This is a genomic window from Actinophytocola sp., from assembly GCF_036378875.1.
In the GTDB taxonomy this organism is placed as follows: domain Bacteria; phylum Actinomycetota; class Actinomycetes; order Mycobacteriales; family Pseudonocardiaceae; genus Actinophytocola.
Window position 1 is genome coordinate 1 of sequence record NZ_DASUVO010000086.1, and the last position, 114,230, is coordinate 114,230.

General features: G+C 68.8%; 108 protein-coding genes and 2 pseudogenes (1 of these 110 running past the window's edge). 58 read left to right on the forward strand and 52 right to left on the reverse strand.

What is annotated here, in order from left to right; all coding sequences use genetic code 11:
• Both VF106_RS24525 and VF106_RS24530 read left to right on the forward strand, forming a co-directional pair.
• Positions 1-512 (forward strand): ATP-binding cassette domain-containing protein (locus VF106_RS24525; protein ID WP_330842167.1); only part of this gene is annotated, 512 nt, incomplete at its 5' end.
• A 157-nt stretch (positions 513-669) separates the two neighbouring features.
• The gene (locus tag VF106_RS24530) at positions 670-1,914 is read left to right on the forward strand and encodes a sugar ABC transporter permease (RefSeq protein WP_330842168.1); all 1,245 of its coding nucleotides are present in this window, start codon (positions 670-672) and stop codon (positions 1,912-1,914) included.
• Here the strand turns inward: VF106_RS24530 and VF106_RS24535 are convergent.
• Together VF106_RS24535 and VF106_RS24540 are read right to left on the reverse strand one after the other, a co-directional pair.
• Positions 1,911-2,585, reverse strand: a complete 675-nt coding sequence (locus VF106_RS24535; protein WP_330842169.1) for a DUF6766 family protein — start codon at positions 2,583-2,585, stop codon at positions 1,911-1,913. The two genes, VF106_RS24530 and VF106_RS24535, sit on opposite strands and share 4 nt — an antisense overlap.
• A gap of 436 nt (positions 2,586-3,021) precedes the next feature.
• Positions 3,022-3,471: pseudogene (locus VF106_RS24540) on the reverse strand (SRPBCC family protein); the annotation flags it as partial.
• A 119-nt stretch (positions 3,472-3,590) separates the two neighbouring features.
• On the opposite strand from VF106_RS24540, the gene VF106_RS24545 reads away from it, so the two are divergent.
• Entirely contained in the window at positions 3,591-5,372 is a 1,782-nt protein-coding gene (locus VF106_RS24545) for a thiamine pyrophosphate-requiring protein (RefSeq protein ID WP_330842170.1), read from the forward strand.
• A gap of 252 nt (positions 5,373-5,624) precedes the next feature.
• On the opposite strand, the gene VF106_RS24550 is transcribed toward VF106_RS24545, so the two are convergent.
• The 5 genes from VF106_RS24550 to VF106_RS24570 all read right to left on the reverse strand — a co-directional run bounded on the left by VF106_RS24550 (position 5,625) and on the right by VF106_RS24570 (position 10,064).
• Positions 5,625-6,128 (reverse strand): P-loop NTPase family protein, encoded by a 504-nt coding sequence (locus VF106_RS24550; protein ID WP_330842171.1) that lies wholly within the window; start codon positions 6,126-6,128, stop codon positions 5,625-5,627.
• Positions 6,129-6,195: 67 nt separating this feature from the next.
• On the reverse strand, positions 6,196-7,053 hold the full coding sequence (locus VF106_RS24555) for an ATP-dependent DNA ligase (protein WP_330842172.1): 858 nt from the start codon (positions 7,051-7,053) through the stop codon (positions 6,196-6,198).
• Positions 7,054-7,186: 133 nt separating this feature from the next.
• Positions 7,187-8,422: a DUF2252 domain-containing protein gene (locus VF106_RS24560; RefSeq protein ID WP_414639057.1), complete on the reverse strand. Its 1,236-nt coding sequence runs from the start codon at positions 8,420-8,422 to the stop codon at positions 7,187-7,189.
• A 116-nt stretch (positions 8,423-8,538) separates the two neighbouring features.
• Positions 8,539-9,096: a hypothetical protein gene (locus VF106_RS24565; protein ID WP_330842174.1), complete on the reverse strand. Its 558-nt coding sequence runs from the start codon at positions 9,094-9,096 to the stop codon at positions 8,539-8,541.
• Positions 9,093-10,064 (reverse strand): alpha/beta fold hydrolase, encoded by a 972-nt coding sequence (locus VF106_RS24570; RefSeq protein WP_330842175.1) that lies wholly within the window; start codon positions 10,062-10,064, stop codon positions 9,093-9,095. The genes VF106_RS24565 and VF106_RS24570 overlap by 4 nt, the downstream gene beginning before the upstream one ends.
• Positions 10,065-10,139: 75 nt before the next feature.
• Between VF106_RS24570 and VF106_RS24575 the strand changes: the two genes are divergently transcribed.
• Entirely contained in the window at positions 10,140-11,024 is an 885-nt protein-coding gene (locus tag VF106_RS24575) for a LysR family transcriptional regulator (protein WP_330842176.1), read from the forward strand.
• Here the strand turns inward: VF106_RS24575 and VF106_RS24580 are convergent.
• Positions 11,021-11,383: an STAS domain-containing protein gene (locus tag VF106_RS24580; protein ID WP_330842177.1), complete on the reverse strand. Its 363-nt coding sequence runs from the start codon at positions 11,381-11,383 to the stop codon at positions 11,021-11,023. The two genes, VF106_RS24575 and VF106_RS24580, sit on opposite strands and share 4 nt — an antisense overlap.
• A gap of 112 nt (positions 11,384-11,495) precedes the next feature.
• Here VF106_RS24580 and VF106_RS24585 point away from each other — a divergent pair, with 112 nt between their 5' ends.
• Positions 11,496-12,218, forward strand: coding sequence for a GAF and ANTAR domain-containing protein (locus VF106_RS24585; protein ID WP_330842178.1), 723 nt, complete (start codon positions 11,496-11,498; stop codon positions 12,216-12,218).
• Here the strand turns inward: VF106_RS24585 and VF106_RS24590 are convergent, their stop codons facing one another.
• Complete coding sequence (locus tag VF106_RS24590) at positions 12,219-13,055, reverse strand: glycosyltransferase (protein ID WP_330842179.1); 837 nt, start codon at positions 13,053-13,055, stop codon at positions 12,219-12,221. It lies immediately after the preceding gene.
• 142 nt (positions 13,056-13,197) lie between these two features.
• On the opposite strand from VF106_RS24590, the gene VF106_RS24595 reads away from it, so the two are divergent.
• The 3 genes from VF106_RS24595 to VF106_RS24605 all read left to right on the forward strand — a co-directional run bounded on the left by VF106_RS24595 (position 13,198) and on the right by VF106_RS24605 (position 15,722).
• Positions 13,198-14,265: a calcium:cation antiporter gene (locus tag VF106_RS24595; RefSeq protein WP_330842300.1), complete on the forward strand. Its 1,068-nt coding sequence runs from the start codon at positions 13,198-13,200 to the stop codon at positions 14,263-14,265.
• A gap of 9 nt (positions 14,266-14,274) precedes the next feature.
• The gene (locus VF106_RS24600) at positions 14,275-14,799 is read left to right on the forward strand and encodes a DUF1697 domain-containing protein (protein ID WP_330842180.1); all 525 of its coding nucleotides are present in this window, start codon (positions 14,275-14,277) and stop codon (positions 14,797-14,799) included.
• A 101-nt stretch (positions 14,800-14,900) separates the two neighbouring features.
• The gene (locus tag VF106_RS24605) at positions 14,901-15,722 is read left to right on the forward strand and encodes an endonuclease/exonuclease/phosphatase family protein (protein WP_330842181.1); all 822 of its coding nucleotides are present in this window, start codon (positions 14,901-14,903) and stop codon (positions 15,720-15,722) included.
• Here VF106_RS24605 and VF106_RS24610 read toward each other — a convergent pair.
• Positions 15,719-15,907, reverse strand: a complete 189-nt coding sequence (locus VF106_RS24610; RefSeq protein ID WP_330842182.1) for a hypothetical protein — start codon at positions 15,905-15,907, stop codon at positions 15,719-15,721. The two genes, VF106_RS24605 and VF106_RS24610, sit on opposite strands and share 4 nt — an antisense overlap.
• A gap of 154 nt (positions 15,908-16,061) precedes the next feature.
• Here VF106_RS24610 and VF106_RS24615 point away from each other — a divergent pair, with 154 nt between their 5' ends.
• Both VF106_RS24615 and VF106_RS24620 read left to right on the forward strand, forming a co-directional pair.
• The gene (locus VF106_RS24615; RefSeq protein ID WP_330842183.1) at positions 16,062-16,268 is read left to right on the forward strand and encodes a heavy-metal-associated domain-containing protein; all 207 of its coding nucleotides are present in this window, start codon (positions 16,062-16,064) and stop codon (positions 16,266-16,268) included.
• A 14-nt stretch (positions 16,269-16,282) separates the two neighbouring features.
• The gene (locus VF106_RS24620; protein ID WP_330842184.1) at positions 16,283-18,538 is read left to right on the forward strand and encodes a heavy metal translocating P-type ATPase; all 2,256 of its coding nucleotides are present in this window, start codon (positions 16,283-16,285) and stop codon (positions 18,536-18,538) included.
• Between the two features lie 63 nt (positions 18,539-18,601).
• Here VF106_RS24620 and VF106_RS24625 read toward each other — a convergent pair whose 3' ends face one another.
• Complete coding sequence (locus VF106_RS24625) at positions 18,602-19,582, reverse strand: LacI family DNA-binding transcriptional regulator (protein WP_330842185.1); 981 nt, start codon at positions 19,580-19,582, stop codon at positions 18,602-18,604.
• A 23-nt stretch (positions 19,583-19,605) separates the two neighbouring features.
• Between VF106_RS24625 and VF106_RS24630 the strand changes: the two genes are divergently transcribed.
• The 3 genes from VF106_RS24630 (at position 19,606) to VF106_RS24640 (ending at position 21,284) form a co-directional block, all read left to right on the forward strand.
• Positions 19,606-20,454, forward strand: a complete 849-nt coding sequence (locus tag VF106_RS24630; RefSeq protein ID WP_330842186.1) for an SMP-30/gluconolactonase/LRE family protein — start codon at positions 19,606-19,608, stop codon at positions 20,452-20,454.
• On the forward strand, positions 20,451-20,816 hold the full coding sequence (locus VF106_RS24635; RefSeq protein ID WP_330842187.1) for a YidH family protein: 366 nt from the start codon (positions 20,451-20,453) through the stop codon (positions 20,814-20,816). The genes VF106_RS24630 and VF106_RS24635 overlap by 4 nt, the downstream gene beginning before the upstream one ends.
• A 156-nt stretch (positions 20,817-20,972) precedes the next feature.
• Positions 20,973-21,284 (forward strand): DUF202 domain-containing protein, encoded by a 312-nt coding sequence (locus tag VF106_RS24640; RefSeq protein WP_330842188.1) that lies wholly within the window; start codon positions 20,973-20,975, stop codon positions 21,282-21,284.
• Here the strand turns inward: VF106_RS24640 and VF106_RS24645 are convergent.
• From VF106_RS24645 to VF106_RS24660, 4 genes are read right to left on the reverse strand one after another with little or no spacing between them, the layout of a single operon-like run.
• A complete protein-coding gene (locus tag VF106_RS24645) occupies positions 21,271-22,071 on the reverse strand; it encodes an MBL fold metallo-hydrolase (RefSeq protein ID WP_330842189.1) in 801 nt (266 codons plus the stop codon). The two genes, VF106_RS24640 and VF106_RS24645, sit on opposite strands and share 14 nt — an antisense overlap.
• Positions 22,068-23,219, reverse strand: a complete 1,152-nt coding sequence (locus tag VF106_RS24650; RefSeq protein ID WP_330842190.1) for a class I SAM-dependent methyltransferase — start codon at positions 23,217-23,219, stop codon at positions 22,068-22,070. The genes VF106_RS24645 and VF106_RS24650 overlap by 4 nt, the downstream gene beginning before the upstream one ends.
• Complete coding sequence (locus VF106_RS24655; RefSeq protein WP_330842191.1) at positions 23,216-23,962, reverse strand: DUF1365 domain-containing protein; 747 nt, start codon at positions 23,960-23,962, stop codon at positions 23,216-23,218. The genes VF106_RS24650 and VF106_RS24655 overlap by 4 nt, the downstream gene beginning before the upstream one ends.
• Positions 23,893-25,140: an NAD(P)/FAD-dependent oxidoreductase gene (locus tag VF106_RS24660; RefSeq protein ID WP_330842192.1), complete on the reverse strand. Its 1,248-nt coding sequence runs from the start codon at positions 25,138-25,140 to the stop codon at positions 23,893-23,895. Before VF106_RS24660 ends, VF106_RS24655 begins: the two co-directional genes overlap by 70 nt.
• Positions 25,141-25,288: 148 nt before the next feature.
• On the opposite strand from VF106_RS24660, the gene VF106_RS24665 reads away from it, so the two are divergent.
• From VF106_RS24665 to VF106_RS24675, 3 genes are all read left to right on the forward strand, one after another.
• Positions 25,289-25,906: a DUF1295 domain-containing protein gene (locus VF106_RS24665; RefSeq protein ID WP_330842193.1), complete on the forward strand. Its 618-nt coding sequence runs from the start codon at positions 25,289-25,291 to the stop codon at positions 25,904-25,906.
• Positions 25,907-26,003: 97 nt separating this feature from the next.
• Entirely contained in the window at positions 26,004-26,696 is a 693-nt protein-coding gene (locus tag VF106_RS24670; protein WP_330842194.1) for a FadR/GntR family transcriptional regulator, read from the forward strand.
• A gap of 33 nt (positions 26,697-26,729) precedes the next feature.
• Positions 26,730-27,977 carry an RNA polymerase sigma factor gene (locus VF106_RS24675; RefSeq protein ID WP_330842195.1) on the forward strand — a complete coding sequence of 416 codons (1,248 nt, stop codon included), beginning with the start codon at positions 26,730-26,732 and terminating at the stop codon, positions 27,975-27,977.
• 458 nt (positions 27,978-28,435) lie between these two features.
• On the opposite strand, the gene VF106_RS24680 is transcribed toward VF106_RS24675, so the two are convergent.
• Both VF106_RS24680 and VF106_RS24685 read right to left on the reverse strand, forming a co-directional pair.
• Positions 28,436-29,686: an RNA polymerase sigma factor gene (locus tag VF106_RS24680; protein ID WP_330842196.1), complete on the reverse strand. Its 1,251-nt coding sequence runs from the start codon at positions 29,684-29,686 to the stop codon at positions 28,436-28,438.
• A 54-nt stretch (positions 29,687-29,740) separates the two neighbouring features.
• The gene (locus VF106_RS24685; protein WP_330842197.1) at positions 29,741-30,121 is read right to left on the reverse strand and encodes a YciI family protein; all 381 of its coding nucleotides are present in this window, start codon (positions 30,119-30,121) and stop codon (positions 29,741-29,743) included.
• 122 nt (positions 30,122-30,243) lie between these two features.
• Between VF106_RS24685 and VF106_RS24690 the strand changes: the two genes are divergently transcribed.
• The 10 genes from VF106_RS24690 (at position 30,244) to VF106_RS24735 (ending at position 41,337) form a co-directional block, all read left to right on the forward strand.
• On the forward strand, positions 30,244-31,602 hold the full coding sequence (locus VF106_RS24690; protein ID WP_330842198.1) for an alpha/beta hydrolase family protein: 1,359 nt from the start codon (positions 30,244-30,246) through the stop codon (positions 31,600-31,602).
• Positions 31,603-31,719: 117 nt separating this feature from the next.
• Positions 31,720-33,333: a glycosyl hydrolase family 28-related protein gene (locus VF106_RS24695; protein ID WP_330842199.1), complete on the forward strand. Its 1,614-nt coding sequence runs from the start codon at positions 31,720-31,722 to the stop codon at positions 33,331-33,333.
• Between the two features lie 22 nt (positions 33,334-33,355).
• The gene (locus tag VF106_RS24700) at positions 33,356-34,567 is read left to right on the forward strand and encodes an extracellular solute-binding protein (protein ID WP_330842200.1); all 1,212 of its coding nucleotides are present in this window, start codon (positions 33,356-33,358) and stop codon (positions 34,565-34,567) included.
• A 17-nt stretch (positions 34,568-34,584) separates the two neighbouring features.
• Complete coding sequence (locus VF106_RS24705) at positions 34,585-35,616, forward strand: ABC transporter ATP-binding protein (RefSeq protein WP_414639058.1); 1,032 nt, start codon at positions 34,585-34,587, stop codon at positions 35,614-35,616.
• Positions 35,613-36,524 carry an ABC transporter permease gene (locus VF106_RS24710; protein ID WP_330842202.1) on the forward strand — a complete coding sequence of 304 codons (912 nt, stop codon included), beginning with the start codon at positions 35,613-35,615 and terminating at the stop codon, positions 36,522-36,524. The genes VF106_RS24705 and VF106_RS24710 overlap by 4 nt, the downstream gene beginning before the upstream one ends.
• Positions 36,521-37,342 carry an ABC transporter permease gene (locus tag VF106_RS24715; RefSeq protein ID WP_330842203.1) on the forward strand — a complete coding sequence of 274 codons (822 nt, stop codon included), beginning with the start codon at positions 36,521-36,523 and terminating at the stop codon, positions 37,340-37,342. Before VF106_RS24710 ends, VF106_RS24715 begins: the two co-directional genes overlap by 4 nt.
• Positions 37,339-38,100: an NAD-dependent epimerase/dehydratase family protein gene (locus tag VF106_RS24720; RefSeq protein WP_330842204.1), complete on the forward strand. Its 762-nt coding sequence runs from the start codon at positions 37,339-37,341 to the stop codon at positions 38,098-38,100. Before VF106_RS24715 ends, VF106_RS24720 begins: the two co-directional genes overlap by 4 nt.
• Complete coding sequence (locus tag VF106_RS24725; protein WP_330842205.1) at positions 38,100-39,176, forward strand: hypothetical protein; 1,077 nt, start codon at positions 38,100-38,102, stop codon at positions 39,174-39,176. The genes VF106_RS24720 and VF106_RS24725 overlap by 1 nt, the downstream gene beginning before the upstream one ends.
• 44 nt (positions 39,177-39,220) lie before the next feature.
• Entirely contained in the window at positions 39,221-40,912 is a 1,692-nt protein-coding gene (locus tag VF106_RS24730; protein ID WP_330842206.1) for a formate--tetrahydrofolate ligase, read from the forward strand.
• The gene (locus tag VF106_RS24735) at positions 40,909-41,337 is read left to right on the forward strand and encodes a cyclodeaminase/cyclohydrolase family protein (protein WP_330842207.1); all 429 of its coding nucleotides are present in this window, start codon (positions 40,909-40,911) and stop codon (positions 41,335-41,337) included. Before VF106_RS24730 ends, VF106_RS24735 begins: the two co-directional genes overlap by 4 nt.
• Here VF106_RS24735 and VF106_RS24740 read toward each other — a convergent pair.
• Complete coding sequence (locus VF106_RS24740) at positions 41,324-42,100, reverse strand: APH(3'') family aminoglycoside O-phosphotransferase (protein ID WP_414639054.1); 777 nt, start codon at positions 42,098-42,100, stop codon at positions 41,324-41,326. The genes VF106_RS24735 and VF106_RS24740 overlap by 14 nt on opposite strands.
• A gap of 57 nt (positions 42,101-42,157) precedes the next feature.
• Between VF106_RS24740 and VF106_RS24745 the strand changes: the two genes are divergently transcribed.
• Complete coding sequence (locus VF106_RS24745; protein ID WP_330842209.1) at positions 42,158-43,690, forward strand: serine/threonine-protein kinase; 1,533 nt, start codon at positions 42,158-42,160, stop codon at positions 43,688-43,690.
• A 10-nt stretch (positions 43,691-43,700) separates the two neighbouring features.
• Here VF106_RS24745 and VF106_RS24750 read toward each other — a convergent pair whose 3' ends face one another.
• The 3 genes and pseudogenes from VF106_RS24750 to VF106_RS24760 form a co-directional block, all read right to left on the reverse strand.
• Complete coding sequence (locus VF106_RS24750) at positions 43,701-45,086, reverse strand: hypothetical protein (protein WP_330842210.1); 1,386 nt, start codon at positions 45,084-45,086, stop codon at positions 43,701-43,703.
• On the reverse strand, positions 45,083-45,391 hold the full coding sequence (locus VF106_RS24755; protein ID WP_330842211.1) for a type VII secretion target: 309 nt from the start codon (positions 45,389-45,391) through the stop codon (positions 45,083-45,085). The genes VF106_RS24750 and VF106_RS24755 overlap by 4 nt, the downstream gene beginning before the upstream one ends.
• A gap of 5 nt (positions 45,392-45,396) precedes the next feature.
• Positions 45,397-45,750 (reverse strand): annotated as a pseudogene (locus VF106_RS24760) (hypothetical protein); the annotation flags it as partial.
• A 407-nt stretch (positions 45,751-46,157) separates the two neighbouring features.
• Between VF106_RS24760 and VF106_RS24765 the strand changes: the two are divergent.
• Entirely contained in the window at positions 46,158-47,003 is an 846-nt protein-coding gene (locus VF106_RS24765; RefSeq protein ID WP_330842212.1) for a dioxygenase family protein, read from the forward strand.
• 47 nt (positions 47,004-47,050) lie between these two features.
• On the opposite strand, the gene VF106_RS24770 is transcribed toward VF106_RS24765, so the two are convergent.
• From VF106_RS24770 to VF106_RS24785, 4 genes are all read right to left on the reverse strand, one after another.
• On the reverse strand, positions 47,051-47,272 hold the full coding sequence (locus VF106_RS24770; RefSeq protein WP_330842213.1) for a formate dehydrogenase subunit delta: 222 nt from the start codon (positions 47,270-47,272) through the stop codon (positions 47,051-47,053).
• Between the two features lie 115 nt (positions 47,273-47,387).
• On the reverse strand, positions 47,388-50,198 hold the full coding sequence (gene fdhF / locus VF106_RS24775) for a formate dehydrogenase subunit alpha (protein WP_330842214.1): 2,811 nt from the start codon (positions 50,196-50,198) through the stop codon (positions 47,388-47,390).
• The gene (locus VF106_RS24780) at positions 50,195-51,772 is read right to left on the reverse strand and encodes a formate dehydrogenase beta subunit (RefSeq protein WP_330842215.1); all 1,578 of its coding nucleotides are present in this window, start codon (positions 51,770-51,772) and stop codon (positions 50,195-50,197) included. Before VF106_RS24780 ends, fdhF begins: the two co-directional genes overlap by 4 nt.
• 37 nt (positions 51,773-51,809) lie before the next feature.
• The gene (locus VF106_RS24785; protein WP_330842216.1) at positions 51,810-52,289 is read right to left on the reverse strand and encodes an NAD(P)H-dependent oxidoreductase subunit E; all 480 of its coding nucleotides are present in this window, start codon (positions 52,287-52,289) and stop codon (positions 51,810-51,812) included.
• A gap of 379 nt (positions 52,290-52,668) precedes the next feature.
• On the opposite strand from VF106_RS24785, the gene VF106_RS24790 reads away from it, so the two are divergent.
• From VF106_RS24790 to VF106_RS24810, 5 genes are all read left to right on the forward strand, one after another.
• Positions 52,669-52,944, forward strand: a complete 276-nt coding sequence (locus VF106_RS24790; RefSeq protein WP_330842301.1) for an alpha/beta hydrolase fold domain-containing protein — start codon at positions 52,669-52,671, stop codon at positions 52,942-52,944.
• Between the two features lie 102 nt (positions 52,945-53,046).
• Positions 53,047-53,391, forward strand: a complete 345-nt coding sequence (locus VF106_RS24795) for a hypothetical protein (RefSeq protein ID WP_330842217.1) — start codon at positions 53,047-53,049, stop codon at positions 53,389-53,391.
• A 36-nt stretch (positions 53,392-53,427) separates the two neighbouring features.
• Complete coding sequence (locus VF106_RS24800) at positions 53,428-54,360, forward strand: hypothetical protein (protein ID WP_330842218.1); 933 nt, start codon at positions 53,428-53,430, stop codon at positions 54,358-54,360.
• A complete protein-coding gene (locus VF106_RS24805) occupies positions 54,357-54,836 on the forward strand; it encodes a YbaB/EbfC family nucleoid-associated protein (protein WP_330842219.1) in 480 nt (159 codons plus the stop codon). Before VF106_RS24800 ends, VF106_RS24805 begins: the two co-directional genes overlap by 4 nt.
• Positions 54,833-55,807: a hypothetical protein gene (locus VF106_RS24810; RefSeq protein ID WP_330842220.1), complete on the forward strand. Its 975-nt coding sequence runs from the start codon at positions 54,833-54,835 to the stop codon at positions 55,805-55,807. Before VF106_RS24805 ends, VF106_RS24810 begins: the two co-directional genes overlap by 4 nt.
• On the opposite strand, the gene galT is transcribed toward VF106_RS24810, so the two are convergent.
• Together galT and VF106_RS24820 are read right to left on the reverse strand one after the other, a co-directional pair.
• Positions 55,804-56,889 carry a galactose-1-phosphate uridylyltransferase gene (gene galT, locus VF106_RS24815; RefSeq protein ID WP_330842221.1) on the reverse strand — a complete coding sequence of 362 codons (1,086 nt, stop codon included), beginning with the start codon at positions 56,887-56,889 and terminating at the stop codon, positions 55,804-55,806. The two genes, VF106_RS24810 and galT, sit on opposite strands and share 4 nt — an antisense overlap.
• Entirely contained in the window at positions 56,886-57,671 is a 786-nt protein-coding gene (locus tag VF106_RS24820) for a DeoR/GlpR family DNA-binding transcription regulator (protein WP_330842222.1), read from the reverse strand. The genes galT and VF106_RS24820 overlap by 4 nt, the downstream gene beginning before the upstream one ends.
• A gap of 368 nt (positions 57,672-58,039) precedes the next feature.
• On the opposite strand from VF106_RS24820, the gene VF106_RS24825 reads away from it, so the two are divergent.
• The 4 genes from VF106_RS24825 (at position 58,040) to VF106_RS24840 (ending at position 63,344) form a co-directional block, all read left to right on the forward strand.
• On the forward strand, positions 58,040-59,335 hold the full coding sequence (locus VF106_RS24825; protein ID WP_330842223.1) for an ABC transporter substrate-binding protein: 1,296 nt from the start codon (positions 58,040-58,042) through the stop codon (positions 59,333-59,335).
• 79 nt (positions 59,336-59,414) lie between these two features.
• Entirely contained in the window at positions 59,415-60,266 is an 852-nt protein-coding gene (locus VF106_RS24830) for a carbohydrate ABC transporter permease (RefSeq protein ID WP_330842224.1), read from the forward strand.
• Positions 60,263-61,141, forward strand: coding sequence for a carbohydrate ABC transporter permease (locus tag VF106_RS24835; RefSeq protein ID WP_330842225.1), 879 nt, complete (start codon positions 60,263-60,265; stop codon positions 61,139-61,141). The genes VF106_RS24830 and VF106_RS24835 overlap by 4 nt, the downstream gene beginning before the upstream one ends.
• A gap of 115 nt (positions 61,142-61,256) precedes the next feature.
• The gene (locus VF106_RS24840; RefSeq protein ID WP_330842226.1) at positions 61,257-63,344 is read left to right on the forward strand and encodes an alpha-galactosidase; all 2,088 of its coding nucleotides are present in this window, start codon (positions 61,257-61,259) and stop codon (positions 63,342-63,344) included.
• Here VF106_RS24840 and VF106_RS24845 read toward each other — a convergent pair.
• Positions 63,301-63,945: a DUF4386 domain-containing protein gene (locus tag VF106_RS24845; protein WP_330842227.1), complete on the reverse strand. Its 645-nt coding sequence runs from the start codon at positions 63,943-63,945 to the stop codon at positions 63,301-63,303. The genes VF106_RS24840 and VF106_RS24845 overlap by 44 nt on opposite strands.
• 87 nt (positions 63,946-64,032) lie before the next feature.
• On the opposite strand from VF106_RS24845, the gene VF106_RS24850 reads away from it, so the two are divergent.
• A complete protein-coding gene (locus tag VF106_RS24850) occupies positions 64,033-64,677 on the forward strand; it encodes a TetR/AcrR family transcriptional regulator (protein ID WP_330842228.1) in 645 nt (214 codons plus the stop codon).
• Here the strand turns inward: VF106_RS24850 and VF106_RS24855 are convergent.
• Positions 64,669-65,073 (reverse strand): hypothetical protein, encoded by a 405-nt coding sequence (locus VF106_RS24855; RefSeq protein ID WP_330842229.1) that lies wholly within the window; start codon positions 65,071-65,073, stop codon positions 64,669-64,671. The two genes, VF106_RS24850 and VF106_RS24855, sit on opposite strands and share 9 nt — an antisense overlap.
• A 112-nt stretch (positions 65,074-65,185) precedes the next feature.
• Here VF106_RS24855 and VF106_RS24860 point away from each other — a divergent pair, with 112 nt between their 5' ends.
• Together VF106_RS24860 and VF106_RS24865 are read left to right on the forward strand one after the other, a co-directional pair.
• Complete coding sequence (locus VF106_RS24860; RefSeq protein WP_330842230.1) at positions 65,186-66,922, forward strand: serine/threonine-protein kinase; 1,737 nt, start codon at positions 65,186-65,188, stop codon at positions 66,920-66,922.
• A 15-nt stretch (positions 66,923-66,937) separates the two neighbouring features.
• Complete coding sequence (locus tag VF106_RS24865) at positions 66,938-67,537, forward strand: GNAT family N-acetyltransferase (protein WP_330842231.1); 600 nt, start codon at positions 66,938-66,940, stop codon at positions 67,535-67,537.
• A gap of 500 nt (positions 67,538-68,037) precedes the next feature.
• Here the strand turns inward: VF106_RS24865 and VF106_RS24870 are convergent, their stop codons facing one another.
• The 6 genes from VF106_RS24870 to VF106_RS24895 are packed head-to-tail and all read right to left on the reverse strand — an operon-like array spanning position 68,038 to position 74,381.
• Positions 68,038-68,952: a phosphotransferase gene (locus VF106_RS24870; RefSeq protein ID WP_330842232.1), complete on the reverse strand. Its 915-nt coding sequence runs from the start codon at positions 68,950-68,952 to the stop codon at positions 68,038-68,040.
• A complete protein-coding gene (locus VF106_RS24875; RefSeq protein WP_330842233.1) occupies positions 68,952-69,881 on the reverse strand; it encodes an acyl-CoA dehydrogenase family protein in 930 nt (309 codons plus the stop codon). The genes VF106_RS24870 and VF106_RS24875 overlap by 1 nt, the downstream gene beginning before the upstream one ends.
• Positions 69,842-70,771, reverse strand: a complete 930-nt coding sequence (locus VF106_RS24880; RefSeq protein ID WP_330842234.1) for a VOC family protein — start codon at positions 70,769-70,771, stop codon at positions 69,842-69,844. The genes VF106_RS24875 and VF106_RS24880 overlap by 40 nt, the downstream gene beginning before the upstream one ends.
• A gap of 9 nt (positions 70,772-70,780) precedes the next feature.
• The gene (locus VF106_RS24885) at positions 70,781-71,530 is read right to left on the reverse strand and encodes an enoyl-CoA hydratase/isomerase family protein (protein ID WP_330842235.1); all 750 of its coding nucleotides are present in this window, start codon (positions 71,528-71,530) and stop codon (positions 70,781-70,783) included.
• Positions 71,527-72,756: an acyl-CoA dehydrogenase family protein gene (locus tag VF106_RS24890; protein ID WP_330842236.1), complete on the reverse strand. Its 1,230-nt coding sequence runs from the start codon at positions 72,754-72,756 to the stop codon at positions 71,527-71,529. Before VF106_RS24890 ends, VF106_RS24885 begins: the two co-directional genes overlap by 4 nt.
• 11 nt (positions 72,757-72,767) lie before the next feature.
• On the reverse strand, positions 72,768-74,381 hold the full coding sequence (locus VF106_RS24895) for an AMP-binding protein (RefSeq protein ID WP_330842237.1): 1,614 nt from the start codon (positions 74,379-74,381) through the stop codon (positions 72,768-72,770).
• A gap of 195 nt (positions 74,382-74,576) precedes the next feature.
• Here VF106_RS24895 and VF106_RS24900 point away from each other — a divergent pair, with 195 nt between their 5' ends.
• The 4 genes from VF106_RS24900 to VF106_RS24915 are packed head-to-tail and all read left to right on the forward strand — an operon-like array spanning position 74,577 to position 78,197.
• A complete protein-coding gene (locus VF106_RS24900) occupies positions 74,577-75,419 on the forward strand; it encodes a fumarylacetoacetate hydrolase family protein (protein ID WP_414639055.1) in 843 nt (280 codons plus the stop codon).
• A 9-nt stretch (positions 75,420-75,428) separates the two neighbouring features.
• Entirely contained in the window at positions 75,429-76,160 is a 732-nt protein-coding gene (locus VF106_RS24905) for a (Fe-S)-binding protein (RefSeq protein WP_330842239.1), read from the forward strand.
• Positions 76,142-77,584: a LutB/LldF family L-lactate oxidation iron-sulfur protein gene (locus VF106_RS24910; RefSeq protein WP_330842240.1), complete on the forward strand. Its 1,443-nt coding sequence runs from the start codon at positions 76,142-76,144 to the stop codon at positions 77,582-77,584. The genes VF106_RS24905 and VF106_RS24910 overlap by 19 nt, the downstream gene beginning before the upstream one ends.
• Before the next feature lie 13 nt (positions 77,585-77,597).
• Positions 77,598-78,197 carry a LutC/YkgG family protein gene (locus VF106_RS24915; protein ID WP_330842302.1) on the forward strand — a complete coding sequence of 200 codons (600 nt, stop codon included), beginning with the start codon at positions 77,598-77,600 and terminating at the stop codon, positions 78,195-78,197.
• Here VF106_RS24915 and VF106_RS24920 read toward each other — a convergent pair.
• Together VF106_RS24920 and VF106_RS24925 are read right to left on the reverse strand one after the other, a co-directional pair.
• Positions 78,184-78,597 (reverse strand): hypothetical protein, encoded by a 414-nt coding sequence (locus VF106_RS24920; RefSeq protein ID WP_330842241.1) that lies wholly within the window; start codon positions 78,595-78,597, stop codon positions 78,184-78,186. The two genes, VF106_RS24915 and VF106_RS24920, sit on opposite strands and share 14 nt — an antisense overlap.
• Before the next feature lie 424 nt (positions 78,598-79,021).
• The gene (locus VF106_RS24925; RefSeq protein WP_330842242.1) at positions 79,022-79,411 is read right to left on the reverse strand and encodes a PPOX class F420-dependent oxidoreductase; all 390 of its coding nucleotides are present in this window, start codon (positions 79,409-79,411) and stop codon (positions 79,022-79,024) included.
• 154 nt (positions 79,412-79,565) lie between these two features.
• Between VF106_RS24925 and VF106_RS24930 the strand changes: the two genes are divergently transcribed.
• From VF106_RS24930 to VF106_RS24950, 5 genes are read left to right on the forward strand one after another with little or no spacing between them, the layout of a single operon-like run.
• Positions 79,566-80,855 carry an enolase C-terminal domain-like protein gene (locus VF106_RS24930; protein WP_330842243.1) on the forward strand — a complete coding sequence of 430 codons (1,290 nt, stop codon included), beginning with the start codon at positions 79,566-79,568 and terminating at the stop codon, positions 80,853-80,855.
• Between the two features lie 5 nt (positions 80,856-80,860).
• On the forward strand, positions 80,861-81,610 hold the full coding sequence (locus tag VF106_RS24935) for an SDR family NAD(P)-dependent oxidoreductase (protein ID WP_330842303.1): 750 nt from the start codon (positions 80,861-80,863) through the stop codon (positions 81,608-81,610).
• 33 nt (positions 81,611-81,643) lie between these two features.
• Positions 81,644-82,678: a sugar ABC transporter substrate-binding protein gene (locus VF106_RS24940; RefSeq protein ID WP_330842244.1), complete on the forward strand. Its 1,035-nt coding sequence runs from the start codon at positions 81,644-81,646 to the stop codon at positions 82,676-82,678.
• Between the two features lie 49 nt (positions 82,679-82,727).
• Positions 82,728-84,227 carry a sugar ABC transporter ATP-binding protein gene (locus tag VF106_RS24945; RefSeq protein WP_330842245.1) on the forward strand — a complete coding sequence of 500 codons (1,500 nt, stop codon included), beginning with the start codon at positions 82,728-82,730 and terminating at the stop codon, positions 84,225-84,227.
• Positions 84,220-85,227 carry an ABC transporter permease gene (locus tag VF106_RS24950; RefSeq protein WP_330842246.1) on the forward strand — a complete coding sequence of 336 codons (1,008 nt, stop codon included), beginning with the start codon at positions 84,220-84,222 and terminating at the stop codon, positions 85,225-85,227. The genes VF106_RS24945 and VF106_RS24950 overlap by 8 nt, the downstream gene beginning before the upstream one ends.
• Here VF106_RS24950 and VF106_RS24955 read toward each other — a convergent pair.
• Positions 85,224-85,922 (reverse strand): FadR/GntR family transcriptional regulator, encoded by a 699-nt coding sequence (locus VF106_RS24955; RefSeq protein ID WP_330842247.1) that lies wholly within the window; start codon positions 85,920-85,922, stop codon positions 85,224-85,226. The two genes, VF106_RS24950 and VF106_RS24955, sit on opposite strands and share 4 nt — an antisense overlap.
• A gap of 58 nt (positions 85,923-85,980) precedes the next feature.
• On the opposite strand from VF106_RS24955, the gene VF106_RS24960 reads away from it, so the two are divergent.
• From VF106_RS24960 to VF106_RS24970, 3 genes are read left to right on the forward strand one after another with little or no spacing between them, the layout of a single operon-like run.
• Positions 85,981-86,289 carry an L-rhamnose mutarotase gene (locus VF106_RS24960; RefSeq protein WP_330842248.1) on the forward strand — a complete coding sequence of 103 codons (309 nt, stop codon included), beginning with the start codon at positions 85,981-85,983 and terminating at the stop codon, positions 86,287-86,289.
• Positions 86,286-87,227, forward strand: a complete 942-nt coding sequence (locus tag VF106_RS24965; RefSeq protein ID WP_330842249.1) for an aldo/keto reductase — start codon at positions 86,286-86,288, stop codon at positions 87,225-87,227. Before VF106_RS24960 ends, VF106_RS24965 begins: the two co-directional genes overlap by 4 nt.
• Positions 87,220-88,053, forward strand: a complete 834-nt coding sequence (locus tag VF106_RS24970; protein WP_330842304.1) for an amidohydrolase family protein — start codon at positions 87,220-87,222, stop codon at positions 88,051-88,053. Before VF106_RS24965 ends, VF106_RS24970 begins: the two co-directional genes overlap by 8 nt.
• Positions 88,054-88,082: 29 nt before the next feature.
• Here VF106_RS24970 and VF106_RS24975 read toward each other — a convergent pair whose 3' ends face one another.
• The gene (locus tag VF106_RS24975; RefSeq protein WP_330842250.1) at positions 88,083-88,745 is read right to left on the reverse strand and encodes an acetoacetate decarboxylase family protein; all 663 of its coding nucleotides are present in this window, start codon (positions 88,743-88,745) and stop codon (positions 88,083-88,085) included.
• Positions 88,746-88,770: 25 nt separating this feature from the next.
• Positions 88,771-89,340 (reverse strand): TrmH family RNA methyltransferase, encoded by a 570-nt coding sequence (locus tag VF106_RS24980; RefSeq protein WP_330842251.1) that lies wholly within the window; start codon positions 89,338-89,340, stop codon positions 88,771-88,773.
• 57 nt (positions 89,341-89,397) lie between these two features.
• Here VF106_RS24980 and VF106_RS24985 point away from each other — a divergent pair, with 57 nt between their 5' ends.
• Complete coding sequence (locus VF106_RS24985) at positions 89,398-89,595, forward strand: YunG family protein (protein WP_330842252.1); 198 nt, start codon at positions 89,398-89,400, stop codon at positions 89,593-89,595.
• Here VF106_RS24985 and VF106_RS24990 read toward each other — a convergent pair.
• The 8 genes from VF106_RS24990 to VF106_RS25025 all read right to left on the reverse strand — a co-directional run bounded on the left by VF106_RS24990 (position 89,582) and on the right by VF106_RS25025 (position 99,305).
• The gene (locus tag VF106_RS24990; protein WP_330842253.1) at positions 89,582-90,982 is read right to left on the reverse strand and encodes an L-fucose/L-arabinose isomerase family protein; all 1,401 of its coding nucleotides are present in this window, start codon (positions 90,980-90,982) and stop codon (positions 89,582-89,584) included. The two genes, VF106_RS24985 and VF106_RS24990, sit on opposite strands and share 14 nt — an antisense overlap.
• A gap of 12 nt (positions 90,983-90,994) precedes the next feature.
• On the reverse strand, positions 90,995-92,368 hold the full coding sequence (locus VF106_RS24995) for a BNR repeat-containing protein (protein ID WP_330842254.1): 1,374 nt from the start codon (positions 92,366-92,368) through the stop codon (positions 90,995-90,997).
• A 1-nt stretch (position 92,369) separates the two neighbouring features.
• Positions 92,370-93,536 (reverse strand): L-rhamnose isomerase, encoded by a 1,167-nt coding sequence (rhaI, locus tag VF106_RS25000; protein WP_330842255.1) that lies wholly within the window; start codon positions 93,534-93,536, stop codon positions 92,370-92,372.
• An 8-nt stretch (positions 93,537-93,544) separates the two neighbouring features.
• On the reverse strand, positions 93,545-93,874 hold the full coding sequence (locus tag VF106_RS25005; protein WP_330842256.1) for an L-rhamnose mutarotase: 330 nt from the start codon (positions 93,872-93,874) through the stop codon (positions 93,545-93,547).
• Between the two features lie 25 nt (positions 93,875-93,899).
• On the reverse strand, positions 93,900-94,973 hold the full coding sequence (gene rhaS, locus VF106_RS25010) for a rhamnose ABC transporter substrate-binding protein (protein WP_330842257.1): 1,074 nt from the start codon (positions 94,971-94,973) through the stop codon (positions 93,900-93,902).
• On the reverse strand, positions 94,882-95,913 hold the full coding sequence (locus VF106_RS25015; RefSeq protein ID WP_330842258.1) for an ABC transporter permease: 1,032 nt from the start codon (positions 95,911-95,913) through the stop codon (positions 94,882-94,884). Before VF106_RS25015 ends, rhaS begins: the two co-directional genes overlap by 92 nt.
• Complete coding sequence (locus VF106_RS25020) at positions 95,903-96,916, reverse strand: ABC transporter permease (protein ID WP_330842259.1); 1,014 nt, start codon at positions 96,914-96,916, stop codon at positions 95,903-95,905. Before VF106_RS25020 ends, VF106_RS25015 begins: the two co-directional genes overlap by 11 nt.
• Before the next feature lie 886 nt (positions 96,917-97,802).
• Complete coding sequence (locus tag VF106_RS25025; RefSeq protein WP_330842260.1) at positions 97,803-99,305, reverse strand: sugar ABC transporter ATP-binding protein; 1,503 nt, start codon at positions 99,303-99,305, stop codon at positions 97,803-97,805.
• Between the two features lie 92 nt (positions 99,306-99,397).
• Between VF106_RS25025 and VF106_RS25030 the strand changes: the two genes are divergently transcribed.
• Entirely contained in the window at positions 99,398-100,504 is a 1,107-nt protein-coding gene (locus VF106_RS25030) for a cytochrome P450 (RefSeq protein WP_330842261.1), read from the forward strand.
• Positions 100,505-100,633: 129 nt separating this feature from the next.
• Positions 100,634-104,251 (forward strand): nSTAND1 domain-containing NTPase, encoded by a 3,618-nt coding sequence (locus VF106_RS25035; protein ID WP_330842262.1) that lies wholly within the window; start codon positions 100,634-100,636, stop codon positions 104,249-104,251.
• Here VF106_RS25035 and VF106_RS25040 read toward each other — a convergent pair.
• Positions 104,248-104,730 (reverse strand): anthrone oxygenase family protein, encoded by a 483-nt coding sequence (locus tag VF106_RS25040; protein WP_330842263.1) that lies wholly within the window; start codon positions 104,728-104,730, stop codon positions 104,248-104,250. The two genes, VF106_RS25035 and VF106_RS25040, sit on opposite strands and share 4 nt — an antisense overlap.
• Positions 104,731-105,486: 756 nt before the next feature.
• A complete protein-coding gene (locus VF106_RS25045; RefSeq protein WP_330842264.1) occupies positions 105,487-106,194 on the reverse strand; it encodes a FadR/GntR family transcriptional regulator in 708 nt (235 codons plus the stop codon).
• 222 nt (positions 106,195-106,416) lie between these two features.
• Between VF106_RS25045 and VF106_RS25050 the strand changes: the two genes are divergently transcribed.
• The 3 genes from VF106_RS25050 (at position 106,417) to VF106_RS25060 (ending at position 111,728) form a co-directional block, all read left to right on the forward strand.
• A complete protein-coding gene (locus tag VF106_RS25050) occupies positions 106,417-107,841 on the forward strand; it encodes an acyl-CoA synthetase (protein WP_330842265.1) in 1,425 nt (474 codons plus the stop codon).
• Between the two features lie 614 nt (positions 107,842-108,455).
• Complete coding sequence (locus VF106_RS25055) at positions 108,456-109,832, forward strand: carboxyl transferase domain-containing protein (RefSeq protein ID WP_330842266.1); 1,377 nt, start codon at positions 108,456-108,458, stop codon at positions 109,830-109,832.
• Between the two features lie 783 nt (positions 109,833-110,615).
• On the forward strand, positions 110,616-111,728 hold the full coding sequence (locus tag VF106_RS25060) for an MBL fold metallo-hydrolase (protein ID WP_330842267.1): 1,113 nt from the start codon (positions 110,616-110,618) through the stop codon (positions 111,726-111,728).
• 15 nt (positions 111,729-111,743) lie between these two features.
• Here the strand turns inward: VF106_RS25060 and VF106_RS25065 are convergent, their stop codons facing one another.
• Entirely contained in the window at positions 111,744-112,946 is a 1,203-nt protein-coding gene (locus tag VF106_RS25065) for an MFS transporter (protein ID WP_330842268.1), read from the reverse strand.
• A gap of 131 nt (positions 112,947-113,077) precedes the next feature.
• Positions 113,078-114,230: the 3' portion of a ThiF family adenylyltransferase gene (locus VF106_RS25070; protein ID WP_330842269.1), read on the reverse strand. The gene runs 8 nt beyond the window's last position; 1,153 of the gene's 1,161 nt are visible here — the last part of the coding sequence; the start codon falls outside the window, past its right edge — the gene reads right to left on this strand; its stop codon occupies positions 113,078-113,080.

Genomic DNA, 114,230 nt, shown 5'->3' on the forward strand with positions numbered 1-114,230 from the left:
ACCTCGCGCTGTGCGACAACCTCGACGTCGTCCACAACATGTTCCTCGGGCGCGAGCTCAAGGCGGGCATCACGCTGAGCGAGACGGCGATGGAGAAACGCGCCGGCGACACCCTCCGCAGCCTGTCCGTGCGAACCCTGCGCTCGCTGCGCCAGCAGGTCTCCAGCCTGTCCGGCGGCCAGCGCCAGACGGTGGCGATCGCCAGGTCACTCCTGGGTGATCCCAAGGTCATCATCCTGGACGAGCCGACGGCCGCCCTCGGCGTGGAACAGACGGCCGAGGTGCTGAACCTGATCGAGCGCCTGCGCGAACGAGGCCTCGGCGTGATCATGATCAGCCACAACATGGAGGACGTGCGCGCGGTCGCCGACCGCATCGCGGTACTGCGCCTTGGCCGCAACAACGGCGTCTTCACCACGTCAGAGGTGTCCACGGAGGACCTGGTAGCGGCGATCACGGGCGCGAAAGACAACGCGGCCACCCGCCGATCCCGCGAAAGGAAGAACCCATGACCGCGCGAGTCTCGCGTTCAGCCCCGGCGAGTCTCGCGTTCAGCACCCCCGAGTTACGTTTTCAGGTACACCCCAGCGGACACGAAAACGCAACTCGCGGGGGCCGAAAGCGCGACTCGCGGGGGCCGGAAGCGCGACTCGCGCGTTGGAGGGGGTTATGACCCAGATGAAAGCCGCGCCGGCGTTGGATCTGCTTGACGAGCGGCTTCGGCGCGGGGAAGGGCTGCGGCCCGCGCTCTCGGCCGTCGCCGACCGGGTTCGGTCCGGGGACCTCGGGGTGCTGCCGATCATCGTCGGGCTCGTCGTGATCTGGACCGTCTTCCAGATACTGAACCCGGTCTTCCTGTCCAGCGCCAACCTCGTGAACCTGCTGATGGAGAGCGTCTCGGTCGGGATCATCGCGCTCGGCATCGTGTGCGTGCTGCTCATCGGGCAGATCGACCTCTCGGTCGGCTCGGTGAGCGGGCTCTCGGCGGCGCTCACGGCCGTCACGTTCGTCAGTGGCGGCTGGCCCGTCTGGCTGTCGATCCTCGCCGCGATCGCCGGCGGCGCGCTGATCGGCTGGGTGTACGCGCAGATGGTCACGCGGCTCGGCGTGCCCAGCTTCGTCGCCACCCTCGCCGGGCTGCTCGCCTTCCTCGGGTTGCAGCTGTGGCTGCTCGGCAGCAAGGGTGCCATCAACCTGCCGTTCGACTCCGGGCTCGTGCACTTCGCGCAGCTCGCGTTCGTGCCGGCCTGGTTGTCCTACGTGCTGGTCGTCGCGGCCGCGGCCGGGATTTTCCTCACCGGTTACTCGCTGGCCCGCGCACGCCGTGCCGCCGGCCTTTCCGCCCGCTCCACGCCGTTGCTGGTCGCCCGCAGCGTTGCCGTCCTCATTGGACTCGGCTTCGCGGTCTGGTATCTCAACCAGGGCCGAGGGGTCGGCTGGATGTTCGTCAGCTTCGTGGCGCTCGTGCTCGTGTTGCACTACGTCCTGACCCGCACCGCGTGGGGCCGGGCCGTGTTCGCGATCGGTGGCAACGTGGAGGCCGCCCGCCGCGCCGGGATCAACGTGAAACGCATGTACACCACCGTGTTCATGCTGTGCAGTGCGCTCGCCGCGCTCGGCGGCCTGATCGCCGCGGCCCGGCTCGCCGCCGCCAACCAGGCCAGCGGCGCGGGTGACGTCAACCTCAACGCGATCGCGGCAGCGGTCATCGGCGGCACCAGCCTCTTCGGCGGGCGGGGCAGCGCGTTCTCGGCACTGCTCGGCATCGTGGTGATCCAGTCCATCTCAAGTGGACTGACGCTGCTGGACCTCGACTCGTCGTTCCGCTTCATGGTGACAGGATTCGTGCTGGCGCTGGCCGTGACGCTCGACTCGGTGGCCCGCCGCTCGCGAGCCGCGCACGGGCGGGCCTAGCCGGACTCGTCCGTGACGACATGCGCGGCTCCAACGGGTTTCGACTCGGGGGAGCCGCGCTGTCGCAAGTAGACGGAGAAGACGGCCATCGACCCGATGGCGAGGAACTCCGACTGCCAGTTCTGCAGCGAGCGGTTCCAGAAGTCGGCGGTACCCAGGTATTCCGGCCAGCTGACCGGATCGGACAACTGGGCGATCTGTTCGGCGTTGTACGCGGCGACCCCGGCGACCGACTGAGCGAGCCACGACAGCACGAACAGCCCGGCCATGATCAGCCCGAGCGACTGGGAGAACACAGCCGTACGCCATCCGCCGGCACGAGCCCACCTGGGCGAGTCCTCCGTGGCGTGCGCGCCGACCTGCTGGTCCTCGTCGGACTCCCGTCCGATCCGCTTGGGCGGCTTGGACTCCGGCGATCCGCGCTGGACCAGCCACACCGTCGCGAAGATGAACAGGAAGAACTGCAGGTACTCGGACTGCCAGTTCTCGGCGACGTCCACGGCGAAGCTCGCCGAGACCACGTAGGACCAGAACGTCACCTCGGCGGCACCGTCGGCTATCTGCTGGTTGTTGTAGTCGGCGTGCCCGGCGACGGCCTGTCCGATCAGTGCCCCGAGAAACAAGAGCCCAAACGTGAGACTTAGCCCGTTGTCGCGCAGAAACCGCCTCACGTCACCCGCCCCCGCTCAGCGCCCCGACCGCGATGAAGAACAACAGTCCACCAATGACGATGGTCAGGTACACCACGAAGATCGTGCGCCTCATGCGCGATGAGTTTCCCCCGACGGGAAAGTCAAACCACCATTGAACCTGCCACGCAGGCGGGCAGCCCGGACCTCCGCTTCCGCGACGAGTACTGAATGGACCGAGGGGCGGGCCGGGTCGCTCGACCCGGCCCGCAAGAAACGTCGGTCAGAACGGGTTGCGCTTCGGCTCCATGCCCGACTGCCCACGCGGCACGGACTCGTCAGGGCCCTCGGGGGCGGGCTCGTCGGCGTAGGTCGACTTCGAGTGTTCGCCCGCGAAGTCCGGGTCGCCCATCGGCGGGATGCTCTGCGAGGGGCTGCCGCCGCGGTCGCCCATTCGGGGTTCGCCCTGCTGCGGGGAACGGTCGACCTCGCCCCGCCACGCGCCGGTCTCGCTGCCGCGGTGTTCGATGAAGTCCTTGAACCGGCTCAGGTCACCCTGGATACGGTGGCCCACCATGCCCAGAGCGGCGCCGGCCTTCTCGGTGAGCGACTCCGGCGTGTACTCCATCTGCAGGTGGACCCTGGTGGTCCGGTCATCGAGGCGGTGGAAGGTCACGACGCCGGAGTGTTCCGGGCCGTTCACCGAGTGCCACGCGATCCGCTCGTCCGGGTTCTGTTCGGTGATCTCGGCGTCGAACTCACGGGTGACACCGCCGATCGTCGTACGCCAGTGCGTTCTGGTCGGCGTCGTCTGCTCGATCCGCTCCACGCCTTCCATGAACTTCGGGAAGGACTCGAACTGGGTCCACTGGTTGTAAGCGGTCCGCACCGGCGTCTCGACGTCAACAGACTTCTCGATGGTGGTCACTCCTGTCACTCCTTTCCTGTCGCTTTCGTGGTCTCCCCACGGGTACCCGGGTTAGCCGATGGCATGCGGCGGGTAGGCCTACCAGCGAAAAAGTATTCAGCGAACGGGAAAGGGAAGTCATGACCGAGACCGTTGGCGACTACCTGCTGACACGGTTGCGGGACTGGGACGTCGACCACGTGTTCGCCTATCCGGGCGACGGGATCAACGGCATCGTGACCGCGTTCGGCCGCGCGGACAACCGACCGAAGTTCGTGCAGACCAGGCACGAGGAGATGGCCGCGATGGCCGCGGTTGGTTACGCGAAGTTCAGCGGCCGGGCCGGGGTCTGCCTCGCCACCTCGGGGCCCGGCGCCATCCACCTGCTCAACGGTCTCTACGACGCGAAGCTCGACCACGTGCCGGTCGTCGCCATCGTCGGGCAGACCGCACGCACCGCGATCGGCGGCCACTACCAGCAGGAAGTCGACCTGCACGCGTTGTTCGCCGACGTGGCGAGCGAGTACCTGGTCGAGGTGACGGTGGCCGAGCAACTGCCGAACGCGCTGGACCGGGCCATGCGGGTGGCGTACGCGGCACGCACGCCAACGGCGCTGATCATCCCGGCGGACCTGCAGGAAGAGCCGTACGAACCGCCGCAGCACGCTTTCCGGCACGTGCCGTCGTCCCCGCCGTCCCGGCCGGCGACGGTCGTGACCGCGGCCCAACCGGAGGTCGTCCGTGCCGCCGAGGTGTTGAACGCCGGGGAGAAGGTGGCGATCCTCGTGGGGCAGGGCGCACGGGGCGCGGCCGACGAGGTGCGTGACGTTGCGGACCTGCTCGGTGCCGGCGTCGCGAAAGCTTTGCTGGGCAAGGACGCACTGCCCGACACGGAGTCCTATGTGACCGGTTCGATTGGACTATTGGGTACGCGGCCGAGCTACGACATGATGACCGGCTGCGACACACTGCTGATCGTCGGGTCCAACTTCCCGTACTCGCAGTTCCTGCCGAAGCCGGGCGCGGCCCGCGGGGTGCAGATCGACCTGGACGGCAAGCTCATCGGCATGCGGTACCCGACCGAGGTCAACCTCGTCGGCGACGCGGCGGAGACCCTGCGCGCGTTGATCCCCTTGCTGCGGCGCAAGACCGACCGCGCCTGGCGGGAGAAGATCGAGGAGGACGTGGCGTCGTGGTGGCAGTCCATGGAGCGACAGGCCATGGTCGATGCCGACCCGGTCAACCCGATGCGGGTGGCGTGGGAGCTGTCGGAACGGGCGCCGGACGATGCGATCATCACCGCCGACTCGGGTTCGGCCGCCAACTGGTACGCCCGGCACCTGCGCATGCGGGAAGGCATGCGCGGCTCGCTGTCCGGCACGCTCGCCACGATGGGGGCCGGGGTGCCGTACGCGGTCGGCGCGAAGTTCGCGTGGCCGAACCGCCCGGTGATCGCCCTCGTCGGCGACGGCGCCATGCAGATGAACGGGCTCACCGAGCTGATCACCATTCGCCGCTACCACGAGGAGTGGGCCGACCAGCGGTGTGTGATCTGCGTGCTCCACAACAACGACCTGAACCAGGTCACGTGGGAACTGCGTGCCCTCGGCGGCGCACCGAAGTTCGAGGAGTCGCAGACGCTGCCCGACGTGTCCTACGCCGACTTCGCGCGGTCCATCGGACTCGGCGGGATCACGGTCACCTCGCCGGACCAACTCGGCGACGCGTGGGACATCGCACTGCGCGCCGACCGCCCGACGGTCGTCGACGTCCACTGCGACCCGAACATCCCACCGATCCCGCCACACGCGACCGCCGACCAGCTCAAGGCGGTCACCCAGGCCGTGCTCAAGGGTGACCCGGACGCGTGGGACCTGGTGAAGGAAGGCCTGAAGGCGAAGGTCGCCGAACTGCTGCCCTGACGGGAACCGCGATGCCGTGAAGGTGCCCCTCGGGACGCTCAACCGGATCCACCGATGATCTTGTTGGGTGTTCACACCGTGGGCGGGATGTGGCCTGGCAGGTCCGCTTCGCGGGCGCCGGAGGCTGCGCGCTCGGCGCGCATTCGCCCGAAGACGCGTTCGGGGCATCGCCGATGTCTCGAAAGACGCGCTGATGACGTTCAACGACCTGAAAGCGTCTTTCGAGACAGTGCCGATGGCGTCGTGGCCGCCTCAGCTCATGCTGGCCAGTGCGGAGACGACGCCGTCGACCACCTCGGGGTGGCCGAGTGGCATCGGGGCCTCGACGCGGTCAGATGGTCCGTGGTGGCTGCGGGCGACGACTCGTACCTCGATGCCGGTGTCGGCGAGGGTGCCGGTGTTGTCGTCGTCCACCGGGTCGACGAGTAGGACCGAGCTGACGATGTCGGCGAACTGACGGGCGATGGCGATCGCCGCCGGGCAGGCCTCACCGCTGGCCACCAGGTTGGCGGAGGCGCGGCGTTCGGTCAGTGTCTCGAGTACGTCCTCGACGTCCTCGAGTGAGCGTTCGCTCGCGGGGATCCGGCACCAGGCGATCTGGAAGTGGCTCGCCAGCTGGTCCCACGTCGGGGGCAGTTCGTTGTGCTTCGCGGCGCCGGACGGGTCTACGACCACCAGTGCGGGGCCGTCGTCTCGCCCCGCCCACACCACTGGCGCCCCCTCGGCACGCGGGCCTTCCTTATGGAACTCACGCACGGGATATCACCTCGTGGGTGGGGATACCGCCGGTACGAAGCGGGCAAACGCCACTCCTGGGCGAACCTCACTCGCGGACGACCTCGGCCGGTGGTTTGTCCGTGCGTAGCCCGCCGAACCGGGGGTGGCGCAGTCGTCCCTCGCGGGTCCACTCGCTGAACCCGACCTGCACGACGAGCTCCGGCCGGATCCAGTGCGCGGTCGGCTCCGGCACCTGGTCGGCGAACGGCGACTCCTCCTGGGCCATCGTGTCCATGCGGGCCCGCAGTGCGCGGAGCGTCGCGTGGTCGTAGCCGGTGCCGACCTTGCCGGCGTAACGGAGCAGGCCGTCCTGGTGGTAGCCGACGATCAGCGCGCCGAACCCGGCCCGCGAACCCTGCGGCTCGGTGAACCCGCCCACCACGAACTCCTGACCGCGCAGGCATTTGAACTTGAGCCAGTCGCCGGACCGGCCGCCCCGGTAAGGGGAGTCGGCACGCTTGGCGATGAGGCCCTCCCAGCCGTGGTCGCAGGCGTACTTGTAGTAGGCCTCGCCGTCGGCTTCGCGGTGTTCGGCGTAGCGCAGCGGGCCGCGGAAGCGGAACGCCGTGCGGAGGATGGCTTTGCGCTCACGTAACGGCCGTCCGGTGAGGTCGATCCCGCCGAGTGACAGCAGGTCGAACAGGTGGTACTGGACGGTGTCGCCGTCGCGGACGACCTCACCATCGGTGATGAAGTGGGTCCCTCCCGCCGCGGCGAGCAGCTCGATGAGCTCGGGATAGGTGTCGTCCAGCCGTTTGTGGTTGCGGGACCACAGTTGTGGCCGCCACCCATCACGGATGGACAGGGCGCGCACGCCGTCCAGCTTTCGTTCGAAGACCCAGGCGTCGTCGGAGAACCGGCGATCGGTCGGCGTGGCGAGCATCAACTCGGGCGGATCGATCATCTCTCGTCTCGGTGATCGGCTTATATGCAATTTGCATACCCAGAGTTGCGGATTGTAGACCGTCGATGTCAAGTCCGTGTGCGGACCCACCGAGAAAAAGGGTCCAGACCTTTACGTTTCGGACAGATGTTCGTTACACGCCGGGGATCTGGCCGCCTCGGAACGCGTCGACGAACAGGCGGTGATCTTCGCGGGTCTGCTGCGCGTAACCCATCGCGAAGGTCGTCAACGAACCGACGAAATCGTCGGTGTCGGTGATCACCGTCGAGATCGCGTCCTCGACCTGGAAGTCCACCAGCGTCTGCTCCGAGTCCGAATCCGAGACGCAGTGCATCTTGGCCGTCGCGCGGCCGAGGTAGGCCAGCACCGGGTCCATTTCGGACGGTTCGGTGAGCTCCGACCAGTCGAGGTCGCTGACGTACGGGGACAGCTCGCTCACCACGAAGCCCTTGCCGTCGATGGCCGTGTGGCCCAGCCACGGGTCCGCGTGCGCCTGCAGCGCCCGCTGCGACACCGCCGTGCGGTGACCCTCGTTGTGGAAGTACGTCCGGATCCGCTGCTCGTCGACGACCCGGCTCGGTGCCGGCACGTTGCCCTGCTTCATCGACAGCAGCACGTCGTTCTCGAGTGCCTGGGTCTGGCCCTCCACCAGCACCGTGTAGGCGGGCAGCCCGGCCGAGCCGATGCCGAAACCACTGCGGCCGACGATGTCCTTCACGAAGTAGGTGTTGCCGCCGAACCGCTTGCCGGACGGAATGGTGTCCAAATAGGACTCGAAGGCGGCGCGGACGACCTCCTGCTCGGCGGGTTCCAGCAGCCGTACCCCCGGGCCGTGCGCGAACCGCCGCTCGTACTCGTCCACGGTCGTCATCGAGTCGAGCAACTCGATCCGCGTCCGCAGCCGGGCCCGCAGCAGCACCTCGTGCAGCACGCCCTCGGTGCTGTCCAGCCGCAGGCGAACGCCCTCGTCACCGGGGTTCTCGGCGAACGACCGCACCTGCCGCACGTAGCCACGCAGGTACGTGCCGATCAGGTGCGCGATGTCGTCGTCGGAGATGGCCTTGCTCCACGCCATCAGCGCCACGCTCGCCGCGAGCCGCTTCAGGTCCCACGTGAAACAGCCGAGGTAGGCCTCGTCGAAGTCGTTCACGTCGAACACCAGCGTGCCCGACGAGTCCATGTAGGTCCCGAAGTTCTCCGCGTGCAGGTCGCCCTGGATCCACACGCGGCTGGTCCGCTCGTCCGCCCACGGGTCGGCGTCCTCGGCCATGTCCGCGTAGAACAGGCACGCCGTGCCCCGGTAGAACGCGAACGGCGCGGACGCCATCTTCCGGAACTTGCGCCGGAACGCGATCGGATCGGCCCGCATGAGCTCGTCGAACGCGTCGACCAGCACGTCCACGATCTGCGCCTGACGCGCGTCGTCGCCCCGCTCGGCGATCAGTCCGATGACACCATCCACGACGCCAACTCTGCCACAGAAGATCAGTCGGAAGCGTCGCCCAGAAGGGCATTGATCGCCGTCTTCGCGGCCACTGTCGTGTCGCCGGTCGCCGCGCGCCAGGTCCTGACCGCCGCCAGCCGGTCACCGGCCCTGGCCTGTGCGACGGCCAGCCGCGCGTAAAGCGGCTGGCCGGGCAGCCGAGCCGGCACGGGACGACCACGCGGCTCGCCGTGCCGGCCGCTCGGATCGTGCTCGTCGAGCGACGAGTGCAGCTCGTCGACCGGGTCGCCGTCCACGGTCAGCGTCCAGCGCCGCTCGCCGCGGATACCGAGCATGCGCGGGTCGTCCAACAGCTGGCAGACGTTGTGGATGATCTCGTGCTGCATGGTCCGGACGACGTCGGTGAGGTCGTCGGGGTCCACGCCGGCGGCGAGGACGCGGTGCAGCGCCGCGGACGTGGGCCCGGCCGGGATCTCGCCGGCCGGCGTGCCGCGGAAGAACGACTCGATCCAGGACGGCTGCCCGTCGACCAGTTCGTCCTCGTCGACCACCAGGGACCACAGGTCGGTCAGGAACAGCTCGCGCTGATCGTCGGTCATGCGCGCATCCTGTCACCCGAGTGTCGCAGGATCTCGGTGATCAGCCGACCGCGTCCCCTGTCCTCGCGGTCCAGGTGCACGTGGTGGGTGGCGCCGGTCAGGGTGACCGTCCTGACCTCCTTCGCCTGGGTCAGGTCGGCGGCCAGCGTCGTCACGTCCGCCGGGCGGGACCAGAAGTCGTACTCGCCGCGCAGGATGAGCGTGCGGGCCTGGATCCGGCTGGCGTCCCACAACTGGCGGCCGGTGGCCAGGTGGTAACTGTCCGCCATGGCGCCGTTCGGCGCGCGGAAGCTGGGCGGTTCGCGGTCGTGCGTGGTCGGGTCGCTCGCCAATGCTTCATCCACATAGGACTGCGCGACTCGCGGGTCGCGCCACTCCGCCTTGTCCGGCACGGGAATGCTCGCGTCCCAGGCCGGCAGCAACTCGGCTGCCGTGCTCTCCCGGTAGGCGCCGTACCGGTCGTCGTCGAAGTGGCCGGGACGCGCCGGGTCCCCGAACCGCTCCAGCATCGGATGTCCGGTGACCGCGCCGTACAGGCTGTTCACCATCACCAGGTTCTCGACGCGGTGCGAGTGCTCGCTGGCGTACCACGCGGCCCAGTGCCCGCCGGTGGCCCAGCCGACCAGGTCGACCCGTTCGGCACCCAGCCAGCGGACCACCGCGTCGATGTCCCGCACGACCTGCTCCCCGGGCACGATCGGCGGGTTGTCCGTGGCGGGCACGAACATCTCCGGCGGCCGCGACGACCGCCCGTACCCACGAGCGTCCATGACGAGCACGCGGTGCCCGGCCCGAGCGAGGTCCTCGGCCAGTGACCCGCCGGGCACCGGCAGGTCGAACGAGGCGATGCCGGGCACCCGTGCCCCGTGAAGCAGCAGCACCGGCCGCTTCCTGGCCGCCGGCGGCTGTACCTCACGTACTCCGAGCGTTCCCTCCTCGCCAGGGACATCCCAGTCGGTGCGTTGCATGCCGCCAGAATGCCGTCCGCCCGACCGGGATAGACGATTCTGTACACAATCGGCCTCGATTGAGAGCATCAGGATATGGATCTCAGGCACCTGCGAGCCGCGGTGGCCGTGGCCGACCACCTGCACTTCGGGCACGCGGCCTCCGCGCTCGGCGTCGCGCAGCCGCCGTTGAGCCAGCAGGTGAGGGCGCTCGAGGCCGAGCTGGGCGTGACCCTCTTCGAGCGGACCACCCGCGCGGTGCGGTTGACCCCGGCCGGCGAGTCGTTCGTCGCCGACGCGCGGAACGCACTGTCCATGGTGGACACGGCGGTGCGCCGGGCACGAGCCGCCGGTCGTGGCGAGACCGGTGAGCTGGCGATCGGCATGGTCGGCTCGGCCGTGAGCCAGCCGTTGCCGGCGATCATCCGGGCGTTTCGCGCGAAGTACCCGGCGGTGACGTTGAGCTTCCACGTGCTGCCGACCGTCACGCAGGTCGAGCGGCTGCGGGCCGCGGTGCTGGATCTCGGCCTGCTGCGCCCGCCGCTGCCCGGGCCGGCCGACGACCTGGAGCTGGTGTCGATCTCGCGCGAGCCACTGGTGGCGGTGCTGCCAAGCGATCATCGCATGGCGGGCCGGCGGCGCCTCGCCGTGAGCACGCTCGCGAACGAGCCGTTCGTGATGTTCCCCCGAGCACTGGGGCCCGGACTGTACGACGAGATCACCGCACTGTGCCGGCGAGGTGGCTTCACGCCGACCGTCGCGCAGGAGGCCGTTCAGCTGCCGACGATCGTGGGGCTGGTGGCGGCCGGGTGCGGAGTGAGCATCCTTCCCGGCTCGGCGGCGCAGCCGCGGCCGGAGGTGGTGTTCGTGCCGCTCAGCCCGGTGGTCCGGTTGGTGGACCTCGCGATCGCGCTGCCGAAGGGGAACCGTTCCGCGGTGGCAGCGAACTTCACCGCGCTGGCCAGAGATCTGACCAGTTAGCCCAGTGCACTTCGGACATCCGGTCTGACCGACAGCTCGCCGAGCAGTCCCATGACGCTGAGTGGGCGCAGTACGACGTTACGCGCGGCGACGATCCGCAGCCGCGCGCCTCGGGTCATGAGAGCCGCCTTCGCCGCGAGCAGGACGGAAACCGCGCCGCAGCCGAAGAACGACACTTCGGACAGATCGCACACCAGCAGTCGTACCCGCACGTCCGAGGAGAGGGGCGTCAGCGTGGTCCGCAGGCGCCCGACGGTCGCGATGTCGATCTCGCCGGCGACCGACACCAGCACGACACCCTCACCGAGGGGCCGAACGTCAACTTTGAACGGCAGGTCGAACGGCCACGTCGCAGCCATGGTGCCTCCACCCGAGGGGACACACGGCTGACTTCGTAACCGTGAAAAAGAGCTTGAAGCCAGCCTATCAAGCGGACTTGCCACCGCCTGCGGGCACGCCCAGACTCCGTAGGTGCGTAACGACATCCTGACCGTGGCGAGCGAACTCGCCGAGATCACCCGCCTCGTCGCCGCCGACGACTTCGGGGCGACCACCGAGCGGTTCGTCAAGCGGATCGTGCGGACGATCCCCGGCTGCGACGACGCGCTCATCACGGTCCGGTCGGACAGCGGCGTGGAGACCGCGCAGTCCAGCCGCGATCTCGGGTTCGATCCGTTGGCGCCAGGTCCGATCGTCGAGGCGGTGACGTTCCGGGAACCCCGCAGGCTCAGCGACACGGTGACCGACCAGCGCTGGCCGTCCTTCGGCACGCAGCTCGTCAACGCGGGCTACCGCAGCTGCCTGTGCCTGCCGCTGTCCACCAACGGCGACGACTCGGCCGTGCTGACGTTGCTGTCCCAGTCGGCCGACCAGTTCGGCGAGTCCGCCTACGACGTCGTGCTCCTGCTCACCCTCCACGCCGGCGTGGTCTTCGACAACGCGACGCTCTACCACGACAACCTCGAACTCGTGCACCAGTTGCGCACCGCGCTGCGTACCCGCTCACTCGTCGGCCGTGCCCAGGGCCTTCTCATGCGGCACTTCGGCTACGACTCGCAGGAGGCGTTCGCGGCACTGAGACGTGTGTCGCAGAACACCAACGCGAAGCTACGTGACCTGGCGGACGAACTCGTGTCGGCCCACGAGAAGGACGACTTCGAAACGGCCGTCAAGCGGTACGTGCCAGAAGACTGATCACGCGGCCTGTGTGAGCGGGGTCGCTCCGAGCAGGTCCTCGATCCGGGCGGCCGCGACCTCCCGTGCGCCAATGGCCGCCACCTGTCTCCCGATCTGACGCGCGACGGCCAGTGTCGGCTCGTCCACCCGCAGGTGCTCGACCAGCCGGCGCAGGTTCTCGGCGGGCAGCTCCTCCAGCGTCGCGATCGTGCCAACCCCCAGGTCGACGACCTGCCTGGCGTTGCCGGTCTCCTGGGCGGTCCTGGGTGCGAGCACCATCGGCACCCCGGCCCGCAGCGCGGCGCTCACCTGGGGTAGCCCGCCGTCGGTCAGGAACACGTCCGCGTGCGGCAGACCAGCGAAGCGGGTCGAGTCGCCCACCACGACCTGCCAGTCGGTGTCGCCGAACGCGCGGACCAGCGGCTTGATCGACGGCCCGTCGACCAGCAACACCGGGCGCCGCCCACCGGGCCGCCACGGGTCACGCACCGCGCCGCGCTTGCCCGGCAGCGAGAACACGTACTGCTCGTACGCCTGCTCACCAGGCCATTCGTGTCCCGGCGGCAGGTTGGTCCCGGCGACCACGACCGGGACATCCCAGGTGGCGCGTGCCGCCTCGACCGTGCGCGGGTCGCCGACAACGGCGTCGACCGGGCCGCGGGACCGGAACGCGGGTTGGTCCAGCAGGCTTCGCTCATGCTGGCCGAAGGTCAGGATCCGCACAGCCGAACTGGCCGGGCCGGCGGCGCTGGACGCGAACGTGACCCGGTGCCCGCGGCGGCCGAGCTCCTCAGCGAGCCACAGCGTCGGGTATGTGTGCCCCCGGTCGGGCCGGCTGAGGAACAGGAGATGCATGCCACCAAGGTAGGAGCGGCGGGTCGAGCAGGTGTCGAGACGCGGTGGAGGCCAGGGAATGTGACCAACCGGACATAACCGGCCGGTGGTCGCCACCTCCGGGCCGATCGCTGCTTAGGGTCGAGGCGTGCGGACCGCCTGGCTGTCCTGGACCGTCCTCGTGCCCGTCCTCGGCCTGCTCGCGCTCGCGCTGACCTGGGGGCGTGACCTCGGCACGGTGTTCGTGGTCCTGGTCGCCGTCGTGCTCGCCGGTGCCGTGCTCGCGGCCGTGCACCACGCGGAGGTCGTCGCGCACCGGGTGGGGGAGCCGTTCGGGTCGTTGGTGCTGGCCGTGGCGGTGACGGTGATCGAGGTGGCGTTGATCGTCACGCTCATGATCTCCGGCGGGCCGGGGTCCGCGTCACTGGCGCGGGACACCGTGTTCGCCGCGATCATGCTCAGCACGACCGGGATCGTCGGGCTGGCCCTGCTCGTGGGGGCGCGGCGGTTCCACGTCACCCTGTTCAACGCGGAAGGCAGCGGCGCCGCGCTCGCGACCGTGACCACTCTCGCCACGCTCAGCCTCGTACTGCCCACGTTCACCACCAGCCAGCCAGGGCCCGAGTTCTCGCCGGCGCAGCTCACCTTCGCGGCGCTGGCGTCCCTCACGCTCTACGTGACCTTCGTCCTCACACAGACCGTGCGGCACCGCGACTTCTTCCTGCCCGTGGCACAGACCGAGGAGAGCGAGGACGACCACGCGCCGCCGCCCACCACACGCGCCGCGCTTATCAGCCTCGGCATGCTGCTCGTGTCGCTGGTCGTCGTGGTCGGGCTGGCCAAGGTCGAGTCGCCGGCCATCGAGGACGCGGTCGCGGCGGTCGGGTTCCCGCCCTCGTTCGTCGGTGTCGTCATCGCCGTGCTGGTGCTGCTGCCGGAGACCCTCGCCGCCGTCCGGGCCGCCGCCCGCGGTCGCATCCAGACCAGCCTCAACCTCGCCTACGGTTCGGCCATGGCCAGCATCGGCCTCACGATTCCCACCATCGCGCTGGCGTCCACCTGGCTCGACGGGCCACTCGTGCTCGGCCTCGGCGCGACCCAGCTGGTGCTGTTCGCGTTGACGGTCGTCGTGAGCGTGCTGACCGTCGTCCCGGGACGGGCCACCCGCCTCCAGGGTGGCGTGCACCTGGTGCTGCTCGCCGCGTTCGTGTTCCTGGCGGTCAACCCTTAGGGTTCCCCCGTGATACACGTGGGACTGTTGCGCGGCATCAACCTCGCCTCGAAACGGCGTGTCGCGATGGCCGACCTGCGGGCGTGGCTGACCGAGCTGGGGTACGAGGACGTGCGCACGTTGCTGCAGAGCGGAAACGTGGTGTTCCGCACGAGCAAGCGGCCGAGCACGGTGCGCAAGGAGATGGAGGCGGCGCTCGCCAAGGGGGCCGGCTTCCACGTCGACTGCGTGCTGCGGACCGCGGCGGAGTTGCGTGCCGTCGTCGACGCGAACCCGCTCGGGGACGTCGCCACGGATCCGTCGCGTTACCTGGTGTCCTTTCTCGACGGCCCGGGTAAGTGGCCGGAGGTGGACCCCGCCGAGTTCGAGCCGGAGCGGGTCCATCTCGCCAAGCGTGAGGCCTACTTCTGGGTGCCTGGCGGTATACAGAAGTCGAAGCTTCTCGCCGCGTTTCCCGCACGCAAAGGTGAGGTGGCGACCGTCCGGAACTGGAACACGGTGACGAAGCTTCTCGCGATGACAGAACAGCTGTAACGGTCCATTGGGGACGGCACGCGTTGCTCGATAGTGGTAAGTCCAGTGTGAGTGGCGGGCGGGATTCTTCCGGAAAGAACTGCTCTCTACCATCACGTCTCATGTCCGGTCTCAGCTTGCTGACCCTCAACATCGGCAGCCCGTCAGCCGAGCGTGCGCACCGCCAGCTGGCCTGGCTCGCCACGCGGCACGAGGACGTCCTTGTGCTGACCGAGACCAGGACGAGCGACGGTTGCAAGCACCTCGCCGACGCCTTCCGCTGCGCCGGATACGCGGTGCTGTACCCGAAGCCGGAACCGGCCGAGTACGGCGTGATGGTCGTCAGCAAGGTGCCGGTCCAGGTCGACCCGATCGGCAAAACCCTGTCGTATCTACCCAATCGGGTGACAGGTGTCATGATTTCCACCCAGATGGGTCTGATTCGCGTGCTGGGTGCCTACGTACCGACGCGAGACGCGACGGCCGAGCGGACGGAACGCAAGCGGCGCTGGCTTTCCCAGTTCTCCGCCGCGCTCAGCACGCCCGGCCTCACCGACGCGGGCGCGCAGACGGTGGTGCTCGGGGATCTCAACGTGATCGAGCCCGACCACGAGCCGCCGCACCCGTCGTTCCGGTGGTTCGAGTACGACTTCTACCGTTGTCTCACGGACAAACACGGGCTCGTCGACGCCTACCGTCACCTCAACCCGGACCGGGTCGAGCACAGTTGGTTCGGTCGCACCGGCGACGGTTTCCGGTACGACCACGCGCACTGCACCAAGGAACTCGCCGAGGAGCTCGTCGGGTGCGAGTACGTCCACGAGCCGCGCACGATCCGGCTGACTGACCACTCAGGACTGTCGGTTCAGTTTTCTTGTGGTGTGGGCACTCGGCTCGACACGTGTGATCCGTTCGAAGCGGCGACGCCGCCAACTCTGTTCTAGTTGAGGGCAAGTAGCTCGGCCGCGTGCTGGCGTGCGAGATCGGCCTGTGTGTGCATGCGCACCGCTTCCTTGCCCGCGGCGTCCTGCGCCAGCCGGTCGAGAAGGTGTGCCTTGCGGGTGTACCAGTCGGCGACCTCGTCGACGCCGGCGTCTGGGCCGGGCATCGCCCGAATTAAGTCGCCCATTTCTTCCAGCGTGCTCATGAGAAAAGTGTGAGCGCGATCACCTTGACGGCACTAGTTTGTAGGCAACGTCGAGTGGATTACGTGCACACGGTCGGGGTATGACGGATTCATCGTCCACTTCAATACGGTGGGGGGGTACGGTAGCATTGCGGGCATGACTACGAACACGTACACCGTCACCGGCATGACCTGCGGACACTGCGTCGGCTCGGTGCGTTCCGAGGTCTCCCAGATCCCCGGCGTGACGGACGTCCAGGTCGAACTCGAGACCGGCCAGGTCACGGTCACCAGCGAGGCCCCCATCGACGTCGAGGCCATCCGCGCCTCGATCGACGAGGCCGGCTACGAACTGGTGAGCTGATCGCGCGTACGACCATGAGTGACGTCGAGCTGATCATCGGTGGCATGACCTGCGCGTCGTGCGCCGCGCGGATCGAGAAGAAGCTCAACCGCATCGACGGCGTCGCGGCCACTGTCAACTACGCCACCGAGAAGGCGCTGGTCAGGGCCGCCGAGGCGGTGCCGGTCGAGGACCTGGTGGCCACCGTCGAGAAGCTCGGCTACACGGCACGCGTACCGGCGCCGGAGCCGGAGCCGGAGGCCGAGGACGAGCCTGAGGACGCCGAGGTGCGGTCGCTGCGCGACCGGCTGCTGGTGTGCCTGGTGCTGACCGCGCCGGTGGTCGTGCTCGCGATGGTGCCGGCGCTGCAGTTCGAGTACTGGCAGTGGGCGTCGCTGGCGCTCGCCGCCCCGGTCGTCGTGTGGGGCGCGTTGCCGTTCCACCGCGCCGCGTGGCTGAACCTGCGGCACGGGGCGGCGACCATGGACACGCTGATCTCGATGGGCACGATCGCCGCGTTCGGATGGTCGTTGTACGCGCTTTTCCTTGGTACCGCAGGGATTCCCGGCATGTCGCATCCGTTCCGGCTCACGGTTGAGCGGACCGGTGGGTCGGGCAACATCTACCTGGAGGTCGCGGCCGGGGTCACCACGTTCATCCTGGCGGGACGGTACTTCGAGGCCCGCGCGAAGAGCCGGGCGGGCTCCGCGCTGCGTGCGTTGCTGTCGTTGGGGGTCAAGGACGTCGCGGTGCTGCGGGACGGGTCGGAGACCCGGGTCCCGGTCGAGCGGCTCGCGGTCGGCGACCGGTTCGTGGTGCGGCCGGGCGAGAAGATCGCGACCGACGGGGTCGTCGAGGAAGGCGCCTCCGCGGTCGACGCCAGCATGCTGACCGGCGAGTCCGTGCCGGTCGAGGTGTCGGTGGGGGACGCCGTGGTTGGCGCGACCGTGAACGTGGGCGGCAGGCTCGTCGTGCGTGCCACGCGGGTCGGCGCGGACACGCAGCTCGCGCAGATGGCGCGGCTGGTCGAACAGGCGCAGACCGGCAAGGCCGCGGTGCAACGGCTCGCGGACCGGGTCTCGGCGGTGTTCGTGCCGGTCGTGATCGTGCTGGCGTTCGGCACGCTGGGCTTCTGGCTCGGTGCGGGCGCGACGCCGTCGGCGGCCTTCACCGCGGCGGTGGCCGTGCTGATCATCGCGTGCCCGTGCGCGCTCGGTTTGGCGACCCCGACAGCGTTGCTGGTCGGCACGGGCCGGGGCGCGCAGCTGGGCATCCTGATCAAGGGGCCGGAGGTCCTGGAGTCGACGCGGCGAGTGGACACGGTGGTGCTGGACAAGACCGGCACCGTGACGACCGGCCGGATGTCGTTGGTGTCCTCTGCGGTCGTCGACGGCGTGACGGAAGACCAGTTGCTGCGCCTGGCCGCGGCGGTCGAGGACGCCTCGGCGCACCCGATCGCCCGCGCGATCGCCGAGGCGGGCCGCGACCGGCTGGGCGCGTTGCCGTCGGTGTCGTCGTTCGCGGCGCTGGACGGCCTTGGCGTCCGCGGCACGGTCGAAGGGCACGAGGTCGCGGCCGGCCGGGTGGTGGACGACGAGTGGCTGCCGCCGCTGCCGGAGTCGCTGTCCGAGGCGAGGTCGAAGGCGGAGGCGGCGGGCCACACCGTCGTGACGGTCGCGTGGGACGGTGCGGCCCGCGGCCTGTTGATGGTGGCGGACACGGTGAAGCCGACCAGTGCCGAGGCGGTGACGAGGCTCCGCGCGCTGGGCCTGACCCCGATCATGCTGACCGGTGACAACGAGGCGGTGGCCCGTTCGGTGGCGGCCGACGTGGGCGTCGACGAGGTGATCGCCGGGGTGCTGCCGGCCGGCAAGGTCGAGGCGATCAAGCGTTTGCAGTCGTCCGGCCGTGTGGTGGCGATGGTGGGCGACGGCGTGAACGACGCACCAGCCCTCGCGCAGGCCGACCTGGGTCTGGCCATGGGCACGGGCACGGACGTCGCGATCGAGGCGAGCGACCTGACCCTGGTCCGCGGCGACCTCCGCACGGCCGCCGACGCGATCCGCCTCTCCCGCCGCACCCTGGCCGTGATCAAGGGCAACCTGTTCTGGGCCTTCGCCTACAACGTCGCCGCGATCCCCCTGGCGGCGGCCGGCCTCCTGAACCCCATGCTGGCAGGCCTGACCATGGCGGCAAGCTCGGTCTTCGTCGTGACGAACAGCCTGCGCCTACGCCGCTTCACCGCGAGTCCAACACCAGAGACCCGCGTGTCCAACACACTCGACCCCTGAGTTCAACAAATCGCGTTTGTTCGAATTGTTGAACTCACCGGTCCAATACGTTGGACACGCGGGTTATGGGGCCGGGGCGCTCTCGCGGATCACCAGTGAGGTCGGGAGTATCAGCGGTTGCTCGGGTGCGGGTTCGCCGTCGAGGTGTGCGAGCAGCATCGTCGCGGCCGCCTCGCCCATCTCCCGGGACGGCTGACGCACGGTGGTGAGGGCCGGTCGCGTGTGGGCGGCGATGGCGATGTCGTCGAAGCCGATCACCGCGACGTCGTCCGGCACCGTACGGCCGGCCGCACGCAGGCCGTCGAGCACGCCGACCGCCATCAGGTCGTTCTGCGTGAACACGGCATCGAATCGCACCCCGGCGTCGAGCAGGGAAGCGATCGCGGCCTGACCGCTGTCGCGGGTGAAGTCGCCCTCGACCGCCGGCACCTCACCGACCACCGAGTGGAAACCGGCGGAACGGTGGTGCGTACAGCCGAAATCGGCGGGCCCGGTCACCATCACCGGCCGGGTTCGGCCCAGCGCGAGCAGGTGCGTGGCCGCGGCCGCGCCGCCGGCCGTGTTGCTCGTGGCCACGGAAGGAAAACCGGGATGGTGGCCGCGGTCGTCGATCATCACGACCGGCAGGCCGGACTCGTGCAGACCCGTGACGTACGGCAGCGCGTCGGGCGGCACCACCAGCAGCAACCCGTCGAACGCGCTCGCGGACACGTGCCGGGCGAACCGTTCCAGCGACTCCTGGCCGCGGTTCACGGTGTGCAGCAGCAGCCCGTAGCCCCGCGACTCGAGCACGTCCGCGACACCCTGCAGTACATCGCCCATCCACGGCCAGGTCAGGCCGGGCACCAGCATCCCGACCGTCTGCGCCCGGCCCCGCGCCAGGCCGACCGCCCGCGCGCTCGGCGTGTAGCCGGTCGCCGCGATGACCTCGCGTACCCGGATCGCGGTGGCCGCGTCCACCTCGCCCTTGTTGTTGAGCACACGCGACACGGTCGTCTTGCTCACCCGTGCCCGTCTGGCGACCTCCGCGATCGTCACGCGCATGCCCGCCAGGATACGGTCGGGAGGTGATCGCTCAGGTAGTGCTCGCGGCGCAGGCACAACTCGGCGAGGGACCGGTGTGGGACGCGCGGAGTTCGACCCTGCGCTGGGTGGACATCGAGCGCGGCGAGGTCCACCGGTTCGACCCGGCGTCGGGCACGGACACGTTCTTCGAGGTCGGCGAGGCCGTCGGCACCGTCGCGGTACGCGCGGCCGGCGGTCTCGTGCTCGCCACCAGGACCGGGCTGTGCACGTGCCTCGACGACGGCGGCCGGCGCACACTCCTGCACGAGGTCGACACCGACCCGCCGGGCGGCCGGTTCAACGACGGCAAGGCCGACCCGTGGGGCCGGTTCTGGGCGGGCACGATGGGGGAGGACGGCGTCGACGGCGCTGGCGCGCTGTACCGGCTGGACCCGGACCACACACTGCACCAGGTGGTCACCGGCGTGTCGATCTCCAACGGCCTCGGCTGGTCCCCGGACGGCACGACCATGTACTACGCCGACACCGAGACCGGCGGTGTCGACGCGTTCGACCACGACCCGTCCTCCGGCACGCTCACCAGACGCCGCCGCCTGATCGACATCGACCGCGGCTGGCCGGACGGCCTCACCGTCGACGCGGAGGGCTGCCTGTGGGTCGCCCTCTGGGACGGGTGGGGCGTGCGGCGCCACACCCCGGACGGCACCCTGCTCACGACGGTCGACGTCCCGGCCCAACGGGTGACGTCCTGCGCGTTCGGCGGCTCGACCCTGTACATCACCACGGCACGGACGGGCCTGCACGACTTCGCTGACCAGCCGAACGCGGGCTCGCTGTTCGCCTGCCAGCCCGGGGTGGCGGGGCTGCCGGCAGGGGAGTGGGCGGGATGACCTGGCCGGCACGGCTTCGTGAGCAGGGCTCGGACCCCGACCCCCGCTTCAGCTTCGCGAACGAGCGGACCTTCCTGGCCTGGATCAGGACCGCACTCGCCCTGCTCGCCGCGGGGATCGGGTTGGAGGCGTTCGCGCCGCCGCTCGCGGTGCCGGGGTTGCGGCAGGTGCTGGCCTCGCTGCTGGTGCTGGCCGGCGTGGCGACGAGCGCGCTGGCGTTCCGCCGCTGGCTGCGCGCGGAGCAGGCCCTCCGTGAGCGCAAATCGCTCCCCGTGCCGCGGCTGGCGCCGTGGCTGTCCTACGGCGTGGCGGTGGCCGCACTGGCGATCTTCATCCTGCTGGTGGTGGCCAACCTACGATGACGCGCCCCACCGCCGCGCGAACGGCCATCGCACCAGCGGCAGTGGCTCGTGTGCCTGCACCAACGGGCCACTCACCTGCACGAATGGTCCTTTCGTGCGTCCGGGGGGCCCCCGGTTTTCACGCTACCAGTGGGCACCGACAGTTTCGGGTTTCGCGTGGATGAGCCGCCTGGCGTGCAGAACGAGCGGACCTCACTCGCCTGGGTGCGGACCGCGTTGGGGTTCGCTGCCTGTGCCCTTCTCGCCGGGCGGCTTGCCGTCGTGCGGGAAGCGGGTTGGGCCGTTGGCGCCGCGATCGCCGCCGCCGTCCTGGCGGTCGGTGTGCTCGGCTGGTCGCACGATCGCTACCGCCGCGCCGCACGTCGTCTTCAGCGGGAACGGTCCGTCGACTTCGGCCTGCCGGCGCTCGGGCTCACGGTCGCGGTGGTCGCCATCGGGCTGCTCGCCCTGCTGCTCATCGCACTGTGACAAAAGGTTCGGTCAGGTGCGGGGTCGCCAGCTCCGCGCCCGTCGCGGCCGCGCGGGCCAGCAGGTCCTCCCGCGTCGCCCTCGCCAGGGCCGGGTCCTCCTCGTACACGTACTCCACGGCTGGCGACACCAGCTGCACGGCGTGCACCAGCACGTCCCCGGTCACCATCACCTGCGCGCCGTCGCCGTCGACGATCACCGACTGGTGACCCGGCGTGTGACCCGGCGTCGGCACCACCGTCACCGTCTCGCCCGTCGGCAGCGCCGTCAGCACGGTCGCCGCGCCGACCTCCGACAGCACCCCGGCCGCGCGCAGCGGTTTCACCACGTAGGACGCGACCGCGCCGTTCACCCACGCCATCTCGTCGCGGTGCACCACGTACCGGGCGTTCGGGAACAGCGGCTCGCCTGCCGGGGTCACCGCCCAGCCACAGTGGTCCGCGTGCAGGTGCGTTAGCACCACGGTGTCCACATCGGACAACGCGATGCCCTGGGCCGACAGCACCGCGGGCAGTGCGCCCGGCACCGGCGCCCACCCCTCCGCAGGCGCGCCGACCGCGCCGACGCCGACGTCCACCAGCGTCACCTCCGACTCGGACCGGATGGCGAACGCGCGGAAGTCGAGCATCCACCGGCCATCCGGGCCGAACGCACGCGGGTCACGCGCCCGCGCCAGCGCCCAGTCCCGCGGGGTCGCCGCGGGGAACGCCGTCTCCCACGACATGAACGGCCCGCGCGCGTCCCGCAGCGTCGACACGGTCAGCCGGCCGAGGGTACGAGTGCTCACGCGGCTGAGCGTAAGCCGAATTGCCACACGTCCAAATACTGGGAACGGAACCCCGCTTCCGCGTACGCCAGGTAAAACTCCCACATCCGCTCGAACACCGGGTCGAATCCGAGCGACGTGACCTCGTCCCACGCCGCCAGGAACCCGGACCGCCACAGCGACAGGGTCCGCGCGTAGTGCGCGCCCAGGCTTCGCCTCCTGCCGATCACGAGGCCCGCACGCGCCGCCTGCTCCTCGATCACGGGCACGGACAGCAGGAGCCCGCCGGGAAAAATGTACTTCTGGATCCAGTTGTGCGTGTGCCGGGTCGCGAGCAGCTGACCGTGCGGCATGGTGATCGCCTGCAGGCCGACCCGCCCGCCCGGCGCCAGCGTCCGCGCGAGCGTCGCGAAGTACTCCGGCCAGAACTCCTCGCCGACCGCCTCGACCATCTCGACCGACACCACCGCGTCGTACGTGCCCGTCGCCGAGCGGTAGTCCTCCAGTTCGATCGACACGCGGTCCGCGACCCCGGCCGCCGCCACCCGCTCACCGGCCAACTCCCGCTGTTCGGCCGAGATCGTCAGCGAGGTCACCCGCGCGCCGCGGTGTGCCGCGCGGATCGCGAGCGCGCCCCATCCCGTGCCGATCTCCAGCACGCGGCTGCCGGCGGTCACCCCGGCGTAGTCCAGGATCCCGTCGATCTTGCGCAGTTGTGCGGTGTGCAGGTCGTCACCCGACCTGAACCACGCCGACGAGTACGTCATCGACTCGTCCAGGAACAGCTCGAACAGCTCGTTCGACAGGTCGTAGTGCCGGTGGATGTTCGACCGGGCGCCGTCCGGCGTGTTGCGCTCGGTGACGGGGCGGCGGGTGTCCACGAGGCGGCGCAACGCCCGCAGTGGCGCCGGCACCAGTGTCGTCAGCCGTGCGGCGAACGGCGTCAGCACCCCGGTCAGGTCCGGGCTCTCCCAGTCACCTGCCATGTAGGCCTCACCGAAGCCGACGTTGCCGTGTGTGCCGAGCCGATGGAAGAACGACACCGGCCGCACGATCCGCATCTCCGGCCCGCCCCTGCCCAGGCATGTGCCGTCCGGAAAGGACACGGTGACCGGCAGGTCCCGCACCGCGTGCCGGAAGATCCGTTCGGCGAGCCACGCGCGCGTCATCGCACACCGTCCCGCGGCACGACCCGCAGACGTCGTAACCACAGTGCGACCCCGTGCCGCTGGATCAGGACGCGAACCCGGTGTGGCAGCAGGGAGAACGCGTAGCCGAGCTCGAGCGCGCGCGTCGCCGGGCCGTGCCGGCGGCCGACGAGGGTCGCCGTGAACGCGGGCGCCCCGTCCTGGCGCAGGGCGACCGTCAGCGCGAGTCGCTCGTCCGGTGGCGGCAGCCGCATCCGGTAGTGCCCGGACACCTCGAAGAACGGCGAAACGTAGAATTCCTTGTCCACGACCGCCCGCCACTGTTCATCGGGTTTCAGCAGGTAGCAGTGCCGCTCGCCGTACGTGTTGTGCACCTCCGCCACCACGCACAACGGCGTTCCGTTCGCGTCGAAGCACCAGTACACGGTGAGTGGGTTGAACACGTACCCGAATGATCTGGGTGCCGTCAGCATCTGCACCCGCGCCGGTGCGGTAATCCCGGCCGAGTCGAGCCACGCCGTCAGGTTCGCGCGAATCGAACGATTTGGCGAACCGAGATGGTCCGCCGCGCGGAACGACAGATAATTTGACTTTGGCAAATGATCCAGATCAACCAGCCACAGCCGTACGCGGTGAGTGAAACGGCGGACCACAATTTGATGGCGGACATGTGTCAACCGCGCGGTGTAAAGGATCACCACTCCACTCCGAAAGCCGCCGCCGCGCGCACTCCGGACGCACAGCCGTCCTCGTGGAAGCCCCATCCGTGGTATGCGCCGGCGAACGCCGTGCGCGCCGTGTTCAGACCGGACAACTCCCGTTGTGCCGCAATGGATTCCGTTGTGTACACCGGGTGCTCGTAGGTCATCGTCGCGAGCACCTTCGCCGGGGCGACCCGGTCGGTCGCGTTCAGCGTCACCACGTACGGCGTTGGCCCGGGCAGCCGCATCAGCCGGTTCATGTCGTAGCTGACCAGCACCCGGTCCGTGCCGGCGCAGGCCGGCTTGAGGTAGTTCCACGACGCGCGGGCGCCGCGTGCCGCCGGCAGGAGCGAGGTGTCGGTGTGCAGCCAGGTCTCGTTGCGGGAGTAGGAGAACGCGCCCAGCACCCGCTTCTCCTTCGGCGTCGGGTCGGCGAGCAGGGCCAGCGCCTGGTCGGCGTGCGTGGCCAGCACGACCCGGTCGACGGTGTGCACCTCGTCGGCGTCGTCACGCACCTCGACCCCGCCGGTTCGCCGGAGGACCGACCACACCGGTGTGCCGGCGTGCACGGCGGTCAGCCCCTTCGCCGCACGTTCGACGTACTCGCGGGACCCGCCCACGACAGTCCGCCAGGTCGGCGACCCGCCCACCGACAGCAACCCGTGGTGGGCAAGGAACTCGAACAGGTAACGCACCGGGTAGGCACGGCTGACCTCCTCCGGAGCCGACCAGACCGCGGACACCATCGGCAGCAGGAAGTGCTCGGTGAAGTAACGGGAGTAGTCGGCGGCGAACTCGCCCAGCGTCACGTCGTCCCCGCCGGCAAGCAGCATCCGGCGCGCCCGCCGGTGGAACTGCGGGATCTCGCCGAGCAGGCGCAGGTAGCGGCCCCGGAACAGGTAGCCGGCGCGCGGGAACAGCCCGGGCAGCCGGCGTGCGCCCGCGTACTCCAGCCCGCAGCCGAGACAACGCACGCTCATCGACATCTCCGAGTCCTGAGTGGCGACGCCGAGCTCGGCGAACAGCCGCAGCAGGTTCGGGTAGGTGCGCTCGTTGTGGACGATGAACCCGCTGTCGACCGCGACCGAGCCGGTGGTGCCCGGCACGTCGTGGGTGTGCGCGTGCCCACCGAGGCGGGGTGCCGCCTCGAACAGGTGCACCTCGTAGCGGCGCTGCAGGAGGTACGCGGCGGTGAGTCCGGCAACGCCGGCGCCGACCACCGCCACTGTCTCAGAGGTCATGCCCGTTGTTCGGCGCCGACCAGTCCGCGGATGGGTCCAATCCGTACCGGCGCCGGTGGCAAACCAGGCGTGGATGTGGTGTGGGGCCTGGGTTTCGTGCTGATCGCCGGGGTGACCTCGGTGATCGCGGACGGGCCGGCGTGGCGGCGTGGCGGCGTGGCGGCGAATTCTGGTCACGACGCTTACCGCGGTGTGGGGGCTGCGGCTCGCGTGGCACATCTGGCGGCGCAACCGGGGCAAGCCGCAGGATCGGCGCTACGTGGCGCTGCTCGCGAGGGCTCCGGGAAATCCCAACCTCTACGCACTGTATTCGGTATACCTCTTACAGGGCGTGGTCATGTGGGTCGTGTCGCTGCCCGTGCAGGTGGCCCAGTACGGTGATGGCACCTGGGTGGTCGTGCCGTTCGGCGTCGCGTTGTGGCTGGTCGGCTACGGCTTCGAGGCGATCGGGGACGCGCAGCTGGCCCGGTTCAGTGCCGATTCCTCCAATCGGAGGAATGTGCTGGACTCCGGGCTGTGGCGGTACACCCGCCATCCCAACTATTTCGGCGACGCCTGCGTCTGGTGGGGATTTTTTGTGCTCGCGTGCCATGAGTGGGTGGGGCTGGGAACGGTCGTGGCTCCGCTGGCGATGACGTACCTTCTGACCCGGGTCACCGGTAAACCCCTGCTGGAGAAGTCCATTCGGGACCGCCGGCCGGGCTATGCCGAATATCTGGCGCGCACGAGCGGATTCTTCCCCCGGCCGCCACGGAAAAAAGCTTGACCGAAATGGCAGACAATCAGTCGAATGTCGCTAACATGTCCGAGTGGCAGCAACAGGCGCGGGGACGCCGAGAAGGCCGGTCAGACGCAGCGACAAGGTGTCAGAGGCGATTGCGCGCGACATCGTCCGTCGGATCGGCGCCGAGGAACTCGCACCTGGCACGCAGCTGCCACCGGAAGCCAAGATGTTGGAGGAGTACCGGGTCGGTCGTGGCTCGCTCCGGGAGGCGCTGCGGATTCTCGAGGTGCACGGCCTGATCTCGATCAAGCCCGGTCCGCGCGGCGGTCCCACGGTGGACCAGGTCCATACCGAGAACTTCGGCCGGATGGCGACGCTGTACTTTCAGATGGACGGCGTGACCTTCGCCGACCTCGTCGAAGCCCGGGTGATCATGGAACCGACGATCGCGGCGCTCGCCGCGCAGCGCCACGACCCGCAGTTGTTGTCGGAGCTCGGCAGGTTCGCCGGCTCGTCCAGTACGGACGACGACGAGTACGCGCGGGACGCGGACGAGTTCCACCGGCTCGTGGCCGCGATGTCGGGCAACCCGGTGATGACGCTGTTCGCGCAGTCGCTCACCGACATCCTCCGCGACCGGCTCTCGCCGCCCCTGTTTCCCAAGTCGCGGCGCGCCGCGGTGCTGAGCGTCCACGATGCGATCGCGAAGGCCGTCACCGACGGCGACGCGAGCCGCGCCGAAGAACTCATGCGTGAGCACATGACGGAGTACGCGGCGTATGTTCGGCGCCGTCACCCCGGTCTCATGCGTGAAGTCGTCGACTGGCGTTGACCGAAAAGTCCACAACGGAGTAGGTAAGTAGCGGTGAGCCTCGACCTCGACCGGAAGTCCGACGCCGAACTGATCGCCGCCGTGCGCGGCGGCGACTCGGAGGCGTACGGCGTGCTGTACGAGCGGCATCTGCACGCCGCGAAACGAGCCGCGTCCTGCCTGTCCAACACCGCCGCGGAACGGGAAGACCTGGTCGCCGACGCGTTCACGCGCGTCCTGCGCGTGCTGCGCGACGGCCGGGGTCCGAACGAGGAGTTCCGCGCGTACCTGTTGGTCACCATGCGTAACGCCGCGATCAGCGGGTCGCGAGGGGCGTCGGTGTCGCTGTATGCGGACGTGCCGGAGACGTACCTGCCGAACCCCGGCGGCGACCCGGTGGAGAACCGCTGGAACGCGAGCACCGCCGCGACGGCGTTCGCGAGCCTCCCGGAGCGGTGGCGCACCGTGCTGTGGCACACCGAGGTGGAGGAGGAGTCCCCCGCCGAGATCGCCCCGCTGCTCGGCATGTCGGCGAACGGCGTGGCGGCGCTGGCCTACCGCGCGCGGGAGGGGCTGCGGCAGGCGTACCTGCGTGCACACCTGCGCGACGTCGACGGCCGGGAGTGCCAGGCGACGGTGTCCAAGCTGGCCGGTTGGGTGCGTCGCAGCGTGCCGGTCCCGCTCGGCCGCAAGATCAGCCGGCACCTGGCCGTCTGCGCGGACTGCCAGGCCCGCGCCGAAACGCTGACCCGCGTGAACCAGGAGTTGCGTGCCTCGGTGGCGCCGTTGCTGCTGGGCGCGGCCTTCGCCGCGGCGTACGTCCCGGTGGTGGCCGCCCCTGTCTCGGGCGCCGCGGGCGCGGTGGTCGCGAAGACACTGTTCGCCAAGGTCGCGGTGGCGACGGCCATCGCGGCAACGGCCGTGACCACGGTCGCGTCGGCCCCCAACTTCGCCGAGGGTGACCCTCGGACCCTTCCGGTCATCGCCGAGCCGACCCAGTCGACGGACTCGATCCAGGGCCCGGGCGGCACGAAGGGCAAGGGCACCCCGGTGAACGACCCGGCCCTCGACCCCAGCGTGACGACCACCCCCACCACCCTGACCACGTCGACCGAGGTCGCCCCGGAGTCGGGAACGGGGGAGTCGGAAGAGGACACGGAAGCCACCGACACGGCGACCACCACGTCCGACAAGAAGGCCGAGAAGGAAGCGGCCAAGGAAGAGAAGAAGGCCGACAAGGAAGAGGCCAAGGCCTCCCGAGAAGCCGAAAAAGAGGAAAAAAAGGCCGAAAAGGGCAAGTAACCGCCCTCTCAAGGCACACCCCGACACGAAGCCCCAGGTAGCGCGCGAGTCGCGCGTTGGGCCCCCGCGAGTCGCGCTTTCGGCCCCCGCGAGTTGCGTTTTCGTGTACACCGGCCCGGCCCCCGCGCGTGTCCAACGCCAGGAACTCGCGTGTTCAACAGCAGGGACCCGCGTGTCCAACGGCACAGACCGGTGAGTTCAACCGCAGAGACCGGTGAGTTCAACGATGCCGATCGTAGGGCCGGGTTGCCCCGCGGACGCTTCGGCTCGAGCCCGCCCAGCCGGCCCGGCGGCGTCGGGCCGGCCACGAAAGCGCAACTCGCAGGGGCTGAACGCGCAACTCACCGGGGCCGAACGCGAATCGCGGGGGCTGAACGCGCGACTCGCGAGTCTTGGATGTTGAACTCGCGGGTTCTGAGTGTTGGACTCGCGGGGCCCTGGTGTTGGGTGCTCGCGGGTTACTGGAGGTTTTTGGCTCGTTTTTGCAGGTAGTGGCGTTCTGGGAGGCTTAGGGTTGCTCTCGCTGCTCTTTGGTAGTGGTCGCGGGCCGCTTCGCGGTCGCCGGACTCCTCCAGTAGGTGGGCGCGTAGGGCCTCCACGCGGTAGTGGCCGGTCAGGCGGTTGTCCGCGGCTGCTTGGTTCAGTACTGCCAGGGCCGCATCCGGGCCGTTGACCTTCAGCTCCGCCACCGACTGGTTCAGGGTGATCATCGGGTTGTCGGTGACGCCCGCCAACAGGCGGTACAGCGCGAGGATCTGTGGCCAGTCCGTCTCGGCGTCGCTCGGGGCCTCGTCGTGTACGGCCGCGATCGCCGCCTGCAGCATGTACGGACCAAACCGGTCGGTCGCCGACAGCGCGTGCGTCACCAGCGACACACCCTCCGCGATCGCGGCACGGTCCCACAAACCGCGGTCCTGCGCGGCCATCGGCACCAGCTCGCCGGACGGGGACGTGCGGGCCGCGCGTCGGGCGTGGGTCAGCAGCATCAGCGCCAGCAGGCCCGCGACCTCGTGGTCGTCCGGCAGCAGCCGGTGCAGCTCACGCGTCAGCCGGATCGCCTCCACCGCCAGCTCCACCCGCTGCAGCGACGCACCCGAGGTCGACGTGTAGCCCTCGTTGAAGATCAGGTACAGCACGTGCAGCACCGCGCCGAGCCGGTCCGGTCCGGCGGGCACGCGGAAGCCGAACTCCTTGATCTTCTGCTTCGCCCTGGTCACCCGCTTCGCCATGGTGGCTTCCGGCACCAGGAACGCGCTCGCGATCTCCGCCGTCGTCAGGCCGCCGACCGCGCGCAGCGTCAGCGGGACCTGCGCGGACGGCGAGAGCGCCGGGTGGCAGCACATGAACAGCAAGGTCAGCGTGTCGTCCGCCTCGACCGGCGGCGTGTCGGCGGCAGGGGAGAGGAAGTGGTCACGCGGGATCCGCGTGCCCGCGGTCTCCTCCCGGCGCCGCCGGGCGATCTCGCTGCGCAGGTGATCGGTCATCCGCCGGTGCGCCACCCGGATCAGCCACCCGCGTGGGCTTTCCGGCAACCCTTCCACCGGCCACTGCCGCACCGCGTCGAGCAGCGCCTCCTGCACCGCGTCCTCGGCCGCGCCGAAGTCACCGAACCGGCGGACGAGCGCGCCGAGGACCTGCGGCGCGAGCGTGCGCAGCAGGTCCTCGATGCCGGTCCGTGAGCGGAGCTTGCGGAGCGAACCATCAGACACGATGACCGACGACCGTCCTCTCGGAGCCTGCGAAGAGAGGGCGAGGCGCGGTCATCAGAATGGGCCCGACGGGATCGGCCGCACCTCGACTGTGTCCCCGACCTCGTCGACCACGCGCGCCGCGATCTCCATCGCACGTTCGTGCGAAGCGCAGTCCACGATCGCGTAGCTCACCAGAACCTCCTTGACCTCGGCGTACGGCCCGTCGGTGGCCTCGACGCCATCGGACGTCTTACGCACGGTCTTGGTGTGGGACGGGTCCGCGAGACCCTCGGTCGCCACGAATTCGCCGGACTCGGTCAGCTCCTTGCCCAGCTGCTCGTAGAAGTCGCAGGCGGCCTGGACCTCCGGCGGCATCGGCGCGTTGGGGTCCCAGTTGGCCAGCATCTCCTCCCACGCCTTGACGTTGGTGTAGGCCAGCAGCATGTACTTCATCGTCGACTCCTGAACTTGTCGGGCACTTCCGGGGAGACGTCGGAGCCACCGGACCGCCCAGGACATGGTCCCCCCGGGAAAACCAACTGTCTTTCTGAACGCTTCTGCTTCGACGTACGGGCATGAGACTGCTACTGCTCGTCACACTGATGACCGCGTTGCTCACCGCACCGGCCGCCGCGGCGACGGAGCCGCGCACCTACGAGGGCACCATCGACGGCGCCAGGTACCTGGTCAAGGTGCCGGACGACTGGAACGGCACGCTCGTGCTCTTCAGCCACGGCTACTACCCCGAGCGCTGGGAGATCCCGGAGGGCTACGTCGCGCTGTCGACAGCCGAGCAGACGGAGGGCTGGCTGCTCGACCATGGCTACGCGCTGGCCGCGTCGAACTTCCGAGGAACCTACGGCCTCGCCGTCGAGCCCGCCTTGAAGGACCAGATCCGGCTGCTCGACTGGTTCGCCGACAACGTCGGGGAGCCGCGCCGCACGATTTCCAGCGGCATGTCCATGGGCGGTGGCATCGCGGTGCTCCTCGCCGAGCGCAACCCGCGCCGGTTCGACGGCGTGCTCGCCCAGTGCGGCGAGTTCGACATGCAAGGCACCTGGAACGTCGCGCTGGACATCAACTTCGCGGTCCGCACCCTGCTGACCGACGGCACCGCCGAGCTGGTGCGCATCCAGAACCCGCAGGCCAGCGTCGACGCGTTGAGTGCCGGCATCGCGCGTGCCCGCACCAGCGAGGCGGGTCTCGCCAGGCTCGCGCTCGTCGCCGCGCTCGGTGACATCCCCGGCTGGATGTCGGCGCACGACCCGGCACCGACCGGCTTGTGGAACACGATCAGTGCGCAGGCCGACTGGGTCGACGCCGCATACGTGCAGGGCGTCGGCCCGTTCGGCCGGGTCGACCTCGAGCGGCGTGCGGGCGGCAACCCGTCGTGGAACACCAGGGTCGACTACCGCCACCAGCTCGCGATCTCCGGTCAGCTGGAGACCGTGCGACAGGCCTACCGGCAGGCGGGCGCCGACCTGGACGCCGACCTCGCCGCGCTGAACGCCGCCCCGCGCATCGCGCCAGACCCGAGAGCGGTCGCCTACATGTACCGGTACACCGTCACGCGCGGCACGACCCCGGCGCCGGTCGTGACACTGCACAACCCGGCCGACGGCGGCGCGGTCGCCGACCAGGTCGGCTGGTACGCCGAGCACACCGATGACCGTCAGGTCCGGCACCTGTGGTCCGATCGGGGCAACCACTGCGCGTTCAGCGCCGCAGATGAGATCACCGCGCTACGCACACTCGAACAGCGGATTGACACACACCGTTGGCCCGACACCAGCCCGGCCGCGCTGAACACGGCCGCCAACCGCTTCGCGCCGGAGTTTCAGGTCGTCAAGGACATCGTCACCCGTGAGGACAAGGTGATGCCGCCGGCGTTCGTCCGCTTCGCGCCGGCGACCTTCCAGCGCCCGTCCCGGTAGGCCAACAACCGAAATTTTCGGCCATGACCACCGAGGAAAGCCTTTTCCTCGGTGGTCATGGCCGCTACGCTCCCAAGCATGGATCGGCGTGGATTCTTACGTTCGGCCGGAACTACGGTGGCAAGCGGTTACCTGCTCGCCGCGACCGGTGGCCTCGCGTCCGCCACCGAAAGTCCACAGTGGAGTCAACACTGGCGGGACTATCTCGCGAACCCCGACGCACATCCCTTGATTCCCAACGTTTCCTATGCCGGCTATCGCCGCGGCGAGTGTCCTCTGCCGCGCCCGAGAGTTCGTGCGAGCGTGACCTCCTTCGGCGCGGTCGGCGACGGCGTGACCGACTGCACCGCCGCCTTCAACGAGGCGGTGGAGCGGGTCGGCGCGGCAGGCGGCGGTGCCGTCTTCGTCCCGCCCGGCACGTACCGGCTGACCGGCATCGTGTGGGTCCACCGCAGCAACGTGGTCATCCGCGGCGCGGGCCGGGGCCGCACGAGGCTGTTCTTCGAACGCTCGCTCACCGAGTCGTACCGACCAGGGGTACGCAACGAGTGGTCGTGGTCCGGCGGCATGGTCTGGTTCATGCCCCGCGAGCTGCGCACGCAGCTGGAGGCGGTCAACTTCCAGGGCAACGAAGGCTGGCTCGACAACACCGACCTCGCCGAGGTCACCGCCGACGTGCCCCGCGGCCGCCGCCGTATCCCGGTCTCCGACCCCTCCAGGTTCCGCGCGGGGCAGCACGTGTTGCTGCTGGCGGAGAACACGACCGACAACACGTTGCTGGCGCACCTCTGCGGTGACATCCCCGCCACTGCCACCTATGCGTGGGAGACCGCCGCGCGCCGGCTGCGTCCCGAACTGACCGACTGGCCGCTGCGGATGAACTTCGAGCGGTTGCGGTTCCCCGTCCAGGTACAGAAGGTCGACCGGAACGGCATCGTGCTCGCGCAGCCACTCAAGATCGACCTGCGTGCGGGCTGGTCGCCGAGGTTCGCCACGCTCGGCCCCGCCGTCAGCGAGTCGGGCATCGAGGACCTGACCATCGAGATGCGGCAGCTCCCACAGACCACGCACCACGCCGATCCGGGTTTCAACGGCCCGCACTTCCAGGCGGCGTTGAACTGCTGGGCCCGGAACATCGATCTGTGGCACAGCGACAACGGGTTCGGCTCGACGACCACGAAGGGCCTCACGCTCACCGGTGTCCGGGTCGGCGGCCGCGCCCGCCACCACACGTTCATCTGCCGCGTGCAGACCAACGACATGCTGGTCGAACACTTCGAGATCCCGGCCGCCACCACCCCGGTCGCGGCGGGTGCCATCCACCACGGCATCAACACCGAAGGGTTCACCGGCGGCAACGTGTGGTCGAACGGGGTCATGGAGGGCACGTTCGACTCGCACCGCGCGATCCCGTACGAGAGCGTGCGCACCGCGATCACCGTGACCAACAACGGGTTCACGGGTGGTGCCGGTGACGCGGGACCTCGTTGGGGCGCCCGGTTCTGCCACTGGAACATCGACGTGCTCGGCGGCCGCTCGCACGGCGTCCGGCTGGAGGAGCACTCGCCGCACAGTCTCATGGTCGGCGTCCGCGGCACGACCGGTCCCACCGACCACCCCAAGGACTTCACCGGCGATGTGGGTTCGGTCGTGGACGCGCTCGACGAGTCGGTGTACCCGACCAACCTGTACGAAGCCCAGCTGCGCCACCGGTTGCGCGGTACGCGGTAACACACCAAGGCGGAGGGAACGCATGCGCAGGACAACGAGGTCGGCCTTCGGGTTGGCGTTGGTGCTGGTCGCCGCGCTGGCATGCGGGGCACCGGAGACCACCAAGGCCCCGGCGACGGTCGAGACCAGCAACGTGCCGGACAAGCCGTCGCAGCCGGTCGAGCTGAACATCCTCGACGTGGCCGGCAACCTGCAGCTGACACAGGGCATGATCGACGAGTTCGTCGCCGAGAACCCCGACATCGTCAGCAAGGTCAACTACACCAAGGCGACCGCGCCGGAGATGCCGGGCAAGCTGCAGGCCGAGCAGCAGGGTGGTCAGTCGCAGACGCACCTCGTGCTCACCGGCACCGACGGCCTCTCGGCGGTGATCGAGCAGGAGCTGGTGCTGAAGCTGTTGCCGGACTTCGGGTCCAAGTTCCCCAAGTTGGAGGAGAACTACCTGCCGGCCGCCGCCAAGATGCAGGAGTTGGCGCAGGGGCAGGGAGTCACGGTCACCTTCTACCCGTCGGGCCCGTTGCTCGAGTACGACCCGAACGTCGTCAAGGACGTGCCGAAGACCACCGACGACCTGTTGGAGTGGGCGAAGGCCAACCCGGGCAAGTTCCAGTACGCGGTGCCGGCGAACTCCGGTCCCGGTCGGACGTTCCTCATGGGACTGCCGTACCTGTTGAAGGACAAGGATCCCAAGGACCCGGTGAACGGCTGGGACAAGACGTGGGCGTTCCTCAAGGAACTGGGCCAGTACATCGACTACTACCCGACTGGCACGACCGCGACCATGACCAACCTGGCCAACGGCACGGCCAACATGATCGCCTCGACCACGGGGTGGTACATCAACCCTCGGGTGCTTGGCACGGTGCCGGAGCACATGAAGACCACCACGCTCAAGGGTTTCCACTGGGTCACCGACGCGCACTACGCCGTGATCCCGCGCGGCGTCTCGGAGGACGTGCTGTCGGCGAACCTCGCGCTGATCAAGTGGATGCTGCGGCCCGAGCAGCAGGCGAAGGCTTACGACAACGGCTACTTCTACCCTGGCCCGGCGGTCAAGGACGTGACGCTGGACATGGCGCCGCAGGCGTCGCAGGACGTCATCGAGAAGTTCCGCCCCAAGGAGTTCGACAAGCTGATCGAGGACAACCCGCAGGAGACGTCGCTCCCGGCGGAGCAGCAGGTGGCCGCGTTCCAGATGTGGGACCGGGAGATCGGTAGCGGGAAGACACAGTGAATTTTGCGGAACTGCACATTGATCGGGTGCGCAGGGCGTTCGGTGACACCGTCGCCCTGCGCGACCTGGACCTGACGATCAAGGGCGGCGAGTTCGTCGCCCTGCTCGGCCCGTCCGGGTGCGGGAAGTCGACCGCGCTGAACTGCCTCGCCGGACTGCTCCCGCTGACCGGTGGGCAGATCCTCATGGATGGCAAGCGGATCGACACGCTTCCGCCCGAGCGGCGTGGGTTCGGCATGGTGTTCCAGAACTACGCGTTGTTCCCGCACATGTCCGTGCGCCGCAACGTCGCGTTCGGACTGTCCATGCGGAAGATCGCCAGGGCCGAGCGGGAGCGGCGGGTCGACGAGGCGCTGAGTCTCGTCCAGTTGACCGACCACGCGCGGAAGTTCCCCGCGCAGCTGTCGGGCGGGCAACAGCAGCGGGTGGCGATCGCGCGGGCGATCGTGCTGGAACCGCCGCTGGTGCTGATGGACGAGCCGCTGTCCAACCTGGATGCCGCGTTGCGCATCGAGATGCGGACCGAGATCCGCCGACTGCACCAGTCGCTCGGGCTCACCACCGTCTACGTGACACACGACCAGGAGGAGGCGCTCGCGCTCGCCGACCGGCTCGTGGTGTTGCGGGACGGGTTGGTGCAGCAGATCGGCTCGCCGGAGGAGGTGTACGCGCACCCGGCGAACCGGTACGTCGCCGGGTTCATGGGCTACCGCAACCTGCTGCCGGTCACGGTGTCCTCTTCGGCCGACTCGTCGGTTTCGGTTGACGGGGAAGGGTTCTCGCTGACCGGGGTGAACCGGGACGAGCTCTCGTCCGGTGCGGCGGTGGCGGCGTTCCGGCCGACCGACGTCCACGTGGCGACCGAGGAGGGCGAGAACACACTGCGAGCGTCGGTGGAGGTCGTGGAGTACCACGGCCGCGAGCAGGCGGTGGAAGCCCGACTACCCAACGGGGAGGCACTTCACGTGCGAACCGAGAGCCGGCTCGCGCCGGGCGACTCGGTGCTGTTCCGCGTGCCACGCGAGCGGGTCCTGGTGTTCGAGCCATGACGGCGACACTGGAGAAGCCCGTTGCCACCCCTGAGAAGCCCAGCCTCAAGCATCGGCTTGCCGAGCGTGGGCTCGACCGGACCCTGCTCCTGCTCGTCCCTGCTCTGCTGTTCGTCGTCGTGCTGTTCGTCTACCCGGTCCTCTATGGACTGCAGCTGTCGTTCCAGCCGACCGAGGGCGGCGGTCCGTTCGCGAACTACGCCAAGTTCTTCTCCGACTCCTACCTGTTCGACACGATCTGGATCACGTTGCGACTCGCGCTGCCCGCGGCGCTGATCAACGTGCTGGCGTCGGTCCCGATCGCGTACCGGATGCGCGGGCGAGTCCGCGGCAAGCGGTTCCTCACCACCGCGTTCGTGCTCCCGATCACCCTCGGGACGGTGCTCACCGCCGAGGGCCTGATCCGCTACCTCGACCCGACCGGCTGGTTCAACAAGGTCCTGTCGCTGTTCGGCGCGGACGAGCCCGCCAGTCTCGTGCACAACTACACCGGCGTGCTGCTCTCGCTGATCATCAGCGGGTTCCCGTTCGCGTTCCTGCTCACGCTGTCGTACCTGTCCGGCATCGACCCGACGCTCGAGCAGGCGGCGGCCACGCTGGGCGCGGACTGGCGCAAACGCTTCCGCCACATCACTCTTCCGCTGCTCGCGCCTGGCCTCGCGATCACGTTCTGCCTGACCTTCGTGCTCGCGTTCTCGGTGTTCCCGTCGGCGTACCTCGTCGGGCTGCCGCAGGGGGAGACCCGGGTGATGTCGATCGCCGCGTACGAGGCCGCGTTCCGCGACCTCGACTACCCGCTCGGCTCGGCCATCGCGATGCTCATGGCACTCGTCATGCTCGTGGTGATCGGTCTCGTGCTGGTCTGGCGGTCCACTTTGTACCGGGGCGCGACGGGAGGCAAGGGATGAAGTTGTCCCTCGGGAAGTGGCTCGTGTGGGGTGCGGTCGCGTTCTTCCTGATCAATGTGTTCGCCATGGTCGTCGCGGTGGTGGTGAACTCCTTCTCCACACAGTGGTTCGGCACGTGGTGGCCGGCCGGGTTGACCACGTCGTGGTATGCCACGGCATGGCGGGAGATGAACCTGCTCGACGTGCTCCTGGTGACGTTGCAGGTGTCGCTCGCGGTCGTGGTGCTGTCCGTGCTGATCGGTGTGCCGGCAGCGTACGCGTTGGCACGGCGCAGGTTTCCCGGCAAACCGCTCGTGAACGTGCTGTTCCTGCTGCCGATCCTGTTGCCGCCCATGACGTACGGCATTCCACTCGCGACCGTGCTGTACAAGTTCGGCCTCGCGGGCAGTATCACCGGGGTGGTCCTCGCGAACCTGGTGCCGTCGGTGCCGTTCGTGATCCTCACGATGACCCCGTTCATCGAACAGATCGACCCGAAGATCGAGGCGGCGGCGCGGATGTGCGGTGCGCGGACGACCGCCGTGTTCGGCCGGGTGCTCGCGCCGCTGCTCGTGCCCGGCATCCTCGCCGCGTCGATCCTGGTGCTGGTGCGCACGGTCGGCATGTTCGAACTGACGTTCCTCACGGCTGGACCGGGCAGCCAGACGCTGGTCGTGTCCCTGTACGAGGCCATGTTCTCCGCGGGCATCCGCGCCCAGCAGGCGGTGGACGCGATGGCCGTGATCTACACCGGATCAATGGCAGTCCTCCTGGTGATCGCGCTACGGTTCGTGAACCCGACCCAGCTCGTCACCAGACTGAAGGAGCCGACAAGGTGATTGTCCTGATCACCGGTGCCGCCGGCGGCATGGGCACATTGCTGCGCCCACGACTCGCCCGGCCGGGACGGGTGCTGCGGCTGCTGGACGTTGTCGAGGTGCCGCCGGGCGAGGGCGTCGAGGTGATCACGGCGTCGGTCACCGATCCCGAGGCCATGCTCGCTGCCTGTGACGGGGTCGACGCGATCGTCCACCTCGGCGGCCACAGCCGCGAGGCGCCGTGGGCGGACATGCTCGAGACCAACATCAACGGCACGTACTGCGTGCTGGAGGCGGCCCGCCAGGCCGGTGTGCCACGCGTGGTCTTCGCGAGCAGCAACCACGCGGTCGGCTTCCACCCGGTTTCCGGGGCGACGGACTACCTGTTCCCGCGCCCGGACACGTTCTACGGGGTCAGCAAGGTGGCGGGGGAGGCACTGGGCAGCCTGTACCACGACCGGTTCGGGCTGGGCGTGGTGTGTGTCCGCATTGGAACGTGCCTGGAACGGCCGTTGACGGAGCGGCACCTCGGCACGTGGCTGTCCCCGGACGACTGCGCCCGCCTGCTGGAGGTCGCCTTCACGACAAAGGGTTTCCACGTGGTGTGGGGCGCGTCGGCCAACACGCGCGGCGTGTACTCGCTCGACGCGGCGCGTGCGCTGGGCTATGAACCGGAGGATGACTCGGAGAAGTACGCCGACGATGTCACGCCAGCGTCCGAAGTGGACCGCACATACCTCGGTGGTCAGGAGTTCTGTGCCGGGGAGTTGGGCGGCTGATGCGACTCACCGGTCACGCCTACCCGTGGGATGTGTTGGGGGATCCGGGTTTCCTCGCGCGCACCGAGGGGCTGGCGACCGTGGCGCTGGCCGCCGCCTATCACTCGACGCGTGCCGCGACCCCGCTGCACCCGTCGCACCAGCTCGTGGAAGCACGGTACGCGGCGCTGTACCGGCCGGTGCGGGAGTCCGTGTGGCGGCGCAGGCGCCTGCGGCCAGGCACACCCGACTGGGTGTCCACACCGGACTCCTTCGGCGAGGCGGCCGCGGTCCTGCGTGCGGCGGGACTGGAGGTGTCGGCGTGGGTCGTGCTGACCCACAACACCAGGCTGGGCACGGAGTTCCCGGACGTGGCGGTGGTGAACTGCTTCGGCGATCGATACCCGTACGCGCTGTGCCCGTCGCGGCCGGAGGTCCGCGAGTACGCCGCGACCCTGGCCGCGGAGGCGGCGGAGGGCGCCGACGCGGTGTCGCTGGAGGCGTGCGGGCAGCTGGGCCTCACCCACCTGTCACACCACGAGAAGACCGACGGCGCGTGGACCCCGACGGCGCAGCGGTGGCTTTCCGTGTGTTGCTGTGACGCCTGCCAGCAGGCCTGGTCCGCACGCGGCCTCGACCCGGCGTGGGTGCTGTCCACGTTGCGTGAGGCAGTGCGTACGTCCGGCGACGTCCCGTTCGCGGACGAGCTGCTGGCGGTCCGCCACGCGGCCACCGACCTGCTTCGCGCGGAGGTCCTGGCCGGCCTGTCGGTGCCGGTGACGCTGCACGCGCACCCCGATCCGTGGGTGACGGGCGCGTCCCCCGGCCTGACTCCGACCACCGGCCCGGACGTGTCGGCCCTGGTGGTGCCGGCGTGGCCGCTGAACAGCGCCCCTGTGGTGGAGGCGGCGGTGGCGACCGGTCGCCCGGTGGACGCGTACGTGACCGTCCTGCAGGCGGACGAGGGGCTGGCGGACTATGTCCAGCGCCTGACGGCGGTGGGTGCCACCGGCCTGGCGATCTATCACCTGGGGTTGGCGCCGAGCTGGCGCCAGACGTTCGTCGGGGAGATGGTCCGCGCCGCCGGAGGTGGCTGAACTGGTTGACTGGGCACTGACACCGGAGACCCCGAGGAGTGTTCATGGCCTTCCCGACCGATCTGGAGATCGCGCGCGGCGCGAAGCTCAAGCCCATCGAGGACATCGCAGGCGACATGGGGTTGCCGCCGCACCTCCTCGAGCCGTACGGGCGGGACGTCATGAAGATCGGGTTGGCGGCGGTCGAGGAGCTCTCCGGCGCGCCGCGAGCCAAGTACGTCCTGGTCAGCGCCATCACGCCGACACCGCTCGGCGAGGGGAAGACCACGACGACGGTCGGGCTCGGGCAGGGTTTCAAGCACATCGGCAAGCAGGCGACCGTCGCCGTCCGGCAGCCGTCGATGGGTCCGACGCTCGGCATCAAGGGCGGCGCGGCGGGCGGCGGGTACAGCCAGGTCGTGCCGATGGAGTTGCTGAACCTGCACCTCACCGGCGACATGCACGCCGTCACCTCGGCCCACAACCTGCTCGCGGCGATGGTCGACAACCACCTCCACCAGGGCAACGCGCTCGGGCTCGACGACATCTCCTGGCGTCGCGTGCTCGACATGAACGACCGCGCCCTGCGCAACATCGTGATCGGGCTCGGCGGCAAGGCCGACGGGGTCACCCGGCAGACCGGGTTCGACATCACGGCGGCGTCCGAGGTGATGGCCGCGCTTGCGCTGACCACCGGCATCGAGGACCTGCGTGAGCGGCTGGGCCGGATCGTGGTCGGCTACACCTCGGGTGGTGAGCCCGTCACCGCGGAGGAACTGGAGACCGCCGGCGCGATGACCGTGCTCCTGCGCGAGGCGATCAAGCCGAACCTCATGCAGACACTGGAGAACACACCCGTTCTCGTCCACTGTGGACCATTCGGGAACATCGCGACCGGCAACTCGTCCGTGGTCGCGGACCTGATCGGGCTGCGCACCGGCGACTACCTCATCACGGAGGCCGGGTTCGGCGCGGACATGGGCGCCGAGCGGTTCTTCAACATCAAGTGCCGGGTCTCCGGCGAGGCGCCGGACGCGGCGGTGCTGGTGGCGACCGTGCGTGCGTTGAAGGCGCACTCGGGCAAGTTCAAGATCGTCGCCGGTAAGCCGCTGCCGCCGGAGCTGCTCGCGGAGAACCCGGACGACGTGCACGCCGGCGCGGCGAACCTGCGCAAGCAGATCGAGAACATCCGCATGCACGGCGTCTCGCCGGTCGTCGCGATCAACGCCTTCCCCGGTGATTTCGCCTCGGAGCACGAGGTGATCAGGGAGATCGCGGAGTCGCTCGGGGCGAGGGTCGCGGTGAGCAACCACTTCTCCGAGGGCGGCGCGGGCGCGGTCGAACTGGCCGAGGCGGTCGCCGAGGCCGCCGAGGAGAAGAGCGAGTTCCAGCTGCTGTACCCGTCGTCGGCGCCGCTGCGCGAGAAGATCGAGACGATCGCGACGCGCGTGTACGGCGCGGACGGCGTCTCGTACACGCCGGCGGCGCGGCGGCAGCTGGACCGCTTCGAACGCAACGGTTTCGGCGAGCTGCCGATCTGCATGGCGAAGACCCACCTGTCGATCTCGTCAGACCCGAAGCTGCTGGGTGCCCCGACCGGCTGGACACTGCCGGTGCGGGAGGTGCGTGCGTCCGTGGGCGCCGGTTTCGTGTACCCGATCTGCGGCGACATGCGGACGATGCCCGGCCTCGGCGCGTCCCCGGCCGCGACCCGGATCGACCTGGACCCGAACGGCGAGATCGTCGGCCTGTCGTGAAGTCCTTTTTGGACGAGGTGGCGGCACGCACCCCGGCTCCGGGCGGCGGTGCGGTGGCCGCGATGACCGCGGCGTCGGCCGCCGCACTGGTGTCGATGGCGGCCCGGTTCAGCGCGTCGGAGGACGTGGCCACGGCGGGCGACGAGCTCCGTGCCCGCCTGGTCCAACTGGCGTCCGACGACGCGAAGGCCTACCGGGCCGTGCTCGCGGCCCGGGGTGCCGCCCGACAGGAGGCCATGCGGGTCGCGACGGAGGTGCCCCGCGAGATCGCGTCGGTCGCGGCGGAGGTCGCGGTGCTGGCGCACGGCTTGGTGGAGAACGGCAACCCACGCCTCGTCGGCGACGCACGCGTGGCCGAGCTGGTCGCGGAAGCCGCCGGCCGCGCCGCCGGGGTGCTCGTGGAGATCAACACTAGCCCCAGGTGAGCGGGTCGAGATGAAGGTAGAACCGCTGCCGACCGGCGTCGAGCGTAATGCCGTAGCCGCGGGCGAACGCCTCGTCCGCGGCGGTGTCGTCACCCCAGGTTTCCCTGGCGTTGGCGAGAAGTAGGGCGATGTCGGCGTACCGGTCCGCCGTGCCGAGCCGGCCGAGGTCGACGAAACCGGCGAAGTCCACTGTGTCCGGATCGAGGATGATGTTGGGCAGGCAGAGATCGCCGTGGCAGACAACGGTGTCTTCCTGCTCCAGCCGCTCGCCGACCTGCGCGGCGAGCCGAGCGAGCAGCTCCTCCGGCGGCGTTTCCTGCTGCTCGGCCGGCAAGAACTCCGGGTTGACCGCGCCACGGCCGACGACATCCTCGGCGAGGGCGAGCATCCGGGCCAGGTCCCGGCTGAACGGGCATTGTTCCGGGGGAAGCGCGTGCAAGGCGCGCACGGCCTCCGTGATGGACGGCCATGCCTTGTGGAGCGCTGACGCCGACACGGTGTCGGCGGGCGTGCCGCGCACGGCGCTGGTCACCAGGTACGCGCCGTCGTCGTCGGCGTGCCAGTCGAGCACGGTGGGGCCGGGGATACCGGTGGCACCGAGCCACTCGACGCGGTTCCGTTCCTGCGCCAGGAGATCTTGCCGTCCGGCCGGCACGTGTTTGGCGTAGCGGGAACCATCGGCACTGCGAAAGACGAGAGCGCCCGACTCGCCGCTGGTCACCGCCTCCCACCCGACCCGGCCATATCCCGACATGAAGATCATTCTAGGGCCGGCGGGGCACACCCGCTCGAATCGTTCCGCATGCCATCCTTGTGACTCATGCGGCCTTTGGGGGAGCAGGACCCGCGCACAGCAGGACAGTTTCGGCTGCTCGCGGAACTGGGCGAGGACGAGACCGGGCGGGTGATGCTCGGCCAGCGGGACACCGACGTGTTTCTGATCAAGCTGGTGCACACGCACGTCGCCGAGGGAGACGGTTTCCGCGACCGGCTGCGGAAGGACCTCGCAGAACGAGACCCCCGCGTTCGACCAGTGGTGGAAGGAGACGCGGACGCGCCGGTGCCGTGGGCAGCCGTCGAGTATGTCCCCAGTGCGTCACTGCGGGAGTTTCTGGCCAAGCGCCGTCCGTTCTCGGCATACCACCTGCTCTGGCTGGCAACCGGACTGGCGCGGGCGCTCAAGAAGCTGCATGGGAACGGGCTGGCGCACGGTGAGCTCACCCCGGCTGTCGTGCGCCTCACCGGGACCGGCACGCTGCTGATCGACGTCGGTACCGCCCGTGCCGCGGGCGCGTGCACGCCGGCTGACGACGTGCACGCGCTCGGTGTTCTGCTGGAGAGCGCCAGCGAACGCCCACTTCCAGGCCCCGTCCGCCGGATAGTGGCGGCGTGTACGGCACCGGCTGCCAAGCGGCCGAGTGCGGCAGAGCTGTTGAAAATGATCAAGGGATCGGTCGCCACGTGCTGGCATTCCGAAGTGCACAACGTTGCGCGTGACGAGGTCGATGAGATTGCGGATCTCATCACACAGATCGATGCCGCGCCCGCGATGGACGGGTGGTTGCGGCGGGCTCGCGACAGCATCAATGGCTGGCCGGGCTACCGAACGTCGAAGCATAACGAACCGAGCGAGCCAAGGTTCATCCGGAAGAGGCCGAGAAGTAGGGCCGAACTCGCCGAGGAAGCCGAACAGCGTGCCGATGACGCCAACCAACGCCGAGCCCAGCGGCGCAAACGGCTCGGGGACGGCGCTCTGATCCTCGCCACTGCCGCGTTCGCTGGCTGGGTGGCCGGAAAACTGGCGTTCGGCGGCGTGGACGTCGCCGGGCTCCCGAACTACCTGACGCTTGGCGCAACGGTTGGGTCAGAGCAGGACGCCCGGTTCTACGGACCGATCGTATGGGCGACCATCGGCCCCACCATGGGTGTTGTCTGCGCCGTGCTACTGCTGTTCATCGGGCGCCCGCGCACCAGGGCGCCCGTGTGGACTGTCCTCGCGCTCCTCTCAGCCTCACCGGTCGTGCTCTGGGCACTGAACACCCTGATTGGGCTGGACATCGACGTCATCACCGTTTCCAGTGGCCACATCAGCGATGTTGGCGAACTGTTGGGGATCATCCTGGGAGCAGGGGCGCTGGCAGCGGCCCGAAAACTGTTTCCCGACGCGAAGACCTTCACAGCGCTCTTCTGTTTCCTGACTGTGGTGGTCGCCGCCATCAGTATGCGTGGTTGTCTGGCCTTCGGCTGGATGGGAATCGTCATCGCCGGGGTCATCCGCGTCGATGTCGCCACGTTGCTGGTGGCGACCATCGCCGGCAGCGTCGCATATCGCAACCTACGTCCTGCCGCGTGACTTCCGAAGATCAACCTTCGAGCGTGCCACGCACGTGCCAGGTTTCCCGTGGTGAGTCCCGAGGTGGTTCCTCGACGGACTTCTGCTCGTCGTTCAGCAGCGCCTGTTGGTCACGGTAACCTTGCTCAGCCTTCGCGGCCCGCTGGTCCTGGTTACTGCCCTGGACGATGAATTCCTTCCCAAACTTCGTTCCCCCGTGCCCCGCTGCCGCCGTGATCTTGTCCGCGGCCACCTTCTTGTGCAGCTGGTCGACGTCGTCGGCGAGCTTCTGTGCTTGGTGGGCGATGTCCACCAACGCGCCGGTGTTCTGGTCGACCCTGGCTTGTGCCGAGGTGTGCCGCCGCTTGGCTTGGCCGTGCGCGGCGTTCTTCTGGGGTTGGGTGCCCGGTGCTCCCCGTTCGCTGATCTTCTTCCCGGTCGTGGCGCGTTGCGCGGCGGCTGTACCCACGTCCGTCTGGGCGTCGGCCAGGTCGTCGACGTGCTTCCTGGCCGTGCCGCCGAGGTCCTGGGTCCGGCGGGCCAACGCGCCCTCGTCGGCGAAACGGGACGCCTTCGTCATGCCCGGCGCGTTGGCGATCTGCCTGGTCACCCAGGAGATTCCCTGCCCACCCGCCGCGTCGTCGAGGGCCCGCGCTGCCTGCTTGAGAGCATCACCAGACGAAGCCGCTCCTGCAGCCAACTCATCCAGTTGCCGGGCAAGGGTGCGCAGCTCGCCCGATGCACGGCTGGCCAACCGTGCGCTGGAGATGACGGAGTCGGTGATGAACGCTGCCTGCGCGCCGCCAAACGTCACCGGCGTCAGCGCGGACGCGGCGATCCACTTCGTCACCCGGTCAACCGACCACTCGGCGAACCAGTCACGCAACAAAGCTCGAGTCGTTCCGACGAGTGTCCCAGCGGCATGGGCGGCGTTCGCGGCCGAGTACGCATGAAACGCGCTGTCCGCCACCACTGCGGCGAACTGTTCGACCGCGTTGTTGTACGCCGTCACAGCACCGCCCTGCTGCCCGGCAGCCATACGGCTGACCGACTGACGCAGCTCTTCCACCCGGGCCGTGACCTGATCACCGATGTTGGTCCAGGTCTGCGCCTGGTCAGCCACCATTCCCGGATCGCCGGCCAAGGCGGACAGGAAGTCGTTGAGAAAGCCGACGTGCTCCAACAGCCAACCGATACCGGCGGCGCCCAAGCTCTTCCACGGGCTGGCGATGACTCCCAGGGAGTCGAGACCGACTCCGGCGGCTTCGATCAGGACACCAGAGGCGTCGCCTCGTTGCCAGTTCTCGATGGCGTTCGCCGCACCGCCGGTCAGCCCCGCACCCTCGAACCAACTGGCACCCTCGTGATTGCGGAAGCCGTCGTTCTCGCGATTCTGAGCTTCGATCGGGTTGCTCATGACAGGTCACCGGTGATCTGTTGCATGTTGCTTGTCGCTGTCTGGTTCGCCTGTTCGTACTCCCGGGCCATGTTGGCGAGTTCGTCGCCCACTCGGTCGGCGGCGTTCGCTGCGCTGTCGGCGAACCCGTTGGCGTCGTGGTACCAGTTGTTCAGCGCCCATGACCACGTCACACCGATGAGCCCGAACGCTCTCGTCGTGTCGCCGGCGGTTGCCCTCGCGCCCCGGATCTGTTCGGCGAAGTCGTGGAGGTCCTTCGAGTGCTTGTTCAGGCTGTCGGGATCGACGTCGAATCCGTCGGGCACGACGGTCACCTCCGGCCCTTCTTGAGCACGGTGCGTTGGTCGTAGTCGCTTTCCTCCGTCGCGGACCGGGGTGTGGGACGGGACGGCCGCGCTACTGCCTCTCGCTCCTCGTTGTAGACCGTCACCGGGCGGTGTTTCTGTGGCGCGGACGGTTCATCTGGCGAGGGCAGTTGCTCGCGGAGCATCCGCATGGCCTCGCTGTCTGTGCCTATCAGCGGGGTCATCACCTCGGTGACGCGCTTCGCGGCGGTCGCCTGTGCTCGTCGTGCCGCTGACATGATCGCCTCGGCCAGGCGTTCCTTTGGCAGGCTGTCCGCTGCTCGGCCGAACGACACGTTGACCAGGGCGCCCGTCGCGTTGACGGTTACCGTTTGCCGCGCCGTCCTCGCTGGTCGCCGTGCCGGCCAGTGCTGCTATCTCGGCTTTGGCGGTCTCCGCCTGTCGCAGGGCCTCGGCGGCGCGGCGGTCCAGGTCGTCGATCAGGCTGTGTGGGTCGGTCACTAGGGCCCTCCTCTCCCGTAGGGAGATTAGCCGAGGGTGTTACCGTCCGCTGTCGTTCGTGTGGGTTACGTGATGCGTGGCTGGTCCTCGCCGACCAGGCCGTCTATCGACTCGCGGATCAGTTCCGCGTGTCCTACATGGCGCGCGGCCTCGGGCGCGCGGGTGGTCTGTCCACAAAGGTCATCCACAGGTTTTCCTCCGGATTCTCACATCTGCGGTTCCTACGGTCCGCGTTCGGAGTTGTTCCCCGAACTGAGGAGACCACATGCACGACGACGACGAACCGGTAGGCCGCGTGCTCGGCCGCCGGCAGGCACTCGCCATTCTTGGCATGTCGGGGATGGCGCTGACCGTCGCCGGCGTCGGGGTGGCCGGCGCGGCGAGCGCGTCCTCGACGACCAACGCCGACACGGTCGACATTGTCGTCAAACCGGAGATGACCGAGGGTCCGTACTTCGTGGACGAGAACCTCAACCGCTCCGACATCCGGGTCGACACATCGGACGGGTCGGTTGTCGACGGCACCGCGCTCCGCCTGAACCTGCGGATCATGTCGGTCGCCAGCACCGGTGCGGTGCCGATCAAGGGTGCGCAGGTCGACGTCTGGCACTGCGACGCGTTCGGGGTCTACTCGGACGTCGCCGCGGAGGGGACCGTCGGGAAGAAGTACCTGCGCGGCTACCAGTTGACCAACGGCGACGGGAAGGTGCAGTTCCTCACCATCCTGCCCGGCTGGTACCAGGGCCGGGCGATCCACATCCACGTCAAGGTCCGCACCACGGGCACCGACGGCAACCCGTACGAGTTCACCTCACAGTTGTTCTTCACCGAGGAGTTCAAAACCGCCTACCTGGCCACCCAGCCGTACGCGAGCAAGGGCACGCCGGACACCACGAACAGCACCGACATGTGGTACGCGACCGGCGGTGACCAGATGGTGCTCTCGCCCAAGACGACGGACGAGGGACTGAAGGCGGACTTCACCATCGGGATGGACCTGTCGGACACCGCGGTCGGCGCGTCCGACAGCTTCAGCGCCGGTGGCGGTGGCGGCGGTACTCCACCGGGAGACGGGGTTCCACCTGGCGACGGGACCCCGCCACCCGCCTGAACACAGCCCGGTGCCGCCCAACCGTTGGGCGGCACCGGGTTCCTGTCTCAGGCCGGTTGGCGGAGTTGCGTGGTCGCGGCCAGTGCCAGCGGGTCCAGGTCTGTGCCGCCGGCGTCGGCGTGGGCCAGCAGTGCCCTGGTCATCCTCGGCTCCCAGAACTCGTGGATGTGTTTCGCGACCCGGGCTGCGCCGTCGGCCGGGGGTAGATGTGCGAACTGGATCGCGATCTCGTTCGCCAGACGCACATGTGGGGGGACGCCGCTGCTCATGCCGCCCCCTCGCCCGCTCCGCGGCGCCGGAACGCTCCGCAGGCTCCGCTCCTCCGGCGCCCTCCGCGGTCGAGGTGCCGGCCTGGATATCGATGATTCGCTCCGCAAGCTCCGCTCATGATCCTGCCACCGGCACTGCCACCTGTTCCTTTTCGGACGATGCGCCTGAGGTCGCCAGACCCACCTGGACCGCCGTCACCTTGTACTCAGGGCAGTTCGTCGCCCAGTCGGAGTGTTCCGTCGTCACCACGTTGGCGCCGGTCACCGGGTGGTGGAACGTCGTGTACACCACGCCCACCGGCATGCGGTCGGAGATCTTGGCATGCAAGGAAGTCTGGCCCACCCGGGACGCCAGTGTGACCTTGTCGCCGTCGTTGACACCGCGGACCTCCGCGTCGTGCGGATGGATCTCCAGTATGTCCTCCGGGTGCCACGCGACGTTCGCGGTCCGGCGTGTCTGGGCGCCCACGTTGTACTGCGACAGGATCCGGCCCGTCGTCAGGATCAGCGGGTACTTGCGGGTGCTGCGTTCCTTTGTGGGCACATAAGCCGTCGGCATGAAGCGGCCCTTGCCCCGGACGAACGCGCCCTCGTGCATGATCGGCGTGCCGAGCGGGGCGTTCGCGTTGCACGGCCACTGCACGCTGCCAACGCGGTCGAGCAGTTCGAACGACACGCCCTCGAACGTCGGGGTGGTCATCGCGATCTCGTCCATGATCTGGCTCGTCGAGTCGTAGTGCATCGGGTAGCCCATCGCCTGCGCGATCTCCGCGACGATCTCCCACTCGTGCTTGCCCGTCTTCGGCTTCATGACCGGGCGTACGCGGTTGATGCGGCGCTCGGCGTTGGTGAACGTGCCGTCCTTCTCCAGGAACGACGTGCCGGGCAGGAACACGTGCGCGAACTTCGAGGTCTCGTTCAGGAACAGGTCCTGCACGACCACCAGCTCCATTGCGGACAGTGCCGCGAACACGTGCTTCGTGTTCGGGTCGGACTGTGCGATGTCCTCACCCTGCACGTACAGCGCCCGGAACGAGCCGTCGATCGCCGCGTCGAACATGTTCGGGATGCGCAGACCCGGTTCCGGCAGGATCGGGGTGCCCCACAGCTGCGAGTAGATGTCCCTGACGTTCTCGTCCGACACGTGGCGGTAGCCCGGCAGCTCGTGTGGGAACGAGCCCATGTCGCACGAGCCCTGCACGTTGTTCTGGCCTCGCAACGGGTTCACGCCGACCCCGTCACGGCCGATGTTGCCCGTCGCCATGGCCAGGTTGGCCATGCCCATGACCATTGTCGAGCCCTGGCTGTGTTCCGTGACGCCGAGGCCGTAGTAGATCGCCGAGTTCGGGCCCGCCGCGTACAGGCGAGCCGCCGCCCGTACGTCCGCCGCCGGGACGCCCGTGATCTCCTCCAGAGACTCCGGCGAGTTCTCGGGACGGGCCACAAAGGACGCCCACTCGTCGAAGTCCTCGCAGCGGTCGGCCACGAACTCCTGGTCCACCAGGCCTTCCGTGACGATCACGTGCGCGAAGGAGTTCACCATGGCGACGTTCGTGCCCGGGGCGAGCGGGAGGTGGTACTCCGCCTGGATGTGGGGTGAGCGCACCAGGTCGATCCGGCGCGGGTCCATGACGATCAGTTTCGCGCCCTGGCGTAGCCGGCGCTTCATCCTGGACGCGAACACCGGGTGCCCGTCGGTCGGGTTGGCGCCGATCACGATGATCACGTCCGCCGACTCAACGGACTTGAAGTCCTGCGTGCCCGCCGAGGTGCCGAACGTCTGCTTCAGACCGTAGCCGGTGGGGGAGTGGCACACCCGCGCGCACGTGTCGACGTTGTTGTTGCCGAACGCGGCCCGCACCATCTTCTGCACCACGTACACCTCTTCGTTGGTGCAGCGGGAAGAGGTGATGCCGCCGATCGCGCCGACGCCGTGCCGGCTCTGGATGTCCCGCATCTTCGTGGCGACCGCCTGGATGGCCTCCTCCCACGAGACCGGGCGCCACTCGTCGGTGATCCTCTCCCGCACCATCGGCGAGAGTTGCCGGTCCGGGTGCGTGGCGTAGCCGAAGGCGAAGCGACCCTTCACGCAACTGTGTCCCTCGTTGGCGCCGCCGTCCTTGTACGGCACCATCCTGACCAGCTCGTCGCCCTTCAGTTCGGCCTTGAACGAGCAGCCGACACCGCAGTACGCACACGTCGTGACCACCGAACGGTTCGGCATGCCGAGGTCCACAACGGACCGTTCCTCGAGCGTCGCGGTCGGGCACGCCTGCACGCACGCGCCGCACGAAACGCACTCGGAGCTGAGGAAGTCCAGCCCACCGGGGGAGACCTTCGAGTCGAAGCCACGGCCCTCGATCGTCAGCGCGAACGTGCCCTGCACCTCGTCACAGGCACGCACACAACGCGAGCACACGATGCACTTGCTCGCGTCGAAGTCGAAGTACGGGTTGGAGGTGTCCTTCGGCGCGTCCAGGTGGTTCTCACCCTCGCCGACGCCGTAGCGGACCTCGCGCAGACCGACCACACCGGACATGTCCTGCAGCTCGCAGTCGCCGTTCGCCGAGCACGTCAGGCAGTCCAGCGGGTGGTCCGAAATGTACAGTTCCATGACGCCGCGGCGCAGCTTCTCGAGACGCGGCGTCTGGGTCTTCACGGTCATCCCCGGCCGCACCGGCGTGGTGCAGGACGCCGGAGTGCCCTTCACCCCGTCGATCTCAACAAGACACAGGCGGCAGGAACCGAACGCCTCCAACGAGTCCGTGGCGCACAACTTCGGCACGTCCACGCCAGCGAGCGCGGCGGCACGCATCACCGACGTGCCCTCCGGGACCTTCACGGACAGGCCGTCGATCTCGACGTCGACGGTCGCGTCGCCCTTGCGTGCCGGCGTGCCAAGGTCGGGTTCTTTGAGCAGGCTCATGACGTGGCTCCGAACGTTGGCATGGGCAGCGGTGTACTTCGGCGGAAGTCGGCCGGGAAATGCTTGACGGCGCTGCGCACGGGCATGGGGGTCAGCCCACCCATCGCGCACAGCGAGCCGTCGGTCATCAGCTCGCACAGGTCGTCGAGCAGGACGAGGTTCTCGTCGACGTCCGTGCCGGCGATGATCTTGTCGATGGTTTCCTTGCCACGGACCGCGCCGACGCGGCACGGCGTGCACTTGCCGCACGACTCCACCGCGCAGAACTCCATCGCGAACCGGGCCATCTTCGCCATGTCCACGGTGTCGTCGAAGACGACGATGCCGCCGTGACCGACCATCGCGCCAGCGGCGGCGAACTCCTCGTAGTCCAGCCTGAGGTCGAACCGCTCGGTCGGCAGGTACGCGCCGAGCGGGCCGCCGACCTGCACGGCGCGGACGGGCCGGCCGGTGCGGGTGCCGCCGCCGTAGCCGTTGACCAACTCGCCGAGGGTGATGCCGAACGGTGCCTCGACGATGCCGCCGCGTGCCACGTTGCCGCCGAGCTGGAACACCTGCGTGCCGCGGGACCGGCCGACGCCGAAACCCTGGTACTGAGCGGGGCCGTCGGCGAGGATCATCGGCACCGAGCCGAGCGTGAGCACGTTGTTGACCACGGTCGGGCGGCCGAACAGACCCTCCAGCGCGGGGATCGGCGGCTTCGCGCGGACCATGCCGCGCTTGCCCTCGAGACTCTCCAACATGGAGGTCTCCTCGCCGCAGATGTACGCGCCGGCGCCGACCCGGACGTCCATGTCGAACCTCAGACCGCTGCCGAGGACCGACTGGCCAAGCCAGTTGTGGGCATAAGCGATTTCTATCGCGCGGCGGAGCGTGGCGACGGCGTCCGGGTACTCGGAGCGCACGTAGATGAAGCCCTCGGTGGCCCCGGACGCGTAGGCCGCGATCGTCATGCCCTCGATGAGCGTGAACGGGTCGCCCTCCATCAGCATGCGGTCGGCGAACGTGCCCGAGTCGCCCTCGTCGGCGTTGCAGCAGACGAACTTCACGTCCGCTTCGGCGCCCAGCACGGTCTTCCACTTGATCCCGGCTGGGAAGCCGGCGCCGCCACGGCCACGCAGTCCGGACTCGATGACCTCGTCGACGACCTGCGCCGGGGTCTTCGCCAGCGCGTTGCGCAGGCCGCGCATGCCGCCGTGTGCCTCGTAGTCGCGTGCGGACAGCGGGTCGGTCACGCCGACGCGGGCGAAGGTGACGCGCTTCTGGTCGCGCAGCCACTCGTGCTCCTCGGTGAGGCCGAGGCTGTGGTCGGTGTCGGCGCCGTCGAGCATGCCGTTGCGGATCAGGTCGTCCACCTCGTCCGGGGCGACCGGGCCGTAGGCGACGCGGCCCCGTTCGGTCTCGACCTCGACCAGGGGTTCCAGCCACAGCAGGCCGCGGGATCCGTTGCGCACCAGGTTGATCTCGCGGCCGGCGGCGGCCGAGGAGGACGCGATGGCCAGCGCGACCTCGTCCGCGCCGACCGAGATGGCGGCGGAGTCACGGGGGACGTACACGGTGGTCACATCGTTCATACTGTATACACCTGCCGGTCGGAGTCTGCCCGCATGCTCATGCTTTCTCGAGGAGGGCGTCGAACCGCTGTGGGGTGACGCGGCCGGAGATCCTGCCGTTGATCTCGACCGTGGGGCCGAGTGCGCAGTTGCCGAAGCAGAAAACCTGATCGAGTGTGGCCGAACGCTCCGGCGAAGTGCCGCCGATGTCCGTGCCGAGCCGTTCCCTGGCGTGCGTCACGAGCTCCTCCGCGCCCGCGGCCTGACAGGCCTCCGCGCGGCAGACGCGTACGTGCGTGCCGGCGGCCGGAGCCTTGCGGAAGTCGTGGTAGAAGCTGATCACGCCGTGCACGTCCGCGCGGGAGAGGTTCAGCTCGTCGGCGAGTATCGGCACGACCGCCTGGTCGACGTAGCCGAACGTGGACTGGATGTCGTGCAGGATCGGCAGCAGCGCACCCCGGTCGTCACGATGCGCGGCGACCGCCGAACGCACGTACTGCTCCAGGGGCGACCCGCCCGTCGTTGCGCCGGGTGTCATGCCCCAGACTCTCTCAACCGTTCCGGTGCTGGTCAAAGCACTGATGGTTATCTGTTGAGAGATATCATTTATGACGGCTGGCGAGTGTTGTCCAGAAGTCGATGTAGGCCTGCTCGTGCAGGATGCCGAGTTCGAGTAGGCGAGTCCGGGCGAGCGTGTCGGCGCTGGACGGGTCGAGTTCGGCGCGCCGTTTCCTGTACTGCTCGAGCCAATTCCTGTGCTGGTCAGCTGCGCGCGGGCGAGCGCGGCGGCCTGTTCCGGCGGACCGAGATCGGCGAAGGTCAGCTTGAGCAGCGACGGGTTCCTCGTTTCCGGCGGCGGGGTGTTCGGGGCGGCGAGCCAGCGCGCCAGGACTGGTCCGCAAGGCTGAGCGTGCGGGATCGGTGCGGATCGCGGTGATGACACCTCGCCCTACGCCGCACCCGCGCGAGCCACGGATCTGTCCGGTTTGCCGCCGGCGTACATCCTCACCTGCGGTCTCGATCCCATGCGCGACGACGGCCACGACTACGCAATGCGCCTGATGCGTGCCGATGTTCCCGTGGAGCTCAAGGACGTGCCCGGCGCATGGCACTTCTTCGAGGCCTTCGCCCCGCAACGGCGATCGCACGCGAGACCACCGCGCACTGGCTACGCGCACTCCGAGCCGCATTGAGCGGCTCCTGATCGCCGGCTCGTATCACTCGAAACGCGCTCGGCCCACCTCGCGCTCGACTAGTCTTACGTTCCGTAAGCGATTGATCGCAAAGGGGGATAAGTGACGGATCAGTTCTACGTGCAGCTGGACAGGCTGGACGACATAGCGAACAACCGGCTGCCGGCCATCGCCGAGTCAATCGCGAACGCTCACGGCCAGCTCAAAGAGGCCGTCGGGTGGATAACGCGCACGTTCGATACCGAGGGTCGGTCGTTCGACGACGGGCCCTGGAACGCGGAGCAGCCATACCAGTTCTATCTTTTCTGGCGCCCGGGGAACGAGTGTTACTACGCGATGGACTTCATGCGCCAGATATTCGAGGACAACCACGAGAACGTCAATCTGGCCGCGCAGGCGGTACGAGAGATAGCGCTCCGGTACCGACAGGCCGACGGCCAGGCTTGATCTGGGGGATCAGTGGATATCGAGTGGGCTGCGCGCATGAGTGACATCAGCCAGAACCTTCAGGCGATTCTTCGCGAGCACGACGACGACGGGATCGGAGACGCTGCGCGGCTCTACGAGCGAATCGAGCGTGCATTCAACCTCTTCAGCTGCGGTGAGGGCTATGGCGCGTCGCGGATGAGTGAGTATCTGGCTGGCGCCAAGGAAGAGTTGACGAAGGACAGAGAGCGGGACTTCGGTGGCATCCAAAGAGATATGGATGATTGGCTGGGGGAGGCGGCGAATCAGTTCGCCGACTACATGAATGATCTTTACGACGGCACGGAGATAATGCTCGACCGGATCAACACCCTGCAGATGATTCTGCAGGCGCACGCCCTTCTCGTGAAGGGGATGCGTGAGGACGTCTGTGATCTGATCCAGAAGACGTTGGACGGGATCGCCGCGGCTGAGACGGACGGGTGGAAGGTCGCCGTGACGGTTGCCGGCGTCGTGGCGGGCTTTGCCGCTGGCGTAGCCGGGTCAACAGTCGGGCTCCCGGTATGGGCAGTGATCGGCACGGTCGCGGGGGCCATGGCTGATGGCGCCGCGAGTATCGCAGTCGAGGCGGCGGGGGCCGAGGACGAACTGGGTGTCATTGTGCAGTTTGTCGACTCCGCCGAGAGCATGCTCCATGTGATCGACATCGAGAGGCTGAGGATCGAGAAGGGTTTTCGGGCACTGGCTGATTCGATCACTGACGCAAAACTGATCGAAGTACGGCCAAACCGCCCTGACATCGTCACGGCACCGGACTTCCGGCCGGAATCGTTCGGCATGGCACCCGGTGCCCAAGCAGGACATCCGGTGCCCACCGATACCAGGGATCTCGTGCCTGAACCGCAAAAGCGAGCTGACGGACCTTTCGACCGCGCCACAACCCCAGACGGTCAGTCACATGACCGCTATCCAGAGCAGGGGCCAGCATGACCGACCACGATCCCAGCTTCGATCAACTCGACGAGCGCGCCCGTCAGTTGAGCGCCGATGCCGAACACCTGTACGGCGTGACCAAACGCCGCAAGGAGGCCCTCCGCGCCGCGAACGAACAAGCGCTCCAGGTCACCGGTGAGGCGACGGCACGTGATGGATCGGTGCGTGCCACAGTGGACGCCGGTGGAATGCTGACCGATCTGGCGCTCTCGGCTGAGACACTGCGGTCGGACCCGACGGACCTAGCCCGTCTCGTCACCGCCGTCACCCAGCAGGCGGCCGCCCGTGCCAGAGCGGCAGTGCGTGATGTGTACGAGTCGCTGCGGGACGAGAGAGTCGTGCGAGGCATACCGGTGCTGCTGCCAGAGCCCGTCGTTCAGGAGGAACGGGCCAACTTGCCACGGCGGGTGGAGTTCGATGAGGAAGCTTCCTACGAGGAGCGGACGATAACGCGGCGATCGGGGCGGCGGTGAACCTGGGGCGAAAGATCACGGTGCTCGCCCTGCTCGTGGTGTTGGCCGCCTGCACGTCGCCAGATGAACGTCCTCCCACGGGCAGCACGTCGACGAAAGCCGTTCTTGCCGACCAGCGCCTCCGGCCGGTTCGGATGACCAGTGGTCGTGCGCTCACCTATGTTCAGCCGGAGACAGCGTCACAGATTCTGTGCAACCTGCTGGACAAGGAAGGTTGGGAGCGACTTCTCGACAGCCGGATCGGCCGCACACCCATGGACTACCCGTACGCCGGGTGTGTGATCGCCACCGAACGGGGCCGGCTGAGGATTCAGATGCGCGAATCGGAGGACGCGTTCGAGCCCAGGACCACCATCGCCGGCCGGCCGGCGACGACTTATGAACGACTCCGAGGTGACGTCGTGTTCATCCTCGCGCTCACCGACGAGGCCCTCCGGCCTGTTCCACCGGGGCGGAAACTCACCCTGCGGACGCTGGAAGTCGAGGCATCGGGCGAGCAACCCGAATCCGAGCGCGAGGTCGTCACCCGTGTCCTCACCGAGATCGTCCCGCTGCTCGTGAAGGAGGCGGACCCGCTGCCCGACATGGACGACCAGGGCAACGTCTCCTATGTCAACACGCTCCTGTCCGGCGGCGGCCAGTTCGTCGACCTACCACTACCGGTACAGGCGCTTCAGCTCTGCACGTTCCTGTTGGAAGACGCCGGGTTTCGCGCGGTGGTCAACGAATTCTCCGTGTCCGACACGGGCAGGTGCACAGTCCTGACCGAGCAGGGGGCGGCTGTCGCGGAGACGAAGCACGCGGTTGGTTCCTCGGACACCTACCCGGACACGATTGCCGGTCGGCCCGCTTCTGCCAAGCCACCAGTGGTCAACGTGCGGCTGCGTGACGATGTCGCCGTCGACCTGTACGTGTCCGCCCCGGACTCGGTCGCTGTCGTGGAGAAGCTTGTGCCGTTGTTGCTCAACTAAGAGCCGGCCGCGCGTAGGCGTTCTGCCACGTCCTCCGGGAGGACGTCCGTGATGAAGGCGCCCATGCCGGTTTCCGAGCCGGCCAGGTACTTCAGCTTGTCGGCGGATCGTTGGATCGAGGACACCTGCAGGTGCAGATATGCGTGGTCCCGCAACGGGTCCGACACCGGGGCCTGGTGCCACGCCGCCACGTACGGCAGCGGCATGTCGTACAGCGCGTCCAGTCGTTGCAGCACGTCCAGGTACAGCACGGCAAAATCGTCGCGTTCGGCGTCGGTCAGTGACGGGATGTCCAGTACGCGTCGGTTCGGGTACAGCTGCACCTCCACCGGCCAGCGCGACGCCGCCGGCACGAACGCCGTCCAGTGCTCTGAGGACACCACCACCCTGGCGCCGGACTCGCGTTCACCCGCCAGCACGTCGGCGAACAGGTTGCGGCCGGTTCGCTCGTGGTAGCGGGACGCGTTGCCCAGCATCTGCCGGCTCTTCGGTGTGACGTACGGGTACGCGTAGATCTGGCCGTGCGGGTGGCCGAGCGTCACGCCGATCGCGGCGCCGCGGTTCTCGAACGGGAACACCTGTGCCACACCGGGAAGTTCGCCGAGTGCGGTGGTTCGGTCCGCCCACGTGTCCACCACGAGCCGTGCGTGTTCTGGCTTCAGTGTCGCGAACGCGGCGTCGTGGTCGCTCGTGAAGCACACGACCTCGCACCGGCCGACGCCGGCTCGGGACTCGACCAGTGGGGGCAGGCTCGGAACCTCGTCGCCGACGGCATTCATTGACAGGGAAGGGAAGCGGTTCTCGAACACCACCACGTCGTAGTCGCTGGACGGGATCTCCGTGTGGCGCTCTGATGTGGACGGACACAGTGGGCAGTCCGTTGTGGGCGGGTGGTAGATGCGGTGCTGGCGGTGTGACGCCATGATCACCCACTCGTCGAGCACGGGATCGTGGCGCATCTGGGACGCCGTGGACACCGGGTCGAGTGTCCTCGGGTCGTGGAGCTCGCGTTGCGGCGCGGAGTCGTGGTCGAAGTAGATGATCTCCCGGCCGTCCGCGAGACTCGAGACAGTGCGCTTCATCGTGCCGCCTCCACCTTGACCAGCCGCACGTCGTCGACGTGCTCGGCCAGTGCCGCCCTGCCGTCCGATGGCAGTCCCTCGTCGGAGATCACGACGTCCGCGTCGCTGAGCCGGGCGATCGTCGACAGCCCGACCATGCCCCACTTCGTGTGGTCGGCGAGCACCACGAGTCTCCTGCCGGCGCCGACGAGCGCGCGGTCGGTGTCGGCCTCCAGCAGGTTCGGTGTCGTGTACCCCGCGGTCTCCGCCATGCCGTGCACGCCGAGGAAGACGATGTCCAGGTGCAGCTGTGCCAGCGCGGACACCGCGATCGGGCCGACGAGCGCGTCCGACGGTGTGCGCACCCCGCCTACCACCACCACGTTCTGGTCGGCACGCGGCGACGCGTGCAGCACGTCCGCGATCCGCATGGAGTTCGTGACGATCGTGAGCCCGTCGACCGCGCGTAGCGCGTGCGCGAGTGCCCATGTCGTGGTGCCGGCGGACAAACCGACCGCGGTGCCGGGGGAGACCAGTTCGACCGCTGCTTTCGCGATCGCCTCCTTCTCCGGCTGCTGCTGCAACGACTTCGCCTCGAACCCGGGCTCCTCGGTGCTGGCCGACCTGGCGCGGGTCGCGCCGCCGTGCACCTTGTCGACCAAACCCTGCTGTGCGAGCGCGTCCAGATCGCGACGGATGGTCATGTCGGAGACGCCAAGCATCTGCGCGAACTCGATGACGCGGACCGCGCCCCGCCGGTGGATCTCCTCCACGATGCGGGCTTGCCTCTCCGCTGCCAGCATTGCCTCTCCAAACCGGTAGGGCACCCCAGAGCCGGATCCAATCATAAACCGACTGATTCGAACAGTCCCAGACGTCGGCATTGGTCTACTTCCGATCGCAGCGCTTGGTTTAGGCCATCCACGCGGCGCTGTGAGTAACGCGCGTGTTCATCCGATGTTTCGGGGGATCCTAACCAAAGTGGCAGCTGAACAGCGCTCAGAGATCGGATCTATACGCAGGGTAGTGAAGATATCGTCCGGGTGAACTCGGTATGTCACGAAAGTACCACGGCCTCTTGACAGGCTAACTCTCGGCGACCAAGGTTTCGATTCTGTCAGGTCTCGTTCGCAAGTGTTGAGTTCTCGCCGGTCTCTAGAGGAGGCGCACAATGATGAGCCCTCGTTCGTTCGGTGCTGGCGGAGTGCCCGCCATCGGGCGGCGCACGTTGTTGAAGGGGATGATGGGCGCTGGCGCCCTCGCCGGCCTCGCCGCCTGCGGCGACGGTTCCGGCGGCGGTGGCGGTGGCGACCAGGTCACCCTCGGCTCGAACTGGTCGGACGAGGTGCCGAAGAAAGCCATCGCCCAGGTCATGAGCGGGTTCTCCGGGCCGTCGGTCAAGATCAACACGATCGACCACAACTCGTTCCAGGAGAACATCAACAGCTACCTGCAGGGTGGCCCGGACGACGTCTTCGGCTGGTTCGCCGGTTACCGCATGCAGTTCTTCGCCGAGCAGGGTCTGGTCGGCGACATCAGCGACGTGTGGTCCGACATCGGCAGCGGCTTCTCCGACGCGCTCAAGCAGCAGTCCACCGGCGCGGACGGCAAGCAGTACTTCGTGCCGCTCTACTACTACCCGTGGGCGGTCTTCTACCGGAAGAGCGTCTGGCAGGAGAAGGGTTACACCGCGCCCAAGACGCTCGACGAGTTCACCGCGCTGTCCACCAAGATGCAGGCGGACGGCCTCGCCCCGATCGCGTTCGGCGACTCGGACGGCTGGCCCGCGATGGGCACGTTCGACTACCTGAACATGCGGATCAACGGCTACGACTTCCACAAGCAGTTGATGGCCGGCGAAGAGGCATGGGACTCGAGCAAGGTCAAGACCGTCTTCGACACCTGGAAGGGTCTGCTGCCTTTCCACCAGGCGGACTCGCTCGGCCGGACGTGGCAGGAGGCGGCGCAGTCGCTCCTCAACAAGGAGTCCGGGATGTACCTGCTCGGCCTGTTCGTCGGCCAGCAGTTCCCGGAGGGCGCGGACCGCGACGACCTGGACTTCTTCCCGTTCCCGGAGATCGACTCGAACGTCGGCGCCGACGCGGTCGAGGCGCCCATCGACGGGTTCATGATGGCGGCGCGGCCACGCAACGAGTCCGGCGCCAAGGACCTGCTCAAGTACCTGGGCACGGCGAAGGCCGAGGACACCTACCTCAAGTCCGACCCGAACAACATCGGCACGCACAACGACGCCGACACCAGCGGGTACTCGGAGCTGCAGAAGAAGGCGCAGACGCTCGTGAGCAGCGCCAAGTCGATCTCGCAGTTCCTCGACCGCGACACCCGTCCCGACTTCGCCTCGACGGTGATGATCCCGTCGCTGCAGGAGTTCATCAAGAACCCCAACGACATCGACAGTCTCCTCAAGAACATCGAGAGCCAGAAGAAGTCGATCTTCGGTGGCTGACGTGATGACCCGACCGGGGCACGTAGCGAAGCAGCATCGCCGCGTGCCTCGGTCGACCCATCCGCGCACTTTGTCCACGATGGACAAGGTGGTCATAGTTCTGATGGTCACCATCCCGGCACTCGTCGTCGCCGGGCTGGTGTGGGGGCCCGCGCTCGCGTCCATCGTGCTGTCGTTCACGGACTGGAACGGCATCGGCAAGATCGGCGACATCAACTTCATCGGCGCGGAGAACTACGACAACGTCTTCAACAACTATCCGCCGTTCCCGCCGGCGATGGAGCACAACCTCATCTGGCTGGTTGTGTTCTTCCTCGGGCCGACGCTGCTGGGCATCTTCCTTGCCGTGTTGCTGGACAAGGAGATTCGCGGCTCCAGGATCTACCAGAGCATCTTCTTCCTGCCAGTGGTCCTTTCGCTCGCGCTGATCGCCTTCATCTGGCAGCTGATCTACTCCCGCGACCAGGGCCTGCTGAACGAGCTGTTCGGCACGCAGACGGACTGGTACGGCGATCCGGACGTCAACCTGTGGGCCGTGCTCGTCGCGGCGAGTTGGCGGCACACCGGGTACATCATGCTGCTGTACCTGGCGGGGCTGAAGTCGGTGGACCCGGCGCTGCGTGAGGCCGCCGCCGTGGACGGCTCCGGTGAGGTGCGCACGTTCTTCCAGGTGGTTTTTCCGGTGATGCGGCCGGTGAACCTCGTGGTCCTGGTGATCACGGTAGTGGAGTCGCTGCGTGCGTTCGACATCGTCTGGGTGATCAACAAGGGCAGGAACGGGCTCGAACTGATCTCCGCCTTGGTGACACAGAACGTGATCGGTGAGGCGAGCCGGATCGGGTTCGGGTCGGCGCTGGCCACGATCATGATCCTGATCTCGACGGTGTACATCGTGGTCTACATGATCCAGGTCGTGCGGGAGCGGCGATGACGACGGCAATAGTGGGGCGTAACAAGAAGCGCCCGGCGCGTGTTGTCCTGCAGGTGTTCCTGATCGTGATGGCCGTCGGCTGGCTCTTCCCGGTCGCCTGGGCGGTCTACAACTCGTTGCGGGACTACAACTTCACGTCCACGCACGGGTACTTCTCGGTCGGCGGCTTCACGCTGAAGAACTACGTCAACGCATGGGCGCAGGGCAACTTCGGCCAGACCTTCTTCAACTCGGCGGTCATCACCATCCCCGCCGTGATCCTGACGCTGCTGCTCGCGTCGTCGGCCGCGTTCGTGCTGGCCCGCTTCAACTTCAAGTTCAACCTGGTGATGCTGACGTTCTTCACCGCGGCGAACATGCTGCCACAGCAGGCACTGCTGGTGCCGTTGTTCCGGCTGTTCCTCAACGTCGAGGTGCCGTACTCGATCAGTGACTCCGGCACGCTGTACGACACGTACTACGCGGTGATCGCGGTGAACGTGGCGTTCCAGACCGGCTTCTGCACGTTCGTGCTGAGCAACTACATGCGCACGATCCCGAAGGAGCTGCAGGAGGCCGCGTACGTCGACGGCGCCGGGGTGTTCCGCCAGTTCTGGCAGGTCGTGCTGCCGCTGTGCCGGCCGGCGCTGGCCGCGCTCGCGGTACTGCAGGTCACCTGGGTGTACAACGACTTCTTCTGGGCGGTCGCCTTCATGCGCTCCGGGGACAAGTTCCCGGTGACCAGCTCGCTGCAGAACCTCAAGGGCCAGTTCTTCACCGACTACAACCTGCTGTCGGCTGGCTCGGTGATCGTCGCCATCCCGACGCTCATCGTCTTCTTCTTGCTGCAACGTCACCTTCGTGCGGGTCTAACACTGGGAGCAACCAAGGGATGAGCGGAGCTTGCGGAGCGAATCATCGATTTCCAGGACGCCACCGAGCCTGCGGAGGCCGCCGATGGAGCGGAGCCTGCGGAGCGTTTCGGCGGCACGGAGCTGGTGAGGGGGCGTCATGATCGTCCACCTTCGGGCAGACACCGTCAGCCTCGTCATCGACGCACGCGAACTCCCAACAGTCGTTCACTGGGGCGCACCGCTCGGTGATCTGTCCGAAGGGGACCTGGTCACCCTGGCGGACGGCGCCGTCTCACCGGTCTCGATGAACGCGCCCGGTGTGCCGGTGCCGATCGCGCTGCTGCCGTCGGCTCGCGCCGGCTATCCGGGCCGGCCGGGCCTGCGTGGTCATCGGTCTGGTGTGGACTGGTTGCCGTCGTTGACGCTCACCTCGGTCAAGCAGTTCGGCACCACGGCGACGTTCGAGTACTCCGGCACCGTCCGCGTGGTGTCCACGGTGGAGCTGACCACGTCCGGTGTGGTCCGCGTCCGGCACACGGTGAGCAACGACGGCGCCGAACCGTACGTCGTGGACGGTGTCGAGACGGCGCTTCCGGTGCCCGCGCAGGCGACCGAGCTGCTGGACTTCACCGGCCGCTGGTCAAGGGAGAAGCACCCGCAGCGCCGGTCGTTCGACATGGGTTCGTGGGTACGGGAGAACCGGCGCGGCCGCACCGGACACGACGCGACGCTCGCGCTGCTCGCGGGGACCGCGGGTTTCGGGTTCCGCACCGGCGAGGTGTGGGCCGTGCACGTCGCGTGGAGTGGAAACCACGTGACCTACGCGGAACGCGTGCACGAGGCGCGGGGTGTGCTCGGCGGCGGCGAGTTGCTGACCAGCGGCGAGGTGATCCTGGCGCAGGGCGAGACGTACGAGTCGCCATGGCTGTACGCGGCCTACTCGGCCACCGGGATCGACGGCATCTCGGCCGCGTTCCACACGTGGATGCGTTCCCGCGCAACACATCCGACGCGCTCGCGGCCGGTCGTGCTGAACACGTGGGAGGCCGTCTACTTCGACCACGACCTGAACCGCCTGCAGGGCCTCGCGGACGTCGCGGCCCGCGTCGGCGTGGAACGGTTCGTCCTGGACGACGGCTGGTTCCGGCACCGCAGGGACGACACCGCGGGCCTTGGCGACTGGTATGTGGACGAGGGCGTGTGGCCCGCCGGCCTGACCCCGCTGATCAAGCACGTCACGGGCCTGGGCATGGAGTTCGGCATCTGGGTCGAGCCGGAGATGGTGAACCCGGACTCGGACCTCTACCGCGCGCACCCGGACTGGGTGCTGGCGCCGGGGGATGGCTCACTCCCGCCGCCGTCCCGTCAGCAGCAGGTCGTCGACCTCGCGAATCCGGACGCCTTCGCGTACATTCTGGACCGACTGGACGAGTTGTTGCGGGACAACGACATCGCGTTCCTCAAGTGGGACCACAACCGCGACCTGATCGCCGCGGGTCACGGCGACCACCCCGGTGTCCGCGCGCAAACGCTTGCCGCGTACCGGTTGTTCGACGAACTCCGCGCCCGCCACCCGAACGTCGAGATCGAGAGCTGCTCCAGCGGTGGCGGCCGCACGGACCTCGAGATCCTGGCGCGTACCGACCGCGTCTGGGCCAGCGACTGCAACGACGCACTGGAACGCCAGACAATTCAGCGGTGGACGGCGTTGCTGCTGCCGCTGGAGCTGATCGGCGCCCACGTCGGTCCGGCACACAGCCACACGACCGGCCGGACACAGGACCTGTCGTTCCGCGTGGCCACCGCGCTGTTCGGGCACTTCGGCATCGAGTGGGACATCGCCTCGGAGTCACCGGAAGAACAGGCGGCACTGGCGGAAGCGGTGGCCTTCGTCAAGGAGGTCCGCCGGTTGCTGCACACGGGCGAACTGGTGCGGGGCGACCACCCGGACCCGTCGGCGTCCGTCACCGGCGTCGTCGCGGAGGACGGCGCGCTGTTCAGCTACGCGCAGCTGACGACGTCCGAGCGCACCGTGCCCCCGTTGGTGCGACTGCCCGGACTCGACCCGGACCGCCGCTACACGGTGACCCCGGTCTTCCCCGGCGGCAGGCCGAAGACACAGCAGCTGAACCAGGTGGACGAGTCGGCGAAGGTGCTCACCGGCCGCGTGCTGGGCGAGGTGGGCGTCCGCCTGCCGAACCTCATGCCGGAACAGGCCTGGCTGCTTCGTGTGACGCCGAGCTAGCCGGAAATCCCTTCACGACGAGCAGCAGGCCGAGGCCGACCTCGAAGAGACCGCCCGGGATCGACAGCACGAGACCGACGGGTTGGCCGACGACTTCGAGCATGGACCCAGCGAGGAAGACGACGTAGCCGACCAGGCCCCAGATCGCCATGAACCGCGGCACCAGCCGTGCCCGCAGCAGGACGCGGCAGAACAGCACTCCCGCGACCGCCGCGGCGATCATGGCGATCTGGTAGGCGTAGTCGTTGCCCTCCCTGGCGATCCGGCCCAGTGCGGGGAAGATCGTGTCGTCCGGCCCGGCGGATCGGTGCTCCTCTGCGATCGGCACCAGCAGGAGCAGGAAGACGACACCCACGGCCAGCGAGACCGCCTCGATCGCCCTGCCCGTCACGTACGCGTAGGCGGAGACCTCGTGGTGTCGTCTCAGCACGGGTAACGCGAGCACGCCGATGCCGACGACGGCGGCCGAGTTGACCAGCATCAGCAGCGCGCCCGTCGAGACGTGCCGGGCGGCTTCGACCATGGCGCCGCCCGTCAGGTAGGCGACGAACGCCAGCAGGAACAGGGCGCCCATGACGCGCCCGATGCTTTTCGGTGACATGTGTTCCTCCGGAGTGTCGGTGCGTCGTACTAAGTACGAAACGCTACCGTACTAAGTACGACGCCACCAGAGTCCCGGGAGGTTCCTGTGTCGCCGCTCAGTCGGGAACGAGTGCTGCGTGCCGCCGTCGCGGTCGCCGACGAGCGTGGACTGAACGCGCTGACCATCCGGTCACTTGCCCAGGAGCTCGGCGTCAAACCGATGACCGTCTACCACTACGTCGCCACCAAGGAGGAAATTCTCGACGGCATCGTCGAGTCGGTGTTCGGCGAGATCGAGCTACCGGTGCCCGGCCGCGACTGGCGGGAGGAGCTGCGCAAGCGGGCGGTCTCGGCCCGTGCCGTGTTCCGGCGGCACCCCTGGGCGCTCGCGCTGCTCGAGTCACGCACCCAACCCGGCCCGGCGTCGCTGCGCCACCACGACGCGACCATCGGCACGTTGCGCCTGGCCGGGTTCTCCGTGGTGATGACCGCCCACGCCTACGCCCTGCTGGACAGCTATGTGTACGGGTTCGCGCTCCAGGAGGCCGCGTTGCCGTTCGAGGGCCCGGACGCCGCGGCATCCGTCGCAGAGCCGATCATGGAGACGTTCCCGGACGACGAGTACTCCCATCTGGCCGAGCTCGCCCGCGAGCACATCATGCGCCCCGGCTACGACTTCGCCGACGAGTTCGAGTTCGGTTTGGACGCCGTACTCGACGCACTCGCGAGAATGCGCCATGGTTCACCCTGACGTGTCCCAGTGGAACTCGTCGGCCAACTCGCCCCTCTCGGCATAGCGGGTTGCCGCGACGAGTGCTTCCTCGATGGTCGCCACGTAGTGGCTGTCGTAGTCGCCTGGCTGACCGCCGGCAAAGAGGGAAATGGTTCCCGCAGGACGAGGGGAGCCCGTGCGTAGACGGTGGAAGACCAGGTTGTCGGAAGTGGTGTAGACAACCAGTCCGGTGTCCGCGCCACCTCCGATGGCCATGTGGGCCTCCCCGCCAGGGCTGAGGGTCACGAGCGTGTGCCGGTCGCCGTCGAGCATCCTCACCAGGCCGGCGACCCGGTCGCTGGTCAGGTCGTCCGCACCGTACGCCCGGTCCACGAAGGTCAGGTTGTCATCGACGACCGCCGAGTTGACGTACACCTCGGATCACCCAACTTCCTTTGCGTGCGGCAAGCATCTCGCTGAGCTGGCCCGACCATCAGATGGGGTGCCAACAAACGAGAACGCGTTCCTTTCAATAGGATCTGCGGTTGTGCGGAGTGACGACGTCATCGCGGATCGTTACCGGCTCGTGGAGCTGGTCGGATCCGGTGGCATGGGAATTGTCTGGCTTGCGGACGACCTGCGGAGCAACCGCCAGGTCGCGCTCAAGCGCCCGCACGTCACGGCCCCCGGTGTCCGGTCAGGTCTCGAGCGTGAGGCGGAGATCGCCCAGCGGGTCGTGCATCCGGGCGTCGTCAAGGTGTTCGGTGTCGCGGGTGACACGGACGACTGCTGGCTGGTCATGGAGTACTTTCCCGGTGACAGCCTTGCGGGCCAACGGCTTGCGCCGCCGCGTGAGGTCGCCGCGATCGGGGCCCAGGTCGCCGGGGCGCTCGCGGCCGCCCACGCCGCCGACGTCGTGCACCGTGATGTCACACCCGGCAACATCATGGTCGACGCGGACGGGGTCGTGAAGGTCACCGACTTCGGCATCTCCGCGTGGCGCGCCGCCACGATCACCATTTCCGGCAAGGTTTCCGGGACCCCCGCGTACGTCTCGCCCGAGGTCGCGAACGGTAACGCGGCCACCGCCTCGTCCGACGTCTTCTCGCTCGGCGCGACGCTGTTCGCCCTGGTCGAGGGTGAACCTCCCTTCGGGACAGGTGATGCGGACGCCGTGCTGAGTCGCGTTCGGACCGGTCGCGTTGACATCGCGGCCAGGGCCGGTGCGCTGAGACCGGTGCTCGACGCGCTCCTCCAGCGCGACCCGGACGCGCGGCCGACCGCCGCGCAGGCCAAGGGAATGCTCGAGAAGGTCGCGTCTGGACAGTCGGTGCCCTGCTGGCCCGGCGTGCGGAGTCGACCGAGCGTGGTGCTGGTCGCGGCGGCCGTGATCGCCGTCGTCGCGGTCCTCGTGCTCGGGTTGGTCCGGCCGTGGGAGTCGGAGACCGCCGGGCCCGTACGCACGGCGCTCGGCGACCCGAGGAGCGCCGACCCCTGCTCGGTCGCCGACGCCGACGTGCTTGGCCGGTTCGGTGAGGCCAAGATGGACCCCAACTACGGTGGCCTCAACCGTTGTGACGTGCTGATCGCGGTGGCCGGCGACGACGAGATCGACGTTGTGTTCGAGTTCGGCGAGGCGGTGACCGAGGCGCCGACCAGCGAGCCGTCGACGGTGACGCGGCACGCGCCCGAACGGAACGACGACGGCTGCGACATCGCGCTCACGCTCGCTGACCAGGCGGTGCTGGAGGTCGTCGCCAAGTCCTATGACGACGTCGACACCGACTTCTGCCAGGTGGCGGACGTGGCCGCCGATCACGCGGAGAGCGTGTTGTCCCAGCACGAGCAGGTCCCGCGCCGGCCGCCGCTCGACCCGAGGTCGCTCGCCAACGTCGACGCGTGCGGGCTGCTCGGCGCCGCCGATCTCGCCGCCGTGCCCGCCTACGCGGGCGTCACACCACAGCCTGGTTTCGCGGACTGGAGCTGCCGGTGGCAGTCGCCGCGGGGTGCCCTTCGGGTGATCTTCGACCGCAACGACCTGGAGGACGCCGCGCGGGGCACCGAACTCGCGCTGTCCGGCCGGGACGTCCACGTCGAGCCGGAGGGCTACGGCGACTTCACCTGTGCCGCCAAGGTTTCCCACCTGCGCTACCAGGACGACTTCGGCGACACGCGCACGGAGTTGGCGCTGGTGGTGGCCGAGGGCGGGGTCGCGATGACCGAGCTGTGCGGGGTCGTGCGGACCTTCGCCGTCCCCATCGCGGCACGGCTGCCCCAGCTGTGAGGCAATAATGGCCGGGTGGGCGCGAAGATCAGGAATTACCAACCGGGCGAGGAGCGGGCGCTGTACGACATCTGCCTGCTGACGGGGGACAGCGGTGTGGATGCCAGCGGTCTCTACCAGGACCCGGCACTGCTCGGCGAGGTGTACGTCGGCCCGTACCTGCGGTTCGCGCCGGACCATGCGCTGGTCGGCGTCGACGACGAGGGCGTCGCGGGGTACGTGCTGGGCGTGCCGGACACGGTCGCGTTCGAGGCGACGTGCGAACGGTCGTGGTGGCCGGACCTGCGTGCGCGCTACCCGCTGGACAGCTTCCCGCCGGACAGCCCGGACGGCCGGATCGTGCGGCTGATCCACAACCCGCCGGTGGCGAGCCCGGACGTGGTCGAACGCTATCCGGCGCACCTGCACATCGACCTGCTGCCTCGCCTCCAGGGACAAGGTGCCGGCCGCCGCCTGCTGACCGCGTTGCTGGACGGTCTGGCGGCAGCCGGCGCACCGGGCATCCACCTGGGTGTGAGCACGGCCAACCAACGCGCGATCGGCTTCTACCGGCGAATGGGTTTCACCGAGGTGCAGACCTACACCCATTCACTCGTCATGGCTCGCGCGCTCTAGATGTGTGGCCCCGGATGTCCTGAAGGGCACCCGCAGGGTGCCGCGTCGCGAACGACGCGTTGGGGACGTGGCCGGTGTCCTGAAAGACGCGATCGGGACGTTCAACGACACGAGCGCGTCCTTCGGGACACCGCCCGCAGCGTGAACACGCCATTCGTGCTGCCGGGTGCGCGGCCGGCACGCTGGAGCGGTGTGGTGAAGGACGCCTTCCTCACACAGCTACCGGCCCAAGTCGCCACCGGCCCCGTGACCTCAGGCGGTTTCGGGGCGCGGAGTGCCCGAAACCGCACAGCGAGTCCACCGGGCCGCACCCTGAGCCATCAAGACCATCGGTGGATCCGGGTTCAACGACACGAAAGCGTCGCCGATGGCACAAACACGCCGTTCGCAGCGCCGAGCTTCGCCCGCCGGATCCACAGAACCACGCGCGGGCAGCATGATCATCGGTGGATCTGGGCTCAACGTCTTCAGGGGCACCCCTGGGACGTCGGCCACCAGCGCTAGGCGTTCGCACGGTGGAGGCGTTCGGTTGCCTGTGCGCGGACGGCGTCGAGGGAGACCGGGGCGGTGCCGTGCAGTGCTTCCCAGCGGGCGTTGTGTGCCGCCGTCCACAGGCTGGACGCCCACGCGATCTCCTGTTCCTCTTCGGTGAACGGGCGCCCGCGGTATTCCTGGTAAGCCGCCAGGAACGCGTCGGAGCTCTCGATCGGGGCGAGGGTCGTCGGTGAGGCGTTGGCGAACGTCGCGCTCGCCGCACCCGCCAGCGCCGACTCTGGTTGCCACGCCAGGCTGTCCCAGTCGTGCACGACCCACACGTCCCCGTTCTGCCAGCGGAGGTTCTGCGCTTCGTAGTCGCCGTGACCCAGCACGCACGGCAGGTCGGCGGCCAGCAGCCGCTTGCGTGCCCGGTAGGCCGCGTCGACGACATATTCGGGCACGAGGCTCTGGTCCTTCTCGTCGAGGAACCCGATCGCTGGCCACAACCCGGGATCCGTGTGGCCCCACCGTATCCAGCGCGGGTTCGGCAGCGGCGGCGCGACGGTCACCTCGGCCAGTTCGGCCATCAGCCGGGCGAACACGCCCGCGTACCGCACTGCGACGTCCGGCGAGTCGCCGCGCAGCAGTTCACCGCCGGGAAGGGACTCCTCAGCGTGCACGGCCAGCGCACCGACGCGAACCACAGGCGTGACCGGCCGGGCGCACGGAAACCCCCGCTCCGCCAACCGGACCTGCGCGGCAACACACGACGCGGCCCGGCCGTCGTCCTCGCGCGCCTTCACCACGACGTCTCGCCCACCCGCCAACCGCAGCCCGAACACCGCCGATATCGACCGCCGTTCGAACAGCACACCGACCGGCTCGTCGCCCAACTGGTCCACACACCACCCGGGCAGCCAGTCCGGCAGGTCGTCCATCAGATCCCCAGGAGTGTTGCCAGCCGGTCGGTGTGGGTGTCGGCGTCGCCGAAGGACAGTGCCGCGCTCATGGCGTGGCGGGTGTAGTGGTGGAGGTCGTGTTCGGCGGTGAAGCCTATTGCGCCGTGGACCTGGTGGGCCAGTGCGCACACGCGTTCGTACGCCTCGCTCACCCAGGACTTCGCCACCGACACCTCCGTGGCCGCCTCTCTGCCCTGGTCCAGGTGCCAGATCGCCTCGTACGCGATGAAGCGGGCGCCCAGCACGTCCATCGCCATGTTGGCGCAATGGTGTTGTACTGCCTGGAAAGTGCCGATCGGTTTGCCGAACTGTTCCCGGGTCTTCGCGTACTCGACCGTCATGTCCAGCACCGCCTGTGCGCCGCCCACCATCTCCGCGCACGTGGCCGCCGCGCCGAACGACTCGATCGACTCCACCGACGCCGGCAGCGGTTGGCCGGTCGGCGAGGTGAACTCCACCCGGTACGTGGGTGCTGGGCCCACCACCTCCACCGGAGTGCACGAGACCTCGTCCGTCACCACGACACCGGAAGGACCTGCCACCAGCAGGCGGTCCGCCTCGGCCGCCCACGGGACCAGGGCGCCCGAGAACGGCACGTACGCGCACACCGCGCCTTCGCGGATCTCGTCCAACAAGGACGGTGCGACCATCCCGCAGACCACTGTGGACAGATGCGGGGTCACCACCCTGGCGCGGCCCATCTCCTCGATCAGCAGGCATGCCTCCAGGAAGCCGAAGTCCTCGAACGGCAGCACCTGCCAGCCGAGTCCGGTGATCTCCTTCCACACGTCCTCGCCCGCGCGGCCGGTCAGGAACTCGCGGGCCGTGCGTTGGACCAGCGCCTGGTCCTCGGTCAGCGTCAGGTCCATCAGCGCCGCCGGCCCGGGATCTTGTCCGAGCGCACCCACACGCCCGGTCGTTCCTCCCAGAACAGCTGCACCAGCACGCCGCCCGTGTGTTTCGGGTGGATGAAGACGTGCCGCCAGCGAGCGCCGTCCGTCACACCCTCCTCCTCGTCGAACAGCGGTATCCCGTGGAAGTGCGCGGCATCGGTGACCGCCTCCCACGACGACACCTGGAACGTCACGTGGTGGGCGGCCGGGCCGTTGCGGGACAGGAACTTCTCGATGAACGAGTCCTCGCCACGAGGCTGGATCACCTCCCAGCAGATGCTCGACCCCGGCACGTTCAACACCAGGTCCGCCATGTCCGGGTGCTCGTCGTCCGCGGTGCGCCACACCTCGACCAACCCCAGCAGGCTGGTGTACCAGTCGGCCAGCTCGTCGCGGTCCGGGAAAGCCTGGCAGATGTGGTCCAGGTCCGTCACGCCAAGGGTAGGTCCGTCCACAGTGGATGACGGCACCGGGACCGCGGCCTCGTCGCCCGTCATGGTCAGCGTGCCCGGGCCGCGCAGGCGGAACAGGACGCCGGGACCGTGTGTGGGTGGCGACAGCGACGCCTCCACCCACCTGCCCGGCACCCCGTCCGTGATCTTGATGCCATGGCTGTCCATTTCGGACATCGCGGCATCCAGGTCGGGGACCTCGAGGCCCACATGATGCAGGCCGGGCCGGCCGCCGTGGTCGTCCAGCCACGTCTGGAGCGGGCCCGCGCCGGCAGGAGCCAGTACCTGCCAGACATGACCGCCGGGCACCTCCAGGCTGGCGCCGCGCACCCCAGCACCCTGGTTGTCCCACCGGTGTGTCAGCCGGAAGCCGAACACCTTCTGCAGCAACGTGACCTGCGGCTCCAGAGCCGGCACCGCCTGCGCGACATGGTCTACTCGATAAATCTGCACGGCAGCCTCTCAGCTCGGGTGGGGCTCGATCCAGTCGTACTCGTTGTCCACCAGTTCCTTGACCAGCCGCAGGTTGTAGCGGTTCATGGCGGCGATCCGCTCGGCGAGCGCGGCCACGCGCTTGTCGAACTCCTCGGCCGGGAACACGTCGTTCACCAGTCCCAGCGACAGTGCCCGCGCGGCGTCCAGCTGGATGCCCGTGAACAGCATCTCCTTCGCCCTCGCCTTGCCGATGCGGCGCGGCAGCCGCTTCACCCCGCCCCACCCCGGCGCGGAGCCGCCGACCTCGGGCTGGTCCGGGTCCTCGCCGCCGTTCATGTACTTGGGTTGGTACGGCGGCCGCGCCGACAGCGTGATCTCGACCAGGCCCATCTTCGCGTTGTCCGAGCAGACGATGAAGTCCGCGGCGAGCGCCAGTTCCAGCCCGCCGCCGACCGCGTAGCCGTGCACCGCCGCGATCACCGGCACGGACAGCCGCTCGATCATCGCGAACGTCTTCTCACCGAGCCTGCCCTGCTCGACGCGTTCCTTCTTCGTCAGCCCTTCTGACCACGAGAGGTCCATGCCGGCGCAGAAAGCGCGGTCACCAGCGCCCCGCAGCACCGCGACATGCACGTTCTCGTCGTCGTCCAGCTCCGTGCACACCTGGCGCAGCTCCCGCATCGACGCCGGGGTCAGCGCGTTCAGCTTCGCCGGTCGGTTCAGCGTGAGCCACGCGATACGGTCTTCGACACGTACGTCCAGGGTTTCGTAGGTCATGCGTTCCTTTCCTTTGGTAGTCCGAGTCCTCTGGTTGCGATGACGTTGCGCTGGATTTCCGTGGTGCCGCCGAGGAAAGTGGCCGCCACGGAGTCCAGTCGCAGGTGGGTGAACGCCGCGCCGAGTGGCGCGTCGTCGCGTTGCCACAGTTCCGCGAGCCGGCCGAACGCCTTCGCGCCGGTGCGGGCGAGTCGCTGGTGCAGTTCCGAGCCGAACAGGTGGTTCACCGACGCCTCGTAACCCGGTTCCGGCACCGACGCGGAGTAGCGTGCCAGGTTGTACAGCACGCGGATCTCCGCGTACCGCCGTGCGATCTCCAGTCGGAGGCCCTCGGTGTTCGGTCGCACGGTCGCGCTGCTCTCCGGCGACTTCAGATACTCGACCAATGTGGACAGCGCCTGCTCGAACTTGACGGTGGCACCGATACCGGCCCGTTCGAAGCTGAGCGCGGCCATCGCCACGTACCAGCCGCGGTTCTCGTCGCCGACGCGGTTCGCGACCGGGACACGGGCATCGTCGAAGAACACCTCCGCGAACGGTGTGTCACCGCGGATGTCGGTGATCGGCCGGACCGTCACCCCCGGTGTTTCCTTGTCCACCAGCAGGAACGTGATGCCCTTGTGCTTCTGCGCCGAAGGGTCGGTGCGCACCAGTACGAACAGCCAGTCGGCCTGGACGCCGAGCGAGGTCCACACCTTCTGCCCGTTGACCACGTAGTGATCACCGTCCAGCACCGCTCTCGTACGCAGAGATGCCAGGTCCGAGCCGGCGCCCGGTTCGGAGAACCCCTGTGCCCACGTGGTTTCGCCGCGCGCGATCCTCGGCAGGTGGAACGCCTTCTGCTCGGCCGTGCCGTACGTGAGCAGTGTGGGACCGAGCAGGAACGCGCCGATGCCGTTCACCGTCGGCACACGCGCCCGCATCATCTCCTCCTGCAGGATGAACTCCTGCTTCGTCGACAGGGCCGCGCCGCCGTACTCGACCGGCCAGTGTGGAGTGATCCACCCGCGTTCGGCCAGTGCCGCCGCCCAGCGTCGCGCACCGTCCCGCCGGGCCGGGTCGGAGGAGAGCCGGTCGGCGGCCCAGTTGTAGCCCCAGACGTCCTCGGGTTCGAGGCTGTGCTCGGCATCCGGGTCGGGGACGTAGGTGTCGGGGAAGTGGGCGGCGACGAATTCGCGGACTTCGGTGCGGAACGCGGCCTCTTCGGGAGTGTCCTCCCAGTTCATGCGCGGTTCTCCTAGTTCGCGGCGGCCTCACTGGCCGGGGCGGGCACTGGACGGATGGTGAGCGTGGTCGGCGACACTCCGCCACTCTCTCTGTCCCACGTTCCTGCCGTGATCCCATGGTCGCCCTGCGCACGCAGCTTGTACTTCGCCACCTTGTCGGTCGGGGTGCGGGGGAGCGCGTCCAGGAACTCGAGGTAGCGCGGCACCATGAACCTCGGCAGTCGCTCCAGGCAGAACTCCACCAGTTCCTCCGGGGCCAGCGACATGCCGGGGCGCAGCACGACCGCCAGCTTCACGTCCTCGTCCTCCAGTTCGGACGGGACGCCGATCGCCGCGCATTCGAGCACCGCCGGATGGGTGTTGATCTCGCACTCGAGGTCGAACGCCGAGATGTTCTCGCCGCGGCGGCGAATCGAGTCCTTCATCCGGTCCAGGAAGTAGAAGTAGCCGTCCTCGTCGCGCCAGACCCGGTCACCGGTGTGGAACCAGAGGTTGCGGAAGACGTCGGCCGTCGCCTCCGGTGTGCCGTAGTAACCGGTGGTGAGCACGTACGGCTGCTTCGGTCGCAGCACCAGCTCGCCGGGCTCGCCGGCGACGAGCTGGCGGTCGTGCTCGTCCACCACCGCCGCGTCGAACCGTTCCGAATGGACGGTGCCGCAGGAGCCGACCCGCCACTCGCCGTACGGACTGCCCGTCGCGATCCCGGCTTCCGTCGACGTGTACGTCTCCACCGAACGCACGCCGAACCGCGTACGCAACGGTTCGTCCAACGCGGACTTACCCATGTAGAACATCTCGAGTGGATGGTCGTGGTCTCGTGGCGACGGCGGCGCGCTCATCAGGATCGGGATCATCGAGAACACGCTCATCGCGACCTGCGCCCCGAAGTACCGCACGTCGTCCCAGAAACGGGACGCGCTGAACTTCTCGACCACCGCGATCGAGGCACCCGACAGCAGTGCCGAGAACACCCCGTCCCACAACCCCGCCGCGTGGAACAGGGGTAGCGGGCAGTACGTCGTCTTTCCCCACCGGTCAAGGAAGTTCAGCGAGTCGTACGCGCAGGTCAGTGCGAGCGCGTGGGAGACCATCGCGCCCTTGGACGGGCCCGTGGTCCCGGACGTGTACATGATCGCCTGCAGGTCGGAGAACACCACACCGGCGCGGGGTTCGGCGGCGTCCCTGCCACGCAGGCTCGAGAAGGTGACCGCGCGGTCGGGCAGCGCGGACGCGTCGCCGCGCACGACGATCCGCGCGAGGCCGGGCAGCCGGTCGACCGGAAGCCGGTCGACGTACTCGGCGTCGACGACCAGCGCCGTCGAGTCCGAGCTGAACAGTACGTGTCTGAGCACCTCGCCGCGGTGCGCCGTGTTGACCGGCACCGCGACCGCGCCGAGCCGCGCCAGCGCGAAGATCACCGACACCAGCTCGGGGCAGTTCGGCAGCATCACGGCCACGTGCTCGCCCTTGCTGATGCCGAGACCGATCAACCCCTGTGCCACCCGGTTGGCCTCGGCGTCGATGTCGCGGTACGTGAGCTCGCCGTCACGGAATCTGAGGAAGATTTCGGTCCCATGGCTCTCCGCGCGGGACCGCAGGACGTCGCCGAGAACGAGGTTTTCCACGAGCCCATCCGAACACGATCGCTTCGCAGATGCACAAACATCGGATGTATGCGCGTACATTCCGCTTTGGATGATCCAGATAACCCTATGATCACGCTTACGTCGGATGTGTGTCGCCGCCAGAACGCAATAGGGTTACCTGCGGGGACGGCAACGGGACTCCGACGGACTGACGGAAGGACTGCCTTGCGGCTCATGCGGGTGGGCGCCCTCGGCGCCGAACGGCCGATCGTGCTCGACGACAATGACAGCGCATACAGCCTGTCGGGGCTGACCAGCGACATCGACGGCGCTTTCCTGGGCGGCGGCGGTATCACGCGGGTCGCCGAAGCGCTCGCCGCAGGCCAGCTTCCTCCGGACAGCATCGACGGCGAGCGGATCGGCGCGCCGATCACCCGCCCACCCGCCGTGGTCTGCGTCGGGATGAACTACGCAGCACACGCCGCCGAGTCAGGTGCGGCACCGCCGGAGCGGCCGGTGATCTTCTTCAAACATCCGAACACTGTGGTCGGCCCGAACGACGACGTGCTCCTGCCCCGAGGTGCGGAGAAGGTCGACTGGGAGGTCGAGCTGGGTGTGGTGATCGGTAAACGCGCTCGCTACCTGGACTCACCGGACGAGGCGCTCGACCACGTCGCCGGCTACGTGCTGTCCAACGACGTCTCGGAGCGGGCTCTACAGCTGGAGATGTCCGGCGGCCAGTGGTCCAAGGGCAAGTGCTGCGAGACGTTCAACCCGCTTGGCCCGTGGCTCGTGCCCGCGGACGAGATCGCCGACCCGCAGGCGCTCGGCCTGCGCTCGTGGGTCAACGGCGAGGCCCGGCAGGACTCGAGCACCTCGGACATGCTGTTCAGCGTCGCCACGCTGATCCACGACCTGTCCCAGTACATGGTGCTGGAGCCGGGTGACCTCGTGAACACCGGAACGCCGCAGGGGGTCGCGCTCTCGGGCCGCTTCCCATACCTTTCGGTCGATGACGTGATGGAGATCGAGATCGACGGGCTCGGCCGGCAGCGCCAGGTGCTCGTCAAGCCGTAGGGAGCTCAGGTGGGTACCCGGGTCGCGCTGTTCGCCACGTGTCTCACCGACACGTTCTTCCCGGACACCGCGCGTGCGGTGGTCCGTTTGCTGGAGCGGCTCGGCTGCGAGGTCGACTTCCCGCCGGCGCAGACCTGCTGCGGTCAGATGCACTACAACACCGGATACCGGGCACACGCGACCAAGCTCGCGAAACGGCACGCGAAGGCGTTCGACGGCTACGACGCCGTGGTCGCGCCGTCCGGCTCGTGCGCCGGGATGGTGCGCGAGGTGTACCCGGACCTGCACCGAAGTGCCGCCGCGGTGGCGGTACGCACCTACGAGCTGTCCGAGTTCCTCGTCGACGTGCTCGGCGTCACCGACGTCGGCGCGTACTTCCCGCACCGGGTCACCTACCACCCGACCTGCCACTCGCTGCGCATGCTCGGCGTGGATGACCGGCCTCTACGGTTGTTGAGGGCGGTGCGTGGACTGGACCTCGTCGAACTGGCGGCCGCCGACTCGTGCTGCGGGTTCGGTGGCACGTTCGCGCTCAAGAACGCCGAGACCTCGACCGCGATGCTCGCCGACAAGATGACCCACGTCCTCGAGACGCGGGCGCAGGTCGTGACGGCCGGCGACAACTCGTGTCTCATGCACATCGGTGGCGGACTGTCCCGGCTGCGGACCGGCGTGCGGGCGCTGCACCTCGCGGAGATCCTGGCGAGCACGGAGGAGGAGCCATGGGCCGCAACCCCGTGACGTGGCTGGGCAGCCCGACGTTCCCGACGGCTGCCCGGGACGCGCTCGCCGACGTCCAGCTGCGCGGCAACCTCGCGCACGCCACCAGCACGATCCGCACGAAGCGGGCGGCCGCGGTGGCGGAACTGCCGGACTGGCAACGACTTCGGCGTGCCGGCGAGGCGATCAAGGACGACGTGCTGTCCAACTTGGACGTCTATCTGACACAGTTGGAGGAGTCGGTCACCGCACGTGGCGGCGTCGTGCACTGGGCCAGGGACGCTGCCGAGGCCAACGAGATCGTGCTGAACCTCGTCCGGGAGAAGGGCGCCGACGAGGTGGTCAAGGTGAAATCCATGGCCACCGCGGAGATCGGCCTCAACGAGGCACTCGAGGCAGGCGGCGTCGACGCCATCGAAACGGACCTCGCCGAGCTGATCGTGCAGCTCGGCGACGACCGGCCCTCACACATCCTCGTGCCCGCGATCCACCGGAACCGTTCGGAGATCAGGGACATCTTCCGCCGGACGATGCCGGGCGCTCCCGCCGACCTGTCCGACCGGCCACGTGAGCTTGCCGAGGCGGCGCGGAGCCACCTGCGGCGCAAGTTCCTCTCCGCGAAGGTGGCGATCTCGGGCGCGAACTTCGCGGTCGCGGACACGGGTTCCGTCGTCGTGGTGGAGTCCGAGGGCAACGGGCGGATGTGCCTCACCCTGCCCGAGACGCTGATCACCGTGATGGGCATCGAGAAACTCGTGCCGACGTGGGCCGACCTCGAGGTGTTCCTGCAGCTGCTCCCGCGTTCGTCCACAGCGGAACGGATGAACCCGTACACGTCGGTGTGGACGGGCGTCACGCCGGGCGACGGTCCACGCGAGTTCCACCTGGTACTGCTGGACAACGGCCGTACGAAGACACTCGCCGACCGGGTCGGTCGGCAGGCGCTGCGCTGCATCCGGTGCTCGGCGTGCCTCAACGTGTGCCCCGTGTACGAGCGGACCGGCGGCCAGGCGTACGGCTCGGTGTACCCGGGCCCGATCGGCGCGATCCTCACCCCACAACTCGGCGCCGGCACAGACGATCCGGAGACGGCCGCGTTGCTCAAGTCGCTGCCGTTCGCGTCCTCGTTGTGCGGCGCCTGTTACGAGGTGTGCCCGGTGCGCATCGACATCCCGGCCGTGCTGGTTCACCTGCGGGGCAAGGCGAACGAGAATGCGCATACACCGGAGGCGGTCGCGATGGCGGCGACGTCGTGGGTGATGGCGTCCCCGTCGCGGTTCCGGCTGGCGCAGAAGGCGGCGACAGTACTGCGGCTCCTCGCCAGGGGAGGCCAGGTGAAGCGACTGCCGTGGCCGGGTTCCAAGTGGACGGACTCGCGGGACCTGCCGGCACCGGCGAAGGAGACGTTCTCGGCGTGGTGGCGGAGGACTCGTGGCTTACGGTAACGCGCGGTCCGAGATGCTCGGCCGGATCAGGAAGGCGTTGGCCGACCGACCCGGCCCGGTCACCGTGCCGCGCGACTACGACAAGACCCGCGACCTGGGCGACGTACTGACGTTGTTCGAGAAGCAGGTCGCCGACTACCGCGCGGTGGTGCGTCGCGTGCGGGAACAGGACCTGGCGGCGGAGATCGAGTCCTCACTGACCGCCCGCAGGGTGCGGGTCATGGTCTCCCCAGCCGACCTGCCGTCGTGGTGGCGGGTCGGCGAGGTCGTGTGGTCGCTCGACGCGCCGATGTCACCCCTGTCGAACGCGGCACTGGATCGGGCGGACGGCGTGCTCACCGGCTGCGCGGTCGCGATCGCGCAGACCGGCACGATCGTCCTCGACGCCAGCCACGCCCAGGGCCGGCGGGTGCTGACGCTGCTGCCCGACTACCACCTGTGCGTCGTGCACGCCGACCAGGTCGTGGGCACTGTCCCGGAAGCCCTTGCCCGCCTGGAGTCGACCCGCCCGCTCACCTTCATCTCGGGCCCGTCCGCGACGAGCGACATCGAGCTGGACCGGGTGGAGGGCGTGCACGGCCCACGCAACCTCGAAGTGCTCATCGTGACCTGAACGCCTTGACCAGCACGCCGGCTCCGATCAGCATCGCGCCGACGAACGTGATGACGAACCAGAGGCCCTGGGGGGCGAACAGGGTGGGGAACGTGTAGTTGACGAGGGCACGTGCGGCGAGCCAAGCGGCTGCCGGCACCCAGATCACGTAGATCAGAACCACGCCGGGCTCGTTCAGATCGACGAACTCGAAGGAGATCCCGAGGCCGTAGCACACGGTCAAACCGACGATCAACCACCAGGGAAGGTCCGGACCGCCGCCCAGCGTCGGCACCAGCCACCAGCCGAGCAACGCCAGTCCGGCACAGACCACGATGACGCCGAGCAGGCCGCTCAGCCCGCTCCTGGACGAGAAACGACGGGACCGTCCGACCACGGGTGGTTGGGTCGGATACGGCATGCCGGGGCGGTGAGGCTGAGATGCCGGATCTTGCCGGCCGGGCCGGGTATGCGGGCCTTGTTGGGGAAAGGTTGGCGGTGGGTAGGTCTCGCGCTCGGAGAAGACCGGCGGCTGTGGTGCGGTCCTACGCTCGTGAATGGGCCGTGTGTCCGACCGGTGGTCGGAAAAGGGCGCGACCGGCCCCTGGTCCGGAAAGGGCGGGAACCGCGCGGCTTCCGTCGCGGCCACGTCGCGAGGCGGGGTGGCCGGCGCGGAACCCGGGGCGTCGCGGCGGGAGTTGGCCCGGATCGTGAGGACCAGCGCCGTCAACCCGGCCGCCGCCCCCACGATCGAGGCCACTTTGTCCGCTGTGTCAAGCCAGTCCGCCACGCCACACCTCCCGCCGTATTCTGTCGTCAGGCGGGCACGATGCGCTACCGCGGACTCACAACGACAGTCCGATGACCGTCTCGGGCACCACCCGCACCCGCACGCGCTTCACCCCCGGCGGGTCGGCGGGTGGGTCCTCGCCCACGTACTTGTGCGACAGCCGGCGGCCCACCTCGCGGGTCGGGTCGTCGATGACCTCGGCCTTGCCGCGGATCTCGACCGTCCGGTACGGATTGGCCGAGTCGATCACGGTCACGCTCACTCGGGGATCCCGCACGATGTTGCGGGTCTTCTTCCTGGCGGTCGTACTGGAGAAGACCACGGCGTCGCCCTCCAGCCCGACCCAGATGACCGAGGTCTGTGGGGAGCCGTCGGGGTTCACGGTGGCCAGCACGGCGAAGTTCGCGCCGTCGACCAGTTGTCTCGTCGTGTCGTCAAGGGTCACCAACTCATGATCGACCTGTGCGGATATCGGTGGAAGGTGCACAATCGTGATCGGATCAATCTAGCCACGGCGTGAGACAAGCTCTGGATTCCGCGATCCGCTTCGGGTATACATCGGATGTCTGTTCGATGTTGAGAGAAGGGGAACGCGGCTGATGGCGCGCATCACGGGCATGGATGTGCTCGACATCCGGTTCCCCACGTCCCGTGAGCTCGACGGCTCGGACGCGATGAACCCCGATCCCGACTACTCCGCCGCCTACGTCGTCCTGCGAACCGACGACGGGCCCGAAGGGTACGGGCTCGCGTTCACCATCGGCCGTGGCAACGACGTCCAGGCCGCCGCCATCGCCGCCCTGGACCACATCGTGGTCGGCCGGCGCGTGCCCGAGACGGCCGCCGAGCTGGCCGCGCTCAACAAGGACCTGGTCGGCGACTCCCAGCTGCGCTGGCTCGGCCCGGAGAAGGGCGTCGTCCACATGGCGATCGGCGCGGTCGTCAATGCCGCGTGGGACCTGGCCGCCCGCCGTGCCGATCGTCCACTGTGGAAGTTCCTGTCGGAGATGACGCCGGAGGAACTGGTCGCCCAGGTCGACTTCCGCTACCTCTCCGACGCGCTCACCGAGCAGGAAGCCCTGGAAATACTGGGCAAGCCTGGTCGGCAGGAGCGGATCGCGCACATCGAGGCCCACGGCTACCCCGCCTACAGCACCGGCGCGGGCTGGCTCGGCTACTCCGACGAGAAGATGGTCCGCCTCGCCGAACAGGCCGTAGCCGACGGGTTCGAGATGCTCAAGCTGAAGGTCGGCGGCGATCTCGACGACGACATCCGGCGCATGGCGCTGGCCCGTGAGGCCGTCGGCCCGGACATCCGGCTGGCCGTCGACGCCAACCAGCGTTGGGACGTCGAGCCCGCGATCAAGTGGATGCAGGCGCTTGCTCGCTTCGACCCGTACTGGATCGAGGAGCCGACCTCGCCGGACGACATCCTCGCCCACCGCGCCATCGCCGAGGCCATCGCCCCGATCCGCGTCGCCACCGGCGAGCACGTCCAGAACCGGGTCATGTTCAAGCAGTTCCTGCAGGCCGGCGCGCTGTCCGTGCTGCAGATCGACGCGGCCAGGGTCGGCGGGGTCAACGAGAACATCGCGATCCTGTTGCTGGCCGCGAAGTTCGGGGTGCCGGTGTGCCCGCACGCGGGTGGCGTCGGCCTGTGCGAGCTGGTCCGCCACCTGTCGATGTTCGACTACGTCGCCGTGTCCGGCACCGAGGAGGACCGCGCGATCGAATGGGTGGATCAGCTGCACGAGCACTTCACCGACCCCGCTATCGTGCAGGACGGACGCTACCTCGCGCCCACGGCCCCGGGCTTCTCCGCGCGGATCCACGACGAGGCGCTCGCCCGGTACGCCTTCCCGGACGGTCCTGAGTGGAGGAATGCGTGAGCGGCGTGAGTGAGTTCGCCGGGTTGACCGCGGTTGTCACCGGTGGTGCTTCCGGTATCGGGGCGGCCGCCGCGGCGATCATGGCCGACCGGGGTGCTGAGGTCGCGGTGCTCGACCTGAACCCCGAAGGCGCCAAGCACGGGTTTCGTTGCGACGTCTCGAACGACGACGAGGTGCGTGCCGCGATCGAGGGGGTCGGCGAGCGGTTCGGCGGGATCGACGTGCTGGTCAACAACGCGGGCATCGGCGCGCAGGGCGACGTGGCCGCCAACGGCGACGCCGAGTGGCACCGGGTGCTCGACGTGAACGTGGTCGGCATGGCACGCGTGACCCGTGCCGCCCTGCCGTACCTGCGCCGGTCGAATACAGCGGCCGTGGTCAACACCTGCTCGATCGCGGCGTGGGCCGGGCTGCCCAGCAGGGTGCTGTACTCGGCGAGCAAGGGCGCGGTGCTCGCGTTGACGCTCGCGATGGCCGCCGACCACCTCGACGACGGCATCAGGATCAACTGCGTGTGTCCCGGCACCGCGGACACCCCGTGGGTCGGCCGGCTGCTCGACTCCGCCGCCGACCCGGCCGCTGAACGCGCGGCGCTGCAGGCCCGTCAACCCATGGGCCGGCTCGTGACCGCGGAGGAGGTCGGTCACGCGATCGCCTACCTCGCAAGCCCTCTGTCCGGATCGACGACCGGGACCGCGCTCGCGGTCGACGGTGGCATGTTCGGCCTGCGTCCTCGACCGCGGGCCACCAGCTGAGACTCTCCCCTGACGAGCATCAAGGAGGATGCGATGCGCAAGACCATCGGCGTGGTCGCGACGGTAGCCGCGTTAGCGGTCGCGGTCGGCGGTTGTGGCTCCACACAGGACACGGCGGGCGGTGGTGGGGGCGGTGGGGACGGCAAGATCGGCGCGACCGTGCCGCTGTTGACCTCGCCGTTCTGGCAGGCGTACAACAACTACGTGCCGCAGATGGCGAAGGCGGAGGGCCTCGATGTCCTGCCGACCGTCAACGCGGACAACAACACCCAGAAGCAGATCACCGACATCAACAACCTCCTCAACCAGGGCGTCAAGGGTCTGGTGTTGACCCCGCTCGACTCCGCCGCGATCGTCGCGGGCCTCAACCAGGCCGAGCGCAAGGGCGTGCCGGTCGTGTCTGTCGACGTCCGGCCGGAGTCCGGCAAGGTCGCGATGGTCGTGCGGGCCGACAACAGGGCGTACGGCAGCAAGGCGTGTGAGGTCATCGGCGAGAAGGTCCAGCAGGGCAAGGTCATCCAGATCATGGGCGACCTCGCGTCGATCAACGGCCGGGACCGGTCCGAGGCCTTCCGCGACTGCATGAAGTCCAAGTACCCGGGGATCACGGTGCTGGAGATCCCCGCGGAGTGGAAGGCGGAGAAGGCCGCGTCCGGCCTGGAGAGCCTCCTGACCGCCAACCCGGACGTCAGGGGCATCTACATGCAGGCCGGCGGCGTCTACCTCGCACCGACCCTGCAGGCGTTGGAGCGCAAGGGACTCAAGTTCCCGGTCGACGACCCGAAGCACATCGTGACGGTGTCCAACGACGGCATCCCGCAGGAGCTGGAGGCGATCCGCAACGGTGAGCTGGACGCGACCGTCTCGCAGCCGGCCGACAGCTACGCCAAGTACGGCATGTACTGGCTGAAGAAGGCGATGGCGGGGGAGACCTTCAAGGAGGGCCCGACCGACCACGACAGCACCGTCGTCGAGGCGTCCCCGGGCATCCTCGAGGACCAGCTGCCGGCACCGGTCGTCACCGCGGAGAACGTGGACGACGACGCGTTGTGGGGCAACACGCTGTGAGCGGAGCTTGCGGAGCGAACCGTCGCCACGAAGCGGTCGAGGGGGCGGCGTGACGACGGTCGTCGAGGCTGTTGACGTCGGCAGGCGCTACGGGCCGACCGTGGCGCTCGCCGACGTCAGCCTCACCGTGGCAGCCGGCGAGTCGCACGCGCTCGTCGGCCGCAACGGGGCGGGCAAGTCGACCCTCGTGACCATCCTCACCGGACTGTCCAAACCAGACACGGGAGTGGTGACGTTCGGCGGTGAGCCGGCACCTCCGCTCGGTGACCGGGAGGGCTGGCGGAGCAAGGTCGCCTGCGTCTACCAGCACTCGACGGTCATCCCGCACCTGACGGTCGCGGAGAACCTGTTCATCAACCGGCAACCCACCCGGCGCGGCGTGATCTCCTGGTCCCGCCTGCGCCGCGACGCCCGTGAGCTGCTGGACTCCTGGCGGGTCGCGGTCGAGGTGGACCAGCCGGCCGGCGAGTTGTCCGTCGAGGACCGTCAGCTCGTCGAGATCGCGCGTGCGCTGTCCTACGGCGCCCGGTTCATCGTGCTCGACGAGCCGACCGCGCAGCTGGACTCCGACGCGATCGGCCGGTTGTTCGTGCGCATGCGGGAACTGCAGGACGCCGGGGTCACGTTCCTGTTCATCTCGCACCACCTCCAGGAGGTGTACGAGGTCTGCCAGGCCGTGACGGTGCTGCGGGACGCCCGGCAGGTGCTCACCGCACCGGTCGCGGAGGTCACCCGCACGCAGCTGATCGACGCGATGACCGGCGAGAGCGGCGGTCTCACGGTGGTCGACGCCGCCTCGCGGGACCGGGTGGCGGCCGACGCGGCGGACGTGCTGACCGTCGCCGGGCTGTCCGGCGACGCGTTCACCGACATCTCGTTCGGCCTGCGGCGCGGCGAGGTGCTCGGCATCGCCGGCTCGAACGCGAGCGGCAAGCACCAGGTCGCGGAGACCATCTACGGGCTACGGGCGCCGACCGCGGGTGTCGTCGAGGTCGGCGGCCGCTCCTTGCCGCGCGGCGACGTGAAGGCGGCGCTGCGTGCCGGCATCGGTTGTGTGCCACGGGACCGGCACCACCAGGGTCTCGTGCTGGGTATGTCCATCGCGGACAACTCCGCCATGTCCATTCTGGACCGTATGGGCTCGGCGGGGCTCGCCGCGCCGGGCGCTCGGGCCGCGGTCGCCACCAAGGCGATCGCCGAGTACGACATCGTCGCCGCCGGCGCGGATCAGCCGACCGACGCGCTGTCCGGCGGAAACCAGCAGAAAGTGGTGCTGGCGCGGGCCTTGGCGAGTGACCCGTCGGTGCTGGTGCTGATCAACCCGACCGCCGGCGTCGACGTGAAGTCGAAGGAGGCGCTGCTCGGCCAGGTCGAGCGGGTACGCGCCGAGGGCAAGGCGGTCCTGATCGTGAGCGACGAGCTCGACGATCTCCGGCCATGTGACCGGGTGCTGGTGCTGCGTGCCGGCACGCTGGTCGCGGAGCACGAGGCCGGCTGGTCGGTGGGCGACCTGGTGGCCGACATCGAAGGAGTCGCATCGGATGACTGACGTCCTGCCGGGGGAGCGCAGAGCCACCCTCTCGGCGGCGAAGAAGAGCTCACGTATCCCGCGCCTGCGCGAGCTGGCACTGCTGCCGGCGCTCGCGGTGCTGTTGATCATCGGCGCGGTCGTCAACGAGAGCTTCCTGACCGCCAGCAACCTGATCAGCATCCTCGGTGCGTCCGCCGCGCTCGCGCTGGTCGTGCTGGGCGAGTCGCTCGTGCTGATCTCCGGCAAGTTCGACCTGTCGCTGGAGTCCACTGTGGGCATCGCGCCGGCCGTTGGCGCGCTGCTGGTGATCCCGTCCGGGTTCGGCACCGAGTGGCCTGCCTTCGCCGGCATCGCGGTCATCCTCGTGGTGGGCGCGGTGATCGGCGTGTTCAACGGGTTCCTCATCGTGAAGCTCAAGCTGAACGCGTTCATCGTGACGCTCGCGATGCTGATCATCCTCAGAGGACTCCTGGTCGGCGCCACCGAGGGCAAGACCCTGTTCGACATGCCGGAGGCGTTCTTCACGCTCGCCACCGCCACGTTCATCGGGCTGCCGATCTCGGTGTGGCTGGCCCTGATCCTGTACGGGCTGGTCGGCTTCGGCCTGCGCTACCACCGGGTCGGCCGCTCTCTGTACGCGATCGGCGGCAACCGGGAGGCCGCACGGGCCGCCGGTATCAACACCGACCGCATCTCGTGGCTGGTGTTCGTCGTGGCCGGCGTACTGGCCGCGCTCGGCGGACTGGTACTGACCGGCTACGTCGGCGCGATCAACGCGAGCCAGGGCGACGGGATGATCTTCCAGGTGTTCGCGGCCGCGGTCATCGGTGGCATCTCGCTCGACGGTGGACGCGGCACGATGTTCGGTGCGCTCACCGGTGTGCTGCTGCTGGCCGTGGTGGAGAACCTGCTGACGCTGGCCCAGGTGCCGTCGTTCTGGACACAGGCCGTGTTCGGCGGGATCATCCTGGTCTCGCTGATGCTCGCCCGGTTCACCGGGGGCAAGCCGCAAACCTAGAGAGGGCGGTCATGGTCGGCCGAGCCGAGTGCGTTGCGCAGCCACTGTTCGACGCCGGCGACGTGCACGGTCGCCCACGACCGCGCCAGTTCCGGCTCGCGGCTGGCGATGGCGTCGAAGATCGCGCGGTGCTGCTCTCGGGTCTTCGCGACCGCGCCCTCCTGTGTCAGGCCGCGCCAGATGCGGGCACGGGTCGTCGGCCCGGACAGGCTGTCGATCAGCGAGCACAGCACCGGGTTGCCGCTGCCGAGCGCGATGCGGCGGTGGAACTCCAGGTCGTTGGTGACGAGGGCCTCCACGGTGGGCGACTCCTCGAGTCCTTCGAGGAGCTTGCCCAGCTCCACGATGTCCTCTTCGCTCATCCGGCTCGCGGCCATCGCCGTGGCGGCCGGCTCGAGGATCCTGCGCACGGCGAGGAAGTCGAGCACGGTGTCGTCGCGGTGGAAGTCCACCACGAACGTCATGGCGTCGAGCAGCAGCTTCGGTTCCAGGCTGGTGACGTACGTGCCGTCGCCCTGCCGCACGTCGAGGACGCGGATCAGGCACAGCGCCTTCACCGCCTCCCGCAACGAGCTGCGCGACAGACCGAGGCGCTGGGCGAGGTCGGCCTCCTTGGGGAGCCGGTCGCCCGGCGCGAGCTCACCCGAGATGATCATGCCCTTGATCTTGTCGATCGCTTCGTCGGTGACCGGCATGGCATGACCTTTCAAAAGCTTGGATGTGTCTTCCTAGAGTGCCACGAAAGGTGAACAGATGCGGGTAGCTCTACACACTCGGCTCAAGCCGGGTCGGGAGGCGGAGTACGACGAGGTGCACGCCGTCATCCCGCGTGACCTCGAAGTCGCGTTGCGTGACGCGGGCGTGTCGTCGTGGGCCATCTTCCGGGACGGACAGGACCTGTTCCACGTGCTGGAGGTCGAGGACTACCAGTCCATGCGGCACGCGCTGCGGGACCACCCGGCGAACGTGCCGTGGCAGCGGCGGATGGCGGAGCTGCTCGATGTCGAGGACGACTACTCGGGCAACGACATGGGTCTCAAGCTGGTGTGGGAGTTGCCATGAGCGAGCTGAAACTGGGACTGGGATGCGCGCAGCTCGGCAACCTGTACCGGGCGATGACCGACGAGACCGCGCACGCGATCGTCGAAGAGGCCTGGGCGGGCGGGATCCGGTACTTCGACACCGCGCCGCACTACGGGCTCGGGCTGTCGGAGCGCAGGCTGGGTGCCGCGCTGGCCGGGCGGCCGAGGGACGAGTACCTGATCTCCACGAAGGTCGGCCGCCTGCTGGAGGAGAACCCTTCGTACGCGGGGGAGCGGGACGACGAGGGCTTCGACGTGCCGGCCACAGTGGTCCGCCGCCGTGACTACTCGCGGGACGGCGTGCTCCGCTCGCTGGAGTCCAGCCTGGACCGGCTGGGCGTGGACCGGATCGACATCGCGTTCGTCCACGACTGCGAGGACTACGTCGATGAGGCGCTGGCGGGGGCGATACCCGCGCTCATCGAGCTGCGGGAGCAGGGCGTGGTCCAGCGCGTCGGGCTCGGCATGAACTTCGACACGGTCCTCGCCAGGTTCGTCCGGGAGACCGATGTGGACACCATCATGCTGGCCGGCCGGTACACGTTGTTGGAACAGCCGGCGCTGGACGAGCTGCTTCCGTTGTGCGTCAAGCGTGGTGTGCGGGTGATGGCGGCGGGCGTGTTCAACAGCGGCATCCTGGCCACGCCGACGCCCGGCCACACCTACAACTACGAGGAGGCGCCGCGGCCGCTGGTCGAGCGGGCACAACGGATCGCGGACGTGTGCGGGCGGTTCGGGGTGGAGCTGCCGGCGGCGGCGATCGCGATGGTGGCGGCCCACCCGGCGGTCGACTCGGTCGTGCTCGGGGCGAGCTCGGTCGATCAGGTCACCGCGAACCTGGCACGTGCGTCGGTCGAGGTGCCGCCTGCGCTCTGGCCGGCGCTGGTCGAGGAGGGGCTGTTGCGTGAGGATCGTTGACGCGCACCACCACCTGTGGGATCCGGCCCGCCGCGACTACGAGTGGCTGGCCGGGCTCGACCCGATCAGGCGGGCCTACACGGAGGCGGACCTGCGAGCCGTGACACCCGCGTCGGCGACGGTCCTGGTGCAGACGCTGCCTTCCGTGTCGGAGACCGAGGAGTTCCTCGCGATCGCGGCCTCGTCGCCCCTTGTCGCCGGCGTCGTGGGCTGGGTGGACCTGTGCGCCCCGGATGTCGCGGAAAGACTGGCCGCACTCAGCGAGGTCCCCGGCGGCGACCGTCTGGTTGGGATCAGACATCAGGCACAGGACGAGCCGGACCCGGAGTGGCTGGTGCGCCCGGAGGTGGTGCGGGGCATCACCGCCGTGGCGGCGGCCGGCCTGAGCTACGACATCCTGGTGAAACCGGCGCAGCACGCGGCCGCGGTGGCGCTGGCCGACGCCGCGCCCGGTGTTCGGCTGGTGCTGGACCACGCAGGCAAACCAGCCGTGGCGGACGGCGGCTACGAGCCGTGGGCGGCGTTCGTGTCGTCGCTCGCGGCAAGGCCCAACGTGTCCTGCAAGCTGTCCGGTCTGGTCACGGAGGCCGACTGGGCGAAGTGGACGGTCGAGGAACTGCGCCCGTACGCGGCACACGTGCTGTCCGAGTTCGGCCCCGACCGCGTGATGTTCGGCTCCGACTGGCCGGTGTGCGAGCTGGCGGCCACCTACGAACAGGTGTACGAGGCCACGCGGACGTTCACCGGCGAACTGTCCACTTCGGAGCAGGAGGAGGTGTTCGCCGGCACCGCGACCCGCGCCTACCCGCTCACAGGTGCGTCCTGAACACCGGCCCCGGCGCTCGAAGAATTCCGCTAGACCGCGCGGCCGAACTCGCCGGTCACGTTCTCCAGTACGGCGCCCAGGTGCCAGCCGCCGCGTAGCCAGCCGCTCAGCGTCGGGTCGGCCTCCACGTGTACGCGAACCAGCGCGGGGCGGGCCTTTCCGGCCATGCTGACCCGCGCGTGCCGTGTTCCGCTGCCCGGCCAAGGCTGCACCAACCGGCCGCGCGTCCGGAACGGGATCGAGAAACCGAGCGCGTGCACGGAGACCCGCACCGACCAGTCCCGACCCTCGGCCGTCATCTTGGTCGCGGGGGTGCCGGTGAAGTGCGCCAACGTCTTGGGCAGCGCCCAGTTCACCCGCCCGCCGACCACGCTGGCGGGCGAGTCCACGGCGATGAAAGGAACCGTTGCCGCCACACCGCGCCCGGACAGCAGCCCCACCACACCGACGATCTCGTCGTAGGGCCCGACCGGTGTGTCGTCGTAGCTGATCAGCCCGCCGACCACCGTCGCGACCCGCCCGGCCACCGGGCCGGCCGCCTGTCGCGCCGCACGACTCGGCGATCCCTGCCACACGACGGCCCGCATCGACGTGCGCCACGGCGCGGGCGGCGCTTCCCCAGGCAGGTCAACATCACCGGCGAGGGCGGTCTGGGGCACACCCCGCAGGTTGAGCATGTCGTCCCGGTCCACCCGCCCGATCGTACTCACGCGCGCCCTACCGAACACCGACCGCGTCGGCCATGTGGTCCGGTTCGTCGAAGTCGCGGCCGCGCACGGAGTTGGCGGTCTCCAGCCCGGCCGCCACTCGCTTGGCGTGCCGGTCGTAGAGGACGGTGTAGACCGCGGCCGACAGGTTGGTGCAATGCCGGGTGGGGATGACCACGAAACGGTGGCACACCTCCAGCACAGCACGGTCCAGCGAGCCGTCCTCCGGGCCGAACACGTACACCGCGTTGTCCGGATGCGTGAACTCGATCAACGACTCCGCGTTGCGTCGGAGCTCGACCGCGACCGGCACGGCCGTCGAGTCGAAGGCGTCGAACGGTCGGTCCGCGTGGCGCAGCTCGACGTCCTGGTAGCCCCGCATGCGCTCTTCCCGCGGCAGCCGAGACCGCCGCTCGCCGACCAGCCGCACGCGATCCCCGGTGAACCAGACCTGCCCGATCCCGTAGCAGGACGCAGCGCGAACCGCCGCTCCCACGTTGTGCGGGAACTTCGGATCGATCAACGCGACGGCCGGTGTGCGGCCGTCGCCGCGCCGCACCGGTCCGGTGTGTATGCCCACCGCCTCATTGTCGACATTCGTCGCTGATCGCTCCACACATTTGCGGTAGCGGTACGCGTGCACCGCGAGCGGGTGGGCTACTGGAACCGGTTCGGCACAGGGCTGGAGGTGGACCTGACTCGCGAGCAGTTCCGCCAGGAGGAGACCGTGGTCGGTGGCCAGGTGGTCCAGCGACCACCTGGCCGGCCACGACGGTGCCTCGAACAGTACGACCTGCTGCGCGGCCGCGTGCTGGACCGTCTCAGCTCACGGTGATCAGGTCCACGTCGAGAAGGCTTGCCACGGCGCGGAGTTCCGCCAGTCGGTGTCCCGTGCCGAGTGCCCAGTGGTGTCCGACGCCGCTCGCCGACCAGTCGTCGGTCCACTCGCCGGGGTCGCGGCCGAAGTCGACGCGGCTCGTCGTGTTACCGATCTTCATGTGGGGGCCGTCGGCGACCACGCCTTCCGCGGCGACGAGGGTGTAGCGGCCGTCGCGGGTCTGGCCGACGCCCAACAGCGTGACCGGGCCGGTCGCGACGTCGAACTCCACCGACACACCCCAGCCGCGTTTGCCGTGGAACACGCCCAACCCGCGCAGCAGCGGCTTCTTCGCCGAGATGGCCAGGTGCGCCGGTCCGTCGTGACCCATCTCCACGTGGCCACGCGTGAAGTCGAGCGCCTGGAACTCGGTGAAGGAGCCGCCGGCACCCAGTACGTCCATGATCAGCATGGCGAGGCTGGTACGCAGTTCGTACTCGCCGGCCGCCGGCACGCCTCGCGCGGTCAGCAGACTCGCGCCGAGAATCATGCCGGCGCCCAGCCGTTCGTGCTGCTCGCCGTTCAGGCCCCGGTGGTAGTAGGCGATGCTGTCGAGGTCGAAGTCGGCCACCAGCCGATCAAGACCGACCGACACCCGGGCGCCCCACGCGAAGTCCTCCTCGTTGACCGAGTCGGTCACCTCGAAGATCTCCGAGGCCTCGGCTACCCGGGCGTCTACTTCGGACTGCGTGACCTCCTCCACGCGCACGCGGAGGTCGTCGAACTCCAGCACCTCGACATGCCCGCCGAAGTGCGCGTTGACCATGGCGAGGTCCGTCGACACGTCGTACATGCCGGGGTACAGGTGCCCCATCAGCCCGTGTCGGCCGTGCCGCAACACCTTTCGCACGCCGGCGGCCCGGATCCACGCGCCGATGCGTGCCCACGCCCGCTCGTCCCGCAGGTACCCGGACACGCTGCGGAACTCGACGCCCGCGCGGGTGAACGCGTTCGCCATCTCCGGCAGCGGGCAGGCGCCGCAGTACGCCAGCCACTGTCCTGTGTCGAACGTGGCGTGGTCCATGGACTCGGTGGGCTGCAGGTTGATCAGCAGCACCGGCGCGCCACTGCGTTGCGCCACCGGCATCAGCATCGTCGCGGTCAGGTAGGTGGTGAGGAAGCCGACGATCAGGTCACAGCCGGCCGCCCGCAGCTTCTCCGCGGCCACGGCGCCTTCCTGGGCGTCGGAGATGAACCCGACGTCCACGATGTCGGCGTCGTAACCGGTGATCCGCTCGCTCACGTACCGCGAGGACTCCTGCAAGGTCGGCAGCAGATCCGGGAACTGCGGCCAGTACGCCCCGAGCCCACCAGCGATCAGCCCGATCTTCGGTCGCCGCTTCACCTTGTACCTCCTTTAACCGATCCGGAAATCTGCCACCCGAATCGGCGACGGTGTCGTGCCGGACGATCGCTGCTGGTACAGAACGGAAAGCGCGCCGTTCACGTGGTCCACATTGACCTCACCGAACACGTTCATGCCCGGCCGGTCGAACAGCGTCGTCCAGTCGGTCCAGCCACTTGCCTTGGACGCGGCCACGATCTTGCCGAACGGCATGATCAGGTACGCGTTGTCACTCCCGTCGAACACGATCCGCGTGCGACCCGTCGCGTTCGGCGGGATCGGCACCTCACGCTTGGTCCACGAGCCGGTGGCCGTCCGTGTCAGGTGGAACGTGCGACCCCACCGGGCGCGGTCGGCGGCATAGCCCGTGACGCACTGGGTGAACCGGCCAGGCACGTAGCTGATGATCACGTGCGGAGTGCCCGTCGAGTCGATGGCCTGGCTCTCCTGGTTCATCAGACCGTGGTTGGGGTCCAGCGGATCCACGACCAGTGACTGGTTGACCGCGATCGGCGTGGCGACGGAGGCGCCGCTGTTCGAGCGCCAGGTGCGGCCCATGTCGTCGCTGTACACGTAACCCGTGTCGTGGTTGGTGAGCCCACCCTGGTTGCACAGCACACCCGTGTTGCCTTCCCGCCACGTGAACGCGGCGTGCAACCGGCCACGCGAGTCGTAGGTGAGCCCGTGCAGGTACATGTTGCGGGTCGTGCTCACCACACCGTTCGGGGCGGTCCAACTGCCGGTCGCGGAGGTCCACTTGCCGAGCTTGCGCCACGTCCCGTCGTACTCCGCCAACTCGTTGGTGCCGTTGCCGGAGCCCCCGGTCCGGAAGCTCAGCTGCAGACGTCGGTCCGGGGTGACGACGAACTGCGGGTAGCTGATGTTGCCGAGGTCGACGCCGTCCAGGTTTCGTTGCACCGCACCGAAGTCCGCGAGCGACCAGCTGGCAGGTGGCGCGGACACCAGACCGGCCCTGGACTTCACGTAGAAGACCGGCGTGTTGTGGGTGTCCATCGCGATGTGCAGCCGGCCGTCCCGCGGCGAGATCCCCAGGGAGATCACGTTGTGGGAGTCGTTAGTGGACAGTTGGTGCGGGAGAACCACCTTCTGCCACGTGGTCGACGCCACCCGACGGCGGGCGACGACCGCGCTGCGGTCCGCCGTGTACCAGGTCGCGTACTGGTAGCCGGCATAGGTCACGATCGCGTCCTGTTGGTACGACTCGTTGTTCACCAGGCCGTCGAAGGACACGAAGTACAGCGCGGTCGGGTCGAGTTGGGTGTCACGCAGTAACGTGACGGCGGGCGCCGCCGCCGGCGCGGCGACTGCGGTGACGGTAGGTCCGGTAAGAAGCAGGCAGGTGAGCAGGACACCCAGCCGTCTCATTTCATGCCCCCCAACCAGCCGCGGCGCCGTCCGCTCGCTCGGTGCGGATCTTCTCGAAGTAACCCGACCGGCGGTACGCGCCGAGCGGGTCGGGATCGATGCCGAGGTCCGCGCGAACCTCGGCGAGCAGCGGTCGCACGTCGGTGGCGAACGCGTCGGTCAACGCCGCGTTGGCCTCCAGCACGTCACCGTTCGCCTGTGCCGTGCGCAGCGCGTCCTGGTCGACGAGCAGTGCCTTCGCCGTCGCCTCCTGTACATTGAGGACGGAACGGATCAGCGCGGGGATCTTCGGTTCGATGTTGTGGCACTGGTCGAGCATGAACGCGACGCCCGCGCTCGCGTCCAGCCCACCGCCCAGCACGATCTCCACCATGATCCGGAACAGCTGGTACGGGTCCGCCGCGCCCACCATCAGGTCGTCGTCTGCGTAGAACCGCGAGTTGAAGTGGAACCCGCCGAGCCGGTCGCGGTGCAGCAGGAACGCCACGATGAACTCGATGTTGGTGCCCGGCGCGTGGTGGCCGGTGTCCACCAGCACATTCGCCTTCGGCCCGAGGTCGACGCAGTGCGCGTAGCTCGTGCCCCAGTCCGGCACGTCCATCGTGTAGAACGCCGGCTCGAACAGCTTGTACTCCAACAGCATCCGCTGGTGGTCGCCGAGCCGGTCGTAGACCCGGTGCAGTGCTTCGGAAAGCCGTTCCTGCCGGCCGCGGATCGAGTCCTGGCCTGGATAGTTGGTGCCGTCGGCGAACCACAGCGACAGGTCCGCCGACCCGGTCACGTCCATGACGTCGACGCACTCCAGGAGGTGGTCGAGTGCCTTGCGGCGCACGGCCTCGTCCGGGTTGCAGACGCTGCCGAGCTTGTACTCGTTCTCCTGGAACACGTTCGGGTTGATCGCACCGAGCGCGACGCCCTGTTCCTTGGCGTGGCGCGCGAGGTCACCGTAGTCGTCGACCCGGTCCCAGGGAATGTGCAGCGCGACCGACGGTGCCACCCCGGTGAAGCGGTGCACCGTGGCCGCGTCGTCGACCTTCTCGTACGCGTTGCGCGGCACTCCCTCCTGCGCGAACACCTTGAACCGGGTGCCGGAGTTCCCGTACGCCCACGAGGGTGTCTCGATGTGCTGGTTCCGCAGGGCCGCCTTGACGGCTGAGTGGTCGGTCATCAGATCTCCTAGTCGAGGTGGAAGACCTCCTGCAGCGGCGTGATGCCCTCGTCGGGCGCGCCGCCACCAAGCCCTTCGAAGAAGGGCGCCATCTCGTTCTGCCAGCGGGCGTTCACGTCCCGCTCGGCCATGCCGGCCAGCGCCGCTTCGAGATCGTCCGTCTCGAAGTAGCCGACCAGCAGGCCGTCCGGCCGGAGGAACAGCGAGTAGTTCCGCCAGCCGGTTTCCCGCAGCGCGGCGAGCATCTCCGGCCAGACCTCGCCGTGCCGCAGGGTGTACTCCTCGAGTCGGTCAGCCTTGACCTTCAGGAGGAAACAGACTCGTTGCAACGGAGACATGACTCGCTCCGCAAGCTCCGTTCGGTCAGAAGTCGAAGTCGTCGATGTTGTCCGCGTTGAACTCGGTCGGCGGGCCGAGGATGATCTCGCCGTCCTTGCCGATCGTGTACTCGCCGAGCTTGCCGGCCTCGAACTTCTCGCCTTCCTTGCCGCTGATCTTTCCGGAGGCGAGCGAGGCGGCCGCGTAGCCGGCCAGGTAGCCGAGCTCGGTCGGGTTCCACAGCGCGAACGCGGTGACCGTGCCGTCCTTCACGAACTCCCGCATCTGGTTCGGCGTGCCGAGACCGGTCAGCTTCACCTTGCCCTTGTACGGCGAGGAGGACAGGTACCGCGCGGCCGCCGAGATACCGACGGTGGTCGGCGCGATGATGCCCTTCAGGTTGGGGTAGGTCTGCAGCAGAGCCTGCGCCTCCTGGAACGACTTCTGGTCGTCGTCGTCGCCGTAGGCGATCTTCACCAGCTTGACGTTGGCGTACTCCGGCTTCTTCAGTTCGTCTTCCATGAACTTGATCCAGGTGTTCTGGTTCGTCGCGTTCGGCGTGGCCGACAGGATCGCGATCTCGCCGCTGCCACCGATCTGCTCGGAGACCATCCGTACCTGGGAGCGGCCGATCTCCTCGGAGTCGGCCTGGTTGACGAAGATCTGCCGGGCGTCGACCGCGGCGTCGGAGTCGTAGGTGACGACCGCGATGCCCTTGCTCATGGCGTCCTTGAGCGCGGGCGCGACCGCGTTGGGGTCGTTGGCGGCGATGACGATGGCGTCCTGCCGCTGCTGGATGAGCGTGTTGATGTAGGAAACCTGGGAGGACGCGGACGCGTCGGACGGGCCGACCTCCTTGCCCTCGCCCTTCAGCTCGCTCACCGCGTCGACGCCGCCCTTGTCGACCATCACCTCGTACGGGTTGTCGATCTCCTTGGGCAGGAAGGCGATCTTCAGTCCTTCCTTGATCGGCGCGTCCGGGTTGGCCGTGCCCTGGGTCGCGGTGCCGCCGTCGCCGGCGGCCTCGTCAGACCCCTTCGTGGTCCCGCCGCAGCCGGCCACCAGAGTCAGCGCCAGACCGGCGCTCAGCGTCCACAACAGACGGTTTGAGCGGAACATCCTTGGTCCTCCTCGGTTTGAACACGACCGGGACGAGTACCGAGAGAATCAGTAGCAGGCCCGTGATGACGTTCTGGATCTCGTTGCTGACATCGTCGAGGAACAGCACGTTGCGAAGTCCGGCCATGGCGAGCAGCGCGGTCGCCACGCCGAGCACGGTGCCGCGCCCACCGAAGATCGACACCCCGCCGAGCAGCACGGCGGCCACCGCGACCAGTTCCAGGCCGTTGCCGTTGTCCGCGCGGGCACTGTTGTAGCGCAGGGTGTAGATCAGCGAGGCCACGGCGGCGAGCCCGCCGGACAGTAGGTAGAACGAGAACGTGATGCGGTTGACCCGTATGCCGGAAAACCGCGCGGTCTCCTTACCAAGGCCGATTGCGTAGAGCGACCGGCCGACGGTCGTCATGTGCACGCCGACCGCGATCAGGGCACCGACGACGAGCACGAGCAGGGTCGCGTACGGCAGGAACGTCCCGCCGATCGAGTCGGTCGCGAATGGACGGTAGTTCTCGGGGAAGCCCGTCACCGCCCGGTCGCCGAGCAGCACGTACGCGAGCCCTCGGTAGAGCCCGAGCGTGCCGATGGTGACCGCGAGAGACGGCAGTCCGAACCGGACGATGAGGACCGCGTTCACCGAGCCGAGCGCGACACCGGCGAGGAGCACCAGGGGAATGATGGTCTCGAAGGACATGCCCACGTCCCAGAGGGTTCCGGTCAGCGCGGAGCAGAACCCGAGCGTGGAGGCGACGGACAGGTCGATCTCTCCGGTGAGGACGATCGGCAGCAACGCGAACGCGAGCAGCGCCACCTCGCTGTAGTCCAGCAGAAGGAAGCTGATGTTGCCCTGCTCGGCGAACCCGTCGCTCGCGGACCCGACCACGAACACGACGACGCAGAGCACGAGAAGCACGGTTTCCCAGCGCAGCAACCTAGCCAGCACGACGCACCGCCCTCTCTCTGCGCAGGCGTTCGGCGAGCCGCACCATGAACGCCCGGTCCAGCGAGATGGCGACCAGCAGCGCGGCACCGTCGACCGCCCGCTGCCAGAACGCCGGCACACCCAGGATGGGCAGCGCGCTGGTGATAGTGGTGAGCAGCAGCGCCCCGAGCGCAGCGCCCACCACGGTGCCGCTGCCACCGAAGATGGCGATCCCGCCGACGACGACCGCCGCGACCACGGCCAGCTCGCGCCCGGTGCCGACGGAGGCGTTGATGGTGCCGAAGTAGGCGGCGTGCATGACCCCGCCGAGCCCGACGAGCGCGCCGGAGATCACGAACGCCCCGAACACCCGCCGCCCGGTGGGGATACCGGCGAGCCGCGCGGCGTCCGGGTTCGACCCGATCGCGTAGAGTTCCCGTCCCGCGCGGAAGTTGTGCAGGCCGTAAGCCGTGATGGCGAGGACAACCAGCGTGATCAACGTGAGATTGGGGATGCCGAGCAGCGAGCCGCTCCCGAGGCTCAGGAACCCTTGCGGCATCTGGTAGGCGTTGATCTGGGTGGTGTCGGTGCCGGACGCCCAGGCATAGTCGATGCCGCGGAAGACGTAGAGCGTGCCGAGCGTGACGACGAGCGCGGGCACCTTGGCGATCGCGACCAGCGCGCCGTTGATGGCCCCGCACACAGCACCGAGCGCGATCCCGGCGAGCACGACCACGATGACCGGAAGATCCTTGTCCAGCAGGAAGAGCTGCCCGCTGAGGTAGGCGGACAACCCCATGACCGAACCGACGGACAGGTCGATGTTCCGCGTGATCACGAGCAACGCCTGCCCGATCGCGAGCAACCCGATGATCGACGCGTTGAGGAAGAGGTCGTGGATCCCCTGCCCGGAAAGGAAGCTGGGCCGAGCCACCGTGGCCGCCACCACAACAGCGACAAGCGCGACGACGATCCCAAGCTCCCGCCCGGCAAAGGCGGACTCACGCGCGGAGGGCTTGATCACCGCGCACCCCCGCTTGACGGAGCAACCGCGCCCGGGCCGTTGCGTATACAGCCCCCACCCGATCCCGGGGGCCGGCCCCGGGTCCATTCTACTGGTAGGGACCGACAAAACCGCTGGTCAGCCTGGGCTGTGGACAACTTTTCCCGACGAGCCCGAGCGAATGGGACTCTCGTCCGGGTTGGGCGGGTGAACCTGTTCACCGTTACCGGTCGGGGCCCCAAAATTGTCAGTGCCGGCCGGTAATGTGGAAACCGGGGGGCCCCCGGGCGCCTCAGCCCGATGATCTTGCTGTCCGCGCACGCTGCGGGTGTTGCTGCCGTGGGCGGTGTCCGGTGCTGTGTCTGTGCCAGTGTCTTGAAGGACGCTTTCCTGTCGTTGAGTGTCGTGAGCGCGTCTTTCAGGACGTGGGTGGTGTCGTGAACGCGTCTTTCAGGACAGTGCGTCTCGCCATGCAGCGCCTGCCGAGCCCGCAAAGGTGACGATTCCCGGGAAGCGCTCGCGTGCCTGAGTCCGATGACTTTGCTGTCCGCGCACGCTGCGGGTGAAGTGGGCAGCGCCCGGCGGCGTGTCTGTGGCGGTGTCTTGAAGGACGCTTTCCTGTCGTTAAGTGTCGTGAGCGCGTCTTTCAGGACATGGGTGATGCCGTGAAGGCGTCTTTCAGGACAGTGCGTCTCGCCATGCAGCGCCTGACGAGCCCGCGACGACACCCGGCAAACCCTCGCTGCACCGAGACTGAATAAGACTTTCGCTCGGGTTGGGCGGGTGAACCTGTTCACCGTTGCCGTTCGCGCGACCAGAAGTGTCGGTGCCGGCCGGTAGAGTTGAAACCGGGGGGCCCCCGGGCGCATGAGTGGGACTTTCGTGTGCTCGCGTGCGGAAGGAGTCGTCACTTTCCGCCTCCCGTCGCCGCCTGCAGCACCGTCTCTTCCGTTGCTTCCTCTTTGGACAGTTCGGCCGTGAGTCGGCCCTCGTGCATCACCAGGACCCGGTCCGCCATGCCCAGTACCTCGGACAGCTCCGACGAGATCATCAGCACCGCGATCCCCGACGCTGCCAGCTCCGACAGCAGCGCGTGCACCTCGACCTTCGCGCCGATGTCGATGCCTCTGGTCGGCTCGTCCACGATCAGGACGACAGGTTCCGTGGCGAGCCACTTGCCCAGCACCACCTTCTGCTGGTTCCCGCCGGACAGCGTGGCCACCGGGTCGGCGAGCCGCGCCCGCTTCACGCCCAACCGGTCCGCCCACCGCGCCGCCTGCGCGCGCTCCCGCGACCGGCTCATCACACCCCACCGCGACACCGCCCCCAGCCGCGGCAGCGTGGCGTTCCGCTCGATCGACAGGTCGAGGATCAGCCCCTGCTCACGCCGGTCCTCCGGCACCATGGCCACCCCGGCCTCGATCGCCGCCCTGGGGTTGCCGAGCGGTAGAGGCCGTCCGGTGATCGTGACCTCGCCCGCGTCGACCGCGTCGACACCGAAGATCGCCCGCGCGACCTCCGAGCGGCCCGAGCCCACCAGCCCGGCGAGCCCGACGATCTCCCCGCGCCGCACCGAGAACGACACGTCCGCGAACACCCCGGCCCGCGTCAGCCCCGACACCGCCAGCGCCTCGTCGCCCGCGGAGTCGTCGCGGGACGGGTAGAGCTGCTCGACTGACCGCCCGACCATGCTGCGCACGAGTTCGTCCCGGCTCAGTGACGACATCGGCGCCGACGTCACGAGCGAGCCGTCCCGCAGCACGGTCACCCGTTGACAGATCTCGTACATCTCCTCCAGTCGGTGCGAGATGAACAGCAGTGCCGCACCCGTGGCAGCCAGCCGCGACGCCACCCGGAACAGCCGCTCCGCCTCCACAGTGGACAGAGCGGCGGTCGGCTCGTCCATCACGATGATCCGCGCGTCCGCCGACAGCGCCTTGCCGATCTCGATGATCTGCTGGTCGGCGATGGACAACCCGCGGGTGACCCGGTTGGGGTCGATCGGCACGCCGAGCGAGTCGAACAGCTCCGCGGCACGCTGGTTCATCGTCGCGCGGTCGATGCGGCGGAACGACCGCAGTGGCTGCCGGCCCATGAACACGTTCTCCGCGACTGTGAGGTCGGGGAACTGCGTCGGCTCCTGGTGGATCACCGCGATGCCGTGCTGCTGTGCCTCACGCGGGCCGGCGAACTCGACCGCGGTCCCGTCCACCAGCACCTCGCCCGCGTCGGGTCGGTGCTCGCCGCCGATCACCCGCACGACCGTGGACTTGCCCGCCCCGTTCTCCCCGGCTAGGCCGTGGACCTCGCCGGCGTGCAGCTCGATGGAGACGCCACGGAGCGCGCGCACAGCGGCGAACGACTTGTGGACGTCGCGCAACTCCAAGAGCGGAGGCACCAATGCCGTCACGAGCGCTCACCGCCTGCACCGTCCGTGAAACGTTTCAGGCAACCTAGCCGAGCGTCGGCGAGCCCGTCAAGACACCCGTTTAGTCTCGATCCGTGGCACCCTTTCCCATCACGATCGACGAGCTGACCGCCGACCCGCACCCGGCGCTCGCGCGGCTGCGGGCAATCGAACCGGTGTCGTGGGTGCCGGTTCTCGATGGCTGGTTGGTAACCAGTTACTCGTTGGCGCAGCAGGTGATGCGGGACGCCGAGACGTTCACAGTGGACGATCCCCGGTTCTCGACGGCGACGGTCGTCGGGCCAAGCATGCTGTCGCTCGACGGCACGGAGCACGCGCGGCACCGCGAGCCGTTCGTGGCGCCGTTCCGCCCGACGCCGATCCGGGACCGGTTCGCCGGGGTCGTCGAGGTCACGGTGACACGGCTGCTCGACGGACTGGCGCCGGCCGGCCACGCCGAGGTGCGGGCGGACTTCGCCGGCCCGCTGGCAGTGGCGGTGATGGCCACCGCGCTGGGGCTCGCCGAGCCGGACGCCGACGCGGTGCGGTCGTGGTACGCGGCACTCGTCGAGTCGGTGTCCGAGGTGACGGCCGGGCGTCCACCCACCGCGGCGGGCGCGGCGGCGGTTCGTGCCCTGCGGGAGAGCGTCTCCCTCCACGTGGACGGGCTCACCCCGGACGAGGTGGTGTCGAACGCGGCCGTGTTGATGTTCGGGGGCATCGACACCACCGAAAGCATGATCGCGAACCTGGTGTTGCACCTGCTCGAGCGACCCACACTGCTCGCCGAGGTTCGGGCCGACCGGTCACTGCTGCCCGGCGCTATCGAGGAGTCGCTGCGACTGGAGCCGGCGGCCGCGGTGGTTGACCGGTACGCCACCCGGGACGTCGAAATTGGTAGCGCATACATCGCCTCGGGTGACCTCGTCCGGGTGTCGATAGCCGGCGCGAACCGGGATCCGGCTGTGTTTCCCGACCCGGACATCTTCGACGTGCGACGCCGCAACGCGAGGGCCAATCTCGCGTTCGCGTTGGGGCCACATTTCTGCCTCGGCGCGAGGCTGGCCCGCGCCGAGGCAGAAATCGCGGTCAACGGGTTGTTGGACCGCTTTCCGGCGCTGCGGATGGCAGCGCCGGCCTCCCCCTCTCCAGCAGGTCTGGTGTTCCGCAAACCGCCGGCGCTCTTCGTACGCTGGGATTAGTGGACCGTCTCCCCCCGTGTGAAATCGGATTCACCCTTCGTTCCTCCCCACCTCGGTTGACGTCAGGTTTACGGTGGTTCGACGTTGTTCGACAGCGTCAACGGGGGCGGACAAAGTGGGGGAGCGGCCATGCCGCGTCCGGAACGACCGGTTGATCCGGCTGAGGGTGCGATACAGGAATTCGCCGTCACGCTGCGTGAGTTACGTGAGCGCGCGGGCGGGCCGACCTACCGGTCGCTGGCGGACCGCACCGGTCTCTCGGTGTCGACGCTGGCCGACGCGGCAGGCGGTCGGCGGCTGCCGACGCTCGCCGTCGCGGTCGCGTACGCGGTGGCCTGCGGCGGCGACGAGCACGAGTGGGCAGCGCGGTGGCGGGCGGTCGCCGCCGGGCAGGCGTCACCCGAACGTGCGCCCTATCGGGGGATGGCGGGGTTCCGCGGCGAGGACGCAGACCTGTTCTTCGGGCGCGAGCGCCTGGTGGCCGAACTCGCCGACCGGGTGCGACGGTTTCCGGTGACGGTGGTGCTCGGCGCGTCCGGCGCGGGAAAGACGTCGCTGCTTGCCGCCGGGCTGGTGCCAGCACTGGCCGAACTCCGTCCGGTGATCATGACTCCCGGCGCGTGCCCGGTGGCGCCGGAAGACCCGGAGTTGCTGATCGTCGACCAGTTCGAGGAGCTGTACACGCTGTGCGCCGAGGCGGACCGGGTCCGCTTCCTCGACGATCTGCTGTCGCGGTCCGACCTGCGCCTGGTGGTGAGCGTGCGGGCCGACTACTACGGCCGCCTCGCCGAGCATCCCGCGCTCGCGGACGCATTACGCACCAACCAGATGTTGGTCGGGCCGATGGACGCGGACGAGCTGCGTGACGCGGTGACCCGACCCGCCGCCGCGGTCGGCCTGTCCGTGGAACGGGCGCTGGTCGCGACCGTGTTGCAGGAAGCGAAGGGGCGGGCCGGGGTGTTGCCGCTGCTCTCGCACGCGATGCTGGAGACCTGGCGGCGACGGCGCGGCGCGGTGCTCACGCTCGCGGGGTTCGAGGCGGCCGGTGGCATCGACGGCGCGGTGGTGCGCACCGCCGAGGAGGTGTACGGCGCGCTCGACCCGGTGCGGCGGAAGCTCGCCGCCGAGGTGCTGCTGCGCCTGCTCGCCATCGACGACACGATCACCCGGCGCCGTGTCGACCTGGGCGACGTGGTCAGCGTCGACCCCGGGGCGGGCGCGGTGCTCGACCGGCTCGCCGACGCACGGCTGGTCACCATCGACAGCGGCACGGTCGAGATCGCGCACGACGCGATGCTCACCGCGTGGCCGCGGTTACGTGCGTGGATCGACGACCATCGCGACGCGGTCCGCGCTCACCGCAAGATCAGTGAGGCGGCGCGGATCTGGGTCGAGAGCGACCGGGATCCGTCCGCGCTCGCGACCGGCGCCCGACTCACCCTGATGAAAGCGCATACATCCGCGTTGGCGGGGATCCTGCGGCTCAACCGCGTGGAGAAGGACTTCCTGGGGCAGAGCGACACGCAGGCCCAGCGGGCCAGGCACGCGGCGCGACGACGCACGCTGCGGCAGCGGCTGCTGGTCCTGGCCTCGGTGTTGGCGGTCGTGGCGGCGGCCGTGTTCGCGACGGTGGCCGATGAGGCTCGGCGCGACGCCGTCGCCGCTCGCGACGTCATGCTGTCCCAGCGGATCGCGTCGACCGCGCAGCAGGTTCGGGTCACCGATCCGGCGGTCGCGGCCCAGCTCTCGATCGCCGCGTACCGGCTCGCCCCGACCAGCGAGGCGCGGTCCGCGCTGCTCGAATCCTCGGCCACGCCGCTTCCGGCCCGATACCCCGGTGGCGGGTCGGCCGCACTGGCCGCGTCGTCCGAAGGCGTGGTCGCGGTGGGAGACAGCAACGGCTGGGTCCTCCTGCTCGCGCGGTCCGGTGCAGCGATGAGCCGTCTCGGCTCCGTGCCGCCCACCCGCGAGAACTCACGCGTGAATGCGCTTACATTCTTTCCGGGCGGACGAATTCTCGCGGTCGGCTACGACTGGGGCGAGGTCAGGCTGTGGGACGTCTCGTCTCCCACCGGTCCCAGGCCTCTCGCCTCGTTGGCATCCGGCGATGCCGCGCCAGAAGACATCGCCGTCAGTCCGTCGGGGACGGAGATCGCGGTCGCCAGGGCTGGCGAGGTCGCGCGTTGGGCCGTTGACACACCCAAGCGGCTACGTGAACTGCCCAGCCTGCTCGCGCCCGCACGGGTTCGGTCCGTCGCCTACTCGCCGTCCGGCGACCGCCTGGCGTTCGGCAGCGAGTCGGGCGCGGTGCACGTGTGGTCGGTCGCCGATCCGCCGGCCGAGGTCGCGGTACTGCCGTCGGCCGACCGGCCGGCGCCGGTGGTGTGGTTCTCGCCGGACGGGCAACTGCCTGTCCGGGCCCCGAAGGACGCCACGGTGCCGGAGGAGGACACGATCAAGCTGTGGGACGTCTCGTCGTCCCCGCCGCGACCGGGCCGCCCGCTCGGCGGGCTGTTCGAGTTCCTCGTCACGACGGCGTCGCTCAGCCCCGATGGCCGGTACCTGCTCGCCGGGAGCACGGACTCGACGATCTACCTGCTGGAGACGGCGACGTGGACGGTCGTGCGGAGCCTGCCGCACCCGGAGATCGTCAACGGCGCGACGTTCACCGGGGACGGGAGCGCGGTCGTCACGGTGACGTCCGACGGGACGGTGCGCCGGTGGGACATGCGAAACGTGGCCCCCATCCGGGGGCCGGCGTCGATCGGCGGCACGCGGTTCAGCGCGGACGGCACCCGGCTCGCCGTGTTCGCCGGTGGTGACGTCTCGGTGTGGGACACGTCGGACCTGGGTGCCCCGGTGCTCCTGACCCGCGGATTGACGGGACCGTTCAGCGGCGCGGGCGACATCTCCCGTGACGGACGCTTGCTCGCGGCCGGCACGCTCGACGGTGACGTGCTGCTGTACGACCTCGCGGATCCGGTGCGGCCACGCCGGATCGACGTTCTCGGCGGTCAGGCGAGGAAGGTCGACAAGGTCGTCTTCAGCCCGGACGGCACGACACTCGCCGCAGGTGGTGAGGACACGTCGGTCCGCATCTGGGCGCTCACCCCGGGCGGCGCTCGGCTCGCCTCGGTGTTCGCGGTGCCGGGCGAGGCGGTGCTCGACCTGAGTTGGCGGCCGTCCGGCGGTGATCTCGCGGTCGCGAGCGCGGACGGTCACGTGTACCTGCTCGATGTCGCCGACCCGGAATCACCCCGCCAGATGGCCAGGATCGACGCGGCGAACAACGCGGTGTTCAGCCGCGACGGCACGTTGTTGGCCACCGGCGGTCCCAGCGGCGGCGTGCAGATCTGGGACGTACGTGATCCCGCCGCGCCACGCCGGCTCGGCGCCACCGCCGCCGGTGCGACGGGGCGAATCCTCGAGCTTTCCTTCCACCCGCACGAAAACCTGCTCGCGGCAAGCGTCATCGACGGCACGGTGTCGTTGTGGGACATCAGTGATCCGACGCGTCCGACGCGTACCGCCGTGCTGGCGAACGCGGGATCTCCGCTCAACACCGCGGTTTTCCATCCGGCAGCGGACCTGCTGGCGGCCGGGGGCGACGACCGGGTCGTGCGCACGTGGCACACGGATGAAAGCGCTGTCATCGCGGACATCTGCGCAAGCATCGGCGACCCGATCACACAGCGGGAATGGCGCACGCACGTGCCGGACGTGCCGTATACCCCGCCCTGTCGCTAATTACCCCAGATGTAGAGGCCAATGCCGCACAGCAGGAGGGAAACGGCGCTTGTCACCGTCCGCACCGCGTTCCACCGCCGCCAACGCGGGGAGAAGTCGGCCCAGCGCTGTCGCCAGTCGGTGGAGGTGCTGTTCTCGAGGGCGTTGTTGAGGGGAATGTTGATCCGGCCGGTGATGACGTGACTGCCGACGAGATAGACGACGGCCGCGGCGAGGGTGAGGTAGGCCGAGGTGTTCTCGTCCAGCCCCAGCAGCAGGAAACCGGTCGCCGCACTCGTGATCAGCGGCCCGATGAAGATCGTGAGAAAAGCAGGGTTGATGATCGCGACGTTCATTTTCCGCATGGCCTCGACGGCTTTTTCCGGATCGGCCTTATCGAGCCCGGGAACGACCGAGTTCGAGTAGGCGAAGTAGACACCGAACACCGCGGCGAGCAACACGAGGTTCAGGAAGGCGGCGATGAGGGTCAGGGTCAGCAAGGCCAGCTCCAGGCGTCGATCCCGTTTCGGTGAAATGTGAGGCTACGCGGCCCGATCCGCCCGCGAACGCCGAAATGTACGAGGTGGACGGCCGAGCATGTTCCCCGGACGATCCGCACCGGGCCGCCGGATTGCCGCCCTTGGGCGGGCCAGTTCAACCCTCGGCCCACGTCGGTAGGCGCACGAGTGTCCCATTCGCTCGGACTGGCCACCGAAAGTTGTCCACAGGGGCTCGCGACCTGGGGTTTTGTCTGTGTCGGTTGGTACGATGGCCTCGGGGTGGCCCCCCGGGTATGGGTGGGGGATGCCTACGCAACCATCTGTGTTGGCGTTGATCATGAAACCGCTCACGTGATGTCGGGGCGTTGAACCCGGGCGGTGTTTCGCGGGCTGACGGCGGGCAGTGCCCGTTTCGCGGGTGGTTCGAGTCGGTGGCGGTGCGAGCGTCCTTCATAACGCCCGGCGTGAGGAGGGCTCCCTTCACCACCGCCCTTGCCTCAGGCCGGTTCCGCGGATGTCCTGAAGGCACCTTCGGGGCGGTCAGCGTCCTCAAGGGCACCCTCAAGACATCAGCCACCATCGGGCGGTGCGACCCAGCTCGCCCGCCCGGAGAAACAAGACGTTGACGAGCTCCTCCGGGTATGGGTTGGGGATGCCTACGCAACCATCTGCGTTGGCGTTGATCATGAACGCGATCTTCGCCCGCGAGTCCTGAAAGGGTGAGGCTGCCCGCTCGGGCCCTCGTTACGGTGCCGCTCAGGGTTCCTCGTTCGGGTTCCAGTTCAGGAGGCGGACCTTGCTGACCGTCTGCACGTGCCGGCGCATCGCGGCCGCGGCGGCCTTGGGGTCGCTCATGCGGATGGCCTGGGCGATCTTGTGGTGCTGCGTCAGCGACCTCGTCGGTCGGCCGGGTTGGCGGAGCGACTCGTTGCGGCTTTCCGCGATCTGCGTGGCGATCGAGCGCATGAACTCGGCGAGCAGCCCACTCCGCGCCGCCGCGGTGATGGCCTCGTGGAAGCGGCGGTCACCCTCGATGCCCGGTTCGCCGCGCTTGATCTCCGCGCCCATGTAGGCGAGCGCGTCGTCGATGGCGTCGAGGTCGTCCTTGGTGCGGCGCTCAGCGGCCAGCTCGGCCAGTTTGGTCTCGATCGCCTCGCGCGCTTCGAGTACCTCCGGCAACCGGCGCCGCCGCTCGACGAGTTCCTCGACAGGCGCGGCCTCGAGCCTGTTGGTGGTCAGGTACGCGCCGCCACCATGCCGGATGTCGATCAGACCCTGGGCCTCCAACACCACGAGCGCCTGCTTGACCGAGGCCCTGCTCACCCCAAGCCGGTCCGCCAGCTCGCGTTCCGACGGGAGGCGGTCGCCGGCGCCCAGATCCTTCTCGGCCACGTGCGCGCGGATGCGTTCGAGCACCTGCTCGTACAGCTTCGATCGGTTCATCCGGCCGAGCGCTTCGGTCATCCGGCCACGTTACCGCCACCAAAGTGGCTCAGCCACTAGACCACTCACCCACTTGACAGTCGCCCTCGCCGCGAGCAAAAGTGGCTCATCCACTAGTCCACTCATCCACTAGACCACTAGTCCACTTTTGGGCATCGGGGATCGATCGAGTCGCCCGGGGACGCTGGGGCGATAGTGGGTGGCAACAGTCGCCATTGAGGCCCGGCTGGGGATAGGAGAGCCATGTTTCCCGAACTGGTGTCCGGTAGCGATCGCGAAGCGTTGCGTTTCGGCGCGAAAACGCTCACCTACCGGGAACTGGCCAACCTGGCCGGCCAGCTCGCGGGTGACCTCCGTGGCCGCACCCGGGTCGCGGTGTGGGCGACGCCGACGATGGAGACGTGCGTCGCGGTGGTGAGCGCGCTGGTTGCGGGGGTGCCGGTGGTGCCCGTCAACCCGAAGATCGGCGAACGCGAGCTGGCGCACATCGTCGCCGACAGCGCGCCGGACCTGCTGCTCGCCGCCCCGGACGCGGACCTGCCACCCGGCCTCGCCGCGCTGCCGCGGATGCCGGTGCCGCTCGACGCGCCGGGTTCGTCGGTCCTCCCGCCCGAGCCCACTCCGGAGACACCGGCATTCATCGTCTACACCTCTGGCACCACGGGGCCGCCAAAGGGAGTCGTGCTGCCGCGCCGCGCGGTGACGTCGAACCTCGACGCGCTCGCCGAGGTGTGGGAGTGGACCGCGGACGACGTGCTCGTGCACGGGTTGCCGCTGTTCCACGTGCACGGCTTGATCATCGGTGTGATTGGCCCTCTCCGCCGCGGCGGCACGGTGTGGCACCTCGGCCGGTTCTCGTCGACGGCCGCCGGCGAGGCACTGGACGCGGGCGCGACGATGATGTTCGGCGTCCCGACCATGTACCACCGCCTGGCGATGGACTGCGCGGCCGACCCGGCGCTGGCAAAGACGATCGGCGGCGCGCGGCTACTGGTGTCCGGCTCGGCGGCGCTGCCGGCCACTGACCACCAGAAACTTGCCGACACGACGGGCCAGCGGGTGGTGGAGCGTTACGGCATGACCGAAACGCTGATGAACTGCAGCGTCCACGCGTCAGGCGACCGGCGACCAGGCGCGGTGGGGCTGCCGCTGCCGGGCGTGTCGCTGCGACTCGTGGACGACGCCGGCGAGACAATCGAAGCCCAGGACGGCGAAACCGTCGGCGAGATCGAGGTAAGCGGTGAGAACCTGTTCCTGGGCTACCTGAACCGCCCGGACGCGACGAGGTCGGTCATGCGCGACGGCTGGTTCCGCACCGGCGACATGGCCGTACGCGACCCCGACGGCTACGTCCGAATCGTCGGCCGCCGAGCCACGGACCTGATCAAGAGCGGTGGCTACAAGATCGGTGCCGGCGAGATCGAGAACGCACTGCTGGAACACCCAGCGGTGGCAGAGGCAGCGGTAACGGGCGAGCCGGACGACGACCTGGGCGAACGCATCGTTGCGTGGGTCGTGGCGTCGGGCGACGAGCCGACACCCGAGGAACTGGCCGACCACGTAGCCCGGTTGCTCGCACCACACAAGCGTCCGAGAGTGGTGCGGTTCCTGAAGTCCTTGCCACGCAACGAGATGGGCAAGGTCATGAAGCGAGCGCTGGATGGCTGACCGCCTCGACAGCCGACCCCCACCACGTGACGGCGCTCGGCTCCTGCTCGGTGCTTCCTCGATCGCCCGGAACAGGCCGACTCGAAACGATGGTCCGCCGAGCCGCATGCGCGATCTGGATCGGCTCGCGCGGACCGCTGGCGTCGCCGCCCAGCCCACGGCACCGCGACCCGCGCGCGACGAGGAACAAAAGAAAGCGGTAGTGGCGGGGAACGGCGGCCTGCAGGTCACGCGGAACGGCCCGCGGCAAGAGGCTGGATGGCGGCGTATTCCGCACGGTCTGGCGGACATACGAAACCACGGTCTGGCGGACATACGAAACCACGGTCTGGCGGACACACGAAACCACGGTCTGGCGGACACACGAAACCACGGCCTCCGGCCCCCGATATCCAGCCTAGCGGTGAGCACCGACATTGCTGCGGTCGGCGAGCGGGTTGTCCACAACTCCGCACCTGTGAACCCGAGCGAATGGTCCTTTCGTATCCCCGGGGGTCCCCCGATTTCAATTCTACCGGTGGGCACCGACAGTTTTGGGGTCTGCGATGTGGGCGTGTGGCCTTGGCGTTCGGGCATGGTGGGTGGTCGCGGTGGGGTTGGCCGAGGGGGACGTCGTGGTTGACGGGGCTCGCGGGATTCTCGCTGCCGTGGCTACGGGGTTTGCCGAGTTTCCTGCTCCGGCTGGGCGCTCGTCCGCCGGCCAGGGTGCGTCAGCGCTTTCGTTGGGGCGGGGTGGGTTCGGTGCTGTCGACGGCGACGGGCCTCTTGGGTGGGACGGTTACGGTCTCGCGCGCAAGCGGGCCGCTGAGCGGACCGGGGTCGACGAGTCCGTTGTTTGTGGACGTGGGGTTGTCGGCGGGCGGGCGGCGGTGTTCGTCGCGTTTGAGTTCGGGTTTCTCGGGGGGTCTGTCGGGACCGGCACCGGTGCGCGGATCGTCGACGCCTTTACCCGTGCTCGGGCCGAGCGGTTGCCTGTCGTCTCTCTGATCGCCACCGGCGGGACTCGCATGCAGGAAGGGGTGCCCGCTCTCCGGCAGCTCCAGCTCATCGCCCGCCAGGCCGTCCTTCTGCGGGAAAGCGGGCTGCCGCACATCGCCGTGCTTCGGGAGCCCACCACCGGTGGGGTTTGGGCTTCGCTCGGGGCAGGCGCCGACGTCGTGCTCGCGGTGCGTGGGGCCCAGGTCGCCTTTGGGGGTCGGCGGACTCGGCCCGTGGCTACCGCTGATGACAGCGCTTACACGGCGGAGGCCCAGTTTGCCGCTGGGTATGTCGACGAGATCGTGGAGAGCGAGGGGGAGTTGAGTGGATTAGTGGGTGAGTGGATGAGCCACTTGGCCACTAGTCCAGTTTCGGCGGCTGACGTGCCGCGGGCGTTGGGTGACCTGAGTCCGGTCGCGGACGGGTGGTCGGCTGTGCTGCGGACCCGGTCGCCGGAGCGGCCTCGTGCCGGCGCCTACCTCGACGACTACTTCGCCTCGCGCCGGGAGCTTCGTGCCGGTCGTGCGGCAGACGGCATGTTGTGTGGCTTCGGTCTGCGCGACGATCGGGCGATCGCTTACGCCGCCCAGACCGGCACCGCCACCCGACCGGCCGGCTTTCGTGCGGCGACGCGGCTGGTCCGCACCGCCGACCGGCTGGGCATACCGGTCCTAACACTGGTGGACACACCCGGTGCGGCGTCGGATCCGGACGCGGAACGGGAGGGGGTCGGGCCCGCGCTCGCCGAACTGTTCGCGACCATCGCGGCCACGCGCGTCCCGGTCACAACACTCGTCATCGGCGAGGGTGGTTCGGGCGGCGCGCTGGCGCTCTGCTCCACCGACCGCGTCTGGATCGCCCCGAACGCGTACTTCTCGGTGATAGCCCCCGAGCTCGCGGCCGGCATCCTCAAGCGCGCACCCGACGATGTGCCGGCCCTGGCCGGTCAGCTGCGCCTGCGACCGCACGACCTGCTCGAACTGGGCGTCGTGGACGGCATCGCGGAGGGCTGACCCGGCGACCATCACCCAGGTGACGTCATCCCCACGAGGTACGTCGACCCGAGGAAGCTACGCCTCAGGGCGGTATCACAGTGCCGGAACCAGGCTCTGACAAGCAGGGGAGATGCCGCCCGCCAGGGGACGTGCCGACCCCCGTCGGAGCGCCAACATAGGTGGTGCAACCGAGAGGGGAGCCACAGATGACCAGGACCGAACGGCACCGGACCGCGCGAAACAGGCGCAGGCCAAGCCGGGCGCCGCTGCGCGGGAGGTCCGGCCAAGGCCCGGCCCGCGCGGTGGCGGCAACGCGCCCGCCGGCGGCCCCGGCCGTCGCCCGGCAACATGCCGCCGCGGCCCGGGAAGGAGCACGCGGGGTACGGATCCACCTCTGCGGCGGGGTCGAGTGAGCCGCAGCCCTCGAACGACAGAAGATCGTCGAGGAGCTGGCCGAGGAGTGCGCGGACGCCATGATCGAACTCGGACGCCGGCCCGACGACGGCGGCTGGTGTTGTCACCTGACCTGTGGTGATGCTCGAGGGTGTCGAACCCGGCACGGTGACGCCTGGTTTCCCCAGCCCCGGGTGACCGTCGAGGACTGCCTGGCGCCGTGTGACCTCCAGCGCGCGAAGGGTCGCTCGTAGCCGAGCGCGCTGGAGTTGAGGGGGAAGAAGGGCCGTGCGCCGGTGGCGAAACCACCGGCGCACGGTCGCGTCCCGGGTGGACTCGCGGAAGTCAGGGAGTTCTCAGCTGGCGGCGCGTTTTTCTCAGGAAAGCGGGGGCACTATGGGGGTTGTGATGAGAGATCTTCTGCGCCGGTCGGCGCTGCTGGCGCCCCTTGGCGCATTGGTCGGGGCCGGCGCGCTCGTGGGCGCCGGGTGGCAGGTGCCCACGGCGATCGGGGGCCAGCCGAAGGGCGCTCGGCTCGAGCGGATGCGCCGGTCGCCGCACTTCCGGGACGGCGCGTTCCACAACACCGAGTCCGCTGTGGTCGGCGCGCCATCGTCCGGTGTCCTGCGTGACCTCGTGTTCGGCAAGGAGGTGCGGCGTCCGACCCGGCCTGTGCCGCTGATCGGGACGCCGGACTTCTCTACGGACGTAGAGGGGGTGCGGGTGTCCTGGCTGGGGCATGCCACCGTACTCGTCGAGGTGGAACGTAAGCGCTTTCTTTTTGATCCGGTGTGGAGCGATCGGGTGTCGCCGTCGCCCGTGTTCGGTCCGAAGCGGCTGCACCCGGTGCCGTGGGCGCTGGACGACCTGCCCGAGCTCGACGCCGTGGTGATCTCCCACGACCACTACGACCACCTCGACATGACGACCATCCGGCGGCTCGCCGCGCGACAGCCGTCGCTGAAGTTCGTCGTGCCGCTCGGGGTCGGGGCGCACCTCGAGCGGTGGCGGGTGCCGGAGGCGAACATCGTCGAGCTGGACTGGGAGGAGCGGGCCACGTTCGACGGCGTCGAGGTCGTCGCCACGGCCGCTCGCCACTTCTCCGGCCGCCTGCGCCCCGGCGGCAACGGCACGCTCTGGGCGTCGTGGGTCCTCGCCGGCAAGGACCGGCGCGTCTTCTACACGGGCGACTCCGGCTACTTCGCCGGCTACCAGCGGATCGGCGCCGAGCACGGGCCGTTCGACGTCACGCTCGTCCAGATCGGTGCGTACTCGCCGTACTGGCCCGACATCCACATGACGCCGGAGGAAGGTGTCGCGACCCACCGCGCCGTGCGGGGCGAACTGCTCGTGCCGGTGCACTGGGCCACGTTCAACCTCGCCATGCACTCCTGGTCGGAGCCGATCGAACGGTTGCTCAAGGACGGCGACGACATCCGGATCGCCGTGCCGAAGCCGGGTCAGGCACTTGACGTCGACGAAGCGCCGGCACCCGACGGCTGGTGGCGCGCCGTCGCCTGAGGCCTCTGGCCGCGGCTATGTCCCGTGGCGACGAACGACGATCCAGAGCAGCGGCAACGCCGTGACGATCAGGACCCCCGCCGCGGTCCACGGAGCCGCGGACAGTCCGAACGCCGCCGCGACGAACCCGCCCGTGGCCGCGCCGAGCACGGCGGAACCGTTGCCCACCACACGAAAACCGGCGATCACCCGACCGAGGAGATGGTCGGGCACCATCGCCTGCCGCGTGGACACGATGCTCACCGTCACCACCGTCTGCCCGACGCCCATGAACAGGAGCATCGCCCCGGCCAGCCACGGTGAGCCCACGAGGACGATCACGGCCCAGCCCAACGCGTGCACGACCGCGCTCGTCAGCATGATCGCGGCCCAGTGGCACCGGGCCAACCACCCGGCCAGCCCGCCCCCGAGTACGTTGCCGACGGCCAGTCCGAGGAGCAGCAACCCGTACGCGGCATCGGAAACGCCCAGCTCCACCCTGGCGAACAGCACGAACACCGCCATCGCCACGGCATCGGCGAAGTTGAGCGCACCGGTGTACAGCGACATCGCCAGCATCGACCGGTCCCGGACCAGGTAGACCAGTCCCGCCCAGATCTCCCTGCGCAACGACCGTCGGTGCGTGACGTCGGGCTCGCCCGCGGCGCGCGGTAGACGGCGAACCGCCTGCGCCGCACCGGTGTGCAGGATCGCCGCGAGCGCGAAGGGCAGCGCCGCCGCGGAGGCGAACGTCGCGGGCCCCAGCGGAATGCCCACCAGCGACCGGCCGGTCGTCTCCACCATGTGCAGCCGACCGTTCTGACGGCTGAGCGTCGCGACCTCCCTGCCGACGAGCCGAGGCAGGATGGCCTGCCCTGACGCGTCGTAGAACGCGGTCCCCGACGTCATGAGAAACGCGACGATCGCGACGATCGCGACACCGGCTCGATCGGTGACGGTCAGCACGGTGAACACGACGAGGCAGCTCGCACGCACGACGTCGGTCCAGATGAGGACTGTGCGCCGGGAAAGGCGATCGGTCAGCGCGCCGGACAGCAGACCCGTGAACCACGCCGCCAGCGCGGCCATGGTGACAGTGGCGACCGCACGCGGATCGGAGGTCAGCGACGCGGCCAGCACCGGCGCCGCGGACTTGACCATGCCGTCCGCCGTCGAGGACATGCCAGCGGACAGCCGCAACGGCAACACCCGCCGCCACAACGGCTCATCACCGGTCATCCTGCCCTCGGCGAAGGGTTCGGTTGTCGGTGCGGGTGGCGTCGATTCGGAACTCGTCGGGGTGGCTGTTTGGCCGGTCCGGTGCGGGTGGGCGGTGCCGCCCGCACCGGGCGCGTGATGGTCAGCCGCCATCATTCGTCACGGTCTTTGTTTCGTCCTTGCTCAGCCTGCGGATCTCGATCGTCACCAGGTGCCACCTCCTTTCCGTGCTGTCGGCCGTTCGTTGAACCCGTTGGCTTGGCGCAGGCGGGACAGTCCGGTCGGCGGGGGTCGGCTATGACGTACTGGCTGTCGGGGACGACGAGGTTCACGCCGTGGATCTGGCCAGGGGACACGGGTGAGATTCCGGTCAGGACGGCGATCGCGGCGTACGAGGCGAGGTGTCCGCACAGGCCCGCCGATGGCGCCGCGACCGCGTTGCCGCCGACCCGGGCCGTGCTGTAGGGCCGGTCGATTCCCAGTTGCCGGAGCCGGTCGAACTCCGCCAGCCACACGCACTCGTAGCAGGGGCCTCGGTTCGGCACGTACACGCCGACCGCCGCTCGTGGACCGTGATAACCACTGTCCACCCACGTCGTCCCGGTCGCGAGGCAGGCGCGGTTGGCCCACGTCCTGATCTCGTCGGGTCTGTCGGCGCACAGCACCAGCAGGTCGCGTTCCCGCACCAGCGGGAGGAAGTCGTCGACACCGCGGATCCGCTTGTGCTCGGCGGTGATCCTGATGTCCGAGTTGAGCTCACGGAGACGGTCGGTGGCCGCGTCGACCTTGCGCCGCCCGATGTCCTTCTCCGTATAGAGAATCTGCCGGTTCAGGTTCGACAGTGCGACCGTGTCGCAGTCCACGCAATGCAGGTGCCCGACTCCGCTCGCGGCGAGTGCGAGTGCGGCGTTTCCGCCTGTGCCGCCAAGTCCGACAATCACCACGCGTGCGTTTCGGAGCTTGATCTGCGCGTGCCATCCCGTTGATCGCGGTGTCAGATCGACCCAACGGTAGAATTGTCGGCTTCGCTCGTAACGTACCTTTTCCCGGTCTGACAGCTCGGCCGGCTCCGGCGCCGCCGCGTCCTCGACATGACCGGCGTCGATGAGCTGCGCCAGCCCTTCCTGCACGCCTGCCGGCGTCAGGTCGGGATGACGCCGGCAGACCTCGGCAACGATGTCGGCGACGGGGCGGCGGCCGTCGAGACAGGCCAGCAGTGTCCAGATGGCACCGGTCGGATCCCTTATCTCCGCGGCGATTCCATGACTGGCGCCGCCAATGCGAATACGGTTGCCGGCGGCTCGG

Coding starts and splice junctions, on each gene's coding strand:
- VF106_RS24530 (WP_330842168.1), top strand. CDS start 670: ATGACCCAGATGAAAGCCGCGCCGGCGTTGGATCTGCTTGACGAGCGG.
- VF106_RS24545 (WP_330842170.1), top strand. CDS start 3,591: ATGACCGAGACCGTTGGCGACTACCTGCTGACACGGTTGCGGGACTGG.
- VF106_RS24555 (WP_330842172.1), bottom strand. CDS start 7,053: ATGATCGATCCGCCCGAGTTGATGCTCGCCACGCCGACCGATCGCCGG.
- VF106_RS24560 (WP_414639057.1), bottom strand. CDS start 8,422: ATGCGGGCCGATCCGATCGCGTTCCGGCGCAAGTTCCGGAAGATGGCG.
- VF106_RS24565 (WP_330842174.1), bottom strand. CDS start 9,096: ATGACCGACGATCAGCGCGAGCTGTTCCTGACCGACCTGTGGTCCCTG.
- VF106_RS24570 (WP_330842175.1), bottom strand. CDS start 10,064: ATGCAACGCACCGACTGGGATGTCCCTGGCGAGGAGGGAACGCTCGGA.
- VF106_RS24575 (WP_330842176.1), top strand. CDS start 10,140: ATGGATCTCAGGCACCTGCGAGCCGCGGTGGCCGTGGCCGACCACCTG.
- VF106_RS24580 (WP_330842177.1), bottom strand. CDS start 11,383: ATGGCTGCGACGTGGCCGTTCGACCTGCCGTTCAAAGTTGACGTTCGG.
- VF106_RS24590 (WP_330842179.1), bottom strand. CDS start 13,055: ATGCATCTCCTGTTCCTCAGCCGGCCCGACCGGGGGCACACATACCCG.
- VF106_RS24605 (WP_330842181.1), top strand. CDS start 14,901: ATGTCCGGTCTCAGCTTGCTGACCCTCAACATCGGCAGCCCGTCAGCC.
- VF106_RS24610 (WP_330842182.1), bottom strand. CDS start 15,907: ATGGGCGACTTAATTCGGGCGATGCCCGGCCCAGACGCCGGCGTCGAC.
- VF106_RS24615 (WP_330842183.1), top strand. CDS start 16,062: ATGACTACGAACACGTACACCGTCACCGGCATGACCTGCGGACACTGC.
- VF106_RS24620 (WP_330842184.1), top strand. CDS start 16,283: ATGAGTGACGTCGAGCTGATCATCGGTGGCATGACCTGCGCGTCGTGC.
- VF106_RS24625 (WP_330842185.1), bottom strand. CDS start 19,582: ATGCGCGTGACGATCGCGGAGGTCGCCAGACGGGCACGGGTGAGCAAG.
- VF106_RS24635 (WP_330842187.1), top strand. CDS start 20,451: ATGACCTGGCCGGCACGGCTTCGTGAGCAGGGCTCGGACCCCGACCCC.
- VF106_RS24650 (WP_330842190.1), bottom strand. CDS start 23,219: ATGACGCGCGCGTGGCTCGCCGAACGGATCTTCCGGCACGCGGTGCGG.
- VF106_RS24655 (WP_330842191.1), bottom strand. CDS start 23,962: ATGGGGCTTCCACGAGGACGGCTGTGCGTCCGGAGTGCGCGCGGCGGC.
- VF106_RS24660 (WP_330842192.1), bottom strand. CDS start 25,140: ATGACCTCTGAGACAGTGGCGGTGGTCGGCGCCGGCGTTGCCGGACTC.
- VF106_RS24685 (WP_330842197.1), bottom strand. CDS start 30,121: ATGAAGTACATGCTGCTGGCCTACACCAACGTCAAGGCGTGGGAGGAG.
- VF106_RS24690 (WP_330842198.1), top strand. CDS start 30,244: ATGAGACTGCTACTGCTCGTCACACTGATGACCGCGTTGCTCACCGCA.
- VF106_RS24700 (WP_330842200.1), top strand. CDS start 33,356: ATGCGCAGGACAACGAGGTCGGCCTTCGGGTTGGCGTTGGTGCTGGTC.
- VF106_RS24710 (WP_330842202.1), top strand. CDS start 35,613: ATGACGGCGACACTGGAGAAGCCCGTTGCCACCCCTGAGAAGCCCAGC.
- VF106_RS24715 (WP_330842203.1), top strand. CDS start 36,521: ATGAAGTTGTCCCTCGGGAAGTGGCTCGTGTGGGGTGCGGTCGCGTTC.
- VF106_RS24725 (WP_330842205.1), top strand. CDS start 38,100: ATGCGACTCACCGGTCACGCCTACCCGTGGGATGTGTTGGGGGATCCG.
- VF106_RS24730 (WP_330842206.1), top strand. CDS start 39,221: ATGGCCTTCCCGACCGATCTGGAGATCGCGCGCGGCGCGAAGCTCAAG.
- VF106_RS24740 (WP_414639054.1), bottom strand. CDS start 42,100: ATGATCTTCATGTCGGGATATGGCCGGGTCGGGTGGGAGGCGGTGACC.
- VF106_RS24745 (WP_330842209.1), top strand. CDS start 42,158: ATGCGGCCTTTGGGGGAGCAGGACCCGCGCACAGCAGGACAGTTTCGG.
- VF106_RS24750 (WP_330842210.1), bottom strand. CDS start 45,086: ATGAGCAACCCGATCGAAGCTCAGAATCGCGAGAACGACGGCTTCCGC.
- VF106_RS24765 (WP_330842212.1), top strand. CDS start 46,158: ATGCACGACGACGACGAACCGGTAGGCCGCGTGCTCGGCCGCCGGCAG.
- VF106_RS24770 (WP_330842213.1), bottom strand. CDS start 47,272: ATGAGCAGCGGCGTCCCCCCACATGTGCGTCTGGCGAACGAGATCGCG.
- fdhF (WP_330842214.1), bottom strand. CDS start 50,198: ATGAGCCTGCTCAAAGAACCCGACCTTGGCACGCCGGCACGCAAGGGC.
- VF106_RS24780 (WP_330842215.1), bottom strand. CDS start 51,772: ATGAACGATGTGACCACCGTGTACGTCCCCCGTGACTCCGCCGCCATC.
- VF106_RS24785 (WP_330842216.1), bottom strand. CDS start 52,289: ATGACACCCGGCGCAACGACGGGCGGGTCGCCCCTGGAGCAGTACGTG.
- VF106_RS24800 (WP_330842218.1), top strand. CDS start 53,428: ATGAGTGACATCAGCCAGAACCTTCAGGCGATTCTTCGCGAGCACGAC.
- VF106_RS24805 (WP_330842219.1), top strand. CDS start 54,357: ATGACCGACCACGATCCCAGCTTCGATCAACTCGACGAGCGCGCCCGT.
- galT (WP_330842221.1), bottom strand. CDS start 56,889: ATGAAGCGCACTGTCTCGAGTCTCGCGGACGGCCGGGAGATCATCTAC.
- VF106_RS24820 (WP_330842222.1), bottom strand. CDS start 57,671: ATGCTGGCAGCGGAGAGGCAAGCCCGCATCGTGGAGGAGATCCACCGG.
- VF106_RS24825 (WP_330842223.1), top strand. CDS start 58,040: ATGATGAGCCCTCGTTCGTTCGGTGCTGGCGGAGTGCCCGCCATCGGG.
- VF106_RS24830 (WP_330842224.1), top strand. CDS start 59,415: ATGGACAAGGTGGTCATAGTTCTGATGGTCACCATCCCGGCACTCGTC.
- VF106_RS24835 (WP_330842225.1), top strand. CDS start 60,263: ATGACGACGGCAATAGTGGGGCGTAACAAGAAGCGCCCGGCGCGTGTT.
- VF106_RS24840 (WP_330842226.1), top strand. CDS start 61,257: ATGATCGTCCACCTTCGGGCAGACACCGTCAGCCTCGTCATCGACGCA.
- VF106_RS24845 (WP_330842227.1), bottom strand. CDS start 63,945: ATGTCACCGAAAAGCATCGGGCGCGTCATGGGCGCCCTGTTCCTGCTG.
- VF106_RS24870 (WP_330842232.1), bottom strand. CDS start 68,952: ATGGACGACCTGCCGGACTGGCTGCCCGGGTGGTGTGTGGACCAGTTG.
- VF106_RS24885 (WP_330842235.1), bottom strand. CDS start 71,530: ATGACCTACGAAACCCTGGACGTACGTGTCGAAGACCGTATCGCGTGG.
- VF106_RS24890 (WP_330842236.1), bottom strand. CDS start 72,756: ATGAACTGGGAGGACACTCCCGAAGAGGCCGCGTTCCGCACCGAAGTC.
- VF106_RS24900 (WP_414639055.1), top strand. CDS start 74,577: ATGCGGGTGGGCGCCCTCGGCGCCGAACGGCCGATCGTGCTCGACGAC.
- VF106_RS24910 (WP_330842240.1), top strand. CDS start 76,142: ATGGGCCGCAACCCCGTGACGTGGCTGGGCAGCCCGACGTTCCCGACG.
- VF106_RS24915 (WP_330842302.1), top strand. CDS start 77,598: ATGCTCGGCCGGATCAGGAAGGCGTTGGCCGACCGACCCGGCCCGGTC.
- VF106_RS24920 (WP_330842241.1), bottom strand. CDS start 78,597: ATGCCGTATCCGACCCAACCACCCGTGGTCGGACGGTCCCGTCGTTTC.
- VF106_RS24930 (WP_330842243.1), top strand. CDS start 79,566: ATGGCGCGCATCACGGGCATGGATGTGCTCGACATCCGGTTCCCCACG.
- VF106_RS24940 (WP_330842244.1), top strand. CDS start 81,644: ATGCGCAAGACCATCGGCGTGGTCGCGACGGTAGCCGCGTTAGCGGTC.
- VF106_RS24950 (WP_330842246.1), top strand. CDS start 84,220: ATGACTGACGTCCTGCCGGGGGAGCGCAGAGCCACCCTCTCGGCGGCG.
- VF106_RS24955 (WP_330842247.1), bottom strand. CDS start 85,922: ATGCCGGTCACCGACGAAGCGATCGACAAGATCAAGGGCATGATCATC.
- VF106_RS24960 (WP_330842248.1), top strand. CDS start 85,981: ATGCGGGTAGCTCTACACACTCGGCTCAAGCCGGGTCGGGAGGCGGAG.
- VF106_RS24965 (WP_330842249.1), top strand. CDS start 86,286: ATGAGCGAGCTGAAACTGGGACTGGGATGCGCGCAGCTCGGCAACCTG.
- VF106_RS24995 (WP_330842254.1), bottom strand. CDS start 92,368: ATGAGACGGCTGGGTGTCCTGCTCACCTGCCTGCTTCTTACCGGACCT.
- rhaI (WP_330842255.1), bottom strand. CDS start 93,536: ATGACCGACCACTCAGCCGTCAAGGCGGCCCTGCGGAACCAGCACATC.
- VF106_RS25005 (WP_330842256.1), bottom strand. CDS start 93,874: ATGTCTCCGTTGCAACGAGTCTGTTTCCTCCTGAAGGTCAAGGCTGAC.
- rhaS (WP_330842257.1), bottom strand. CDS start 94,973: ATGTTCCGCTCAAACCGTCTGTTGTGGACGCTGAGCGCCGGTCTGGCG.
- VF106_RS25035 (WP_330842262.1), top strand. CDS start 100,634: ATGCCGCGTCCGGAACGACCGGTTGATCCGGCTGAGGGTGCGATACAG.
- VF106_RS25045 (WP_330842264.1), bottom strand. CDS start 106,194: ATGACCGAAGCGCTCGGCCGGATGAACCGATCGAAGCTGTACGAGCAG.
- VF106_RS25050 (WP_330842265.1), top strand. CDS start 106,417: ATGTTTCCCGAACTGGTGTCCGGTAGCGATCGCGAAGCGTTGCGTTTC.
- VF106_RS25060 (WP_330842267.1), top strand. CDS start 110,616: ATGAGAGATCTTCTGCGCCGGTCGGCGCTGCTGGCGCCCCTTGGCGCA.
- VF106_RS25065 (WP_330842268.1), bottom strand. CDS start 112,946: ATGACCGGTGATGAGCCGTTGTGGCGGCGGGTGTTGCCGTTGCGGCTG.